The sequence below is a fragment of the Leifsonia sp. AK011 genome, assembly GCF_013410945.1.
GTDB lineage: Bacteria > Actinomycetota > Actinomycetes > Actinomycetales > Microbacteriaceae > Rhodoglobus.
The window spans coordinates 791,829-905,630 of record NZ_JACCCH010000001.1 but is presented as its reverse complement, the minus strand read 5'-3'; the positions used below and the strand labels follow the sequence as shown (position 1 = coordinate 905,630).

Here is a 113,802-nt window from a genome sequence, read left to right as displayed (position 1 = left end):
GCGCGGGCCGCCGATCGTCTTGTGAACGGTGGAGCTCGTGACATCCGCGAACGGGACAGGCGACGGATGCAACCCTGCCGCCACGAGCCCGGCGAAGTGCGCCATGTCCACCCAGAGCTTCGCGCCGACCTCGTCCGCGATGGCACGGAACGCCGCGAAGTCGAGCTGGCGCGGGTAGGCGGACCAGCCCGCGATGAGAACGTGCGGCTTCACCTCGAGCGCTGCCTGGCGCACTGCATCCATGTCGATGAGGTGCGTGGTGGGGTCGACGCCGTAGGCGTGGGCCTCGTAGAGCTTGCCGGAGAAGTTGAGCTTCATGCCGTGGGTGAGGTGGCCACCCTGGTCGAGCGCAAGTCCGAGGATGCGGTCACCCGGCGTGGCGATCGCGGAGAGCACTGCCGCGTTGGCGGAGGCGCCGGAGTGCGGCTGGACATTCGCGTAGGCGGCGCCGAACAGGCTCTTCGCGCGCGAGATCGCGAGCGACTCCGCGACGTCGACGAACTCGCAGCCACCGTAGTAGCGGCGGCCCGGGTAGCCCTCGGCGTACTTGTTGGTGAGAACCGAACCCTGGGCCTCGAGCACGGCGCGCGGCACGAAGTTCTCGGACGCGATCATCTCGAGAGTCGACCGCTGGCGTCCGAGCTCCTGCTCGAGGACGGCGGCGATCTCGGGATCGACTTCTGACAGGGGAGAGTTAAACGACATTGGGGGCTCCAGACGCGATCGACTAATACAAAGGTATCCGCAGGCCCAGGCGTACGGCCCACTTCGAAAGCGATCGCTCCCCGATGGTTGCCCATCTCAACGCCAGTTGCGACCCCCTGACTCTACCAGCCCCGCGGTCAGCGCAGGGCTATGCGGGTCTCCGTCTGTGCGGCTCCGCCGTCACGCTTGAGGGCCCTGAGGAACCGGTCGAGAGCGGCCGTGTCCTTCACCCGAACGTGCAGGTGGTAGTCCCAGGGGCCGGTGACGTGGGCGGCCTCACCCACGAGCGGATGGCCGGCCACCCATGCGAGGAATCGATCGCGGTCGTCATCGAGCTGAAGCCTCACGTCGACGTAGGCCTCGATTCCCTCGTCCGCCTCCTGGGCAGCGAGCACGGCACGGTATCCGAGGATGATCCCGGCCGCTTCGAGCTTGCGCACGCGCGCGGCGGCGGCGTTGGTGCTCAGGCCCACCTGGCGGCCGAGGTCGCTGAAGGAAATGCGACCATCGACGGCAAGAATCGCGGTGATCTCCCGGTCTTTCTTGTCCATGCATAGATTTTATCCGTTGTCACTGCGGGATTGTCGGTACCTGGATGCGGGATCCGAGAGACTGCCCACCATGAACAGTGGCCTCGCTCTCGCCAGCGGGCTCGTCGCCGGTCTGGCTATCGCCCTCCCCCTCGGCGCGATCGGCGTTCTTCTGCTCCAGGAGGGCATGCGGCGCGGATTCCGCGGGGGCCTCCCCGCGGCCGCTGGTGTTGCGTCGGTCGACGTCCTCTACTGCCTCGCTGCCGCCCTGGCCGGCGCCGTGGCTGCACCGATCGTCCGGAGCCTCGCGCCCTGGCCCGCCGTCATCGGTAGTCTCGCCCTGGTGACGATCGGCGCGTGGGGACTGCTGCGGCTCGTGAGGAGTCCCGACCTCGAGGCGGGGTCCGCCGCAAAGCCACTCGGCAGCGGTTGGGCGCGCTACTCCCTCTTCTTCGGCCTCACCCTCATCAACCCGGCCACACTCGTCTACTTCGCCGCGCTCATGACCGGACTCGACGGCATTGCGGGCGACGTGACATCCTCCGCGTTCTTCATCGCGGGAGTGGGCATCGGCTCGTTCGTGTGGCAGGCCGCCCTGGTAGCTGTGGGAGGCATCCTTCACGGGCGTATCGGAGCTCGGGCAGGGCGCGTCACGTCCCTTGTCGGCAACCTCGTTGTCGTGGCTCTCGGCGTTGGGCTTGTGCTGACCGCGCTGCTCTGATTGCTCAGGGAGCGGGCAGCGGCACCTGCCCCGTCGGCACCGATCCCCTCCTGGCACGCGCGTGCAGCCAGCGGTCGCCGATCACGAGCAGCACGAGACCCGCGAGCACGATGATCACGTCGAGGAACGGCAGCACTCTGATGCCCCAGGCGTTGAGGGCGAAGCCACCGAGGAGGGCGCCACCACCGATTCCGATGTTGAACGCGGTGGTCTGGTAGGCGGATGCCACGTCCCGCATGCGTGCGGACGCCGTGTGGAGCATCCGCGTCTGGATCATCGCCGGCACCCCGCCGAACGCGATGCTCCAGGCCACGATCGCGGTGAACACGACAAAGAGGTTGGACGGGAACAGCCCGATGACCAGCACCGAGAGCGCCACCCCGAAGATCGACAACGCGAGGGCGAGCCGCGGGTAGCGGTCCGCGAGGATCCCCGCGAGCAGCACACCGATGGCCCCGGCCCCGCCGTACAGGAACAGGACTCCGGCGACGGCCCCGCCGTCCAGCCCCACCGGACCGATGAGGAACGGCGCGATGTACGTGTAGAAGATGTTGTGGCCGGTCATCACGAGCAGGATCACGAGGCAGAGCAGCACGATGCCGGGAATCGACTTGTCCTTGCGGAGCGGGAGGTGGATCTCGCCGGTGGCGGGAGGCGTGATGTGCTGCACCGCGGGGAGCAACCACATCGCGACGATCGTGAGCAGCAGCGTCACGATCGCGATAACCATGAACGCGAGACGCCAGCCGACAAGGTGACCGATCGCCGTGCCGACGGGAACACCGAGCACGAAGGCGGCCGTTCCACCACCAGAGATGATCGCGACGGCGCGACCGACCTGCGCGCGCGGCACGAGGTGGCCCGAATAGGCACCGACGACCGCCCAGAACAATCCGTGGGCGAGGCCGCCGAGCACGCGAGCGACGACGAGCACCTCGTAGGTTGGCGCGATGGCCGCGAGCACGTTGGCGAGGATGAACGCGAACGCGACGACGACGATGAGCCACTTGCGCGAGTAGCGGCGCGTGAGGGTCGCCAGCGGGGCGGCAGTCAGCACGACGGTGCCCGCGAAGACCGTGATGAGCAGCCCCACCTGCGAATCGCTGACACCGAACTCCTCGGCGATGTCCGGCAGGAGGCCGGTGGGGAGGAACTCGCTCGTGACCGCCGTGAAGACGAGAAGTGACAGGGTGATGAGACCGACCCAGGGGAAGGTCTGCTTGGTTGCGTGAGTTGATGCTGGCGCGGCCATGAAGGCGCTGCTCCGATTCGTGCTGTGTGGTGCGTTCGCCGCCCGCGGGATGACGCGGGCCGGCGCCATCGCATACCAGCCTACGCCGCTACTGTTAGTGCGTGACCATCGCCGCCACCCATTGGATCCTCACCCTCGTCTGCGAGGACAGGCCGGGCATCGTCCACGCCGTCAGCGGCGCGATCGTCGAAGCCCACGGCAACATCACCGAATCGCAGCAGTTCTCCAGCGAGGACACCGGTCGCTTCTTCATGCGTCTCCAGGTGGAATCGGATGCCACGCGCGAGCGCTTCGAGCAGGCGCTGGCCCCGGTGACCGCCCGCTACGACATGACGTGGCAGCTCGACATCGTCGGCCGCCCACTGCGCACCCTCGTGCTCGTCTCGAAGGCGGGTCACTGCCTCAACGATCTTCTCTACCGCCAGCGCGCCGGCCAACTCTCGGTCGACATGCCCCTCGTCATGAGCAACCACCCGGACCTGGCGGGGCTGGCGGAGTTCTACGACGTTCCGTTCGAGTTCCACCCCGTGACATCCGCCGGCCAGAAGCTCGCCTTCGAGGACCGCGTGCAGGAGGTCGTCGAGCAGCACGACATCGAGCTCGTTGTGCTCGCGCGCTACATGCAGATCCTGTCGCCGGAACTGTGTGAGGCGTTGAGCGGCAAGGTCATCAACATCCACCACTCGTTCCTCCCGGGTTTCAAGGGGGCAAACCCCTACAAGCAGGCTCATGCGCGTGGTGTGAAGCTCATCGGCGCGACCGCGCACTTCGTGACGAGCGATCTCGACGAGGGTCCGATCATCGAGCAGAACGTCGTGCGGGTGGACCACTCCCGCACCTCGAGCCAGCTCGTGGCCATCGGCCAGGACGAGGAGTCGCGCACGCTCACCCAGGCGGTCAAGTGGTTCTCCGAGCATCGCGTGCTGCTCGACGGCGCACGGACGATCATCTTCACATGAGCACCCTCTTCCACTCCGCGCGCAAGCTCGATGCGTCGGGCCAGATCGACGACTTCTGGATGCTCGTCGACGACGGCATCATCGTCTCCACAGGTTCCGGCCCGGAGCGCCCGGCCGCTGCCGCCGAGGTCGATGCCGCTGGACAGTGGCTCACGCCCGGCTTCATCGACCTGCACGGGCACGGCGGAGGCGGCTACGCCTATGACCGCGGCCCCGAGCAGCTGCTCGCCGCGCTGGAAACGCACCGCGCCCACGGCACCACGCGCTCGGTGCTGAGCCTCGTCGCGGCCCCGCTCCCCTCGCTCATCGAGAGCCTCGACCTCATCGCGGACCTGTCGAAGGACGACCCGCTCGTGCTCGGCTCGCACCTTGAGGGCCCGTACCTCGCACCAGCCCACCGCGGTGCGCACGACCCAACGGCGCTCCACGAGCCTGACCCCGCCGAGGTCGAGCAGCTGATCAGCGCCTCACGCGGCACGCTGCGGCAGGTGACGCTCGCGACCGAGCTACCGAACGCGCTCGAGACCGTGGACGTGCTGGTCGAGGCCGGCATCGTCGCGGCCCTCGGTCACACCGATGCGACCTTCGAGATGGCCAAGGTCGCCTTCGATCGCGGGGTACGGCTGCTCACGCACGCGTTCAACGCGATGCCGGGCATCCACCACCGCTCGCCAGGCCCGGTCGTGGCGGCCTTCGAGGACGAGCGCGTGGTGCTCGAACTCGTCTGCGACGGGGTGCACGTGCATCCGGAGGTCGTGAACCTCACGTTCGCGTCGGCCGCCGGGCGCATCGCCCTCATCACCGACTCCATGGCCGCCGCGGGTGCCGCGGACGGCAATTACCGCCTGGGCAACCTCAACGTGACGGTGCAGAACGGCCTCGCCGTCCTGAGCGGCACCAACACGATCGCCGGCTCCACCCTCACGCAGGATGCCGCCCTCGGGTGCGCGATCGCCTCCGGCGTTGACCCTGCCAAGGCAGTCGAAGCGCTCACCCACACACCCGCGAGGGTGCTCGGTCTCGAGCACCGGCACGGGATGCTCGCGCCGGGGTTCGCGGCCGACGCCGTGCTCCTCGACCACGAGTGGGCGGCGACGAGCGTGTGGGCCGACGGCCTCCAGCTCTAGCCGAGACGCACCCGTCTACTCACCCCTATGGGGGATACGTATTCGGTTGCATGGAGAATTGATCACACCTAGGCTCGCATGAGGTGAGGCTCACGGAGCTTTCACTTCTGGGGGATACACCGGCCACACCCGCACGGCCGGCACGACGTGATCTGGCACGCTCCCCTTTCCTGTTGCCCTGCCCGAAACCCGACGGAAAGTTCCCACCCGATGCCGCTCTTCAGCGCGCGCTCGCCGCGCCGCACAATCGTCGTGCTGTCCGCAGCCACCCTCGCCCTCGCGGGCCTGATGGCGGGCGCGATGCCCGCCATCGCCGCGACCGGATCCGTCAGCGGAACCGTCTACCGCGACTTCAACTCCAACGGTGTCCGCGACACCGGCAACCCGAGCGCGGGCGTGCAGACCGACGTGGGCATCGCCGATGTCACCGTCACCGCCTATGACGCGCACGGCGAGGTTGTCGGCACCGACACGACGGATGCCGCGGGCGACTACTCGATCGCGACTGCAACGGTCGCCGACGGCACCCCGCTGCGCATCGAGTTCGACTCCCCCGAGGGCTACTACCCCTCGTTCCTCGGCAGTGACAACGGCAGCAGCGTGCAGTTCGCGGCGGCCGGCTCCGAGGACGTGGACTTCCTCGTGAATAACCCGGACGACTTCGCACAGGCCAACGCGCCGGTCTTCACGGCGATCCAGTCGACGGGTGTCCCCTCCGGGACCTCGAGCAGTGCGGCGGCGATCGTCGGGCTGCCCTGGGGTGCTCCGAACAACTCGCCGGGAACCTTCACCGGCCGCAAGACCGTCGCGACCTTCGGGCAGGTCGGGTCGATCTGGGGTCTCAGCTACGACACGGTGGGCAACGACGTGTACGCGGCAGCCACCTACAAGCGCCACTCGGGCCTCGGCGCTCTCGGACTCGGCGGCATCTACCGCATCAACAACGTGCTCGCCGCTGACGGCACGATGGCCGGCTCCCCCTCGCTCGAGCAGTGGCTGGACGTCTCCACGCTCGTCAATGTCGGCACCGCACAGAGCAACACCGACCGCGCCCTCGGCACGACGGGCAGCACCCCGGGCACGGACGTCGACGCCTTCGCCAAGGCGGGCAAGATCGGTATCGGTGGCATCACCGTCACGGACGACGGCTCGACCCTGCTCTTCGTCAACCTGTTCGACCGCAACATCTACGCACTTGACCTCACCAACGGCACCCCGACCGAGGCGGTGAAGATCGACCTCGCCGACGACCTGGGTGCCAACCACCGCCCGTGGGCACTCGAGATCCACCGTGACGAGCTCTACGTCGGGTACGTCGACGCAGGCAGCACCCCCGGGCAACTGGCCAGCGACGCCGACCTCTCGGCGTACGTCGTGAGCGCCCCACTGGATGAGGCCCTCACCGGCTCCCCGACGTGGACACCACGACTGACTGCGGGGCTCGGCTACCGCAAGGGCAACACCGCCGACACCTGGGGTGGCGGTGGCACGGCCGCGAACTGGCCGACCACCCGGCCCCAGATCGTGCACTGGAACACCTGGGCGGACACCTGGACGTGGGACGGTGCGAGCAGCGCCACGGCGACGACGTCGGTCGGGCTGCAGGCATCCGGCGGCAGCTGGGGCACGAGCAACGTGCAGCTCTACCCCCAGGCGATCCTCACGACCCTGGCCTTCGACACGGAGGGCTACCTCACACTCGGATTCTCCGACCGCACGGCGATCCAGGGCGGTAACCGCAACTACCCCGCGATCACGGGAGCCACGAGCCCGCTCTTCGAGACGCTCTCGAGCGGTGACATCCTGATCGCCGCACCCGATGGCGACGGTGAGTTCACCCTCGAGGAGAACGGTGTGGTCGGCGACCGCACCACCGCCAACGCCCAGAACCTCCATGAGGGACCGAGCGGCGAGAACACGCGCGAGTTCTACAACGATGGCCAGAACCTCGGCAACCCGGGCATCCACCGCGAGACCGCACTCGGTGCCGTCGTGGCCTACCCCGGTGTGAACCAGATCATGTCGACGGCGTTCGACCCGCTCGGCAGCATCCGCGTGTCGGGATCGATGTGGTTCAACCTCACCAACGGAGCCCCAGCGCGCGGCTACGAGCACACGACCGACCCGGGCGGATCCACGCCGTCCCCCTCGTTCGAGAAGGGTGGCGGTCTCGGAAGCGTCGCGCTCGCACGCGTCACTCCCCCCGTGCAGATCGGTGACCGCGTGTGGTTCGACGCCGACAAGAACGGCCGACAGGATGCCGACGAGCCCGCGATCACGAACGCTCCCGTGAGCCTGTTCCGGGCCGGGGAGGATGGCAAGCCCACGGGCGAGGAGATCGCCTCGACCACCACGGACTCCAACGGAAACTACGTCTTCGACAGCTCGCTGTGGACCGAGTCCGGATTCGACGACCCGGCGGCGGAACTCGTCGTGGTCTTCGGCAAGCCCTCGGCCTCCACTCCCGTGACCTTCGCGTGGGGCGGCGTCTTCGCCGACCCCGACTTCACGGGACTCACGTGGGGCGACCTCGGCTTCACCACGCAGGAGTCGAGCGACGCGGAGAACGACTCCAACGCGGATCCCACCACCGGTGAGGCTCCCGTGACTGTGGGCGGGGCGGGTCAGAACGACCACACGATCGATGCCGGGTTCGTGGCATCCTTCGATCTCTCCGTCACCAAGGAGCTTGCCGAGGGCAGCGCACCCGCGCCGGAGGGCACGACATTCGAGATCAGCGTCTCGGTCGTCGACTTCCGAGGTGACCCGCTGCCGGACAGCCCGTACGTGCTGGATCTCGCTGTGGGCGAGAGCGACACGATCGAGCTACCCGCGTTCGCTTCGGTGCAGAGCATCGTCGAGACCAACGGCGACGACTACGACGCGCAGGTGAGCGGCACGCTGCCCGCGCTCGTGAACGACGACCTCGCATTCACCGTGGAGAACAGCATCCCGCGCACATACGCGCTGGGCGACTACGTCTGGATCGATGCGGACCGCGACGGCATCCAGGACATCGGGGAGCTTCCGCTCCAGGGCGTCACGGTCGCGCTGTACCAGGGCGAGACGGAAGTCACGTCGACGACCACGAACGCGCAGGGACGCTACGATTTCGACCTTCTCCCCGCCGGAACCTATGAGATCCGCTTCATCCTCACCGAGGAGCAGGCGCAGCTCTACAAGTTCACTATCGAGGGCGCGGGCGGTGCTGGTAATGACTCCAACGCCGACCCCGAGACCGGTTTCACGAGCGAGATCGTGCTCGACAGCACCAACCAGAACCTGGTACCCGGTGACGAGTACACGTACGCCGAGATCCTCGCGACCGACGGAATCGACCCCACCTGGGATGCGGGCGTCGTGCTGATCGGTGTTCCGAGCCTCGAGATCAACAAGAGCGATGCCGTGCTCGAGGGCAACGACTGGGTCGCCGTCAACGACGCTGACACGCTCGCCGATGGTGTCGTGTACCAGCCGGGCGAGACCCGCACGATCCTCGTCACCGTGACCAACACGGGCACCGAGCCGCTGCGCGAGGTCACCTTCACCGACACGACGATCTCGGGCGCCTCCGTCTCGGGTCTCTCGTGGACGCTGCCGAACGGCACGAGCCTCACGGCGACGGCCGGCTCCGACGGCGTGCTGACCGCGACGTGGGAGGACACGTTCGGCGAGGGCACCGCGCTCTGGCTGCCGGGTGAGACCGTGACGGGCCTCGCCACGCTCACGGTGCCGCTCTCGAGCGACCCGCACGTCAACGTTGCGGATGTCACGGCCACGAGTGCCTGGAACGGGATCCCGCTCGAGGACGACAACCCGTACAACGCCTTCACCGGTGGCATCCAGGTCATCAAGTACGACGGTTCGAAGGCCGACCCGGCCATCAAGGACGGCGACGCCTGGATCATCCCGGCCAAGCCGCTCGCCGATGCCGACCAGGACGCCAACGACTCCGACCACGCGGTCGAGTACCCGGTCGACACCGACCGCACCGTGCGCTGGGTCGTCACCAACACCGGCACCACGTGGCTGACCAACCTCTCGCTCGAGGATGTCACCGACGCTGGCCCGGAGATCGGCGACGACTGGACTGCCGACCTGAGCGCCTTCGGCGGACCGACGAACTACAGCTTCGTCGACAGCGGTGCCTGGCAGGGCCTCCTGCCGCCCGGAGCGTCGTTCTTCGCGACCGGAACACTCGCCATCCCCGCCGAGCAGACGCACACCGACACGGTCGACGTGATCGCGACGGTCGTCGTGCCGGCGCAGGACCCCGAGACGCTCGAGCCCACCGGCCAGCCGGAGCTCGACGAGGAGGACCAGCCGGTTCGCGCGACCCTCGAGGACGGCGAGACGCCGTTCACCGTCGAGGACGACGACCCGTTCAACGCCTGGACCGGCGTGGGACCGTTCGTCGACATCGAGAAGGGTGATGGCGAGGGAACCGCGATTTCACACGACGCGGACACCATGACCGACGCCGAGTTCTACACGCCCGGCGAGACCCGCACCGTCGTGTTCGTCGTGCAGAACACGGGCGACGAGAACCTCCGCGAGGTCAGCATGTCGGATGTCACGATCTCCGGTGCCACGGTTGACGCCCTGAAGTGGACCCTCCCCGGCGACATCACCCGCGACGCGACCTACAGCGACAAGGGCTGGTCGTTCGAGTGGGCGGAGACGTTCGATGACGGCGAGGCGGTGTGGGAGCCCGGGGAGTACATCTACGGCTCCGCGACGCTCACGGTCGAGGCATCCGCTGCTCCGCACGTCGACCGCGTTCGAGTGGATGCCACGGGCGCCCTCTCGGGGATCCCCGTGAACGACGTCGACGACTACAACGCCGCGACGGCCGCCATCCAGGTGATCAAGTACGACGGCACCAAGGAAGACCCGATCGTCCGCGACGGTGACGCCTGGGTCATCCCGACCAAGCCGCTCGTCGACGCCGACCAGGACGCCAACGACGAGGCCCACGCGGTGGGCTACGAGGTCGAGTCGAAGAACGCCGTGCGCTGGGTCGTCACCAACACCGGAACGACGTGGCTGACCAACCTCACCCTCGATGACACGACGCTCTCGGGTATCGCGCTCGGGGACGACTGGACGGCGGATCTCACGCCGTTCGGCGGCCCGGCGAAGTACAGCTTCGTGGAGAGCGGCCCCTGGACGGGCATGCTGCCTCCCGGCGCGTCGTTCTTCGCCGAGGGCACGCTGCAGCTCGGCGAGAACCAGGATCACGCCGATGAGGTCGTCGTGGTCGCCAACCCGATCACGCCGCAGACCGACGAGAACGGGGCGCCTACGGGCGAGCCGCTTCTCGGCGAGGGTGGCGAGCCGGTGCTCATCACGGACGACGAGGACACCCCCGTCACCGTGACGGACGACGACCCGTTCCACGCCTACGCGCTGCCGGTCGTGATCGCCCCGGAGACCCCACTGGCCACTGTGCTCGCCATGACGGGCAGCTCGATCAGCCTCGTGATCGGCTGCGTCGCGCTGCTGCTGGTGCTGGGCGGCCTGCTGGTCGTGCTCGTGCGACGCCGCAACGACCTGCGCAACGCGGAGTAGTCACAACACGCTGAGGGGGCGGTCGGGCGAAAGCCTGGCCGCCCCCTCAGCGTTGCTGCGGATCGATCTCAGCCCCGGGCGGCGGCGGCCTGACCTGGCACGATTCCGTTGGCGGCCTGCGCCTCCTCAAGGGTCATCGTCCGATACGTAAGGGGCTTACCGCGCAATTCGGTCATTTCGAGCAGAACAGCGCGGGGTCCGTAGGCTTCGGCATTGAATACGTCTATACCGAGCGCCTGGCAATACCTCTCGAGCATGTCCGACGTGAAGCGGTCTCTCCGACGCGGGGCCTCATAGCGCTCAACTTCCTCAAAGGGCAGAGGTTCGCCGAAGTTCTGCCAAACCCAGCTGCCGTCGTTGGTAGCCGCGACTACTCGCGTGTGAGTCCTATCTCCTCCAGCCGGATAGAACACGAACTGGGTGGCACCCCACCTCCGCACCTCGCCTCCGCGAATATCGGGCGATGTGCGGATATACAGTCCGTCGACGGCCAAGGATCGGGCCACTAGACTCACTCCGGGCCCCGGGTCTCCTCCCCGGTACCCTGAGTCAAAGCAAGCGGTCCACGTGCCATGTTCCACCCACAAGGTGCGGGGCCTTGCTCCCACGGTGAGCGGCTCAAGAACACGCAGGGATTCGATGAGCGGCAATGCGAGCTCTCGGCGGCTAAGCGTGTACCCGTGCTGCTGGAGGAACTGCGCGCGCTGGTCAGTCACCTCGTCAATCCCTGCCTTCACGAACCCAATGGCTTTGGTAATCGGGGCGAACTCGTCGTTCAGCAGGGTTCGCATCAGAAGGGGCCTCCAAAGATCCCGATCACCCCGCAGGGATCATTGCTGAAGATTCTGTTCAGGTGACCCGCGCCGCGGTTTGAGCCCTGGGATTCGAACTCCAGGTAATACCGAACCCCATCGTAGGTGAACTGCACGTCCGGGCGGTTTTTACCCACGACTTGTTCGAGAATACTCACTTGCCTTTGATTGATCCTGAAATCCGTGGCACCGCGAGATTCGAGCTGGTTAACAACATCAAGCACGTAGTTGTTCTGCGCCGGGTCTCTACTTCGTCCGTCCCCGCGATGTCATCATGCGCAGATCAGATGGAAGTAGAGGCAGACAAGAGGGTTCTCCCACCTGTCCCACGCGACAAGAGTCATGCACAACGGAACTTTCGCGGGTCGCGGTCTCTCGAATGTTGAATTCGGGATCTGCCGTCATCGACGCACTGACGAAGCCCTCCAAGAGCCGGTCAACCGGCCTCGTGCGTGCTAACTTCCCCCGGCGCCGCTCCTAACAACGGCTGCGAGACTTGCCCTCATCAATCAGGCAACAGGAACGCGTCGAAATGAGAGGCTCCGCCCGCTTCGAGAACGTCCAAGAATTTGGGTGACACGATGAGGTCGAGGTGCCCACCCGTAGTCCACGCGATATCGTCGAGCCTCGGTTTCCCCGTCACATCCAGCCAAACGAAGTCTGGTATCGGCCCTCCATCCAGCTCCACGTAGTTCTCCGAGAGAGTGATAGCAACAGGTCGTAGCCTGTACCCAGTGATGCCTGCGGATTGGAAGCTTCGTTCCAAGTCGACCGTAGCGATGACCCAATCTCGCGCAATCAGCGGATCGCGTTCCCAAAAGACATCGAGCTCTACCTGCAACTTGTCGTAGCTCCATGGAGTCGTGGCTCGATTGATCACGGTCTCGGGGCCGATCTCGGCCGGGTTCTCGGGCCGGAGTAGGAAAAAACCTCCTGGACGTCGGCTCGAATCAGTCATGTGGCGACTGCGTCTCGTCGAGGGCCGTCACGGAGAAATGTTCCGCCCCTGCGCGCCGAAGCAGGTCCACGAAGCGTTCAGACACGGCAATCTCCCGACCGCTCGTCCAGGCGATGTCGTGCAGGCCTGGCACACCCGTGATGTCGATCCACACGAAGGGGGGTACCGGCCTCTTGTTCAACGCGATGTAGTTGAGTGAGCGAGTGACGATGACTGGGCGGGGCGTGTATCCGGTGAGCCCCGCCTCGCGGAAATCCGCTTCCAGGTCGCGAGTCGCAAGCAGGCAGACGAATCCTGCTACCAGCGGATCACCCTGCCAGGTGTCGAGCTCGTAGTGCAGCGACCTGTAGGAAGGCGGCCAAGTGCGTCGGTCGATGTCTGTGCCCTCGTCGATTCCGCCCGGCATCTCGGGCTCAAGGACGTACAGCACGTTCTGTTTCTATCAGTGTGCTCGCACGGAACGGAGGCGACCGCGTTCACGTTCAGATCCTGTTCGGTGTCGGTTCACTTCGATGTGCGGTCGAGGCCGTTCTTCGCGCGTCGAGTGCTCAAGCGTGCTTTGCAGGCGACTCCAAGGAATCTCCCAACAAGTACGAGATGCTTGACGTAACAACTTGATCTCGAGGGAGACGAATGCGCTCGATCATCACCGCCCGACCCACCATCGCCGTGGCCGCAGGTCTCACGCTCGTCGGAGCCCTCGCGGGCTGCGCCGCAGAGACTCCCGCTCCCACCACGACGACCGAGCCGGACACCGGTGCCACGTCCGAGCCCACGACGCCCACCGAGACCGACACGGGATCGACCGGCACGTACGCCGACGGCAGCTACACCGAGAGCGGCCAGTACCAGTCGCCCAACGGCACGGAGACGGTCGACGTGACTCTCACCCTCGCCGACGGCGTCGTCACGGCCGTCGAGATCGGTACACACCCGAGCAACCCCAACACAGAGCACTACCAGGGCGAGTTCGCCTCGGGTATCTCGGCGGAGATCGTGGGCAAGAGCATCGACGACATCTCGGTGACCAAGGTCGCAGGCTCGTCCCTCACGAGCGGGGGCTTCATGAAGGCCCTCGAGGCCATCAAGGCGGATGCGTCGTCCTAACGGAGCGACGACGTGCTGACTCTCACGTTCGAGGCCATCGGCACCCAGTGGCAGATCGATAGCACGGAGCCACTCGGCGACGCCCTCGAGCTGCTCATTCGCGAGCGCATTGCCGAGTTCGACCTCGCGTACTCGCGGTTCCGCGACGACTCGCTCGTGTCGCAGCTGCGGCGGGCTTCTGGATCGATCAAGCTCCCGGATGACGCGGCACCCCTGTTCGACCTCTACCGCCGCCTCTACGACCTCACAGGCGGCGCCGTGACGCCGCTCGTGGGGGCGAGCCTCGAACAGCTCGGCTACGACAGCACCTACCGCCTCCGCCCCGAGGGACCGGCCCGACCTGCGCTCGCCTGGGAGGAGGCGATCGCGTGGGACGGCGAGACCCTCACCGCGCACCGGCCTGTGACGGTGGATGTGGGCGCCGCGGGCAAGGGCTACCTCGTCGACATCGTCGGCGGCATCCTTGCGCACCACGGGCACGAGGAATTCATTGTGGATGCCGGCGGCGACATGCTGCGGCACGGCCCGGGCACGATTCGGGTGGGGCTCGAGCATCCGACCGATCCCACGCGCGCCATCGGCGTCGTCGAGCTCGGCACCGGCGCGATCTGCGCCTCCGCCACCAACCGCCGGGCCTGGGGCGAGGGGCTGCACCACGTGATCGACCCCGTCACGGGCCTGCCGACGAGGAGCGTGCTCGCGACGTGGGCGCTCGCATCGACTGCGCTCGAGGCGGACGGGCTCGCCACCGCCCTGTTCTTCACCTCCCCCGAGCGGCTGGCCAGCGAGTTCCACTTCCAGTACGTGATCGTGGATTCCACCGGGCGGGTAACCTACTCGCCAGACCTGTCAGGAGAGATGTTCCTATGAAGCGCTGGCTCGACCGGACCCTCGGCGCTGTGCCGATGTACAAGCTCGTGCTGTTCACCCTCGCGGCCATCACGCTCACCGCGCTCGTGCTGTCGCTGTTCGGGCAGCTCTCGTACCAGCCCCTGCCGATCCTCGCGTCAGCGGCCGTGGCGGTAGGCACGGCCGCCCTGACGGGATGGCTCGCATCGCTCATCGTGCGCCGGCCGTGGCATCCGGAATCCTCGTACATCACGGGTGTGCTCATCGCGCTCATCATTGTGCCGACGCTCGACCCGATCGGGCTCCTCGGCATCGCGCTCGCGAGCACCATCGCGACCGCCTCGAAGTACGTTCTCGCCATCCGGGGACGCCACGTGCTCAACCCCGCAGCGCTCGGCGCGTGGATCATCGGGCTCGCCGGGCTCGGGTTCCCGGCGTGGTGGACGGGTACGCCGTTCCTGCAGCCCGTCGTGATCATCGGTGCGTTCCTGGTGCTGTACCGGCTGCGACGGTTCGCGATGGCAGGCACCTTCCTCCTTGTGGCCTCGGCGATCCGCTTCGGGATCGAGTTGAGCGCCGGCAGCGACCTCGCAACCGTCTTCTCGAACACCTTCCTGTCGTCGCCGCTGTTCTTCTTCATCGGCTTCATGCTGAGCGAACCGCTCACCACTCCACCGCGCCGCTGGCAGCAACTCCTCGTCGCCGTGGTCGCCGGCGTGCTGTACTCGGCGCCCTACAACGTGGGGCCGATCTACACGAGCCCGTTGTTCGCTCTGCTGGTCGCAAACCTCGTCGCGTTCGCCTTCGGCCAGCGTCGTGCCATCCGCATGACGTACCTGGGCAAGACCGCGGTCAACGACCGAACCTGGGAGCTCGCCTTCCAGCCCACGAAGCCCGTGCACTTCGTGCCCGGCCAGTACATGGAACTCACCATCCCGCACCGCAAGGCCGACTTCCGCGGCAACCGGCGGTACTTCAGCATCTCGTCCGCGCCCTCCGCCGACGGACCGATCACGTTCGCGATCACGGTGCCGTCGTCATCTTCGAGTTTCAAGAAGGCGCTGCTCGACCTCGAGCCCGGCGCTATGGTGCACGGCACCGGCGTGCACGGCGACTTCGTGCTGCCAGCGGATGTCAGTGACCCCCTGCTGCTCGTTGCCGGCGGCATCGGCATCACCCCGTTCGCCTCCCAGCTGGGGTACTCCGTGGAGCGCGGCGAGAAGCGCGACGTGACCGTCGTCTACGCCACGAGCACGGCCGGGCCGCTCCCCTACCGCGAGGTGCTGGAGCGGACGGGTGCGCGCGTGGTGCTGTTCGGGCCGGAGCCCGACGGGGGTCTGCCCACGGGCTGGGTCCACGGCGGCACTGGACGTGTCACACCCGAGGCGATCGCCGCTGCGGTCCCGGATGCCGCGTCCCGCCGTGCGTTCGTGTCGGGCCCACCCGCACTCGTCAACGAGGTGCGCAAGACCCTGCGCAAACAGGGTGTGCGTCGCATCCACACCGACTACTTCAGCGGCTACTAGCCCCCCCCTCTCCCCGCCACCGCACCACCTGCCCCGCCACCAGCCCGCCACCCCGCCACCCCGGTCTTGATCCTCTCTTTTCCGGAGGGTTCACGCGCGGCGCCAGTGGCTAGGCGGTCACGCGCGTGGCCAGAGTGATTCGGGGGCGAAAGCTCCGGAAAAGAGTGAAATAGCTGGCAGATGCCTCGCGTTCGCCGGTTGCGAACGCGCTGGCACTCGCGTATCCAGAGTGCTAATTTCGTCTTAGTTGAGTCACGGTGACTCAACTTCTAGACGAAGGACAGATCATCATGGCAGTACTCTTCGACCCGTTCCGTGAGCTCGAGCGCGGTGCGACCCGACAGGGTCCCCGCCGGATGCCGATCGACCTCTACCGCGACGGAGACCACTACGTCCTCACCGCAGACCTCCCGGGTGTTGACCCCGGCTCGGTCGATGTGGATGTCGACGGCCAGCTGCTCACCGTGCGCGCCGAGCGCACCACCCGCAGCAACGGCGACGTGAAGTGGCTCACCCGCGAGCGCCAGGGCGGCTCCTACCTGCGCCAGTTCACCCTCGGTCAGGGCATCGACACCGCGTCAATCTCCGCCAACTACGAGAACGGCGTGCTCAGCGTCGTGCTCCCGGTGAGCGAGCAGGCCAAGCCGCGCAAGGTCGCGGTCACGACGACCGCCACCTCCACCGAGGCGGCCGAGGTCACCGCCAGCTGACCCCACCTCCAGACGAACCCCCGGCGCCCCTCCCCCTCGGCGTCGGGGGTTTCTCGTACCATCGCCGTATGGCGTCGTTCGCGGAGAAGCCCATCGTCTACCTCGCCACCCCCGAGGAGTGGGAGCAGTACCTCCTCGAGCACGGCACGGATGACGGGGTGCGCCTGAAGCTTCGCAAGAAGCTCTCGTCGGCCCCCGGCATGACCTGGGATGAGGCCCTCGAGGTCGCCCTCTGCCATGGATGGATTGATGGCCAGGTCGCGCGATTCGACGACGATTACCTGCTCCACGCTTTCACCCCGCGGCGCCGCAACAGCCCGTGGTCGCAGCGCAATGTGGGCATCGTCGAGCGCCTCATCGCCGAGGGTCGCATGCGCGACGGTGGGCACGCCGAGATCGAGCGGGCCAAGGGCGACGGACGGTGGGATGCCGCGTACCGGGTGAAGGGTGCGGAGGTGCCGGCCGACCTGCAGGCCGCCATCGACGCCAACCCCGCGGCATCCGCGTTCTTCGCCACTCTCACCAAGCAGAACCGCTGGGCGATCATCTTCCGCCTGAGCCAACTCAAGAAAGCAGAAACCCGCGAGCGGAACATCACCAAGTACGTGGAGATGCTCGCCCGCGGGGAGAAGATTTACTAGTCGTTCCCTGGGGGTTGAGTAGGCCCGCGCAGCGGCCGTCATCGAAACCCGGTGGTTGAGTAGGCCCGCGCAGCGGCCGTCATCGAAACCTCACCCACGTGGTCGGTGTTGTTCGTTGGTGAGGTTTCGATGACGCCGGGGCTACGCCGCGGCTACTCAACCCACCGGGTTTCAATACGCCGGGCTACGCCCGCGGAACCTGACGGCCGAGACGGCCGTCAGCGCTGGCGTCGCGGCGAAGGCCAGAAATGGCCTTCGCTCTAAGCTCCAGCGCGCCAGAAACCGCGGAGGGTGGGGCCCTGCATTCAGGGGTCTCCGGTGTGGCGGGCGTCTACGGGCGGAGACCCCTGAATGCAGGGCCCCACCCGCAGCACCACGTGACCCTTCGAGACGCGGCTTCGCCGCTCCTCAGGGACCGGGCAGCTACGCCAGGCGCGCCGCGAGGGCCTTGTCGAGCGTGTCGAGGAACTCCTCGGTCGTCTCCCACTTCTGGTCCGGCCCGACGAGCAGCGCGAGGTCCTTCGTCATGTGGCCCTCCTCGACGGCCTTGATGACGACGTCCTCGAGGGTGTCGGAGAAGGCGGCGAGCTCGGGGTTGTTGTCGAGCTTGGCCCGGTGGGCGAGCCCGCGGGTCCACGCGAAGATCGAGGCGATCGGGTTGGTCGACGTGGGCTTGCCGGCCTGGTGCTGGCGGTAGTGGCGCGTGACCGTGCCGTGTGCGGCCTCAGCCTCGACAACCTTGCCGTCGGGCGTTGCGAGCACGGAGGTCATGAGGCCGAGCGATCCGAAGCCCTGGGCCACGGTGTCAGACTGAACGTCGCCGTCGTAGTTCTTGCAGGCCCAGACGTAGCCGCCCTCCCACTTCATGGCCGAGGCGACCATGTCGTCGATGAGGCGGTGCTCGTACGTGAGGCCGGCTGCGTCGAACTTCTCCTTGAACTCGGCGTCGAAGATCTCCTGGAAGATGTCCTTGAAGCGACCGTCGTAGGCCTTGAGGATCGTGTTCTTGGTGGAGAGGTACACCGGGTAGTTGCGGGTGAGGCCGTAGTTGAGGGATGCCCGTGCGAAGTCGCGGATCGAGGCATCCTGGTTGTACTGCACCTGGGCGATGCCGTCGTCGGGTGCGTCGTAGACCTCGAACTTCATCGGCTCGGAGCCGTCGTCGGGCGTGAACTCGACGGTGAGCTTGCCCTTGCCCTTGAAGACGAAGTCGGTAGCGCGGTACTGGTCGCCGAACGCGTGACGGCCGATGATGATCGGCTTGTTCCAGCCGGGCACAAGGCGCGGGATGTTCGAGATGATGATGGGCTCGCGGAAGATCACACCGCCGAGGATGTTACGGATCGTGCCGTTCGGCGACTTCCACATCTTCTTGAGGCCGAACTCCTCGACGCGGGCCTCGTCGGGGGTGATGGTGGCGCACTTCACGCCGACGCCGTGCTTCTGGATGGCGTGGGCGGCGTCGATCGTGACCTGGTCGTCCGTGGCATCCCGGTGCTCGATGCCGAGGTCGTAGTACTCGAGGTTCACGTCGAGGTACGGGTGGATGAGGGTGTCCTTGATCTTCTGCCAGATGATGCGAGTCATCTCATCGCCATCGAGCTCGACGACGGTTCCCTCTACCTTGATTTTCGACACAGTGCTTCCTCTCAGTTGGCCGCACCGATTCTACTAGAAATGCAGAAGTATCTCGACGTCAAGATATCTTCGCGGAACCGAGGATCGCCCGTTAGCCTGAAAGCATGGGCGAACTCAGGCTGGAAGAACTGTCCGCGAGCACGATCGTTGCAGCGAACAACCTCACACTCCGGCGCGGGCAGGAGCAGTTCGTCACGCCGCCGTCGTACGCGATCGCCGACAGCTTCCTGAACCCGGCCACCTCGTGGCCGCGCGTCGTGCTGGACGGTGACACTGTTGTCGGCTTCATCCGGGGCAACTTCGACCCCGAGGCGACAACCGAGGAGTTCCGCAGCTGCGTGTGGCGTGTGTCCGTCGGTGCCGAGAACCAGGGCAAGGGCATCGGCTCCTTCGCCGTTCGGGGGCTCGCCGAGGAGGCCAAGAGCCGTGGCTTCACGGAGCTCACCGCCCTCTGGGAGCCCGGCGATGATGGCCCGGAGGAGTTCTTCCTCCACCTCGGCTTCGTCATCACGGGCGAGACCCAGTACGGCGAGAACATCGGCACGCTGACCCTCTAGGCATGACGGCGGCCCCGAGCGACGACTTCGTCAGCCTCGTGCTGGAGGTCGTGGCCGACATCCCCGAGGGGTGCGTGATGACCTACGGGGACGTCGCGGCGGCGATCGGGTCCCGGGCCGCCCGGGCGGTCGGCACCGTGATGTCCCACTACGGCAGCGACGTGCCCTGGTGGCGCGTGGTGCGCGCGAGCGGGCATCCGGCCATCGACCACGAGACCCGGGCCCTGCAGCATTATCGCGCCGAGGGAACCCCACTGCTGTGGACTCGCACCGGGTCGTGGCGCGTCGACCTCGCGACGGCGCGGCACGTCCCGACCGCGTAATGCGTTAGCGGATGCGCACCGAGAGGCAGGTCACGCAGCCCTCGAGCTTCTCGAACTCGCTCACGTCCACGGTCACGACGCGGTAGCCGAGGTCGGCGAGGAGAGTCGCGGTCTTGGGCGCCGACGACGACAGGAGCACCGCGTCATCCGACAGCACGACGACGGCCGAACCGTGCTCCTCGGGAACCGCGAGGAACCGACCGAAGACTCCCGGGTGCTCGACGAGCTTCGGGTAGCCGATCACGGTGCCGTCGGGCAGGGCCGTGACGACGCTCTTGAGGTGCAGGGCCTTCTTCACGGGCACCGCGACGACGGTGTAGCCGAGGGGGCTCAGGATGGCACGCAGCTGGCGGATTCCCTCGCCGTTCGTGCGACCGCCCCGACCGACGTAGACCGTCGTGCCGACCTTCAGCACGTCCCCTCCGTCGAGCGTTCCGGGCTCCGCGATCTCCGCCACGCGCAGGCCGAGGGATGCCACGGTCTCCCGCACATCGGTGATCTCGCCTCGACGGCTCTCCGCGCCGGGGCTCGTGATCACGGCGAGGTCGCCGAAGATGACCACGGTGTCCTCGATGAACACGGAGTCGGGGTGGTCGTCGGCTGCCGCGACATCCAGCACCTCGAAGCCCTCCGCGGCGAGCGCGGCGACGTAACCGTCCCACTGGGTTTCGGCGAGCTCGGCGTCGACGGGCACACGCTCGAGGTGGGTGATCTCACCCTCGGCGAGGCGGGACGACGGCGGACGCACGAGCGCGATCCTGCGGGGCACGTCGCGCGACCAGCTCAGCGCGGCCTTCCACAGCGCACGACCGGCGGTGAGGGCGGCGACGACCGCGCCGACCTCGAAGACGAGGCTCGTACCGGCGAGGGACGTGAAGAGGAACGCGGTCGCCTGGTCACTCCAGGCGGTTCCGCTGGAGACCACGGCGTAGAGCACCCCGAGGGCACTCGCGGCGATGCCGCCGACGAGACCGGCGATCGCTGCGCCCCACCACGTGCGGAAGGCCCCGAGGAGCGCCGCGATCGTGAGGAGCACGGCGAGCGAGAGGCTCGCGGCGAGGAAGTAGTTGTTGAGGGCGACGAGCGCCTCTCCTGATGCGCCGTTGCTGACGAAGTACATCAACACCACGGCGGCGTGGACCACCAGCGCGGTCACGAAACCGGTGATGAGGGACGCGGACAACCGGCGGGCGAAACTGGGGGCTGGGGTGTGCATCCCGCTACCCTAGCGGGCGGATTCTATGAATCTGCTGGGGTGCGCCCCACGAGAACGTCGGGGCCACCCGGCCTGAGCCGGGCAGCCCCGAGTCGTTCGTCGAGCGTTAGGCGCGCGTCATCCTGCGACGGACGATCACGATCGCGCCCGCTGCGAGCAGGATCACGGCGAGCACGAGGCCGCCGTCGATCGAGAGGCCCGTCGAGGCGAGTGCCTGGGTGCCCGGTCCCTGCTGGTTCGGCGGGGTTTCACCCGAGGGGGTCGGGATGGAGACCGCTGCCCACCCGATCATCTCGCCGTTCGCGTCGTGCAGTGCGACCCGGTGCTCGCCCGTCATGCCGGCGAGGACCGGAATGACGACCGTGCCGTCGGTGACCACGCGCCAACCGAGGAAGGCGGGGTCGGAGTGGATGATCGAGCCGATCCACGCACCCTCCCACTCCTCGCCCAGCGACACCGTGATGAGGCCACCCGTGACCGTCGCGGTGATGCCATCACCCTTGTTGGTGCTCGTCGGGGTGATCGGCTGCGGCTGCTCCGTGGGGACAGTCGACCAGATCGTCGCCGTCGCGGAGACCGTCGAGTACTCCTCGCCGCCGATCTCGTTCGAGAACACCGCGCGGTACTGCACGCCCGTGCTCAGGCCCGTGACATCGAGCGTCCGCTCGGTGGCGCCGGCGACGGTCTCCCACACGGTGCTACCGGGCTTGCGCAGCTCCCACTGCACAGCGGCCGCCGGGACCGCCCACGCCTCAGCCGCAAGCGTCGTCGTGCCGGTGGCTGCGATCGTCGCACGCTCCGGCGACTGGGTGATGCGGGGCGCCTGCTCGCGGCCGACGGTGACGATGCCCGTGGGCGTCGTCACGTAGATGAGGCCCTTCGCCGACTCGGTGGAGACCGAGGTCACCCCGGTACCGAAGTCCGCGTTCGCGTATCGGGTCGCCGTCGCGCCGAGCACGTCGACTGCCGTGAAGCCTCCGGACGCGTGTCCGACGATCGCGAGACCGGCCTTCGGGTCGACCGAGACGCCAGCAGCACCGGGCTCGAGCGTGTAACTGCCGAGGTTCGCCATCGCGCTGCGTCCCGCGAGGATGCGCAGCTCGCTCGAACTCTGGCCGGTGAAGAGAACGTAGAGGTTTCCGGTGGCGGCATCCACGCGCATCCGCCCCACTCCGGCACCCACCGGGTACTGGCCGACGATGTCGCCCTCCTCGGCGTTCACCGCGAGGATGGCGCCCACGGCGAGCGAGAAGTAGACGACTCCGGAGCCCGCGTCGATCCCGATGCCGGTGATCGCGTAGGGCAGCACGATCGGGTCGTCGAGCAGGGGGGCGCCCACGCTGCCCGCCGCCGTCGAGTAGCCGTTCGCGGCGGTTTTGCCGTTGCTCGTCTTGTAGGCCGCGACCACGCCCGACAGCTGCACGTCGTAGCTCATGTCGATCACGGGGCCGCCCACGTCGAAGTGGTCGACGATCTCGCCGGTCGCCACGCTGATGCCGTTCACGCGGCCGACGCTGTCGGGGGTCGCGTCGCTCACCCAGAGGATGCCGCGGGCCTCATCGAGCGCTGACGGACCGGACAACGTGGATGCCACGTTCCCCACCTTCTGGAAGCCCAGGGCCACCTCGGCCGGGGTTCCCGCCGGCTCCTCGGGTGTCGTCGGGGTGCCCGGGTCGACCGGGTCGGGGCCCTCGCCGGGCCCGGGGATCGCAACGCCGTCCTCGGTCACGTACTTCGTGCCGCCGTCGTACTTGGTGATCGTGAAGGAGTCGAGCGTTCCGCCGATCGGCACGTCCGTCGTGGACTCCTCGGCGCCGCTGCCCCACTTGGCCGCGACGATCGACTCGTAGCGCAGTGTGTTGCCCGAGACGGTGATGCCCTGGAAGGTCGACGTGTAACCCGCGCGCATGACCTGGGTCGCGCCGTTCTGGGTCCAGACGTTGTTGTCCACCGGCTGCTGGTCGTAGTACTTGGGGCCAGACACGCTCACGGCGTAGACCGGGCCGGTCGTGATGCCGGGCGTTGCCGTGGCATCCGCGTTCACGTAGCCACGCGCGTAGGTGTGGTCGTGGCCCATGAGCACGAGGTCGATGTCGTTGCGCTGGAACACGGGAAGCCAGGCGGCACGAACATCGGCCTCATCACGGCCGACCGCGGTCGAGAAGACCGGCTGGTGGAAGACGGCAACCGCCCACTGGTTGGGGTTGTTCTCGAGGATGCTGTCGAGCCACTCGCCCTGCATCTGCAGCCACAGGTCGGTCGGGTTGGGGCAACCGATGAGGCACGGCGGGAGCACCTCGGGGGTCATGAGCGCGATGGCCTGGCTGCGGCTCGCGTTGAGGGAGATGAAGCGCACGCCCTGGTAGTCGGTGTAGTAGGCGGTCTCGCGCAGGGCGATCTCCATCTGCGCGCGGTAGGCCGCCTCCTGCTTCTGTGCGTCAGTCGTGCCCGTGTTGCCGTCCCACTTCGGGCCGTTGGCGTCGTACTCGAAGTTCGACTTCCAGGCCTTGAGGAACGAGTCGCCGCTGTACTCGTGGTTACCGGGGGCCGCGATCACGTTGGAGGTCTGGCTGTGCCCGTCCATCGCGCCGAACCAGTCGGTCCACTCGGTGTCCTTGTCGGCGTTGTTGATGAGGTCTCCCGCGTTGACCGTGCCGACGGCATCCGGGTACTTCGCGTAGGCCTGGTCGACGACGGGGCTCCACTTCGCCGCGAGGTCGTTCTGTGCGTCACCGAAGTAGATGAAGGTGAACGGGTCGCCCGCCGCCCCTGCCGTGGTGAAGCGGTAGATCGCCGACTTCGCCGAGTCGGTCCCCACCTGGTACTCGTACTCGGTGTTGGGCGTGAGCTCACCGATGGTCACGGAGTGCGTGCGCGTCTCGATTCCACCGGTCAGCAGGCGCTCGTTGGCGCGGGCCGCCGCCGTGCGCCACTCCGTGGTGCCGACCTTGCGGATCCACACCGTGCCGGCCTCGACGTCGGCGCCGGTACGCCAGGTGAACGACTGCGCCGTCGAGGGGTCCTGGGGCGGCGTGAGAACGACGCGTTCGGGAGTGGGGTCGGCGGCGTTCACCGACTGGGGCGCGAGCGGGGCGGCACCGGCCGCTGTGGCGCCGAAGAGCGCGGAGGTCGCGACGAGCGTCGTCGCCGTGACCGCAGCAAGAATGCGTGCAAGAGACATGCGGGAGGATCCTTTGGGTTCGTGGACCTCTCAACACTGGTGAGGGCACACGTCCCGCAGGTGACCCGCAGGTGTACGGACGGCAGCGCTGCGCGGTACTGAACGTTACTTCCGGCGCGAAAGCACTTCTCGTACCGACCTAGTGGAAGAAGTGCCGCTCCCCCGTGAAGTACATCGTCACGCCGGCGGCCTGCGCAGCGGCGATGACCTCCTCGTCGCGGATCGACCCGCCGGGCTGCACGACCGCCCGCACGCCACCCTCCAGCAGGATCTCGAGACCATCGGCGAACGGGAAGAACGCATCGGATGCCGCAACCGACCCCGCGGCACGCTCCCCCGCCCGCGACACGGCGAGCCTGCACGAGTCCACCCGGTTGACCTGACCCATGCCGACCCCCACGGATGCACCGTCGTGGGCGAGCAGGATCGCGTTCGACTTGACCGACCGAACTGCCCGCCACGCGAACTCGAGGTCCGCACGGGTGGCGTCGTCCGCGGCATCCCCGGCGACGAGCTGCCACGTGGACGAGTCGAAGTCCTCGTAGGTGTCCGCGGTCTGCACGAGGGCACCACCCGAGATCGGGCGGAGCTCGCTCGTGCCTCGCGAGTAGCCTCTCGGCAGCTGGAGGAGGCGCAGGTTCTTCTTCGCCGCCAGCACCTCGAGCGCCCCCTCGTCGAAGCTCGGCGCGACGATGACCTCGGTGAAGATGTCCTTGATCGACTCGGCGGCCTCGCGCGTGATGGCGCGGTTGGCAGCGATCACCCCGCCGTAGGCCGAAACGGGGTCGCAGGCGTGCGCGAGTGCGTGAGCCTCGGCGATCGTGTCCGCGATGGCGATGCCGCACGGGTTGGCGTGCTTGATGATCGCGACGGCCGGCTGGTCGAAGTCGTAGGCGGCACGCAGCGCGGCATCCGCGTCGACGTAGTTGTTGTACGACATCTCCTTGCCCTGCAGCTGCGTCGCCTGGGCGATGCCGTGTCCTGCCGGGTCGAGGTAGAGCGCGGCCTCCTGGTGGGAGTTCTCCCCGTAGCGCAGCTCGTGCGCGAGGGTGAACTCGTAGCGCACAGTGCCGGGGTGAGTCGACTGGGGCGGCTTGATACCCACCTCCGCCGCGAAGTAGGCGGCGACCGCAGCGTCATACGCTGCCGTGTGGGCGAACGCCTCCCCGGCCAGACGCTGGCGCTGGGCGAGGGTCGTGCCGCCGAGCGTGAGCGCCTTGAGCACCTGCGGGTAGCTGTCCGGCGAGGTGACGATGGCCACGTTCGCGTGGTTCTTGGCCGAGGCACGCACGAGCGCGGGGCCCCCGATGTCGATCTGCTCGATCACATCAGCCGTGGACGCACCGGATGCCACGGTCTGCACGAACGGGTACAGGTTGGAGATCACGAGCTCGAAGGGCTGGATGCCGAGAGCGTCGAGTTCCCTCTCGTGCGACTCGAGGCGCAGATCGGCGAGGAGCCCTGCGTGGATCGAGGGGTGGAGAGTGCGGACGCGTCCGTCGAGGGACTCCGGGAACCCGGTGACCTCGGCCACCTCGGTGACGGGGAGCCCTGCATCCCGAATCGTCGCTGCGGTCGATCCCGTGGAGACGATCTCGACGCCTGCACCCACGAGGGCGGTCGCAAGCTCGACGAGCCCGGACTTGTCGCTCGTGGAGACGAGCGCCCGGCGGATCGGGATGACGTCGCGTTCGCGGTAGCTGGCGGGATCGTGGGTGGGGCCGGACACTAGAGCTCCTCAAGAAGTCGGGGATGGGCTGCGACGTCGCGCACGGTCTGGATGAGCAGGCGTCGCTCAACGGGCTTGATGCGCTCGTGGAGCGTGGCTTCGGTGTCGCCGGGCAGAACCGGAATCCGCTCCTGCACGATGATCGGACCGGTATCGACACCGTTGTCGACCACGATGACACTCGCACCGGTCTCGGTCGCCCCCGCAAGGATCGCGTCGCGCACGGCGTGCGCTCCCGGGAACTCGGGGAGATAGGCGGGATGCGTGTTGATGAGATTTGGCGAGAGGGCATCGACGACCGCCGCCGGGAGCAGGGTCATGAACCCGCTCAGCACGACGAGGTCGGCGTTCCACTGCTGGATCTGCTCGAGCAGCTCCTGGCCCCACGATTCGCGATCCTCGAACGAGGAGCGAACGACGGAGAAGGTCGGGATGCCGAAGTGTTCGGCGTGCTCGAATCCGTCCGCCGGGCGATCGGCCCCGACAGCGACCACGCGGGCCGGGAACTCGGCATCGTCCGATGCCTCGAGGAGAGCGCGGAGGTTGGACCCGCCGCCCGAGATGAGGACTACGAGTGTGAGCACCGGTACAGCCTACCGACGGCGCGGAAGCCGGTGCGCGGCGAGGATACCGATCGCTGCGCCGATCGCGCACTCGAGGGCAGCCCACCCGCCGACGGCCCAGGGGTTCGGGCCAACGTCGACGAGACGACCCGGGCCAGCACCGCCCGAGGCGAACCACGCGAGGATCCCGAGCACGATGCCGGCAACGACACCCATCGCGAGAGCCGCAACGACGACCCAGTAGCCGTTGAGCCGCCGACGGATGCCCGGACCGAACCACGCACCCGCGAGAAAAGCCGCAACGATCGGGACGAGAATCCCGACGAAGCCCCACGCCGAGTCACCGGACGGCAGGGCACCGAGGAGGGGAATGGCCGGAATCGGGCCGAGGCTCGTACCGAGCGGACTCACGAGCGACCCGGTGCCGAGCGCGAAGCCCGGTCCGACCAGCCAGCTCGCCGTCCACACCACGATCGTCGGGACGAGGGCGAGCTGCGCCACCGTCACGAGAATGCCGCCGAGCACCTCCGTGTGCAGGCTCTCGTAGAGCGTGATGATGCTCGCGTAGGAGAAGAGGATCGCGAGTGTGGTGACGACCGAGGCCATCGCGAGAAGCAGCGCCACGATCGCCGCACCACCGCGGAGCGACGTGGCGATGAGTGCCCGAGGAACGTCGGGCAGTGCATCCGGCACCCTCAGGATCGGCGTCAGCCCGAGATCACGGCGGGCGAGGTTCATGCCCACGAGCATCCCGCCACCGAAGAAGAGCACGGGAAGGATCGCGGCCTGGACGAGCGAGGCCCGTGCGAGGTCGTCGAGTGCCGATGCCGCGACCGCGAGGGATGCCACGGCGAAGGTCGCAGCGGCGACGATCCCGCCGAGCGTCGCAAACCGAGTCTCCGCGATGCGTCGCCCTGCCCGGACGCCGAGGAGGGCGGTCAGGAGGGCGAAGCCGAGCGCGGCGATCGTCACAGTGAACGGTTGGTCGGCCCCGGCCAGGCCGAGGGACGCTGCGAGTGCGGGATCGAGGGTGAACGTGACATCCACGCCATGCCCGATGAGCCAGGTATCGACGGCGGTGCGCCAGAAGAGGGCCCAGTCGGCGCCGAAGCCGAACTGCACCACCCACAGTACGGTCAGGGGCGTGAGCGGGATGGCAACACCGATCGCGAGCACGAGGAGTGCCTCGAGGGCGGCAAAGACTGCGGTGAGGGGACGCGAAATCACGGGCGGAGGCCGATCAGTGAACGGCCGCGTTGAGCGCGATGATGAGAGTGCCGAACAGCGCGGAGCCGATACCGCCGAGGATGCGGACGGCGATATTGGCGCCGCGGGCCTTCAGGGCGATGTACCCGAGCACGCCCAGAAGAATCGTGACGATGAGGAGTGCGATGTCGACGGAATCGTCGTCATCGAGCACCCCGAACGCGCCGAGCAGGAGAGGTATCGAGGGCAGGATCGCCGCCAGCAGCATGCCGCTCGAGTGCCTCATGGCCTTGCCGATCGCCACGTGGAGCGGGGAGTTGCCGACGTGATTGACGATCGTGCCCGCGTAGACGTGGGCGCCCCAGAAGATGATCAGCGAGAACAGGGAGAAGAAGAGCACCTCGACGGGATGGGACTCATCATCGGAGACCGCCGCGATGAGCGCCGCGTACAGGATGAGCCCGTAGATGGAGTCGACCGTGACCAGTCGAGTACCCACCCATTCACGAAAGCCCATGGGCTCTACGGTACCGGCCCGGACTCCCGCTAGTTGTATTCGACGGGGATGTTCGGATCCTCGCACTTCGGGTCTTTCGGCGGCACCGTTCCCGTGTTGAAGAACACGTCGACCGCGTCATCGATGCACCGCACGCCCTGGTTGTAGATGGTGTGGCCCTCGCCCTCGTAGCTCACGAGGAAGCCCTTCGAGAGCTGGCCCGCAAGTGATTCGGCCCAGGCGTACGGGGTCGCGGGGTCGTTGCTCGTGCCGATCACGAGGATCGTCGGCGAACCCTCGGCCTCGTAGCTCGCCGGCTGGTCCACCGTCGGCACCGGCCAGTTCGAGCAGAGCACGTCGAGCACGGCGAAGTCGTCGTAGGTGAAGAAGCGCCCGATCGTGGGGGCGGCAGCGTCGATCTCGGCGACCCTGTCGAGGGTGGATGCCGCGTCATCCGCGAAGTCCCCGTCTGCACAGGTGACCGCCTGGTAGACGTCGACGGAGTTGCCGCTGTAGCTGCCGTCCGGATTGCGCGAGTTGTAGCGGTCCGCGGCCACGAAGGTCGTGATCGGGTCGTCGGCCTTGAGGTCGACGAACATGCCGCTCATGTCCTGCCAACTGCCCTTGGAGTAGAGGTTCGCGGCGATCGCCGTTCCGATCGTTGCCTCGTCGAGCACGCGGCCATCGGGGGCGGTGAGACCCGCGGTGCCCGCGGACTCGATGAGCGCCTCGGCCTGCGCCTTGGCCTCGTCCACGGTTCCCGTGAACGGGCAGTCGTCGCGTTCGAAACAGAACTCCAGGTAGTTCGAGAAGGCACGCTCGAAGCCGACCATCTGCGCCTTGAGCATGTCGAAGTCACTGAGCAGCGGATCGATCGCACCGTCGAGCACCATGCGGCCGACCTTCTCCGGATAGAGCTCCGCGTAGGTCGCGCCGATCCGGGTGCCGTACGAGTATCCGAGGTAGTTGAGCTTCTCGTCACCGAGGACCGCACGCAGCATATCGAGGTCACGTGCCGTGCTCGAGGTGTCCACGTGGGAGAGGAGTTCGCCGGTCTGTGCTTCACAGGCGGCGGCGTACTCCTCGCTGCTCGCGGTCAGTTCGTCGATCCACCCGGGCGTGCCGTAGTCGTTGTCGTACCTGCCGTAGAGCGACTCATCGCGGTCGGTGGCATTCGTGTAGCAGGTCACGGGGGTCGAACGACCGACACCGCGGGGATCCCAGCCGACGATGTCGAAACGGTCGGAGATACCGGGAAAGTTCGCGGCGGCGACGTAGTCCCAGCCGGAGCCACCTGGACCACCCGGGTTGACGAGCAGGGAGCCAACGCGGTCGTCCGGCTCGCCGGCGATGCTGCGGATGACCGCGAGTTCGATGGACCCGTCAGCGGGGTTCTCCCAGTCGAGCGGAGCGGAGACGGTCGCGCACTCTCGCCCGATGACGCACGGTTCCCAGCGCACCGACTGGTGGTAGAACTCCTCCAGCTCGGGAGCGACATCCTCACCGGTACTCGAGTTCACCGGCTCGGCGACAGGATCCGGAGAGGGGATCAGACTGCAACCGGAGAGGACGAGGAGTGCAGTAGCGGCGAACGCTGCCACCGCGACGGTACGGGTCTGCATAGCACGAGAGTACCGTGCGAAACCTCGGCTCCCGCCGAGAGCGGGAGCCGAGGGGATGCTTCGAACTAGAGAGCCGCGAAGACCTCGCGCATGAGCGACGCGGTCTCGCTCGGCGTCTTGCCGACCTTCACGCCGGCGGCCTCGAGGGCCTCCTTCTTGCCCTGCGCCGTGCCAGCTCCGGAGGAGACGATGGCGCCCGCGTGGCCCATGGTCTTACCCTCGGGGGCGGTGAAACCGGCAACGTAGGCGACGACGGGCTTCGTGACGTTGGCACGGATGAAGTCGGCAGCGCGCTCCTCGGCGTCGCCACCGATCTCGCCGATCATGACGATCGCCTTGGTCTCCGGGTCAGCCTCAAACGCGGCGAGCGCATCGATGTGCGTCGTACCGATGATGGGGTCTCCGCCGATGCCGATGGCGGTCGAGAACCCGAGATCGCGGAGCTCGAACATCATCTGGTAGGTCAGGGTGCCCGACTTCGACACGAGGCCGATCGGACCCTTGCCGGTGATCGTCGCGGGGGTGATGCCCACGAGCGACTCACCGGGCGTGATGATGCCGGGGCAGTTCGGGCCGATGATGCGGGTCTTGTTGCCCTTCGCCTGGGCGTAGGCCCAGGCCTCCGCGGTGTCCTGCACGGGCACACCCTCGGTGATGACGACGAGCAGCGGGATCTCGGCGTCGATGGCCTCGATCATGGCGTCCTTGGTGAACGCGGGAGGAACGAAGGCGATCGAGACATCCGCCCCCGTCTTCTCGATGGCCTCGGCCACCGAGCCGAACACGGGAAGGCTCACGCCGCCATCGTGCTCGACCGTCGTGCCAGCCTTGCGGGCGTTGACGCCACCGACGACCTGGGTACCCGCCTTGAGCATGAGGGCCGTGTGCTTGGTGCCCTCACCGCCGGTGATGCCCTGGACGATGACCTTGCTGTCCTTGTTGAGGAAGATCGACATTTCTAGTTAGTCCTTAGTGAGATTTCGACGAGCTCAATCAGCGGGAGGCGAGTTCGGCCGCTTTGTCGGCGCCGTCGTCCATGGTCGTTGCGAGGGTGACGAGTGGGTTGTTCGCCGCGGCGAGGATCGCGCGGCCCTCCTCCACCTGGTTGCCGTCGAGGCGCACGACGAGGGGCTTGGTCGCGGCATCCCCGAGGATCTCGAGGGCCTTGACGATGCCCTCGGCCACGGCCACACAGGACGTGATGCCACCGAAGACGTTGACGAACACGCTCTTGACCTGCGGGTCACCGAGGATCACGTCGAGGCCATTGGCCATGACCGTCGCGGATGCACCGCCGCCGATGTCCAGGAAGTTGGCGGGCTTCACGCCGCCGTGCTTCTCACCGGCGTAGGCCACCACGTCGAGGGTGGACATCACGAGACCGGCACCGTTGCCGATGATGCCGACCTCGCCGTCGAGCTTCACGTAGTTGAGGTCGTTGGCCTTGGCCTTGGCCTCCAGCGGGTCCTCGGCATCCGTGTCTTCGAGTGCCTCGTGCTCGGGGTGACGGAAGCCGGCATTCTCGTCGAGCGAGACCTTGCCGTCGAGGGCGACGATGTCACCGCTGCCGGTGAGCACGAGCGGGTTGACCTCGACGAGCGTGGCATCCTCGCCCTTGTAGACCTCGTAGAGCTTCACGAAGACCGGAGCGACCTTGTCGACGAGCTCGGCGGGGAACTTCGCGTCGATCGCGATCTGCTTCGCCTTCTCCAGGTCGATGCCCGTGCCGGGGTCGACCTCGATGCGCGCGAGGGCCTCCGGGCGTTCCTCGGCGAGCTGCTCGATCTCCATGCCACCCTCGAAGCTCGAGAGGGAGAGGTAGGAGCGGTTGGCCCGGTCGAGCAGGACGGAGAAGTAGTACTCCTCCTTGATGTCGGCGCCCTCGGCAACCATGACGCGCTTCACGACGTGGCCCTTGATGTCGAGACCGAGGATGGCGCGTGCCGCCTCCTCCGCGTCATCCGCGGTCTTGGCGACCTTGACGCCGCCAGCCTTGCCGCGGCCGCCGACCTTGACCTGCGCCTTGACGACGGTCACGCCGCCGAGCTGCTCTGCTGCGGCGCGAACGCCCTCTGGGGTGTCGGCGACAATGCCCTTCAGTACGGGTACACCGTACTTTTCGAAGAGGTCCCGAGCCTGGTACTCAAAAAGATCCACGCTGCTTTTGTCCAATCGCGCGTCGGTGTGGGGAAGAGGCCCGCTCGCTGCCTGGAAATAACTCGACATCGAGACATTTGGGCCACAGAGAACTCTACCCGCTCCCGCTGGGGGCTACCTGCGCCCGGGGCGGCTCGGGGCGAGGATGGTGGGGTGGCGACCATGCGAGAGACCTCGGGCGAAGCCATCCTGCTTGCCGGGGGCGCTGCGGCGATCCTGCTGCAGGTCGCCGATCCCGCCGTCGCGCGCGGAGTCGCCCGGCACAGCACCTTCGCCGAGCGCCCGCTCGACCGGCTGAACGGGACACTGACCTATCTCGCCGTGATCGTCTACGGCACCCCCGAGGAGGCCAGGCGCATAGCGCGGACGGTGGGCGCCGCGCACCGGAGCGTGCCGCGAGCGACGGATGCCGCACTCCAGCTCTGGGTGGCTGCAACCCTCTACGACACGGCGATACGGGTGCGGGAGCTCGTCTGGGGACCGGACTCCCCCGAGGTCGCCGAATCGCTCCTCGCCGAGTACTCGATCGCCGCCACGGCGCTCGGCGTTCCGCGCTCGATGTGGCCGTCGAGCCGTGCCGCCTTCGCGGAGTACTGGAGCTCCTACCCGCTCGAGGTGGGCGACGATGCACGCGGGATTGCGCGTGACCTGCTGCATCCTCGCGGCCCTTGGTGGCTGCGCGCTCTCATGCCGACCGTGCGAGTGGTGACGGCGGGCCTCCTGTCGCCCGAACTCCGTGACGCGTACGGGCTCGAGCACGACCAGGAGCGCTTCGACCGGCTCGTGCGGCGCACCCGCTCTATCTACCCCCGTCTGCCCCACGGGCTGCGCGCCTGGCCCGCCCGCCACTACCTGAAGCGGTTCAGAACGAGCGGCTAGGCGAGTGCGAAGGTGACCGTGCCGGTCGGGATGTCGGCGGCCACCAGTCGCACTCGCACCGTGTCGCCCGGGGTCGCCGTTGCCTCCACGGACGCGGAGACGATACCCGCGGCATCCAACGTCCCGTCGCCGAGCGGCACCACCTGAACGGTGATGCTCGACTCGCGGGCGGCGATCACCACCGCGTCGAACTCGGCGCCGACGTGCGCCTGGAGAAGGGCCGCCTCGATCGCGGCGACGGAGTCCCTCTCGAGTCGCGAGGCGATGCCGCCGGTGCGTCCCATGATCTTCGGAAGCGTCGGGAGCGCCTCACGCACCCAGTCAGGAACGGGCTTGCCGGTGAGCAGCGCCTCGCATGTCACGAGCACGAAGCGATCGACGAGTCTGCGCAGGGGTGCCGTGGCGTGCGCGTAGGGCGAGGCAACGGCGGCCTGCACCGTCTCCTCCGGGATCTCGCCGTCGAAGGCCGTATAGCCCGCTCCCCGGAAGAGGGCGGCCGCCGCATGCACTGCAGCGAGACCGGAGGGGCTGGAGACATCCAGCGCGCGGAGGAACTCCCCGTAGGCGAGGTGCTCCGGCCACGGGCGTCCGAGGGCCGCGACCTGGCGGCGGAACCGCTCGATGGTCTCGGGGCTCGGCGCTGGCATGGTCCGTAGGATGCCCACACCACCGTCGAGCATGACGCGGGCCGCGGCCATTCCCGTCATGAGCGAGAGCTGCGCGTTCCACTGCTCGACGGGCAGGGGTGCACGCTGGGCGAGCATGTAGCGACCGTCGATCACCTCGACCTCCTCGTCGGGGCGGCCCAGGCTCGCGCCACCTCGCACGCGCTCGACCTCGAGCCGCAGCATCCCGACGGCACGGAGCAGGCCCAGGAGCGGGTCGCCAGAGTCGGCGAGCGCCTGGGCCTCCTCGTAGGTCAGCTGCGCGGTGCTGCGCACCCGGGCGCGCTGCAGGGCGGTGGCGCTGACCTCGCCGTCCTCGTCGAGCGGGAACGTCCAGACGTAGGCGCCCCGCACTCGATTCGGCAGCAGGGACGCGGCATCCTCGCTGATGATCGGCGGATGCAACGGGATGCGCCCGTCGGGCGCGTACAGCGTCTGCCCGCGTTCACGGGCCTCGGTATCGATCGCGCCACCGGGCGGCACGAATGCCGGAACATCCGCGATGGCGTACTGCACGACGTAGCCGTCCTCGCTGCGCTCGATGTGCAACGCCTGGTCGAGGTCGGTCGCGCCGGGAGGATCGATGGTGACGAACGGCACATCGGTGAGGTCGAGCTCGGGTGGCTCGACGGATGCCACGACCTCCCGCGCCTCACGTTCCACCGCTTCAGGGAACGACTCCGGCAGCTCGAGCTCCTCGCGGATCTGCTGCAGCCTCGCCGCCAGCGCACCCTCCCGCTGCCGAGCTCGGGGCACGAGGACCCGCTCCTCGGGCGGCGTGGGCTTCACGAATTAGAGCTTCTCGATAGGAGCGATCTTCACGAGGAGGCGCTTGCGGCCTGCCACGTCGAATTGCACTTCGGCAACCGTCTTCGGCCCGTTCCCTGTGACCGCGGTCACACGCCCGTCACCGAAATCGGTGTGTCGGATGCGGTCACCCACCGCGAGGGTGAGATCTCCGTTGTCGCGCACCTTGCCCGTGATCGGGGTGGCCCACTCGGTCTTCGCCTTGGGTGCCGGCGGCAGCGCGCCGTACGACTCGCGCATCGGTGCGGCTCGCACCCCGCGGAATCCGGACCGGAACCCGCCACCGCCCGAGTCGCGCCACTCGATGAGGTCACCCGGGATCTCGGCGAGGTAACGGCTCGGCATCGACACGGACACGTCGCCGAACGACGCACGGGACGTCGCGAGCGAGAGGAACAGCTTCTTACGAGCCCTCGTGATGCCCACGTAGAAGAGCCGACGCTCCTCGGCGAGGCCGCCGGGCTCATTCGTGGACATGCGATGTGGCAGCAGGTCCTCCTCGAGGCCCGTGAGGAACACTGAGTCGTACTCGAGGCCCTTCGCGGTGTGGAGCGTCATGATCGAGACCGACCCGTCGTGGTCGTCGATCTCGTCGGCCGCGGAGAAGAGCGCGACGTTCGTGAGGAAGTCCACGAGGGTGCCCTCGGGGTTGCTGACCCGGAACTCCTTGGCCTGCGACACGAGCTCCTCGAGGTTCTCGGCGCGGGCCTCGTCCTGCGGGTCGCCGGAGTTCTTGAGCGAGGCGTGCAGCCCAGAACGCGTGAGGAGGGCGGTCAGGATGTCATGGGGCGCTGCCGTGTTGATGGTGTTCGCGACATCGTCGAGCAGTTGCCCCAGCTCGGTGATGGCAGCGGTGACCTTCGGGCCGAGGCCGAGAGCCGTGGCATCCCGCAGCACCTCTCGCAGCGGCATACCCTGGCGCTCCGCGAGTGCCTGCATCGCCGCCTCCGTTGCGGGGCCGATGCCCCGCTTGGGCACGTTCATGATGCGGCGGAGGGCGAGGTCGTCGTCGGGGTTGGCGACCTGGATGAGGTACCCGAAGGCGTCCTTCACCTCGGCGCGTTCGTAGAACTTGGTGCCCCCGGGGATCCGGTACGGGATCGCCGAGCGGATGAAGATCTCCTCCAGCGGTCGTGTCTGCGAGTTGGTGCGCACGAAGACGGCGATGTCGTTGTAGCTCGCCCCGGCATCCCGCAGCTTCTCGACCTCGTCGGCGACGAACTGCGCCTCGTCATGGCCCGAGTAGCCGGTGTAGCCGACGATCTTGTCGCCGGAACCCACGACGGTGAAGAGGTTCTTGGCCTTGCGGTCGAAGTTGTTGGAGATGACCGCGTTCGCGGCATCGAGGATGTTCTGGGTCGAGCGGTAGTTCTGCTCGAGCAGGATGACCTTCGAGTTGGGGAAGTCGCGCTCGAACTCGACGATGTTGCGGATGTCGGCGCCGCGGAACGCGTAGATCGACTGGTCGCTGTCACCGACGACGGTGAGGGATGCGCCGCCGATCGCTCCCTGAGGTTCTCGAAGGGGATCCGGGCTCAGCGCCGGCGCCCGGACGAGTTCCCGCACGAGCGCGTACTGCGCGTGGTTGGTGTCCTGGTACTCGTCGACGAGCACGTGGCGGAACCGCTTCTGGTAGAGCGCCGCGACATCCGGGAACGCACGGAACAGGTAGACGGTCTCGGCGATGATGTCGTCGAAGTCGAGGGCGTTCGCCCGGCGCAGGGACGCGGTGTACAGCCGGAAGATCTCCAGCAGCAGCGCCTCCTTCGGGTCAGAGAGGTTGGCGTTGCGTGCGAAGCCGTCAACGTCGGTGAGCTCGTTCTTGAGCCGCGAGATACGACTGAGCGCACCACTGACCGTGAAGCCCATGGTGTCGGCGTCCAGCTCCTTGATGATCCGCTTCATGAGCGCGCGGGAGTCCGCGGTGTCGTAGATGGTGAAGCTCTGCTTCATCCCCATCGACTCCGCCTGGCGTCGCAGGATGCGCACGCACGCGGAGTGGAACGTCGAGATCCACATGCCGTCGGCCTCGTCGCCGACGAGCGCCTTGACCCGCTCGCGCATCTCGGCCGCGGCTTTGTTGGTGAACGTGATCGCGAGGATCTGGCTCGGCCACGCCTCCCGCCACTTCAGCAGACCGGCGATGCGCCGTGTGAGCACGCTCGTCTTGCCGGAGCCAGCGCCCGCCACGATGAGCAGCGACTGTCCGCGGTAGAGCACAGCCTCGCGCTGCTGGGGGTTGAGGCCAGCGAGCAGGGGCTCGTCGTCCGGCGGGGGCAGAAGGGGCACGGATGACATGACCCCACGATTCTACGGGCGAGCGCCGACGCCACCGCCTGGGTCAGCCCAGCAGCGCGCGCACCAGGTCGGGTTGATCGGCAAAGACCCCGTCGAGTCCCGTGCCCAGGATGAGGCCGAACTCCGCCTGCCAGTCCCCGAACTCCTCCGGCTCGCCCGCGCGGAACTGCGGCGAGAGGAAGCGGTTCTCGGCTCGCAGCGTCCAGGTGTAGACCTCGAGACCGCCGGCGTGTGCGCGGGCGACGAGATCGGTCGTGCCTCCGGACCTCTCGTCGAGCAGCATCCGCTTGTCCACGCTGATGCCGTCGACGGATGCCGCGAGCCCGGCGAGCGCGTCATCGGTGAGGTAGTCGGCGTACCGCTTCGCCGCACGGCCGAACTGCGACACCTGGTCGGCCGGTGATCCCGACGACTCCAGCAGGAACACCACGCGACCCGGCACCCCGCGCTCACGGATCTGGCCGAGCACCGTCGTCTCGAAGCACTCGACAATGAGATTGTCTGGCGTCGCCCAGTCGGCGATCTCCTTCGCGAACAGTTCGTCGAGCGGCAGCCCGATCGACGCGAAGTACGTGGCGTGCTTGATCTCCGCGACCATGATCTTGCCCGCGGGCATGAGACCCAGAAGATCCCGCAGACGCAGGATGCCCGGGCCTGTCTCCTCGGCGAACTGCGCCGAGTCCGGCCGCAACTCGGGCAGCCTCTCCCGCGCCGTGAGGGTTGCCAGCTCAGACCAGGTGAAGTCCTCGGTGAACCAGCCCGTGTGCTTCACGCCGTCGACCAGCTTCGTGGTGCGCCGGGAGGCGAACTCGGGATGGCTCGCGACATCCGTCGTACCGGAGATCTCGTTCTCGTGCCTCAGCACCAGCACGCCGTCACGAGTGGCCACGATGTCGGGCTCGACCGCATCCGCGCCGAGCTCGAACGCGAGCTCATACGCGGCAGCCGTGTGCTCCGGACGATAGCCGCTGGCACCCCGGTGGCCGATCACGAGGGGCCGGGCGGGGTGCGTCACCCCACTAGCATTCCACTATGTCGACGTGCGCCGTGTGCTCTGCAGAACTGCAGGGCGACTGGAAGTTCTGCCTCTCCTGTGGTGCACCCCTGGCTCCGTCCGTCCCGGCAGCGATCCGCCCGACGCGGGAACCCAGCGAGGGGCGAACGTTCAACCTCCTGGCCGTGATCGCCATCGTTCTGGGAGTCATCGGCGGGCCCGTTGCCGCGATCTTCGGCTTCGTCGCAGCGCGCCAGATTCGGCAGACCGGGGAGCGCGGCATCCTTCTGGCCCGACTCGCGATCGTTCTCGGCATCGTGTGGCTCGTCGTCTGGATCGGCGCGATCACCTGGATCCTGGTCTCCGGTGCTCTCTGACCGAATCCCCTCTCCGCGGTGGCGCGAGCCGACGCGGTCACTCCCGCTCGTCTGGGGCACCTACGGCGAACGCTACGTCGCCGGGCTCGCACTAATCATCGCGGGCGGGGTCGGGCTGCAGGGCTCCAACACCTACACGAACTTCCTCCTGCTGCACGGGGCTCTCGTGTACGCGGTCGGATGGTCCATCCTCCCCTCCCGCGGATGGCGCCGCATCCTCGTGGTCGCCCCGGCCACCGGGCAGCTGTGGTTGCTTCTCACCGGGCCGTTCTCCGTCTGGACGCTGACCGTCCCCTACCTCGCCTGGCTGCTCGTGCGGCACCGCCCCCTCCGGAGCTACGTGACAGTGCTCCTGCCGATCGCGAGTTCGATCGTGCTCCCGGGCTTCTTCAGCGAGTACTCGAGCATGCTGCCGGCGCTCGTGATCTCGCTCGCGGTGCTCGTCGGGTCCGCGTGGTTGGCGCGACTGCTCGCCACGACGAAGCGACCACGGGCCGCGGCATCCGGTGACCCCCTGCATTTACCCAGCGAAACCCGGTAAATTAGGAGAACTCACAAGCCAGTTCGAAAGAGGAGAAATGGCACTCAACAACCCCGCATTCCGCAACGAGGCGTTCAACTCGCAGGGAGCGGTTGCTGCAGCGCAGAACATCTCCGCGCAGCAGCTCGATGAGATCTACAACCGGCCCTCCGCGCCGGAGCGCGGCGACGTGATGACGGTCGAGAACACGATCCAGAAGACCGTGTTCACCTTCGCAGTGCTGCTCGCAGGCGCTGCAGTGGGCTGGATCACAGCGCCCGCCGTACCGTTCCTGTGGATCGGCGCCGGCCTCGTGGGCTTCGTGCTCGCCCTCGTCAACATCTTCAAGAAGGAGCCCTCGGCGCCGCTCATCCTCGCGTACTCCGCTGCGCAGGGTGTGTTCGTCGGCGGCATCTCGGCGTTCTACGAGCAGCAGTGGCCCGGCATCGTGCTGCAGGCCGTCATCGCGACTTTCGTCGTCGTGGGTGTGACCCTCGCCCTGTTCGCGAGCGGCAAGATCCGCGCCTCGAAGCGGGCCACCAAGATCTTCCTCATCGCGATGATCGGCTACGCCGTGTTCTCGCTCGTGAACCTCGGCATCATGATCTTCGGTGGAGCCAACGGCAACCCGTGGGGCCTGCGCGGCGACGTCGAGATCTTCGGCATCCCGCTCGGCGTCGTGCTGGGCGTCTTCGTCGTGATCCTCGCGGCGTACTCGCTCGTGCTCGACTTCGACTTCATCCAGAAGGGCGCCAACAACAAGGCCCCGGCCAAGTACGGCTGGACGGGCGCGTTCGGCATCATGGTGACGGTCATCTGGCTCTACCTCGAGCTGCTGCGCATGCTCGCCATCGCGCGCAACTAGCGCTCTCACGCACTCGGGCCGTCTCCTTCTTGGGGGCGGCCCTTTGTGTTGTCGGGGTGCCGGGATTGCTGGGGCCGACCGGCCAGGCTCCGCCCATAGATGCCCGGCCCACCCGAGCCTGGCCGGTCGGCCCCAGCCATCCCTCAGGTCGTCGCAGGGTGCATCCCGCGCGGGGATGTCCCGACTGTTCCGATATGGCTGCTATTCGGCGCGAGATGGCAGCCATATCGGAACAGTCGTAGTGCCAAGGGGGGATGGGATGGTGCAAACCAGCGTGTCACGAGAGCCGCCCATACCGCCCCACGATGTGGGCTACTGACCTCACGAGCACGTCCGCGAGACTTGGGTCGCGGATGGCCTGCTCGATGAGGCTCGGGTGTGGCGGGCGTTTACGGGCGGAGCCTCATCGAGCAGGCCAGCCGGGGCCCCCACGTGCTGAAGAGAACGACAACACCCAAGGTCAGTAGAACCAGAGAGTGTTCACTCCCACTCGATGGTTCCCGGGGGCTTCGACGTCACGTCGAGCACGACGCGGTTGACGCCCGGTACCTCGTTGGTGATGCGGTTGGAGATGCGCGCGAGCACGTCGTACGGGAGGCGGGTCCAGTCGGCGGTCATGGCATCCTCGGATGACACGGGGCGAAGCACGATCGGGTGGCCGTAGGTACGACCATCCCCCTGCACCCCCACGGAGCGCACGTCCGCGAGCAGCACGACCGGGCACTGCCAGATCTCGCCGTCGAGGCCCGAAGCGGTCAGTTCTGCGCGTGCGATCGCGTCCGCGGAACGGAGCAGCTCCAGACGATCACGGGTGACCTCACCCACGATGCGGATGCCAAGGCCAGGCCCCGGAAAGGGCTGCCGTGACACGATCACCTCGGGGAGTCCCAGCTCGCGTCCGATGGCACGCACCTCGTCCTTGAAGAGGGTGCGCAGCGGCTCGACGAGCTCGAACGTGAGGTCCTCCGGGAGGCCGCCCACGTTGTGGTGGCTTTTGATGTTCGCCGTTCCGGTTCCGCCACCCGATTCGACGACGTCGGGGTAGAGGGTTCCCTGCACGAGGTACTTGATCTGCTCACCCTCGCCCTGGGCCTCGAGCACGAGCGCTTCTGCTGCGTTCTCGAAGCTGCGGATGAACTCACGCCCGATGATCTTGCGCTTCTGCTCCGGGTCCGTCACACCTGCCAGCGCGTCGAGGAACTGGTCAACGGCATCCACGGTGACGAGGCGCACACCCGTGGATGCCACGTAGTCCTCTTCGACCTGGCGACGCTCGTCCTGGCGCAGCAGGCCGTGGTCGACGAAGATGCACACGAGCTGGTCGCCGACCGCCTTGTGCACGATGGCTGCGGCGACCGCGGAGTCGACACCGCCGGAGAGGCCGCAGATGACGCGTCCCGTGCCGACCTGCTCGCGGATGCGGGCGACCTGCTCCTCGATGACATTGGAGCTGTTCCAGTCAGCGGGGATGCCCGCGGCGGTGTGGAGGAAGTTCTCGATAACCCGCTGGCCGTACTCGCTGTGCTTGACCTCGGGATGCCACTGCACCCCGTACATCCGACGCTCGTCAGAGGCGAACGCGGCCACCGGGGTGGACGTCGACGAGGCGAGGACGGTGAAACCTTCCGGCGCCTTGGACACGGAGTCGCCGTGACTCATCCACGTGGTCTGCTCGCCGGGCTGGCCACCGAGGAGGCTGCTGTCGCCAGGGGTGAGCGTGACCGAGGTGGCCCCGTACTCCCGCAGCCCGGTGTTGGCGACCTCGCCGCCGAGCTGCTGGGCCATGACCTGGAATCCGTAGCAGATGCCGAGCACGGGCACCCCGAGCTCGAGGATGCCGGGGTCGAGCGTGGGCGAGCCGGGCTCGTAGACGCTGGAGGGTCCCCCGCTCAGCACGATGCCCGCGGGGTTCTTCTCGGCGACCTCTGCCGCGGTGATCGTGTGCGGAACGATTTCGCTGTACACGCTGGCTTCGCGTACGCGCCGGGCGATGAGCTGTGCGTACTGCGCGCCGAAATCGACGACGAGAACTGGGCGGGCGTCGGTATCGGTCACGCAGTGGCCTCCGTGGGTGTGGCCTCGGCGCCTGCGGCTCCGGGGCTGATCGATGAGATGACGGCCTCGACGTCGCGCGGCACGCGACGCTCGAGGAAGAACGAGAGGAGCGGGATGATGCCGCCCAGCGCGATGAACAGGAACTTGCCGAACGACCAGCGGATGTAGCGCCACAGCAGGAAGTCGCACGCGAGGTACAGCACGTAGAGCCAGCCGTGGACGATGAGGATGAACGTCGACAGGTTGATGCCGGCGATGAGCTCCTTCGGCGTCAGCGCGAGGAACCCGTAGGGGCCACCGAGCTCGATATCGACGCCGAAGCCGTAGCGCAGCACCATCATGAGGCACAGCAGGAGCAGGAAGCTGCCGGTGATGATGGAGGACACCTTGTACACGGCGACCGTGCGTCGGATCTTGGGGACGTCGGCAGGCCGTGGACCTTGGGGCATGTGGCTATTCTACCGGCGGCTCGCCTGAGGCTTCCGCCTCGGCGGCGACCTGGTCCTCGACGTCGTCACGCACCAGGCGATACCAGAGGAACACGGCGAATCCGGCGAAGATCACCCACTCGATCGCGTAGAACACGTTGAGCAGGTTGAGCGAGACCTCGGTCACGGGGGGCGGCGAGTCGATCACATCGAGGCCTGCCGGTGCATCCGCGAGCACGAGGTAGCCGCCGTACACACCCTCGGGCACCTGAGTCCAGATGTTGATCAGTTCCGACACGGCGAGCGCCGAGCGAACGCCCGCCTCGAAGTCGGACTGCTGCGGCGATTCGGTGGGCAGATACCGGCCCGCGAACTCACCGCCGGGCGTGATCGCGTCGAGGTCGTCGATGACGGATGCCGCGGCATCCTCGGTCTCGGACCACCCGAGTGCCACCGCGAGGCTCGCGCCATCCAGGGTCACGAGGTGGCCGACGACCCAGTAGCCGGGGTCGGCATGGTTGGACCGTCCGGAGAGGATGAGGAAGTCGCCGGGGATGAAACTCCCCCGTACGACAACGCGTTGACCCGTCGCCGCCGACATCATGGGCTCCTGCGGCACGGCGATGGTGTCGATGGGCACAACGGTCTCCGTCTGCTCCTCGGTGACCTCGCCGCCCTCGAAGCTGCGCTCGAGCTGCCACTGGCCGAGAAGGGCGAAGGATGCCGCGATGGCGAGGGCGAGCACGAGCGCACCGATCCACTTGGGGCGTCGGGCGGTCGCCCAGAAGCGTGATGCGAAACTCAATACTCGGGATCCTTCTTGCGTTCGACGACGTCGGACTGCTCCGCGGCCTGTGTGGCGATGGAACCAGTCACGCTACCCGGTTGATCTATGAACTCGTCGAGGTTGATGTCGGTCACGTCGATCTCGGGTGGGTGCGTCAGGTCTGCCGGCTCCTGGCCTGAGGTGACGGCATCCACAAGCGCGATTGTCTCCTCGCGCGACCGCTCCCGCCCCGCGGTGGCGAGGCGCGAACGCCGCTGCGGGCGGAGGATCAGGCGTCCGATGCGTTCCGAGTTCACGGCGAGCACTGGGCCGATGATCGACATGGTGAGCACGTAGAGGCCCGCGAAGGGCACGAGCCGGGCATCCAAGCCTGCCGAGAGCGACAGGGTGGCCAGGATGAGCGCGAACTCGCCGCGGTTCTGCAGGATCACGGTCGTGTTGATGCCGGCCTGGGGGCCAAGCTTGTTAAGCCAGGCCACGAACTGGCCGGCGATGATGTTGAGGAGGATCGTGAGACCCACGGCGGCCGCGACCGGAACGATCACCTGCCCGAAGTCGGCGATGTTGAGCGCGAGACCGAAGTTGAGGAAGAAGAACGCGCCGAACACGTCCCTCAGCGGCAGCGCGATCTGCTCGATGCGCGCACGATAGCGGGTGGCGCCCACGACGAGCCCGATCAGGAAGGCTCCGATCGCGTCGGTGACGCCGATGATCTCGCCGACTCCGGCGAAGGCCACGGCCAGGCCGAAGAAGAGGATCGTGAAGAGTTCGTCGTCCTTGGTCTTGAAGATCTTGGAGACGAATCTCCCACCCCAGCGCGCAATGCTGAACATCACGACGAGGAAGAGGAAGGCGACCCCGAGTTTGAGCACGACCGGCCAGACCTCGGTCTCGCCACTGAGCACGACGCCGACGATCGCGAGGTAGATCGCGATGAAGATGTCCTCCACGACGGTGACACCCAGGATCATCGGGGTCTCACGGTTGGCGAGCCTGCCGAGCTCGATGAGGAGCTTCGTCACGATGGCACTCGAGGATGTCGCGGTCATTCCCGCGATGATGAGCGCCTCGCGCGTGCCCCAGCCGACCATGAAACCGAACGCGAAGCCGACACCGATGTTGAGGAGAATGTAGGTGCCACCGGAGACGATGAGCTTGCCGGCGTTGCCGAAGAACTCGTCCTGGTCGAACTCGAGGCCGAGGTTGAACAGCAGCAGGATGAGCCCGAACACGGCGATGAGCTCGACGTTCTCCGAGTCGAAGCTGAGTGGGAACCACTCGGTGTGCGGGCTCGCGAGGAGGCCGACGACCATGTAGACGGGGATGGCGGGAAGGCCGACCAGCTTGCCGAGTCTTCCGAGAGCGTAGGCGATGAGGAACAGGACGCCGAGAACGAGGAGTTGATCACCGAGGTGACCCGGGGCCTCCGCAGCCAGCTGCACGCCTAGGTCCCCGGTGGGGCGTCTGCCGAGGCCTTCACGGGCATCTCACCCGTGCGGTAGAAGGTGAAGGCCTTGGCGACCTTCTCCGGAGTGCCTGCGACGACGAGGGTGTCACCGGGGAAGACCGTAAAGTCCTCGGCGGGGGCGGGGTTGGCAGAGTCGCCGCGCACGACGGCGACAACGGTCAGCCCGACGACGCCACGGCCGGCGAGTGAGCCGAGCTTCTGCCCAGCGATGTGGTCGTCGTAGTCGACAGAGAACCAGTCGATGGAGAGACCGGGGATCGATTCGAGGCTCGAGAGGGATTCCGTGATGCGCGTGCCACCGAGGAGTTCCGCAAGAGTGTGGGCCTCGTCCTCGTCGAGGCGGAGGGAGACCTTCTTGACGTCCGCGCCGTCCTCATCGTCGGAGAACGTGATGAGGTCGCTCGGCCCTGAGCGGTGGGTGATGACGCCGACCTTGCCGCCGTCGTCTGTCACGAAGGTGTGGAGCACTCCGACCCCAGGAAGTTTGACCCGCCGAACGTCAACCATGAGATGTCCTCCCGTCGTTCGCAGTACTTCTATTCTACCGGCCGGTCGCGCTAGACCTCGGGGGCCTCGAGCCGCACACGGTCGGCGGACTCGTCGTCCGGTTCGCGCTGGCTCGCCCGTTCGGCGGCAACCCGTTTGAGGTAGAGCGCGACCTCATGCTCGGTGCGCTCGGCATCCCACCCCAGCACTCCGGCCATGAGGGATGCCGCGACCGGAGCAGCGGAGACCCCGCGGTCCCACGCCTCGATCGAGATCCTGGTGCGCCGCGCGAGCACGTCATCGAGGTGGAGCGCGCCCTCGTGGCTCGCGGCGTACACGACCTCGGCGCCGAGGTAGTCGTCGGCACCGGGTAGCGGATCCTGCAACTCGGGCCGCTCTCGGATGAGATCGAGGAGCTCATCCGTCATGACGCCGTAGCGGTTCAACAGGTGCTCGACTCGGACCCGGTGCACATCGAAGGCGCGGGCGAGCTTGCTGCGCTTGTTCCAGGCAGCGTGGTAGCCCTCGGCGCCGAGCAGCGCGATGTCTTCGGTGATGCTCGGGGAGATCTTGCCATCGAGGGCCGCGACGGCCTCATCGATGGCATCCTTCGCCATGACCCGGTAGGTGGTCCACTTGCCTCCGGCGACCACCACCAGACCCGGCACGCTGTGCGCGACGATGTGCTCGCGACTGAGCTTCGAGGTCTCCTCCGACTCGCCCGCGAGGAGCGGTCGCAGACCCGCGTACACGCCCTCGACGTCGTCGCGCGTGAGCGGCACGGTGAGCACCTTGTTCACGTGGGCCAACAGGTAGTCGATGTCCGCAGCGGTCGCTGCAGGATGCGCCTTGTCGAGGTTCCAGTCGGTATCTGTCGTGCCGATGAGCCAGTGCCTGCCCCACGGGATGACGAACAGCACACTCTTCTCGGTGCGCAGCAGGAGACCGAGCTTCGACTGGAAGCGGTCCCGGGGCACAACGAGATGCACACCCTTCGACGCGCGCACCTTGAACTGCCCGCGTTCGCCGACCATCGACTGCGTGTCATCCGTCCACACGCCCGTCGCGTTCACGACCTGTCGGGCACGGATCTCGAAGCGCTCCCCCGTCTCGCGGTCGTGCGCGCGAACCCCGACAACCCGCTCCCCCACCTTGATGAAGCCCTCCACGCGAACCCGGCTGGCCACGTGCGCTCCGTAGAAGCTCGCCGTGCGGGCGAGGTTCGCGACGTAGCGCGCATCGTCGACCTGGGCGTCGTAGTAGGCGAGCCCACCGCGGAAGGCGTCGTGGGCGAGGCTCGGGGATGCGCGCAGCAGCTGGCGCTTCGTCAGATGGCGGTGGTGCGGCACTCCCGGCGGGCGGCCACCCGTGTAACTGAGGAGGTCGTAGAGGAGCATGCCCGCGCCGATGTAGAGCCTCTCGAAGACCGGCTTGGTGAGCGGGTAGAGGAACCGCACGGGCTTCACGAGGTGTGGCGCGATGCGCTGCAGCAGCAGCCCACGCTCGATGAGAGACTCGCGCACGAGACGGAAGTCCAGTTGCTCCAGGTAGCGGATGCCACCGTGCACGAGCTTCGAGGACCGGCTGCTGGTGCCGCTCGCCCAGTCGCGGGCCTCCACCATGCCGACGCGAAGACCGCGGGTCGCGGCATCCAGTGCGGACCCGGCACCGACGATGCCGCCGCCGACGACGAGGACGTCGAGCTCCTTGGACTTCAGGGCCTCGATCGCGGCCGCCCGTTCCTCAGGACCGAGCTTCGACGACCTGGTGACCGATGTGCGGCTCATGAACTACCTCGAGACGTAGGGGGCGACGACCACTTCGACGCGCTGGAATTCCTTGAGGTCCGAGTATCCGGTGGTCGCCATCGACCTGCGGAGTGCACCGATGATGTTGACGCGGCCGTCCGCGACCGAGGACGGGCCGTAGAGGATCTCCTCCAGCGGGGCGAGGCTTCCGACCTCCACGCGGTTGCCTCGCGGCAGCTCTGAGTGGTGCGCCTCCGCACCCCAGTGCCAGCCGCCGCCCGGAGCATCCGTCGCCCTGGCCAGCGTGCTGCCGAGCATGACGGCGTCCGCACCGACGGAGATCGCCTTGACGATGTCGCCGCTCGTGCCGAGGCCGCCGTCGGCGATCACGTGAACGTAGCGGCCGCCGGACTCGTCCATGTAGTCGCGGCGGGCACCGGCGACGTCGGCCACTGCCGTGGCCATGGGAGCGTGGATGCCAAGGCTCGCGCGCGTCGTGGATGCCGCTCCGCCACCGAACCCGACGAGCACACCCGCCGCACCCGTGCGCATGAGGTGCAGCGCCGCGGTGTAGGTCGCGGCCCCTCCGACGATGACGGGAACGTCGAGCTCGTAGATGAACTTCTTGAGGTTGAGCGGCTCGACCGTCTTGGAGACGTGCTCGGCGCTGACCGTCGTTCCGCGGATCACGAAGAGGTCGACACCCGCATCGACGACCGTCTTGTAGTGCTCCTGCGTGCGCTGCGGACTGAGCGCCCCCGCGACCGGTACGCCGGCCGCGCGGATCTCCGCGAGGCGAGCCTTGATGAGCTCGGGCTTGATGGGCTCGGCGTAGATGCTCTGCATGCGGGCGGTCGCTGCGGAGGCCTCGAGGCCCCGGACCTCCTCGAGGAGCGGCTCCGGGTTCTCGTACCTGGTCCAGAGCCCCTCGAGATCGAGCACTCCGAGCCCACCGAGTTCACCCATGCGGATCGCGGTGGCGGGGCTCACGACGGAGTCCATCGGTGCTGCGAGCACGGGAATCTCGAAGGTGTAGGCGTCGATGGTCCAGCTCACCGAGACATCCTGGGGGTCACGCGTGCGCCGGGACGGCACGATCGCGATGTCGTCGAAGGCGTACACGCGGCGAGCGCGCTTGGCGCGGCCGATCTCGATGTCACTCACCCTGCAAGCCTACCGGCGCGTCACGTCGCTCAAGCAGGTGGACCCCTCCGTCGCGCCTCCCTGTCCTCACTTTGAAGGACTCTCATGAGCGACATAAGATGGGCGAACCGCGACGTATCCGAGCACTAATCGACTATGAGGACCCGAGGGCGACGAGTGATTTTGAGCACGAGCCCGACAAGGGTTGGCATCTACTTCTTCTACGACGAGCACGGAATCGTCGATGACTACGTGGTGACCTTCCTCTCGGACATGAGGAAGTCGCTGACGCGACTCGTGGTCGTCGTCAACGGCACCCTCACGCCGGAGGGACGCAGGACCTTCGAAGAGCTCGGTGCTGACCCCGTGATCGTGCGCCGCAACGAGGGCTTCGACGTCTGGGCGTACAAGACGGGGATCGACCTCCTCGGCTGGGACGAGCTCGCCACGTACGACGAGCTCATCATGATGAACTTCACGATCATGGGCCCTGTCGGATCGTTCGCCCCGATGTTCGCCGAGATGGACACGCGTGATATCGACTTCTGGGGCATCACCATCCACAACGGCGTCGCCTTCGACCCGTGGGGAAAGATGCCGGATGGCACGGTCGACGTGCACATCCAGTCGCACTTCATCGCCGTGCGCAATCGCATGCTGACGAGCCCGGAATTCCGCAACTACTGGGACACCCTCGTGCCCATCGAGACCTACGAGGACTCGATAGCCAAGCACGAGGCACTGTTCACCCCGCGGTTCGCGGGCTTCGGGTTCACGTGGGACTACTACGTCGACACCTCGGACCTCATCGGCGAGGCGTACTACCCGCTCTTCAACATGCCGTTCGATCTCGCCTCCCGCAGACTGAGCCCGATCTTCAAGCGCAAGAGCTTCTTCGCCGGGCCGGACCTCTACCTCGACGAGAACTCGAACCGCCCGGCCAGGGACCTCCTCGACTTCCTCTCGACGTCGGACGACTACGACGTCGACTTGGTCTGGCGTCACGTCATCCGCAGCGCCAACCACTACGACGTGGCCATGGCGCTCAACCTCTTCGCCGTGCTCGACTCCGCGACCCCCGCGCCTGCTCCCTCCCTCCGGGTCGGCGCACTCCTGGGCGTCGGAAGCCTCGTCGAACTCGAGAGCCGGATACCGTTCCTCGACTCGCTCCCGGCCGGAGCGAAGCTCGTGCTCGTGCATCCGAGCGACGCGCCGGGACTCGAGGATGCAGCATCCGCACTCGCGGGCACACGCTGGGCCGACGCCACCGTGATCGTCATCGATCCCCAGTCCGCACCGTGGTCTGTGCTCGACCACTACAGTGGCGAGCTCGACGATGTCGAACTCGTGGTTGTGGTGGAGACCGCGCAGCGCGGGATCTTCCCGTACACGAATGGCGTGGCATCCGACCGCAACTCGATCGATGGCGTTCTGGGAACGCAGGACTACGTCTCGCGCCTCATCGAGCTCTTCGAGCGCCAGCCGAGGCTCGGGCTCGTGGTGCCGCCGAGGTCGCTCCACGATGTCAACTACGGCGACTACGGCCACGAGTGGGGCGAGGACTACGAGGCGGTGAGGGCGCTCCTGCAGGAACTCGGCCTGACGACGCCGCTCGAACCCGGCAAGAGCCCGATCGCGGCCGCCGACGGCAAGTTCTGGGTGCGGTCGGCGGTTCTCGCCAGCAGCACCTACGCGCGCGCCAGGGAACTCGCGGCCTCGACCAACGAGATCACCAAGGCGACACCGTTCGTGGTTCAGTCCCTCGGGTACTTCTCCAGCTTCGCGATGCCCGACTTCCTCGCCTCGAACTTCATGGCCAACTCGACGCACATGATCAGGCGCAGCAACCAGCGCTTCGGGTCCGGTGTCGGCGACCGCTTCTCGGCGTTCGAGTTCCGCCTGCAGGCGCGGCAGCTCGGGTGGGCCGACCAGTACGGCTTCGCGCCATCCCGCGCCTATCTCTACGTGGACACCGGCAAGGGCTTCCACCAGGGCAACGCCATCCCGATCGAGGCGCGACCACTGCTCGGCTCGCAGGGGATCGAGTTCCGGTTCGACGTGCCCCCGCGTACGAAGGCGATCAGGTTCGACCCGCTCGACGGCCTCGGATGCGTGTGCATCGGCACGGAGGCCGTGACCGAGACGGGGCAGGTCGTGCCGCTGCACCCGATCAACGGTGGTCGCCGCGGGCGCATCGACGTCTTCGACACCCCGGACCCTTCGTACATCGGCTACTCGTGGCCACGCCGCGCGACGCAGCTCATCATCACGATGGAGAACATGACCGTGCTTCGCCCGCCGTTCTCCGGTGAGTTCCGCCGGTCGCCCTGGGCGGCCGCCTGGTACAAGGTCCGGCGCGCACTCGGCCGCCTGGGCTGAATCGCGATCAGCCGGGCTCCGGTCCCGACTGCAGGTGCGCGATGTCGCTCTGGAGTTTCACCATGAGCCGGTAGAGGTCGCGGTGCAGGGCGATGAGGGATGACAGCTGCCGGGCATCCGCAGGGCTCACCTCGGCCCGCGGCGCGCTGCTGAGCCTGACGTCGGCGCGGAGCTCGTCAATCCGTCGGGAGAGACGCCATCGCTCGGCGTGCTCGGAGCGGTGGGATGTCGCGAACGCGAGTGCCCCGGCGAATCCGCCGAGCACCTCCTCCGAGATCTCGTTCGCGGTGATCTGGCGGCGGTCCCTGCGGCCACTGAAGCTGTCGTGCGCTGCAGGAGCGATGGTCGCCTCGGTGAGCCATCCTGGACCACCGAAGTGGTCGTAGAGGTAGACGGGGATACCCATCGAGAGCGCGTACTGCACCGTCTTGCCTATCGTCAGCACCGCGTCGAAGCCCTCGAGCACCTCGGGCGTGATGCGGACAGGTCGGTCGTCGACACCGAGGTACGACACCTCGACGCCAGCCGCCTCGAGGAGGGAGGTTGCAGCGCGCACCTCCTCGGGCGCGTGGTTGGACACGACCAGGAGCCTCGCGAGCCCGGTCACGGGGCCGCCCGTGTGGTCGGCGAAGGCGTCGGGTGCCGGGTTGTCGAAGACCACGGTCTTCTCGGGCACGATACCGAACTCGAGCAGACGCTCCACCGTCGTGGGCGACATGCCCATCGACACGGCCGAGAGCTGGTTCTCGAGCGCAGCGTGTCTCGGCAGCTCGACGTCCATGAAGCTCGAGAGGTGGTGGAAGACGATGGGCGCCGTGACTCCCCCGCCTTCCAGTCGTCTCAGCAGGCCCGGTGGAAGGATGCTGTGCTGCACCCAGATCAGGTCGTACGGCTCGGCGAACTCCTCGTCGAGGTCGGCCACATGCAGCGTGAGCCGTCCCCACGATGGGAGCTTCTGGATCTCGCCGAGCATGGGCTCTCCGAGATCGTGGGTGTAGACATCCACAACCCAATCGTGCGCGAGGAAGTGCTCGATGAGTTCGAGCGCCACCATCTCAGAACCCGCGAAGTTACGCAGGTGGTTGGTGGTGATCAGGACTCTCATCCCCACCAGCCTAGGGTCGACCCCCTCCGGAGTCTCTAGCGGCGGTAGTTCGGCGCCTCGACGACCATCTGGATGTCGTGCGGGTGGGACTCCTTCAGGCCAGCCGCAGTGATGCGAACGAACTTGCCCTTGTTGCGCAGTTCCTCGATGGTGCGCGCGCCGGTGTAGAACATCGACTGGCGCAGGCCGCCGAGAAGCTGGTAGACGACGGATGACACGGGCCCGCGATAGGGCACCTGCCCCTCGATGCCCTCGGCGATGAGCTGCTCATCGCTCGGGACGTCCGCCTGGAAGTAGCGGTCGCGCGAGTACGACGTCTTCTTGCCCCGCGTCTGGAGTGCTCCGAGCGAACCCATGCCGCGGTAGCTCTTGAACTGCTTGCCGTTCACGAAGATGAGGTCGCCGGGGCTCTCGTCGGTTCCGGCGAGCAGCGACCCGAGCATGACCGTCTCGGCTCCAGCAACGAGCGCCTTGGCGATGTCGCCCGAGTACTGCAAGCCGCCGTCAGCGATCACGGGGATGCCGGCTTCGCGCGCGGCGAGGGATGCCTCGTACACCGCGGTCACCTGCGGCACACCGACACCGGCCACAACACGCGTCGTGCAGATGGAACCGGGACCGACGCCGACCTTGACCGCGTCAGCGCCGGCATCGACGATCGCCTGCGCGCCGGAGCGGGTGGCCACGTTTCCGCCGATCACGTCGATCGAGGCGAACGCGCTGTCCGACTTGATGCGCTTGATGATGTCGAGCACACCCGCGGAGTCACCGTTGGCCGTGTCGACGACGATCACGTCGACGCCCGCGTCCCGAAGCGCACCGGCGCGCTCCCAGGCGTCGCCGAAGAATCCGATCGCGGCACCCACGCGCAGGCGACCCTCGTCGTCCTTGGTGGCGTTCGGGTACTGCTCCGACTTGTCGAAGTCCTTAACAGTGATGAGGCCGCGCAGCTTGCCAGCAGCATCCACGAGCGGGAGCTTCTCGATCTTGTGCTGAGCGAAGATCGCGATCGCGCCATCGGGGTCGATACCCTCCGGGGCGGTGATGAGCGGGGCCTTCGTCATGACGTCGCGTACGAGGGTCGTGCTCTTCTCGAAGGGCGAGACGAAGCGCATGTCTCGGTTGGTGATGATGCCGACGAGCGTGCCGTCCCCTTCGACGACGGGGAGACCCGAGACCCGGAACTGGCCGCACAGTGCGTCGACCTCGGCGACCGTGGCATCCGCCGTCGTGGTCACCGGGTTGGTGATCATGCCGGACTCGCTGCGCTTGACCTTGTCGACATACGCAGCCTGGTCCTCTATAGAGAGGTTGCGGTGGAGCACACCGAGACCGCCGTTGCGCGCCATGGCGATGGCCATGCGCGCCTCGGTGACGGTGTCCATGGCCGAGGAGATCAGGGGGGACTGTACCCAGATGCGTCGGGTGAGCCGGGAGCCCGTGTCAGCCTCGCTCGGAATGACGTCGGTATGGCCGGGAAGCAGCATCACATCGTCGTAGGTGAGTCCGATGAATCCGAACGGATCAGGCTGGTCCATGTGCCCCTCGTGAGTGCTGCTAACGCGCGAGCGGGGTGCCTGGGCACCTCTACTCGACATCCTCGGTCTTGTCGGTTAATGCTAACGCCCTTGCCAGCCGGGCCATTCCCGGGCAAGATGCCCAGAACCGACGTCGCACCGACCCGAAACACGGGAGACACATATCGGAGCTATTGTCGTTCGAGTTAACGTGCGGTTCACCTCGCACGCTGCGGCCAAAGCTGGAGGTTTTGTGAAAACGGCAGAAGCAGTGCGCAAGCGACGGTCGACGAAAGCGATACTCATACTGTTCGTCGCCGCACTCGGTGCGACCCTGACATTCGGCGTCGGTTCTGCGAGCGCCGATGAGGTCGACGTCGACAAGTACGACTATCGCATCAGCGGCAACGTGAAGCTCAACAGTGAACCGCTCGAGGATGTGCTCCTCACTATTGCGGGCAACGGCCACGAGGTCGAGGTGACGACGGATGCCGAGGGGCGCTGGCGAGTCGGAGTGCCCTCCAACGAGGGCCCCTACACCGTCACACTCGACGAGTCGACGCTCCCCGAGGGCATCGCGGTGGTCGACGAGACGGGTGAGGACCCGACCCCCAACGTGAGGGAGGTCGAGATCGGCCCGAGCGGCTCGGTCACCACCAACTTCTTTATCGGTCGGGGCGAGCGCAATACAACGACGTGGATCGACCAGCTCATTGAGCGAGTCGTCAACGGCCTCAACTTCGGTCTCATGCTGGCCCTCGCCGCCATCGGTCTCTCGCTCGTCTTCGGCACGACTGGCCTGTCGAACTTCGCGCATGGCGAGATGGTCACCTTCGGCGCCCTCATGGCTCTCCTCTTCTCCACCACCGTCGGGCTACCGATCTACATCGCGATACCGATAGCCGTCATCCTCTCGGCACTCTTCGGGTATGCGATGGATGCCGGGTTGTGGAGACCACTACGCAAGCGGGGCCTCGGCGTCGTCCAGCTCATGATCGTGAGCATCGGCCTTTCGCTGGCCCTGCGCTACGTCTTCCAGTTGTTCATCGGTGGTGGCACGGAACAGCTCGTCGGATCCAGCTCGCCAGACATCCAGATCTGGGGCCCGATCAAGCTCAGCGTCATCGACATGGTGAGTATGGCGACCTCTGTCGTCGTGATCCTCGCCTTCGCCTGGTGGCTGCAGCGCACCAGGATCGGCAAGGCAACGCGCGCCGTGTCCGACAACCCGTCGCTCGCAGCGGCGAGCGGCATCGACGTGGACTTCGTCGTCCGCGTCGTGTGGATCGTCGCCGCAGCGCTCGCCGGTCTCGCCGGTGTTCTGTGGGCGTACTTCCGCCCGGGCATCAAGTGGGACATGGGCACGAGCATCCTGCTGCTGATCTTCGCTGCGGTGACACTCGGTGGACTCGGCACCGCCTTCGGTGCCCTCATCGGATCCCTGATCGTCGGAATGCTCGTCGAGGTGTCGAGCCTCTGGATCCCCTCGGACCTCAAGTACGTCGGAGCGCTCGTCGTACTCATCGTCATCCTGCTCTTCCGGCCACAGGGCATCCTTGGTCGACGAGAGCGCATAGGTTAGGAAGGCTTAGACCATGGACTTTCTTCAGATCCTGTCGAACACGGCGAACCAGATCCTCAGCCCCACCACGATCGGTTTCGCCCTCGCTGCACTCGGCCTCGCAGTGCACTTCGGCTTCACCGGCCTCCTCAATATGGGTGTCGCGGGCTTCATGGCCATCGGCGCCTACGGCTTCGCGATCTCGATCCTGACCTTCGGGATGCCGTGGTGGATCGCCGTCATCATCGGGCTGGGCGCCTCCGTCGTCTTCGCCCTCATCCTCGGTATCCCCACCCTGCGCCTGCGCGGTGACTACCTCGCCATCGTCACGATCGCCGCGGCCGAGGTCGTTCGACTGCTCTTCCTGACGACGGCGTTCACGCCGGTCACGGGCTCCGCAGACGGCCTCTCCGGCTTCCAGGCCGACTTCCGCGCCGCAAACCCCCTGCCCGAGGGCGGGCCGTTCGGGTTCGGTCCCTGGATGTACTCGCGGGACCAGTGGTGGGTCATCATCATCGGTGTCCTGCTGCTCGCGGTCTCCGTGCTCTTCGTCTGGTCTCTCATGCGCAGCCCGTGGGGTCGCGTCATCAAGGGCATCCGCGAGGACGAGGACGCGGTGCGCGCACTCGGCAAGAACGTCTTCTCGTTCAAGCTGCAGGCGCTCGTCATCGGTGGTGTCGTCACGGCGCTCGGTGGAATCGTCATCGCGCTCGGCACGAACGTCAACCCGAACGTCTACGTGACGTCGCAGACGTTCTTCATCTACACCGCGTTGCTCCTCGGCGGTGCTGCGACGATCTTCGGACCGATCCTCGGCGCGGTGCTGTTCTGGGTGGTTCGGGCCTTCCTCTCGAACCTGCTCCCCGCGCTCGCCGGCGCAGGGGTCCTGCCCTTCCTCTCCGGCGAGCAGGCGCAGATGATGGTGTTCATCCTGATCGGTGTCGCCCTCATGCTTCTCGTCATCTTCAGGCCGCAGGGCATCCTCGGCAACAAGAAGGAGCTGACCTTTGTCAAGTGAATCCACCGCACCAGTGACCCGTCCGAAGACGACAGGTCTCCACAAGGGCGAGATCGTGCCTGGCGTTGCCAAGGTCGACCCGATCATCGTCGCCGACGGGGTCAAGCGCACCTTCGGTGGTCTCACCGCCGTCGACGTCCAGCACCTCGAGATCCCGCGCGGCGCGATCACCGCGCTCATCGGCCCGAATGGTGCAGGCAAGACGACCCTCTTCAACCTGCTGACCGGCTTCGACGTGCCCGATGAGGGCACCTGGGAGTTCGAGGGCAACTCGCTCGCGCGAGTGCCCGCGTTCAAGGTCGCCCGCCGCGGCCTCGTCCGCACCTTCCAGCTGACGAAGGCGCTCGGCCTGCTCACTGTCCTCGAGAACATGAAGCTCGGCGCGACCGGACAGAAGGGCGAGAACTTCTTCCGCTCGCTGTTCCCGGCGTTCTGGCGCAAGCAGGACACCGACATCGAGGCCAAGGCCCGTGTCATCCTCGCGAAGTTCAAGCTCGACGCGAAGGAGGCCGACTTCGCGGCATCCCTCTCCGGCGGCCAGCGCAAGCTCCTCGAAATGGCTCGGGCGCTCATGAGCGACCCGACCCTCGTCATGCTCGACGAGCCGATGGCAGGTGTCAACCCGGCGCTCACGCAGTCCCTGCTCGAGCACATCCTCGACCTCAAGGACCAGGGGATGACGGTGCTCTTCGTCGAGCACGACATGCACATGGTCCGGCACATCGCCGACTGGGTGGTCGTGATGGCAGAGGGCAAGGTCGTCGCCGAGGGCCCGCCGGACTCCGTGATGCAGAACCAGGCCGTCATCGACGCGTACCTGGGATCGCACCAGGACGTTGATCTCGGTGTGGTCACCGGTCGCTACGCGGGCGAGCTGAACACTGAGGCTGTCGATCTGGTCGCCGAGGTCAAGGAACTCGATGAGGCCCTCTCGCACGATCACGACAACAAGGGTGGAGCAGACAAGTGAGCGACAAGACAGGATCTGCCGTGAGCACGGGTTCGAGCACCACCACGGAACCGGTGGTGAGAGTCACCGACCTCTACGCGGGTTATCTCCCGGGCGTGAACATCCTCAACGGGACGAACCTCGTCGCCGAGCAGGGCGAGCTCATCGGCATCATCGGCCCGAACGGCGCCGGCAAGTCGACGCTCCTCAAGGCGATCTTCGGCCAGGTCAAGGTTCGCGGCGGCAGCATCACGCTTCGAGGCAGCGAGATCACGGGCCTCAAGGCCAACAAGCTCGTCGCCAAGGGCGTGGGATTTGTCCCGCAGACCAACAACGTCTTCCCGAGCCTCACGATCGCCGAGAACCTGCAGATGGGCCTGTACCAGCGCCCGAAGGTCTACCAGGAGCGTCTCGAGTTCGTCACCGGCATCTTCGCGGAACTCGGCAAGCGTCTTGGCCAGCGCGCCGGGTCGCTCTCGGGCGGTGAGCGCCAGATGGTCGCCATGTCGCGCGCGCTCATGATGGACCCGCAGGTGCTGCTCCTCGACGAGCCCTCCGCCGGCCTCTCCCCTGCCCGTCAGGATGACGCATTCCTCCGGGTCTCCGAGATCAACAAGGCCGGCGTCACGACGATCATGGTCGAGCAGAACGCCCGCCGCTGCCTGCAGATCTGCGACCGCGGCTACGTCCTGGACCAGGGAACGGACGCCTACACGGGAACCGGCCGCGAGCTGCTCAACGACCCGAAGGTCATCGGGCTGTATCTCGGTACCCTCGGCGCGTAACGCGCAACAACCCTGAGAAGGCCGTCTCCCCCGGGAGGCGGCCTTCCTCGTTGTACGGAGAGTGCCGGGACGTCGCTCAGCGACGCTGCGCGCGCTGAGGAATGAGGCGGTCGCGCTAGTTCAGACGTGCGCGTGGTCACCAAACATCCGCGCGCCGGGCAAGGCCTGCCGCCGCATGGCTCCCGGGCAAGCGAAAGGGCCGCGACCAGATGGTCGCGGCCCTTCGCTGTGCTGCTACTTAGTCAGCAGCGGTGTAGGTGTTGTCCTCACCGTACTGGTAAATACCGATGGTCGCCTCAGTCGGGTCGCCGACCTCGTCGAACGTGATCGGGCCGGAGATGCCGTCGTAGTCCGCGACGCCACCATCGTTGATGATGTCGGCGCACTCTGCGAACGTGGTGCACTTCGTGCCGTCACCCGAACCACCCGAGACCTCCTGCAGCTTCGCGGCGACCTCGACGGGGTCCGTCGAGCCTGCTGCGAGCGATGCGAGAGCGAGGAGGATGACCGCGTCGTAGGACTCGGCCGCGTAGCTGAACTCGGTGAGCTCTTCGTTGCCCTCGCCGACCCAGAAGTCGTTGAGGCCAGAAGTGAAGTCACCCAGGGTGTCGATCGACAGGCCCGGGAGGGTTCCCTTGGCGCCCGCGAGGGTGCCTGCCGGGAACTGGTCACCGAAGTTGGCCAGGTTGCCATCAACGAAGTACAGCTTGTCGGCCGGGAAGCTCGAGACGATCTCGGGGATCATCGTCGCAACTTCCTCGAACGTGATCAGTGCGATCGCGTCGGGGCTGGCCGCGAGGACCTCGCTGATCTGGGCCGAGAAGTTCGTGTCACCCGTGTTGTAGGTGACCTCGGAGACGACCTCGCCACCGGCAGCCTCGAAGGCTTCCTTGGTGAACGACGCAAGACCGGTGCCGTACGAGTCGTTCAGCACGATCATGCCGAGCGTCTCGTTGCCGTCCTCGGCGATCAGGTTTCCGAGAACCTCACCCTGCAGAACGTCAGAGGGAGCGGTACGGAAGTACAGGCCCTTGTCGTCGTACGTGGTGAACTCGGCCGACGTGTTGGCCGGCGAGAACTGGATGACGTTGGCGCCAACGACCTGGTCGATGAACTGCAGCGACGTACCGGACGAAGCGGCACCGATGATGGCACCGACGCCCTCGCCGAGCAGACGCGGGATCTCGGTCTCGTAGGCCTTGTTGTCGGTGTCACCCGAGTCACCCTGGGTGAGCTCGATCGTGATGCCCTTGGCAGCCTCGTTGACCTCGGCTGCTGCGTACTCGGTGCCCGCGATCTCGGGCGGGCCGAGGAATGCGAGGTTACCGGTGACGGGCAGTGCCGTGCCGACCTTGAACGTCAGGTCGCCAGCGGGGGCCCCGCCCTCCTCGGTCGGCGCGCAGCCGCTCAGGACAAGCGCGGTCGCGCCGAGCAGTGCGACGCCGCCAACGACGACGCGCGTCTTGCGCGAGCCGGAGGCTGTGGAAAATACACCCATGATGCTCCTTGGTGATAGGACGATGCGCATGGCGATGCCATGCATGTCCTGCAACCGTATGCATGGAATGGGGCTGGCACAATACAAGGGTGTTACGACCCTGTAACGCACCCGAATCGTTACATTCCGTTACCCGGAAACGCACGGAAGTGGCGTTGGGCGCGTTCCCAACGCCTCACCACGATGGGGGCCGGATCAGTTGAGCCGCTCGAACGTGTTGTCGCGCTTTCCCACGTAGATTCCGACAACAGCGCCGGTCGGGTCGCCGTTGTCGGCGAACGCGATACTGCCGCTGAGTCCGTCGTAGTCGGCGACACCCGTCTCGGCGATCGAGGCGGCGCAGGCTGAGAACGTGGCACACGGCACCGCGCCCTCAGCTCCGCCCGAGACATCCTGAATGGCACCCGCGATGTCCCGACCCGCCGTGCTGTTGGCCTCGAAGGATGCCAGGGCCAGCAGTACCACCGCGTCGTAGGTCTCCACGGCATACGTCAGATCGGTGACTCCCGCATCGATGGTGCGGATCCTGTCGGCAAAGCCGTCGATGGCGTAGGGGTTCACTCCAGCGCGCGTGACGGTGGTGCCGAGCAACGCGCCCTCCGGCAGGTCGGCGGAGTAGTCGCGCGGGGTGGGCAGCGCGAAGAACAGTTCGTTGGAGGCGAAGCCAGCACCCTCCAGCGTGGTCACGGCCTGCGGGAGGTCACGCGAGACGACGGCGACGGCATCCTGCGTGTCCGGCGTGAGGCCGAGGGAGCCGGCGTCGATGCTTGCTCCCTCTCCGAGAACGGTGCTCGACGTCACCTTGACATCGAGGCGCTGCAGATCGGTCGTAATGGCCGAGACGAGCGGCTCTGCGCAGCCGCCCTCCGTGGCGACCACACCTGCGGTCTTCGCGCCGCTGTCGGCGATCTGCTGCGCGAGGGCCGCGCTCTGCAGCGTGCACGGCGCGGAGGTGCGCCAGTAGAAGCCCTCGTCGTCGAAGGCGCTGAAATCGGTGGCGTCGTTGCCCGGCGAGACCAGCGGCACACCGGCCGCGATGACGCTGGCGATGATCGTGCGGGAGACCCCGTTGGAGATCGGCCCCACGAGAGCGTCGACGCCCAGGTCGAGGAGCTCTGTCGTGGAGGTCTGGCCGATGTTGTTGGAGACGTCGCCGGCATCCCGGAACTCGGCACTGACCGTGATGGGGAAGCCCGCCGAGTTGATGTCGTCGACGGCGAGTTGTACCGCTGCGCGCGAGGCCGGGCCCGCGTAGTCGATCGAGCCGGTGTCGGGAACGAGCGCTCCGATGGAGAGCTCGAGGGGCCCACGCACGGGCTGTGTGGGCTTCTCCTCCGGCGTGGGGGCGCAGCCCGCGACAAGCAACGTCAGGGCAACGGCGGACACGACAAAGGTCATTCGCACGCGAATCGGCTTCACCTTCAGCTCACTTTCCGGGCCACGGCGAGTGCGACGCCGAAACCCTGCCCTACACCCTACCGGGGCAGGGTGTCGGGGTCCGGCGAGCACAGGTGGGGCCGGCTCAGGTGAGCTCGGGAGCTGCCTCCACCTTGCTCGAACGCCCCCGGGTGAACATGTCCACGGTGAGGATCGCGAGAGCGATCCACACGATGCCGAATCCCAGCCAGCGCTCCGGGGGCATGGCCTCGTGCAGCAGCCAGACGCCGATGATGAGCTGGAGGATCGGGGCCAGGTACTGCACGAGGCCGAGGTACACGAGGGGAAGCCGACGAGCAGCTGCCGCGAACAGCAGTAGTGGGATCGCGGTCAGCACGCCGACGCTCAGCATCACGACCGTATGCAGGGGCGAGATCGTGCCGATCGTGAGCCCCGTGGTCACCTGCATGACCACGAGCGCGACGAGGGCCAGGGGCGCGAGCACGAGCGTCTCCATGGTCAGGCCGCCGATGGCATCCGCCTTGGGCCCGACGTGTTTCTTGACGAGCCCGTAGAGCCCGAAGCTGAACGCGAGGCTCAGGGCGATCCATGGGAAGGAGCCGTACCCGATCGCGAGAACGAGTACGGCGATCGCGCTCACGCCGACGGCGACCCACTGGAGTGGGCGCAGCTTCTCGCGCAGCACGAGGACGCCGAGCAGCACGGTGACGATCGGATTGGTGAAGTAACCGAGAGATGCCTCGACAACGTGCCCGTTGACGGTCGCCCAGATGAAGACCGACCAGTTGACCAGGATGAACACGGCGGCGAGCGCGAGGGCGCCGGTGGTGCGCCGGTCGCGCGCCAGTGCGGCGAAGCGACCCCAGCCGCGAGTGACGGTCAGCAGCAGCGCGCAGAAGACGAGCGAGAACACGATCCGCCACGCCACGATCTCGACGGGCCCCGAGCTGATGAGCAAGACGAAGGCGAGGGGGAGGATGCCCCAGAGGAGGTAGGCCGAGACCGCGTAGGCGAGACCGGAGCCGGTGACCCGGTCTGGGGTGGGGGGAGCTGATGTCACTGCCTCAGCCTAGGCGTGCGGCGGAACGCACAAGGGCCCGGGGCGAACCCCGGGCCCTCTTCGGCAGGATGTTGCCGAAATTCTGCGCTAACGAGTGCTAGCGGACAACGACCGCGAGAACGTCGCGAGCCGACAGCACCAGGTAGTCCTGGCCGTCGTACTTCACCTCGGTGCCACCGTACTTGGAGTAGATGACCTTGTCGCCCACGGCGATGTCGAGGGGAACGCGGTTTCCGTTGTCATCGATGCGGCCGGGGCCCACGGCGACGACCTCGCCCTCCTGGGGCTTCTCCTTGGCAGTGTCAGGGATGACCAGGCCCGAGGCCGTGGTCTGCTCTGCCTCGACCTGCTGGATGACGATGCGATCTTCGAGCGGCTTGATGGACACCGACACGGCGTACCTCTTTCTGAAAAACTCTGGCTTCTGAGAAACTCTGGCTGGCACACTCACTGCGAGAGTGCCAGAACCACTATAGAGGTTCGTTGGCACTCGTTCAACGTGAGTGCCAACGTTTCAGCCCACACCGATGCCGACGGCGCTGTAGCGTCGAGGGATGGATGCATCGGAGCTGCGCGAGATCCTTTCGCTCGACGGACTCCGCCTGCTGGACGAGCTGCCACCCTGGGACACCACTGCGGACGTTGTGCGCACCGTGTCCGCCCTGCGGAAGGCCGGACATGCACCCGGCCTCGTCGCCGCAGTGCTCGGCCAGTCCCGCCTGCGGTCCCGTGCGCGCGCCAAGTTCGGGCCCTTCGCCGACCGCATGCTCTTCACCGAGGCCGGCCTCGAGCAGGCAACGCGGCTCTCGGTGGCCGCGCAACACGCCGGGCGGTTCCAGCGCGCGGGCATTACGTGGGTGGCCGACCTGGGATGCGGCATCGGCGCGGACGCGATGGCCCTGGCATCCCTCGACCTCGAGGTCACGGCGGTCGAACGCGACGAGGTCACGGCCGCGGTCGCCGCGTACAACCTCGCCCCGTGGTCCAACGCCAGGGTCGAGCAGGCGAATGCGGAGGACGCCGACCTCGCGGGCATCGGCGGCGTCTACCTCGACCCGGCCCGCCGCGACGGCTCCCGGCGCCTCACCGACCCCGCCGACTGGTCCCCGTCCCTCGACTTCGCCTTCGATGTCGCCGCGCGGTACCCGACAGGGGTGAAGCTCGGTCCCGGCATCGACCGCGAGCTGATCCCCGACGATGCTGAGGCCCAGTGGGTGTCGGTGGATCGCGACGTTGTGGAGTTGGGGCTCTGGTTCGGCGTGCTCGCGCGGCCGGGCATCCGTCGGTCTGCTCTCGTGATCGGCAGTCACGGCGCCGCAGAGCTGACAGCTGAGGCCGACAGCCCCGACGAGGGCGTCGGCGCTCTCGGCGAGTACCTCTACGAACCGGACGGTGCCGTCATCCGCGCGCGCCTGATCGGCGACCTCGCGCGCAGCCTGGACGGCCGGATGCTCGCCCCCACGATCGCGTACATCACGGCCGACACCGCCATCGAGACGCCATTCGCGTCAGCCTTCCGCGTCGTGGCGGAGTTTCCCCTGGACCAGCGTGCACTCAAGCGGGAGATCGCGTCCCGGGGCATCGGAACACTCGAGATCAAGAAGCGCGGGGTCGACATCGATCCCGCCGCGTTCCGCACCGCGCTCGCCCCGAAGGGTGACGGGTCGGCGACGCTGTTCCTCACCCGTGTGGGGTCAGGACGTCGTGCGATCCTCGCCGAGCGCGTGAGTCACGAACCTCAGTAGTTGTAGCTCGAGCTCGAGGCGGCGATCACCCAGAACGCGACCCAGAACAGGAGCGTCAGAACCGCGATGCCGATTCCCACATAGCCGGTGATGAGACCCGTGAGCCAGAACCCCTTCGCGTAGGGCTGGCGGCGCTGGCCGAGGTGACCCGTGATGACGGCCGCCACCGAGATGAGAAGACCCCAGCCGAAGAAGAGGATGCCAACGATGCCGAGCACCATCGAGGTGATCGAGAGCCCCTGGGCCGGACCAGCCGGCTGGGCGGAATACGCCTGGGCGGGGTAGCCGGGCTGAGCTGCGTAGCCGGGCTGGGCAGGGTAGCCAGGCTGGGCAGGGTAGCCGGGTTGGGCTGCGTAGCCGGGCTGGACGGGCGGTGGCACCGCCGCCGCGGGAGCGCCATAGGCGGGCGCGGCAGGAGCGGGCGCGGCAGGTGCGGGCTCGACGGGAGGAGCCGCTCCCACGGGCGCGGCGGGCGGCGTCTCCACCGGAGGAACGACGGGCGAGTCGTTCAGATCTGCGGGAGGCGTGGGAATGGGGGGAACCGTGTCGTCGGAGTCAGCCATGATCCGACCCTACAACGCAGAAAGGGGCCGCGCCGAGGCGCGACCCCTTTCTGGTAGGGCTCAGTAGCTGGAGTAGCCGGAGTTCGCGGCGGCGAAGATCAGGATGCCCCAGAAGATCCACGCGATGATCCAGCCGAGGACGCCCAGGTATCCGACCACGAGGCCGATGATGGCGAGGACCCTGCCCTGCTCACCGGTCTTCTTGATCTGGTTGAGGGCAATGTGACCCGTGATGACGCCGACGATGCTGATCCAGAGAACAGAGGTGACGAGCGAGACGATCGAGAGAACGTTCCACTTCGCTGCCGGGGCTGCAGGTGCCGGCGTGTAGGCCGGGGGCGTGGGTTCTGACATGATGATGCTCCTTTTGAGATGATCCGTAACGGCGGCCCCATCGTGGCAGTCCGCCTTGCGCACTGTCAACACGCGTCTCCGCGTGTTACTGCTTCACCAGGAACCCGATCAGGCCTGGACGACAGTCACGGGGAGGGTGGAGTCGGCCCCGAAATCGAGTCCGGATGGCGCCCGCCCAGCCATCACGAGCTGCGCCCCGATCGTCGCGATCATCGCGCCGTTGTCGGTGCAGAGGTCGAGCGGCGGTATGCGTAGCTCGACTCCCGCGGCAGCACATCTCTCCTGTGCGACTTGGCGCAGCCGGGCATTCGCCACAACCCCTCCGCCAAGGAGGAGGCGAGGCACCCCGAGGTCGGCGCAGGCGGCGAGCGCCTTCGTGAGCAGCACGTCGACGACGGCCTCTCGGAAGCTCGCGGCGACATCGGCGATCGGCACGTCGGCCCCGGCATCCTGTTCGCGTTCCACCCAGCGGGCAACAGCGGTCTTGAGTCCGGAAAACGAGAAGTCGTAACGGTGCTTCTCCATGTCCTTGGGCAGGCTGAGTCCGCGTGGGAAGCGGATCGCCGTCGGGTCGCCGCCCACGGCCGCACGGTCGATCTCCGGGCCGCCAGGGTAGGGAAGGCCGAGCAACCGCGCGACCTTGTCGAAGGCCTCACCGGCCGCGTCGTCGATCGTCTCGCCGAGCAGCTCGACATCGTCGAGGAGATCGCGAACGAGCAAGAGTGACGTGTGACCGCCGGACACGAGAAGCGCGACCGTTGGGTACTCGAGAGCGTCGGGGCCCGAGAGCAGGTCGGCACCCACGTGACCGACAAGGTGATTGACGGCGTAGAGGGGTTTGTCGAGTGAGACGGCGAGCGCCTTCGCCGCGCCCACTCCGACCATGAGCGCTCCGGCGAGGCCGGGACCGCTCGTGACCGCGATCGCATCGAGGTCCTCGAGCTCGACACCCGCGTCATCCAAGGCCTGTCGAAGAGTGGGGACCATCGCCTCGAGGTGGGCACGCGCGGCCACCTCCGGCACCACTCCCCCGTACCTCGCCTGCTCGTCCATGGAGGAGGCGATCACGTTCGCGAGGAGGTCGGTGCCGCGGACGATGCCCACACCCGTCTCATCGCAGCTCGTCTCGATGCCGAGGACAAGTTTGCTCATGCGAGGCTCACCTCGGGCTCGGGGATGGTCAGTCGCATGACGATCGCATCCACATCATCGGGCTGGTAGTACCGGGGGCGCACTGCGATGCCCTCGAAGCCGAGGGATTCGTACAGCGCCTGCGCTCCGGGGTTGTCGGCGCGCACCTCGAGGAAGATCTCGCGCGCTCCGCGCTGGCGCGCCTCGTCGATGAGACTCAGCATGAGGGTGCGCCCGAGACCGTGACGGCGGGCGGCTGGCACCACCGCGATGGTCTGGATATCCGCCTGCGGCTCACGCAGGGGCGCCCGGAGCCCCGCGTACGCGTCGATGCGCCCGGGTTCTCCCACGGGGAAGGCAACGAGGTAGTACCCGTGGCGGTCGGAGACCTCGGCCACCATGGACTCGCGGGACCAGGCATCCGTTCCGAAGAGGTCGTGCTCGATCGCCATGAGTGCGTCAACGTCATCCGCGGTGGCGCGGCGCAGCTGCCAGGTCATCCCGTCACCCGCTTCGGGCCGGTGGAGATCGTGACGTCGGGCGAGCGCAGGTAGAGCGGCTCGTCCGGCGGGAAGGCGCGACCCGCGACGTACCAGGCCTCCGCCAGCAGGCCGAGGGATGCCGCGCTCACCTCGCTCGCCGCGATGAGGGTGTGCCCGGCCGGTGCCGTGAAGCCCTCGACCTTGGCGAGGGCGGGACCAGCCGTGCGGATCGGGAGGCCCGCGGCATCCGTTCCGTCGTAGACGGAGTAGAAGACCTCGCGACGGCGGGCGTCGGTCGTGACCACAATCGGCTCGTCGTGACCGAAGGCGATCGCGTCGTGGCTGGGCACGGGCACGAGCGGCTTGCCCGCGCCGAAGGCGAAGGCGCGGGCCGCGGCGATGCCCACACGCAGGCCGGTGAAGGGCCCAGGACCCATGCCCGCGACGACACCGGACAGGGCGGTTACGGCGATCCCCGACTCGTCGAGGCACTCGCGGAGCAGCGAACCCACGAGCTCGGCGTGACCGCGCGGGTCCGCGCTCGAGCGCTCGGCGAGAATGCCGAGATCACGGTCGACGACCGCGACGGAGGTTCCCGCCGAGGTATCAATGGCCAGGAGCATCCCAGCTCACCCCCTCCCATCGCGGGCCCACGCCCGTGATGCTAACCGTGCGTGGCTCGACCTCATCAGCATCGTCGCCGCCGTGCGGACGCTCGATGTCGACACGCAGCCACGAATCGGTGATGCCGTCGAGGAGCCCGTCGCCCCACTCGACCACAACGATGGACCCGGCGAAGTCGAGATCGAGGTCGTCGAGCTCCACGGCGCTGCGCAGGCGGTAGGCGTCGACATGCACGAGCGGCGCGGCGTTCTCGCGCGGGTGTGTCCTCGCAAGAACGAACGTGGGGCTCGTGACGGCACCGCGCACTCCCAGCGCCTCACCGAGCCCGCGGGTGAGCGTCGTCTTTCCCGCCCCGAGCTCGCCGTTGAGCATGATGAGATCGCCGGCGGCCACGCGCTCTGCGATCGCCGCACCGAGCGCAGCCATCGCCTCGGGGGTGGAGATGGTGAGCACGTCGGTCACACGTACTCCCTGCGCACGCGTTGCCCGATCCGCGTGACGATCTCGTAGTTGATGGTTCCGGCAGCGAGCGCCCACTCGTCGGCGCTCGGCACGCCCGTCGCGGGGTCGCCGAAGAGGGTGACGCGATCACCCGTGGCGACGGCGTCATCACCCACGTCGATCACGAACTGGTCCATCGCGATGGTGCCCGCGACCCGGTAGGTGACGCCGTTGATCGAAACGGGTCCGCGCCCCGACGCGCTGCGCGGCACACCATCGGCGTAGCCGAGGGGCACGAGCGCGAGCGTCGTCTCGCCCGCCGTCCGGTACCGGAAGCCGTAGGACACACCCTGGCCCGGCGGCACGCGCTTCGTGGAGGCGACCGTGGTCGAGAGCGTCATCGCAGGGGTCAGGCCGAGATCGTGCGACGTCGCGTCGCCGAAGGGCGAGAGGCCGTAGCATCCGATTCCGAAGCGCACCATCGTGAAGCGCGCCTCCGGCAGGCGAAGGGATGCCGCGGTCGCGGCCAGGTGCACAAGCTCCGGTTCCACACCCGAGGCAGCCACCACGTCGAGAGCAGCCGCGAAACGTGCAACCTGCTCGAGGTCGGCCTCCTCGCCAGCGTTGGAGAGATGGCTCCACACTCCGCGCACGCGCACCCTTCCAGCGCGCTCGTGCGCTGCCGCCGCGGCGACGAGCGCCGGCCAGTCCTCCGGAGTGGCTCCGCTGCGCCCGAGTCCCGTGTCGACCTTCAGATGGATACCCACGGCGGGCGTGAGCGATGCGATGGCCTCGAGCTGGACGAGTGAGCTGACGCCGAGGTCGATGTCACGGAGGACAGCGAGGGGGAACGTGGCATCCGTCTCGTGGAGCCAGGCGAGGATGGGCGCTTCGATGCCCGCCTCGCGCAGCTCGAGAGCCTCCTCGATGGTGGCGACACCGAGCCAGTCGGCGCCACCCTCGAGAGCCGCTCGCGCTGACGGAACCGCGCCGTGACCGTAGCCGTCAGCCTTGACGACCGCCATCGAGGTTATGCGACCGCTTGCCGCGCGCAGGGTCTCGACGTTGCGGGAGATCGCGCCGAGGTCGATCGTCGCGAGCCGACTCATGACTCGGCCACCACGTACGCGATCGCGATGCCGGCGTCGTGGCTCATGGAGAGGTGGATCGCCCTGATGCCACGGGCGTCGGCGATCGCACGGGTCGAGTCCTGCAGCTGGAACTCGGGGTTGCCGAGCGGGTCGTTGACGACGCGCATGTCGTGCCACTGCACGCCCGTGGAGTCGCCAAGGGCCTTGATGAGCGCCTCCTTGGCGGCGAAGCGCCCAGCGAGCGAGCGCAGTGGCATGGGCTGACCGTCTTTCAGTTGTTCGCTGGGGGCGAACAAGCGGTCGATAAGGGTCGGGGTGCGGACGAGTGCCCGCTCGAAGCGGGCGAGGTCCACGACATCAACGCCGATACCCACGATCACGAGTTACTCCACGGTGACGGACTTCGCGAGGTTGCGGGGCTGGTCCACGTCGAGACCCTTCGCGTCCGCGAGCTCCATGCCGAAGATGTGCAGGGGCACCACCGCGAGCAGGGGCTCGAAGAGGCTACCGGCGAGGGGAATCGGGATGACCTCGTCGGCGAAGGGGAGCACCGCGGCATCCCCCTTCTCGGCGATGGCGATCACGCGGGCACCGCGAGCACGGATCTCCTGGATGTTGGAGACGACCTTCGGATGCAACGACAGCGGGTCACGCGGAGACGGAACGATCACGAACACCACCTGGCCCGGCTCGATCAGGGCGATCGGACCGTGCTTGAGCTCGCCGGCGGCGAAGCCCTCGGCGTGGATGTAGGCGAGCTCCTTGAGCTTGAGTGCGCCCTCCATCGCGATGGGGTAACCGACGTGACGACCGAGGAAGAGCACGGACTGCGTGTCCGTCATCCAGTGGGCGAGCTGACCGACCTGCGACTGGGCGACCTCGATGACCTCGGCGAGCTTCTCGGGCACGGACTGGAGCTCGGCGACGTTCTCCCGGATGGCCTCGTCGGAGAGGGTGCCGCGCACCTTCGCGAGGTGCAGGCCGATGAGGTAAAGCGCGGTGACCTGGGCGACGAACGCCTTGGTCGAGGCGACCGCGACCTCGGGACCGGCGTGCGTGTAGACGACCGCGTGAGATTCGCGCGGGATGGTCGCGCCCTGGGTGTTGCACACTGAGAGCAGGTGGGCCTTCGACTTGTCGTGCACGTACTTGACCGCCATGAGCGTGTCCATGGTCTCGCCCGACTGGCTGATCGAGATCACGAGCGTGCGCTCGGTGAGGATCGGGTCGCGGTAGCGGAACTCGTGCGACAGCTCGACGTCGACGGGGATGCGCGACCACTGCTCGATCGCGTACTTGCCGAGCATCCCGGCGTAGGCGGCCGTGCCGCAGGCGATGATCACGATGCGGTCGATGTCCCCCAGCGCCTCGTCACCGATCGGCGCGAGCTCCTCGAGGTTGACGAGGCCGTCGTGGGTGCGGCCGAGGATCGTGTTGGCGACAGCCTCGGGCTCCTCGCTGATCTCCTTGGCCATGAAGCTCGACCAGCCGCCCTTCTCGCTGGCCGAGGCATCCCACTTGATCTCGAACTCGTCGGTCTCGACCGTGTTGCCGTCGAAGTCGGTGACGACCACGGAATCCGGGCGGATAGTCACGATCTGGTCCTGGCCGATGGCCACGGCCCGACGCGTGAACTCGACGAAGGCCGCGACATCCGACCCGAGGAAGTTCTCGCCGTCACCGAGACCGATGACGAGCGGGGAGTTGCGGCGAGCGCCGACGACAACGCCAGGCTGGTCCTCGTGCATGACGAGCAGGGTGAACGCACCGTCGAGGTGCGCGACGACCGAACGCAGCGCCTCCGTGAGGTCGCCCGTCTCCTCGTAGGCACGCCCGACAAGAAGGGCTGCAACCTCGGTGTCGGTCTCGCTCGTGAAGGTGGCGCCGGTCTCGAGTAGGCCCTGCTTCAGCGTGGCGAAGTTCTCGATGATGCCGTTGTGGATGAGGGCGAGCTTGCCGTCAGCCGAGAGGTGCGGATGCGCGTTCCTGTCGGTGGGGCCGCCGTGGGTTGCCCAGCGAGTGTGCCCGATGCCTGTGCTGCCGTTACCGAGCGGTCGCATCTCGAGGTCGTCGACGAGCACCTGGAGCTTGCCGGCGCGCTTGCGGGTGCCGATCTGGCCCGACTCGTCGAGCACGGCGACACCGGCGGAGTCGTACCCCCGGTACTCGAGGCGCTTGAGGCCCCCGAGGAGCACCTCGAGACTCTTGTTGTCACCGACGTAGCCCACGATTCCACACATGGGGTCGATTGTAGTTCTCGCACGGCGAAGAACCCTGCGTGGAGGCCTGTCACTAGGATTGGGCCGATGTCTGAGCCCTCCGCACCCAGCGGCCACCTCTCCCCCTTCCTCGAGATCGACCGCGCGGAATGGTCGGCGCTCGCGCCCCGCATGCAGACCACGCTCACCCAGACGGAGATCGTCGAACTCCGTGGCCTGGGCGACCAGCTCGACCTCGTCGAGGTGGAGGAGGTCTACCTCCCGCTGTCGCGGCTACTCAATCTCTATGCGGAGGGCGCGCAGCAGCTGCACGACGTGACGACGACGTTCCTCGGTGCCTCCTCGCGGCGCACACCGTTCGTCATCGGCATCGCCGGCTCGGTTGCGGTGGGCAAGTCGACGGTCGCGAGGCTTCTCCGCGAGCTCCTTGCGCGATGGGAGGGCACTCCCCGAGTCGAACTCGTCACTACCGACGGCTTCCTCTACCCCAATGCCGAGCTGGAGCGCCGTGGACTCATGGAGCGCAAGGGCTTCCCGGAGTCCTACGACCGGCGGGCACTCTTGCGCTTCGTCAGTCGCGTGAAGGCCGGCGAAAGCGACGTCAAGGCGCCCTTCTACTCCCACCTCGCGTACGACATCGTCCCGGACGCCGAGGTCACCGTGAACTCCCCCGACGTGCTCATCGTCGAGGGCCTCAACGTGCTCCAGCCCGCCGCACCCGGGCGCCACCTCGCCGTGAGCGACCTGTTCGACTTCAGCATCTACGTGGATGCCCGCACGAGCGACATAGAGAAGTGGTACGAGGAACGCTTCCTCTCCCTGCAGCGGGGCGCGTTCTCCAACCCCCTGTCGTTCTTCCACCGGTTCGCGTCGCTGACCGAGGAAGAAGCACGCGCCCGTGCTGCCCAGATCTGGGCATCCATCAACGAGCCGAACCTCGTGGAGAACATCCTGCCGACCCGCCCGAGGGCCTCACTCGTGCTGCGCAAGGGCAGCAACCACGCGGTGCACAGCGTGCTCCTGCGCAAGTAGTTCCTGTCGCGCGCCCCACTCTCGCCGAGTGTTCCGATATGGCTCCCATTTCGGCTGTTTTGGCAGCCATATCGGAACACTCGGCGTTAGTGGGGCGGCCAGCGCCACGCGCTAGGGGAGGGTTGGCGTGAGACCTACAGCGCGAGGCGCTCTCGCACGATCTCGGCGAGCTCGCCAGCCACCTCGTCCGCGATGGACTGATCGGATGCCTCGACCATGACGCGCACCATGGGCTCCGTGCCCGACGGCCGCAACAGCACTCGACCGGAGTCGCCCAGACGCTCCGTCGCGACCTGCACGGCCGCGGCGATCACCTCGTCGGACCCGAGGGCGCGGTGGTCGACACCGCGCACGTTGATGAGCACCTGCGGGTAGACGGTCATCGCGGATGCCAGCTCCCGCAACGTCTTTCCCGTGCGAGCCAGCTCGGCCGCCAGGTGCAGCCCCGTGAGGATGCCGTCGCCCGTGGTGGCGTACTTCGTCATGATGACGTGACCGGACTGCTCGCCACCGAGGCTGAGCCCGTGCTCAGCAAGGGCCTCGAGCACATACCGGTCACCGACGGCCGTCTCGAGCATCGTGATGTCGTGCTCGGCCATCGCGCGCCGCAAGCCCAGGTTGCTCATGACCGTGGCCACGAGGGTGCGATCGGTGAGCACCCCGCGCTCGGCCATCGACAGGGCGAGGATCGCCATGATCTGGTCACCGTCGACGACGTTGCCCTCGGCGTCGACGGCGAGGCAACGGTCTGCATCGCCATCGTGGGCGATGCCGAGGTCGGCACCGTGGGCCACCACTGCTGCCTGCAGCGGCTCGAGGTAGGTCGATCCGACGCCGTCATTGATGTTGATGCCGTCGGGGTCTGCACCGATCACGGTCACGCGAGCGCCCGCATCCGTGAACACCTGTGGGGACACGCCCGCCGCAGCTCCGTGGGCGCAGTCGATCACGACGTGGAGGCCATCGAGACGGTGCGGAAGAGTCGAGAGCAGATGCACGATGTAGCGGTCCTCGGCATCCGAGAACCGTCGGATGCGACCGACATCGGCACCGGTCGGTGCGAGCTTCGGGGCCGCGAGCGCAGCCTCGATGCGATCCTCGACCTCGTCGGGCAGCTTGGTGCCGCCGGTCGCGAAGAACTTGATGCCGTTGTCGGGCGCCGCGTTGTGGGATGCCGAGATCATCACGCCGAGGTCGGCCTTGAAGTCGCCCACCAGGAACGCCGCAGCCGGGGTCGGCACAACGCCGGCGTCGTACACGTCAACGCCGGAACTCGCGAGCCCTGCGGCCACGGCGGCCGCGAGGAATTCTCCGGAGACCCGTGGGTCCCTGGCGATGACGGCGATCGGGCGTCGGCCGGAGGCGCGGCGGCCATCGGCCACCCGCCCCTTGCCGAGCACGACGGCAGCCGCCTGGGCAAGGCCCAGGGCAAGCTCGACCGTCAGGTCGGAGTTCGCGAGACCGCGAACCCCGTCCGTACCGAAAAGACGAGGCATTATTGCCCGCGAAGCTTTAGCGCTTCGAGAACTGCGACGCCTTGCGGGCCTTCTTGAGACCGGCCTTCTTGCGCTCGATGACGCGTGCGTCACGAGTGAGGAAGCCCGCCTTCTTGAGCGGTGCACGGTTGTTGTCGCGGTCGATCTCGTTGAGCGAGCGGGCGATCGCGAGACGCAGTGCGCCGGCCTGGCCCGAGGGGCCACCACCGGTGATGCGCGCGGTCACGTCGTACGCACCGAGCAGGTCGAGGACCTTGAACGGGTCGTTGATGAGCTGCTGGTGCAGCTTGTTGGGGAAGTACTCGGCGAGCTCGCGACCGTTGACGGTCGCCTTGCCGGTACCGGGGACGATGCGCACGCGCGCGATCGCCTCCTTGCGACGACCGACGGCTGCGCCGGGCACGTTGAGCACTGCGCGCGGCGCCTTGGGTGCCTCAGAGGCTGGGGTCTCGGTCGTGAAGCTGTCGCCGACGATCTCAGCTGAGTTCTCGGAGATGGAATCCTGAATGCTGGCCACTGTAATAAGTCCTTTGGGTTTCGCTGGCGCTACTGAGCGACCTGGGTGAGGGTGTACGGCTTCGGCTGCTGTGCAGCGTGGGGGTGCTCAGCACCCGCGTAGACCTTCAGCTTGGTCAGCTGGGCCCGGCCGATCGAGTTCTTGGGGAGCATTCCACGGATGGCCTTCTCAACGGCGCGCGTGGGGTGCTTCTCGAGGAGCTCGGAGTACGTGGTGGCGGTGAGGCCGCCCGGGTAACCCGAGTGACGGTACGCCTTCTTCTGCGCCAGCTTGGAGCCGGTGAGGGCAACCTTCTCGGCGTTGATGATGATGACGAAGTCGCCCATGTCCATGTGCGGAGCAAAGGTCGGCTTGTGCTTGCCGCGCAGGAGCGTGGCAGCGTGGCTGGCGAGGCGACCGAGAACGATGTCGGTCGCGTCGATGATGACCCACTCCCGCTGTGCGTCTTCGGGCTTGGGTGAATAGGTACGCGTCACAGTAGTGCTGCTTTCCGTTGATCGAGTGAGGTGTTCGTGAATCCCGCTCCGGTGGGGAGTTCCGACTCGATGAGTGAGGAACGCCCCGGTGGAGGGCTCATGATCGGGCGCGAGCGGCAGAGCCGCAAGACACCAAGGGTCAAGCTTAGGTTAAGCGGGGTGACCGGTCAACCTGATCGTCGTCCCGGCGAGCGCGGGTCTGGGATGCCCGTGCCTCCAGCTCCTCGTCGGGCGGGTAGCCGACCTCCACGAGGGTGAGTCCCTGTGCTGGCATCACCTTGAACTCGCTCGTGCGCTCGGCCTCCTCGCGGATGCCGAGCATCCTTCCATCGGGGAGCCTCCCCTCACCGATCGCGACACCGGCCCCCACCAGCGCGCGGACCATGCTGTGACAGAACGCGTCAGCCTGGAGATACGCGGTTATGACACCGTCGGGACCCCGCGACCAGCGGAAGTCCTGAAGTTCGCGGATTGTTGTCGCTCCCTCGCGCGGACGGCAGTAGGCCGCCCAGTCGTGGAGGCCGAGGAGTTCCCGGGCCGCGGTGTTCATCGCGTCGACGTCGAGCTCCGACGGGTACCAGGTCGTGAAGAGCCGATGAAGCGGATTGCGCTCGGCCGCGGCATCCGCGATGCGGTACTCGTAGCGGCGCCAGATGGGCGAGAAGCGCGCGTCGAATCCTGGCGCGGCGAAGGATGCCGACCGCACGACGACATCCGAGGAGAGGCCCGCAATCCCGTTCAGCCGTCTGGCGAGGGCCGCAGCAGGCTCGGGCGCTGGCCTACCGCCGTGGGGCTTCGACAGGCGCTCGATCTGGCTCGGACCGAGATCGAGGTGGGCCACCTGTCCGGTGGCGTGAACTCCGGCATCCGTTCGACCGGCGACCGTGAGCAGCGGGGGCTCGCCATCCCGCTGGAAGACCGTTGCCAGCGCCTCCTCGAGCACGCCCTGCACGGTCCGCAGGGTCGGCTGCCGCGCCCATCCGGCGAACTTCGTGCCGTCGTAGGCGAGGTCCAGCCGCAGGCGCTGAGTGGGCTCGTCCGTCACGGTTGCCCAGCGTAGTCTTGGTGCGGCCACGACCATGAGCACGACGACCTCCCTCCCTCGCACTGCAGCGACCCCGGGCACCCCGGCGTCGCTCCCTCGCGTACGCCTCGCCGGTCTCGACGGGCTTCGTGCCATCGCGGTCATCGCCGTGATCGTCTACCACTTCGTGCCGAGCGCTGCGGTCGGCGGCTACGTCGGTGTCGACGTCTTCTTCGTCATCAGCGGATTCCTCATTACGGGGCTGCTGCTGCGCGAGCACCATGCCACCGGTCGCATCAACCTGCGCGCCTTCTGGGGCAGACGTGCGCGTCGCCTCCTCCCCGCCCTCGCCATCGTCGTCGCCGCGTGCGGCACGTGGGCCCTGTTCGTCGGCGGTGACGTCCTCGTCGGGCTGGGGCGGCAGGTACTCGGCGCCGCGACATTCAGCAGCAACTGGCTGTACGTCTCGGCGGGAACCAACTACTTCGACGGCACAGCACCCGAACTCTTCAGGAACCTCTGGTCACTCGCGGTCGAGGAGCAGTTCTACCTCGTGTGGCCCGGGGTGTTCCTCCTCCTGTTGCTGCTCCCCCGGCGGTGGGCACGCGTCGCCGTGATCGGCGCCCTGGCCGTGGCATCCGCGCTTGCGATGGCGCTCCTCGCTCCCGCCAGCGGCGACGCGACTCGCGTCTACTACGGCACCGACACCCATGCCTTCGGGCTGGCGATCGGTGCCGGGCTCGCGATGCTCCTGGTCGGCCGGTTCACGCCCTCCGTTACACCCACCGGACGACGGTGGATCACGCAGCTCTGGGCCCTCGTTGGCGCCCTTGCCGTTGGGCTCATCGTGATCATCGCTGTCACCATGCCGGCCGACGATCCCGTGGTCACCCGAGGCGGGCTCCTCGCGGTGTCGGTCCTCACCGCGGTGGCGATCACCGGTTCCACGCGCGCCGGGTCCTGGCTGGGTGCGGGGCTCGACATCCTCCCGCTGCGCTGGGTCGGCGAGCGCTCCTACGGGCTCTACCTGTGGCACTGGCCGGTGCTCGTGCTACTTACGGCGTCAGTGGCGAAGGATGCCGCGTGGTGGATCGTGCCCGTGGGCGCGCTGGTCATCACGACCACCGCCGCGACACTCTCCTACCGCTTCGTCGAGACGCCCATCCGACGCGTGGGTTTCCGTGCCTTCGTCGTTCCCCCGGGGAGGCTGCTCGTCGCCGGCTCGGCCATCGCACTCGCTGCGGCCCTCACCATCACGGCGACGACCCTCGATCCGGGCGAGAGCTCGGCCCAGCGGGCCATCGCGGAGGGGCAGGCTGCCGTCGCGGCCGCAGCTGCCAGGGCGGCCGAGACGCGGACCGCGCCGAGCGCGGCGGATGAGCCGGCGCAGCTGCTCACGGGTGATCAGGTGTACGCGATCGGCGACTCGGTAATGCTCGCCGCAGCGCCGTGGCTGCAGGAGAAGCTTCCCGGCATCCTCATCGACGCCGAGGTCTCGCGCTCCATGTTCGTGGCACCGAGCCTTGTGCAGGCTGCTGTCGATTCCGGCACCATGCGGCCCATCCTCGTGCTCGGTCTCGCCACGAACGGCGACGTGGACCGCGAAGACCTTGAGGAGGTGCTCGACATCCTCGGCCCTGACCGCCTGCTCGTCGTCGTGAACGGCCAGGCGCCGCGCGACTGGATCCCCATCGGCAACAAGGTCGTCGAGGACTTCGCCCGCGCCGAGCGCGACGTGGAACTCGCCAATTGGCACGCGGCGATCGCTCCGCGCATTGATGAACTCGCGAGCGACGAGGTTCACCCCGGCGGACCGATCAGCGGCGGCATCTATGTGGGCGCCGTATCGGATGCACTGCAGCGGCTCTCCGAACTGCCCCCTCGAATCGACGATGCCAACACGCCATCACTGAACCGCGCGATCTGACCGGCTTAACGCAGGAACCCCGCCACGAGGGCGGGGTTCCCGGTGATGCTTGTCGTGCGTGGCGCTACTTGGCGTCCTCGGCGGGCGTCTCTGCCTCGACCTCAGCGTCAGCGTCAGCAACCTCGTCGGCGACCGTCTCGTTCTCGACGTCGGGAGTGGACTCCTCGACCTCGGCTGCGGACCCGTCGGCGGCCTCGTCCTCGACAGGCTCGTCGACCGGTGCCTCGACGACGGGGGCAGCCTTGGTGGAGACCTTGCTGCTCTTCGCCTTCGGCTTGACGGGCTCGAGAACGAGCTCGATCTGGACCATGGGGGCGTTGTCGCCCTTACGGAAGCCGAGCTTGGTGATGCGGGTGTAGCCACCCTCGCGGTGCTCGACGAGCGGCGCGATCTCCGTGAAGAGCTCGTGCACGACCGTCTTGTCGCCGATCACGGCGAGCACGCGGCGACGCGCGTGCAGGTCGCCGCGCTTGGCGAACGTGATGAGCCGCTCGGCGACGGGGCGGAGGCGCTTGGCCTTCGTCTCGGTCGTCTTGATGCTCTTGTGGGTGAACAGGGCAGCGGCGAGGTTCGCGAGCAGCAGGCGCTCGTGGGCCGGCCCTCCGCCGAGGCGGGGTCCCTTGGTGGGTGTAGGCATGGTGTCGTTTCTCCAGTACTAAATACGCTGCGGCGCGGGCCTAGGCGTTGGTCTCGTCGTCGTCGTAGCCGCCGTAGAAGTGGGCGCCGTCGAAGCCGGGCACGCTGTCCTTGAGGGACAGACCCATCTCGACCAGCTTGTCCTTGACCTCATCGACCGACTTCTGTCCGAAGTTGCGGATGTTCATGAGCTGCGTCTCCGACAGGGCGACGAGCTCACTCACGGTGTTGATGCCCTCGCGCTTGAGGCAGTTGTAGCTGCGCACAGACAGGTCGAGGTCCTCGATCGGCATGCTCAGCTCGCTCGAGAGCACCGCGTCGACGGGCGCCGGGCCGATCTCGATGCCCTCTGCAGCAACGTTGAGCTCGCGAGCCAGACCGAACAGCTCAGTGAGCGTGCGACCGGCGGACGCGACGGCGTCGCGCGGCGTGATGGCGGACTTGGTCTCGACATCCACGACCAGGCGGTCGAAGTCGGTGCGCTCACCGGCGCGAGTCGCCTCGACGCGGTAGGTCACCTTGAGGACGGGCGAGTAGATCGAGTCGATCGGGATCTGGCCGGCCTCGCTGAACTCGCTGCGGTTCTGCGTCGCGGAGACGTAACCACGTCCACGCTCGATGGTCAGTTCGAGCTCGAACTTGGCCTTCTCGTTGAGCGTGGCGATGACGAGCTCGGGGTTGTGGATCTCCACACCGGCGGGAGCCGAGATGTCGGCTGCCGTGACCTCGCCAGCACCCTGCTTGCGCAGGTACGCGGTGATGGGCTCGTCGTGCTCGCTCGAGACGACCAGGTTCTTGATGTTCAGGATGATCTCGGTGACATCCTCCTTGACACCGGGAACGGTGCTGAACTCGTGCTGAACACCGTCGATACGGATGCTCGTAACCGCAGCACCGGGGATCGACGACAGGAGGGTACGACGCAGCGAGTTGCCGAGCGTGTAGCCGAAGCCGGGCTCGAGGGGCTCGATCACGAACCGTGAACGGAACTCGGAGATGTTCTCTTCAGCAAGGGTGGGGCGCTGTGCAATGAGCACTGGTGAATCCTTTCGGCTAGGTGTCCGCTATTTGACACCTGGGTTCGACGAGTGGCTGGCCCGTCGGTCTGTTGAGTTGTCTGCCGGAGCCGTATCGATGGAACATCTCAACGACACCAGCGCCGACGGGGGCTGGGCCCCCGTCGGCTTGAAGCTGGTGGAACTTAGACGCGGCGCCTCTTGGGCGGGCGGCATCCGTTGTGCGCCTGCGGGGTCACGTCGTTGATCGAGCCGACCTCGAGGCCAGCGGCCTGGAGCGAACGGATCGCGGTCTCGCGACCGGAGCCCGGACCCTTGACGAAGACGTCGACCTTCTTCAGGCCGTGCTCCTGCGCCTGGCGGGCAGCGGACTCAGCCGAGAGCTGGGCCGCGAACGGGGTCGACTTGCGCGAACCCTTAAAGCCGACGGTGCCGGACGAAGCCCAGCTGATGACGGCCCCGGTGGGGTCGGTGATCGTCACGATCGTGTTGTTGAACGTCGACTTGATGTGGGCCTGACCCAACGCGATGTTCTTCTTTTCCTTCTTGCGCGGCTTACGAACGGCCGACTTTGGTGCTGCCATGGTGTTCTCCTAAAACCTGTATGGCGACGCCGTTGGGGTTAACCCAGCGACTATCGGGCCTTCTTCTTGCCTGCAACGGTGCGCTTCGGGCCCTTGCGGGTACGAGCGTTGGTCTTCGTGCGCTGTCCGTGCACGGGCAGTCCCTTGCGGTGACGGATGCCCTGGTACGAACCGATCTCGACCTTGCGGCGGATGTCAGCAGCGACCTCGCGGCGCAGGTCACCCTCGACCTTGAAGTTCAGCTCGACGTAGTCGCGGAGTGCGATGAGCTGGTCGTCGGTCAGATCCTTGACGCGGATCTCTCCGCTGATGCCAGTGTCGGCGAGGGTCTTGAGTGCCCTCGTGCGGCCAACACCGTAGATGTAAGTCAGTGCGACCTCAACGCGCTTGTCGCGCGGGATGTCGACGCCGGCTAGACGTGCCATGGTGGCTTCTCCTGTGAGTGAGTGGAGGTGTGGTGCACCGCCGGTGCTCGGGCCTCCAACCCGGGGTGTCCCCCGCTCCTGGGAGCGGGATCTGGCGGTGCGGTTCTTTATTCAGTTGGAAGTTCGTGGTGCTTGGGCTTCGAGACGCGGCCCCGGCAGGGGCCGCTCCTCAGCCTTGATCGGAGCGACGCTGTGGGCGTCGCTCGCGATCAACCCTGGCGTTGCTTGTGACGCGGGTTCGACTTGCAGATCACCATGACGCGGCCGTTGCGGCGGATGACGCGGCAGTGGTCACAGATCGGCTTGACGCTGGGGTTTACCTTCATGATTTCGTTCCTTTTCGCTGTCTTCGTACCCATGGCTGTGCCACGGGACGTTACTTCTCAGCGAACGTCTACTTGTAGCGGTAGGTGATGCGGCCGCGGGTCAGATCGTAGGGGCTGAGCTCCACAACTACGCGGTCCTCAGGAAGGATCCGGATGTAGTTCTGTCGCATTTTGCCCGAGATGTGAGCGAGGACCTTGTGGCCGTTCGTCAACTCAACGCGGAACATCGCGTTGGGAAGCGCTTCGACCACCGAGCCTTCAATCTCGATGACGCCGTCTTTCTTGGCCATATCCTCTTCGTCGTTAGAAGTGTTGTTCGCTGGTCTGCGTGGGATTTGGTGCGTGGCCTCCAAGGAAGCCGCGGGCACGACAAAAACGGCCCGTAAACACCAAAGATCGAGCTTAGGCTAATAATCCTGTCGAATCAAGCGGATTCTGGCGCGGCGAGGCCGCGTTCGCTCAGAGCCGAGGTAATGCGGTCCGTAACCTCATCGATCGTGCCGATGCCGTCGACCTTCGCGAGCACACCCCGCGATCCGTAGATCTGGACGAGCGGCTCGGTCTGCTCGCGGTAGACCTCGAGGCGGTGGCGCACGACACTGTCCGTGTCATCCGATCGCCCCTGCTCGGCCCCACGGAGGCGCAGGCGCTCGATGACGACCTCAGGGTCCGCGACGAGTTCGATCACCGCATCGAGAGAATGACCGTGACTGAGCAGGATCGCATCGAGCTCGCGGACCTGGTCGACCGTGCGCGGGTAACCGTCGAGCAGGAACCCGCCCGCGGCATCCATGTCCGACAGCCTGTCTCGCACGAGGTCGTTCGTGAGCGAATCCGGAACGTTGTCACCGGCATCCATGTAGGCCTTGGCCTGCATGCCCAGCTCCGTCTGGTTGGAGACGTTGCTGCGGAAGATGTCGCCGGTCGAGATCGCCGGAACGCCGTAGAACTCCGCAAGGCGAGCTGCCTGAGTGCCCTTGCCCGCGCCGGGTGGGCCAATCAGAAGGAACCGGGAGCCCTTGCCCTGAGGCTCTCGAAGGGTCACCGCAGCAGACCCTCATAGTGCCGCTGCTGGAGCTGCGAGTCGATCTGCTTGACCGTCTCGAGACCAACACCAACGATGATCAGGATGCTCGCACCGCCGAACGGGAAGTTCTGGTTCGCCTGAACGAGCGAGAACGCGATCAGCGGGATGAGCGCGATGATACCGAGGTAGAGAGAACCCGGGAGCGTCACACGCGTGAGCACGTAGTCAAGGTACTCCGCCGTCGGACGACCAGCGCGGATGCCGGGGATGAACCCGCCGTACTTCTTCATGTTGTCGGCGACATCTTCAGGGTTGAAGGTGATCGCAACATAGAAGTACGTGAACCCGACGATCAGCAGGAAGTACACGAGCATGTACAGCGGGTTGTCACCCGTGGAGAAATACGTCGTGATCCAGGTGACCCACCCGGGGTTGTTGCCGTCAGGCGACTGGTTGAACTGTGCGATAAGCGCAGGCAGGTACAGGAGCGACGAGGCGAAGATGACGGGCACAACGCCAGCCATGTTGACCTTAATCGGGATGTAGGTGTTGTTGCCGCCGTACGTCCGTCGGCCCACCATCCGCTTCGCGTACTGCACGGGGATGCGCCGCTGCGACTGTTCGACGAACACGACCGCGGTCATGATGAAGACTCCGACCACGAGAACGAGGATGAAGACCTCCCATCCACGGGCGAGCTGGATGTTCCAGAGCGCCGACGGGAACGTCGCCGCGATCGAGGTGAAGATGAGGAGCGACATTCCGTTGCCGATGCCGCGCTCGGTGATGAGCTCACCGAACCACATGATGAGTCCGGTACCGGCGGTCATGGTCACGACCATGAGGAGCATGGCGGGAACCGACTCGTCGGAGATCAGCTGGTTACAGGCTGCCACCGCGTCGTTGGGGAACAGCGCGCCGCTGCGGGCGACCGTGATGAGGGTCGTCGACTGGAGGATGCCCAGCGCAATCGTCAGGTAGCGCGTGTACTGCGTGAGCTTGGACTGGCCAGCCTGGCCCTCCTTGTAGAGGGTCTCGAAGTGAGGGATGACCACGCGCAGCAGCTGGACGATGATCGATGCGGTGATGTAGGGCATGATGCCCAGCGCGAAGATCGACAGCTGCAGTAGCGCACCGCCACTGAAGAGGTTGATGAGGTCGTAGAGACCATCGGTGCCGGCGTTGCCTGCGAGACAGGCCTGGACGTTGCCAAAATCCACAAAGGGTGCCGGGATGAACGATCCCAGGCGGAACAGCGCAACAATGCCGAGCGTGAACCCGATCTTCCTGCGAAGGTCAGGCGTGCGGAAGATCCGCGCGACAGCTCTAAACACAAGGCCTCCGATACTTAGGGGGTGCAGTCGGGTGGGACACCGCCGTGGTGCCCCACCCGAATAAAGCCAGACAGGTCGGCTGGTTAGTTAACCGAACCACCAGCCGCGACGATCTTCTGCTCAGCAGAGCCGGAGACCTTGTCGACTGCAACGTTCAGCTTAACCGCAATATCACCCGAGCCGAGAACCTTGACCTTCTCGTTCTTGCGAACGGCACCCTTGGCGACGAGATCACTGACCGTGACATCCCCACCCTTCGGGTACAGCTCGGCGAGCTTCTCGAGGTTCACGACCTGGTACTCGACGCGGAACGGGTTCTTGAACCCGCGCAGCTTCGGCGCACGCATCACGAAGTTCAGGTTGCCGCCCTCGAAGCCCGGACGCACCGAGTAACGAGCCTTGGTTCCCTTGGTTCCGCGACCCGCGGTCTTACCCTTCGAGCCCTCACCGCGTCCGACGCGGGTCTTGTCCTTCTTCGCGCCGGTGGCGGGACGAAGGTGGTGGGCCTTGAGCACCTGAGGGCGTGCCGCGACGTCGGCAGCGGGTGCCTTCTTCGCGGCTGGCTTGCTTGCGGTCGCCTTGGCCGGAGCCTTCTCTGCGACTGCGTCGTCCGACTTCGCGGCGGCAGCCTTTGCGGGCGCCTTCTCCGCAGCGGGCTTGGCAGCTGCCTTGGCAGCCGGGGCCTTGGCGGCTGGCGCCTTCTCAGCGGCCGGCTTCTTGTCGGCGGCAGCCTTGGCCGGAGCCTTCTTCTCGGCGGCCGGCTTGTCGGCAGCCTTGGCAGCAGCAGCCTTGGGCGCAGCGGCCTTTGCCGGCGCCTTCTCTGCAGCGGCCTTCTTGGGGGTAGCTTCGTCAGCCATTAGTCAATCTCCTCAACCTTCACGAGGTGAGCAACCGTGCGCACGTAGCCGCGGTTCTGCTTGTTGTCCTCGCGGACGACAACATCTCCGATGCGGTGCAGGCCCAGGCTGCGCAGCGTGTCGCGCTGGTTCTGCTTTTCACTGATCTTGGACTTGATCTGGGTCACCTTCAGGCGCGCGGCCATCAGACACCTGCCTTCGCTGCGGCCGAAGCTTCGGCCTCGGCACGCAGGAGGCGTGCCGGTACGACGTGCTCCACCTCGAGGCCACGACGCGCGGCGACCGCGCGGGGCTCCTCGAGCTGCTTGAGGGCAGCAACGGTGGCGTGCACGATGTTGATCGTGTTCGACGAACCGAGCGACTTGCTCAGGACGTCGTGGATGCCGGCGCACTCGAGCACGGCGCGGACCGGACCACCGGCGATAACACCGGTACCGGCGGATGCGGGACGCAGCAGCACAACGCCAGCCGCGGCCTCACCCTGGACGGGGTGCGGGATCGTCGCTCCGACGCGGGGGACGCGGAAGAAGTTCTTCTTCGCCTCCTCGACGCCCTTGGAGATCGCGAGCGGAACTTCGCGCGCCTTGCCGTAGCCGACGCCGACCATTCCGTTGCCGTCTCCGACGACCACGAGGGCGGTGAAGCTGAAGCGACGACCACCCTTGACGACCTTGGACACGCGGTTGATGGTCACGACGCGCTCGAGGAACTGGCTCTTCTCGGCGTCACGGCCCTGGCCGCGGTCGCGGTTGGGGTTGCGCTCGCGGCTGCCACGGCGGGCCTCGCGGGGCTCGCTCGTCGTGTCGGTTGCGGGTGCATCCGCCACAGCGGCGGGTGCCTCAGTAACCTCTGCGGTCACGTCCTGCTCCTTGTTCGTTGTCTCTTCGGTGCTCACAGGCTCAGACCACCTTCCCGGGCGCCGTCGGCGATTGCCGCGACTCGTCCCGCGTAACGGTTGCCGCCGCGGTCGAAGACGACGGACTCGATGCCCGCCTTCTTCGCGCGCTCGGCAACGAGCTCGCCGACCTTCTTCGCCTTCGCGGTCTTGTCACCGTCGAACGTGCGCAGGTCGGACTCGAGCGTGGATGCCGAGGCGAGGGTGTGACCCTTCGCGTCGTCGACCACCTGGACGAAGACGTGGCGCGCTGAGCGGGTGACCACGAGACGTGGACGCAGCTCGGTGCCGACGATCTTCTTGCGGAGCCGTGCGTGGCGACGACCCTTGGCCGCCGACTTGCTCTTACCTCTGGTTCCGAGACCCATGATTACTTACCACTCTTTCCGGCCTTGCGACGGACAACTTCGCCCGCGTACCGCACACCCTTGCCCTTGTAGGGTTCGGGCTTGCGCAGCTTGCGAATGTTCGCCGCGACCTCGCCAACGGCCTGCTTGTCGATGCCGCTGACGGTCAGCTTGTTGTTTCCCTCGACGGTGAACGTGATGCCCGCGGGCGGGTCGACCGTGATGGGGTGGGAGTACCCGAGAGCGAACTCGACCGAGTTGCCCTTGGCCGCGACCCGGTAACCGGTTCCGACGACCTCGAGGCCCTTGGTGTAGCCATCGGTGACACCGATGATCTGGTTCGCGATGAGCGTGCGGGTGAGGCCGTGGAGCGAACGCGACTCGCGCTCGTCGTCGGGACGGGTGACCAGCAGCTGGCCATCCTCGATCACAACCTCGATGGGGTTCTTCACGGTGAGCGAGAGCTCACCTTTCGGGCCCTTGACAGCGACGGCCTGGCCGTCGATCTTCACCTCGACCCCGGAAGGGATCGCGATGGGAAGTCGTCCAATACGTGACATGACCGGTTACCACACGTAGGCGAGGACTTCCCCACCCACGCCCTTCTGAGTCGCCTCTTTGTCCGTGAGGAGCCCGGAGGAGGTGGACAGGATCGCAACGCCGAGGCCGCCGAGGACCTTGGGGATCTCCGTGGACTTCGCGTACACGCGGAGACCCGGCTTGGACACGCGCTTGATGCCCACAATGGAGCGCTCGCGGTTGGGGCCGTACTTGAGGTCGATCGTGAGGGTCTGGCCCACGCGGGCGTCCTCGACCTTCCACGCGGAGATGTAACCCTCGGTCTTGAGGATCTCCGCGATGTGCGACTTCAGCTTGCTGCTGGGCAGCGACACCTGGTCGTGGTACGCCGAGTTGGCGTTACGCAGTCTGGTCAGCAGGTCTGCGACCGGATCTGTCATCGTCATGTGCTTACTTACTTTCTGTTAGTTGGTTTCGGCGAGCGGTACACCGCTGCCGACCTTCTCTAGCGACTGGGTCTCGTGACGAGCTCAGTTGGTAGCTGCGTCCGAGGAACGGAACGGGAACCCGAGCGCCTTGAGCAGCGCGCGACCCTCGTCGTCGTTCTTCGCGGTGGTCACGACAGTGATGTCGAAACCACGAACGCGGTCGATCTTGTCCTGGTCGATCTCGTGGAACATCGACTGCTCCGTGAGACCGAAGGTGTAGTTGCCGTTGCCGTCGAACTGGCGGTCCGAGAGACCACGGAAGTCGCGGATACGGGGAAGCGCAAGGCTCACCAGGCGGTCGATGAACTCCCAGGCACGGTCACCACGGAGGGTGACGTGGGCGCCGATCGGCTGGCCCTCACGCAGCTTGAACTGCGCGATGGACTTGCGAGCGGCGGTGACCTGCGGCTTCTGACCGGTGATGGCGGTGAGGTCCTTGACCGCGCCGTCGATGATCTTCGAGTCGCGGGCGGCCTCGCCGACACCGGTGTTGACGACGACCTTCACGATGCCGGGCACCTGGTGCACGTTCGTGAAGCCGAAGTCCTTCTTCAGCTGCGCAGCGATCTCGTTGCGGTACTTCTGCTTGAGGCGCGGCTGGTAGGTGCCCTCGGCGCCAGCCTTCGCGGCAGTAGTGGTCTTCGCCATTATTCAGAGTCCTCTTCCGTCGACTTCTCGACGGACTTCTTGGTCGTGGCCTTGGTGGCCTTCTTCTTGCCCTCGGCACGACGGGACGGCTTGAAGTAGCGGACACGCACGGTCTTGCCGCGGTCATCCGTCTCCTCGCGGAACCCGACGCGAGCCGGCTGCTTGGTGTCGGGGTCGACGAGCGCGACGTTGGACACGTGAATCGGTGCCTCCATCGTCTCGATACCACCGGTCTTCGTGCCGCGCTGGGTCTGGCCGACCTTGACGTGCTTGGTGACGTAGTTGACACCCTCCACGATCACGCGGTTCTTCGCGCTGTCGATTCCGATGACACGACCCTGCTTGCCACGGTCTCCTCCGCGGGCCTGCGAAGGACCCGAGATGACCTGGACGATGTCGCCCTTACGAATGTTTGCCATGGTTACAGCACCTCCGGAGCGAGCGAGATGATCTTCATGAACTTCTTGTCACGAAGCTCGCGGCCGACCGGCCCGAAGATACGGGTACCACGGGGGTCCCCGTCGGCCTTCAGGATGACGGCAGCGTTCTCGTCGAACTTGATGTACGAACCGTCGGGACGACGGGTCTGCTTGACGACACGAACGATGACGGCCTTGACGACGTCACCCTTCTTGACGTTTCCGCCGGGGATGGCGTCCTTGACGGTGGCGACGATGACGTCACCGAGGCCGGCGTAACGACGGCCGGAGCCACCGAGGACGCGGATCGTCAGGAGCTCCTTGGCGCCGGTGTTGTCGGCAACCTTGACTCGTGATTCCTGCTGCAGCATGAGTTACTTCGCCTTCTCGAGGATCTCCACCAGGCGCCAGCGCTTCGTGGCGCTGAGCGGGCGGGTCTCACTGATGATGACGAGGTCACCGATGCCGGCGGTGCCGGCCTCGTCGTGCGCCTTAACCTTGGAGGTGCGGCGGATGACCTTGCCATACAGGGGGTGCTTCACGCGGTCCTCGACCTCGACGACGATGGTCTTGTCCATCTTGTCGCTGGTCACGTAGCCGCGGCGCGTCTTGCGGTAACCGCGAGCGAGCTCGGCGGTCTCAGCCGTGTCGGTTGCATCCGACCCTTGCACTGAGCTTGTCGAAGTGTTGGCCATGACTACGCCTCCTTCGTCTCTTCGGTGACCTCAGCCGAAGCCTCGGTCTTCTTGGTGGTCTTCTTGGTCGCCTTCGCGGGGGCTTCGACAACCGCGGGTGTTGCCCGGATGCCGAGCTCGCGCTCACGGATGACCGTGTAGATACGCGCGATGTCGCGCTTGACCGCACGAATGCGGCCGTGGCTTTCGAGCTGGCCCGTTGCGGACTGGAAGCGCAGGTTGAACAGCTCTTCCTTGCTCTTCTTCAGCTCCTCGACGAGACGGTCGTCTTCGAAGGTGTCGAGCTCAACGGGAGCGAGCTCCTTGGATCCGATCGCCATTACGCGTCGCCCTCCTCGCGCTTGATGATGCGTGCCTTGAGGGGCAGCTTGTGAATTGCACGGGTCATGGCCTCACGAGCGAGCTGCTCGTCGACACCGGCGACCTCGAAGAGGACGCGACCCGGCTTGACGTTGGCGACCCACCACTCGACCGAACCCTTACCGGAACCCATGCGGGTTTCAGCGGGCTTCTTGGTCAGCGGGCGGTCGGGGTAGATGTTGATCCACACCTTTCCACCACGCTTGATGTGACGGGTCATCGCGATACGTGCCGCCTCGATCTGGCGGTTGGTCACGTACGCGGGAGTGAGAGCCTGGATGCCGAACTCGCCGAAGCTGACCACGGTTCCACCAGTGGCCTGGCCACTACGGCCGGGGTGGTGCTGCTTGCGGTGCTTGACCTTGCGTGGGATCAACATGGTTACGCCTCAACTCCTGTTGCGACCGGTGCCTCCGCCTTGGGGGCGGAATTGCGCGGGGGACGGCTGTCGCGGCGGTCGCCGCCACGGTCGTCACGACGCTCCGGACGGGATGACTTCTGGCTGGCCTGCTCGCGCGCCAGCTCCTTGTTCGTGATGTCGCCCTTGTAGATCCACACCTTCACGCCGATACGACCGAACGTCGTACGGGCCTCGTAGAAGCCGTAGTCGATGTTGGCGCGGAGCGTGTGCAGCGGGACGCGGCCCTCACGGTAGAACTCGGAACGGCTCATCTCCGCGCCGCCGAGGCGACCGGAGACCTGGATGCGAACACCCTTGGCGCCGGCACGCTGGGCACCCTGCAGGCCCTTGCGCATCGCGCGGCGGAACGCCACACGAGCGGAGAGCTGCTCTGCAATACCCTGCGCGACGAGCTGAGCCTCAGCCTCGGGGTTCTTGACCTCGAGGATGTTGAGCTGGATCTGCTTGCCCGTGAGCTTCTCGAGGTCCGTGCGAATACGCTCGGCCTCCGCGCCACGGCGACCGATCACGATGCCCGGGCGGGCGGTGTGGATGTCGACGCGAACGCGGTCACGAGTGCGCTCGATCTCGATGCGGGCAACGCCCGCACGGTCGAGCGACGTCTTGAGCAGGTTGCGGATCTTGACGTCCTCGGCGACGTAGTCGCTGTAACGCTGTCCCGGCTTCGTGCTGTCGGAGAACCAACGCGACACGTGGTCGGTGGTGATTCCCAGACGGAAACCGTACGGGTTTACCTTCTGTCCCATTAGTTCTTCCCTGCCTTGGCCTTGGCGCTGGTAGCGGCCGGGGCAATGTGGTCGGGCGTCGCGAGGACCACGGTGATGTGGCTCGTGCGCTTGAGGATCTGGGCGGCGCGGCCCTGAGCACGCGGACGGAACCGCTTCAGGGTCGTTCCCTCGTCAACGAAGGCTGCCGAGACGAACAGGTCCTGCTCGTCGAGGAAGCTGTTCGTGGCATCCGCCTTCACGCGTGCGTTGGCCATGGCCGCGGCGACGAGCTTGTAGACAGGCTCGCTTGCGCTCTGGGGTGCGAACTTGAGGATCGCGAGCGCCTCTTCCGCCTGCTTTCCACGGATGAGGTTGACGACTCGACGCGCCTTCATGGGCGTGACGCGGATGTGCTTCACGCGGGCGATTGCTTCGACCATTAGCGGCGGCGTCCCTTCTTGTCATCCTTCTCGTGGCCGCGGAAGGTGCGGGTCGGCGAGAACTCGCCGAGCTTGTGCCCGACCATCGTCTCGGTGACGAACACGGGGATGTGCTTGCGACCGTCGTGCACCGCGATGGTGTGACCCAGCATCGCCGGGATGATCATCGAACGGCGCGACCAGGTCTTGATCACGTTCTTGCTACCGGCCTCATTCGCCTTGACGACCTTCTGCAGCAGGTGGTCGTCGACGAAGGGGCCCTTCTTCAGACTGCGTGGCATCTTCGGTACTCCTACTTGCGCTTCTTGCCGACGTTGCGGCGGCGAACGATGAGCTGGTCACTGGGAAGGTTGCGCTTACGCGTACGGCCTTCCTTCTGGCCCCAGGGGGTGACGGGGTGACGTCCACCGGACGTCTTGCCCTCACCACCACCGTGCGGGTGGTCAACGGGGTTCATGGCGACACCACGAACGGTCGGGCGGACGCCCTTCCAGCGCATGCGGCCGGCCTTGCCCCAGTTGATGTTCGACTGCTCGGCGTTGCCGACCTCGCCGATGGTCGCGCGGCAGCGGAGATCCACGTTGCGGATCTCGCCCGAGGGCAGACGCAGCTGAGCGTAGGGGCCGTCCTTCGCGACGAGGCGAACGGATGCACCCGCGGAGCGGGCCATCTTCGCGCCGCCGCCGGGACGGAGCTCGATCATGTGGATGACGGTACCGACGGGGATGTTCTTCAGGGGCAGGTTGTTACCCGGCTTGATGTCCGCGGCAGGACCGGACTCGACGATGTCGCCCTGGTTCAGCTTGTTGGGAGCAATGATGTAGCGCTTGGTGCCGTCCACGTAGTGCAGGAGCGCAATGCGCGCCGTGCGGTTCGGGTCGTACTCGATGTGGGCGACGCGGGCATCCACGCCGTCCTTGTCGTTGCGCTTGAAGTCGATCACACGGTACTGGCGCTTGTGGCCACCACCGATGTGACGCGACGTGATGCGACCGGCGTTGTTGCGGCCACCCGTCTTGGGCAGCGGACGCAGCAGCGACTTCTCCGGGGTCGAACGCGTGATCTCGGCGAAGTCTGCAACCGAGGAACCGCGACGACCGGGAGTCGTGGGCTTGTACTTACGAATAGCCATGATTGATCTCTCTGCCCCTAGCCGACCGCGGTGAAGATGTCGATGGAGCCACTCTTGAGCGTGACGATGGCGCGCTTGGTGTCCTTGCGCTTACCCGAGCCGAAGCGGGTACGACCCACCTTGCCGACGCGGTTGAGGGTGTTCACGGACTCGACCTTGACGTCGAAGATCTTCTCGATGGCGAGCTTGATCTCCGTCTTGTTGGCGCGGGGGTCCACCACGAACGTGTACTTGCCGTTGTCGATCAGGCTGTAGCTCTTCTCGGAAACGACGGGCGCGAGGATGATGTCGCGCGGGTCCTTGTATGTGAGCGTCATGCGCTGACCTCTTCCTTGCTGGAGGACTTCGAAGCGACGAACGCCTCGTATGCAGCCTGGGTGAAGACGATGTCGTCGCTGACGATGACGTCGTACGCGTTGAGCTGGTCGGACCAGAGCACGTGCACGTTCTTCAGGTTGCGGAACGACTTGTAACCGACCTCGTCACCGCGCTCGAGAACCACGAGGATGCTCTTGCCGGGGATCGAGGCGAGCAACGCTGCTGCACCCTTGGTCGAGGGGACGTCACCCTTGCCGAACGAGTCGACGATGGTGAGACGCTCGCCGCGGGCGCGGTCGGAGATGGCACCGAGCAGGGCTGCGGCGATCATCTTCTTGGGGGTGCGCTGCGAGTAGTCACGCGGCTGGGGACCGTGAACGGTTCCACCACCACGGTGCTCGGGAGCACGGACGGAACCCTGGCGAGCGCGGCCGGTGCCCTTCTGCTTGAAGGGCTTCTTGCCGGAGCCGGAAACCTCGCCGCGACCCTTGGTCTTGTGCGTACCCTGGCGCGCTGCTGCGAGCTGGGCTACGACGACCTGGTGGATGAGCGGAACGTTGGTCTGAACGTCGAAGATCTCCGCGGGCAGGTCGACCGAGCCGGTCTTCTTGCCAGAGGTGTCGACGACGTTGAGCGAAGCGTTAGCCATAGCCTTACGCCCCCTTCACTGCGTTGCGGACGAAGACGATGCGACCACGAGCGCCGGGTACGGCGCCCTTGACGAGCAGGATGCCCTTGTCGAGGTCGACCGAGTGGACGGTCAGGTTCAGCACGGTGACGCGGTCGCCACCCATGCGACCCGCCATGCGCATGCCCTTGAAGACACGGCTGGGGGTCGAGGAGGCACCGATCGAGCCGGGCTTGCGGTGGTTGCGGTGCGCACCGTGCGAGGCGGAGACACCCTTGAAGTTGTGGCGCTTCATGACACCGGCGAAACCCTTGCCCTTGCTGGTGCCGACGACGTCGACCTTCTTGCCGGGCTCGAAGATGTCGACCGTGAGTTCCTGGCCGAGCGAGTACTCGCTCGTGTCATCCGTGCGCAGCTCCGTTAGGTGACGGCGCGGCGTGACGCCGGCCTTCTCGAAGTGGCCGGCGAGGGGCTGGGTGACCTTGCGCGGGTCGATCTGGCCGTAGGCGATCTGGACCGCGGTGTAGCCATCGACTTCCTGCGAGCGCAGCTGGGTCACAACGTTGGGGGTGATCTCGACGACGGTCACGGGAACGAGCTTGTTGTTCTCATCCCAGACCTGCGTCATGCCGAGCTTCTTGCCCAGCAGACCCTTGGTGTTCTTAGACATGGTGGATTCCTACAGCTTGATCTCGATGTTGACGTCGGCAGGCAGGTCGAGACGCATGAGCGAATCGACGGCCTTGGGCGTCGGGTCGATGATGTCGATGAGCCGCTTGTGGGTGCGCTTCTCGAAGTGCTCGCGGCTGTCCTTGTACTTGTGAGGGGAGCGGATCACTGCGATCACGTTCTTCTCGGTCGGCAGCGGCACGGGGCCAACCACCGTGGCACCCGCGCGGGTAACCGTGTCGACGATCTTGCGTGCCGACGAGTCGATGACCTCGTGGTCGTACGACTTCAGTCGAATGCGGATCTTCTGTCCCGCCATGACGTCACTCTCTTCTCTTGCTACATGGACTGCGCGGTCCGAGACCGTGCGGCCCCGTCATGCGCAGCACTTCTGCTGTGCACCACTGTTTACGTATCAATGTCGTTCGCTCCGCACCGGGCACAGGTGTACCCAGAGCATCACGAATCGATTGAGTCTTTAGGAGTTCTGCTCCCCGCGGCCTAGCCTCGATGCTCTTGAAGCTGGACTATGCACTGCCTGGGAGTGATTCACGTGCACGCGGCACGGAAATGTTGAACTAGAAGAGTCTGCCACAGCCCGGCATTTGCTGCAACCCGGGCGTGTCGCAATTCTCCGGGCTGCCCGTTCAGTCCTGTTTCGTGCGGCCGAAGGCGGGTGCCCACCAGTTCCAGCGGCCGAGAAGGGTCATGAGCGCGGGCAGCAGGAGACCGCGGATGAGGGTCACGTCGAGGATCACTGCCACGAGCATCCCGATGCCGACCTCCTTCATCGCGAGGAGGTTGCCCACGGCGAAGCCCAGGAACACGATCGCGATCGAGAGGGCCGCCAGGGTGACCACGGGACCGCTTGCGGAGATTCCGGCCAGCACGGCGCGGTCATTCGCTACGCGGGGATCTACCTTCGGGTCGCGCGCTCGCCAGTACTCGTGGATTCGGGCGAGCAGGAAGACGGCGTAGTCCATCGAGAGGCCGAACGCCAGCAGCCCGATGAGCAGGGGGGTTGTGGCATCCACGGCACCCCACGGGGCGAAGCCGAGGACACCTGCACCCCAGCCCCACTGGAAGACGGCCACGACCACGCCGAGCGTCGCGGCGATCGTGAGGGTGTTGAGCAGCAGGGTCTTGATCGGGATGACAATCGACCGCGTGAGCGCGAAGAGCAGGGCGAAGGTCGCGACGAGCACCACTCCCCCGGCTATCGGCAGCATCGCTACGAGGTGATCGATCGTGTCGACGAGCTCGGCCGCGGGACCACCGACCCTGAACGGCACAGAGCTGTCGAGCGAACGGATGTCACGCACGAGGGCCTGCGCGTCGGAGCCCGTGGCATCCCCTGCCGGCGTGAAGTCCACGGCCGCGACGTCCGGCGGAAGATCGGCGACCGACTCGGCGTCGATCACGCCGGGAAGTGCCGCGATGGTGTCGAAGAGGTCGGAGACCCCTGAAGCGTCGAACCCGGCGTCGACGAGGACCGTGACCGGTTCCACCCCGAGCTCGGAGAACCGTGTCGTCGTCGCCTCGTACGCCTGACGCTCCTCCGCGCCGACCGGGAGCGATCGGATGTCGGAGCTGCCGAGAGTGAGGGTCGTGAGAGGCGCGGCAAGAATAAGGAGCACGACTGTCGAGGCGATCGTGGTGATCACGGGGCGACGCTGGGCCGACGCTGCGAGGCGCGCGAGAAGGCGAGGTCGATCGCTCGATCGAACCCACCGCCTGGACCAGGTACGCGTGCCCGGAGCCGGGATGTGGCGGTGGACGACCGCGATGTACGCGGGCACGAAGGTGACGCCCGCGAGGGTCGCGAGCAGCACCGCAATGGCACCTCCCACGGCCATACCGGAGAGGAGGGGGTCGCCGAGGAGCAGCATCCCGACGAGCGAGATACAGACGACGAGACCGGAGACGAGAACCGCGCGGCCCGCGGATTGGACGGTGCGGGCGAGGAGTTCCTCGACGGTGGCCGAGTCATCCCCCTGCCTCTCATCGCGGAAGCGCGAGATCACGAGGAGGCTGTAGTCGACCGCGAGGCCCAGACCGAGGATCGTGATCACGTTCACCGCGAACTCGTTGACGGCAACGATCTCGATCACGCCGCTCAGCACGAGCAGTGCGGTCACGATGGTGAGGAGCGCCGTCGCGACCGGCAACACCCCGATGCGAAGGCCGCCGAGCACGATCACCAGGAGAACGATCAGGATGACGAGTGCCCCACCCTCTCCGATGGCTGCGCCCGTGATCGCGCTGTCCACGAAGGCCTGCTCGCTCAACAGTTCACCGCCGACGAGGACCTCGGCCGGCTCGATCGTGTGCAGCTTCGCGCGAATGGTCGTCGCGAGTTCGAGGGCCTCGTCCTGCGTGAGGGACTGGTCGAGTTCGATCACGACCAGCGAACTGCGCTGATCGTCGCTCGTGAGTCCCCCGCCCGTGTAGGCGTCCACCACCTCGACGACTCCCGGGGTGTACCGGATGTCTCCGAGAACGTCGCTCGCGGAGGCGACGAGTGCAGGGTCGAAGAAGTCCTCCCCCTCGATCACCGCGATGATCGTCTCGCCCTCCGGCGAGAGCTCATCGAGGACCGTGGCCACCTGGAGGGATTCGGCACCCGTCGGCGCGTTGGGAACCTCTGAGGCGTTGTCGAAGATGACACCGCTGAGGGCGAGACCTGCGACGAACAGCACACCCCAGACGACGAGCACGAGAATGCGTCGCCTGGCGGCGAATCGCCCGAGTGAGGCGAGCATGGTGACCCTTCCGGGAAACGGGTGTTGGCGGGCATCTGCCCGTGAGCGAGCGGAAGGCCGCCGCGGGGCCGGTGGGCTCTCCTCCACCGGCCGTCGCGACGGCCGTCCGCTTATCGCCTACTGGCGACTCAGCTTATTTCGCTGTGTTCCTAGCCGCAGGCCGTGAGGCTTGCGACCTGCTCGTTCAGCGACGGCAACCCACCGAGGAGGGTGATCGTCGTTGCACCGAGCGCCTCGATGTCGTCGAGCACGCCCTGCGGAACACAGGTCGGCTGCACAACGAACATCGGCGAACCCTCCGAGGCTGCCCACGCAGAACCTGCGAGTGCATCCGGGAAGTTGGTGCCCGTCGTCAGGAACACCCGGTCAGCCGATTCGAACGCGTCCGCGTTGATGGCGCGGGCCGTGTCGTAGCGGTTCGCACCGGCGAGACGCTCGGTTGTCGCGACCTCGGCGAGGTCTGCGAACAGACCATCCGAGACGCTGGCCGAGCTACCGAGCACCTTGATCGTCGACACACCGAGGTCCTCGAGGAGCGACGCCGTCGGGGTGTTGAGCTCCGCGGCACTGCCGTTCACGAGGATGACGGGCGCGTCGTGTGCTCCCGCTGCCGCACCACCGGTCAACGCGTCGGGGAAGTTGAGCCCCGTCGAGATGTAGGCGGTCTCGGCACCGGACTCCCCGAAGACGCTCTGGGCGATCTTGCGGGATGTCTCGTACCGGTCGTCACCAGCGATGCGCTCGATCGTGCCGGGAAGGCCCTCGAGCTCCGCGTACGCGGCCGCCGAGACGGACGGCGTTCCACCGACCACAACGATGTGCGACGGGTCGAGACGCTCGATCTCCTGGAAGACCTCCGTCGGAACGGCCGTCGGCGACACGAGCAGGAGCGGACCACCGGAGAAGGCCGCCGCCGGACCGGCCGACAGGGCATCCGGGTAGTTCTGGCCGTTGGCGATGAACACCACGTCAGCTCCATCCGGGTAGGCCTGCGCCGAGATCGTCGTCGCGGTCGTGTAGCGGTTGCTGCCCGCAATGCGCTCCACCACGGTCTCACCCGGGATCACGGCATCGATCTCGAGCGTCTGCGCCTCGGACACGTGACCCGCGTTGTCGATCGCACGATACGTGACCGTCTCAGCGCCGGCTCCGACGAGGAACCCGCCCTCGTAGGTAGTCCAGGCATCCGCTGCATCCCCGCTCAAGCGGTACTCGAGGGATGCGACGCCACTCGTGGCATCCGACCCGGAGAGCACAACCTGGCGGCCCGACAGCGACGCGGTCGCGGTCGGAGCAACGGTGTCGATCTTGATCTCCGTCGTGTCCTCCGCGGACTCGTTGCCCTCGGAGTCGACCGCCTTGAGCTTCACCGTGGTGGAACCCTCGGCGGAGATCACCAGCTGCTCGGTGAGCGGCGCGTACGCTGCATCCCCGACCTTCTGCTGCACCTCGACCGTGCCTGCGATGTTGCTCTCGCCGGAACCGGTCACGGTCACCGGGGAGGTCCACCAGCCGTTGTCACCGCTGGGGGTCGCAGGCGAGAGGGTGGTCTCGACCGTGACATCCGGAGCGAACAGCTCCTTGATGCTGACGTTGCGGTAGTAGACCGTCTCGCCGTTGCCGTGGTTCTGGATGCCGACGAAGCCCTGAGCCAGGTCCCGTGCGGGGTCCGTGCTCGTGAAGTCGTTCACCAGAGTGCCGTTGAGGTAGATCTTGATCTTGTTGTTCTGCACGACGATGTCGTACTGGTTCCACTGGCCCACCGGGTTGATCGAAGCCTCGACAGCCTCGGGGTTGGCCCCCTGGAAGGTGTAGATGGCACCGGTCGTGCGGTCGGGCTCGTCGGTTGCGTCGATCTGGATCTCGTAGCCCTGGTTGACGGCGACCCAGGGGTCGTTGCCCGGGTTCGGGAATCCGACGAACACGCCACCGTTGTAGTCAGCGACCTGCTTCCAGTCCAGCTTGAGCCGGTAGCTCTCGAACTCCTCAGCCGTGTACCAGAGAAGGCCGAGGCCTCCGAAGGTGCGCAGCGTGCAGTCGTCCTGGCGTCCGAACGAGCCGGGGCCGGCGAGACGCCACTTGTCGAAGCTCGCGAGCGTGCCGTCGAACAGCGGACGGAAGCCGTCCGGCTGGTCGATGGGGGCACAGATGTCCGCGGCACCCACCGACAGCACGTCGAGGTTCACGTTGCCGTCATCGCCCTGGTCGTACTTGAGCGTGATGGTGTTCGAGCCCGCGTCGAGTGCGAGGTTGCGCGTGACCGTGCCCCAGGTCTTCCAGTCGCCGAGGCGGGGAAGGTTCCACGGACCGATCTTCGTGCCGTTTACGTAGAGCGAGATGTTCTTGTTGCCGTCGAACGGGTTGGGGCCGTTGGCGTAGCGCAGGTTGACCGGGTAGGTGCCCGCGTCCTCCACCGAGACCGTGAAGGTCACGCCGGCGCCGACATTCTGGATGCCCGCGGCGAAGCCGAGACCCGAGTAACCGCTGTGCTCGCTCGCGATGCCGGCCGAACCCAGGAACGCCGCCTCTTCGGCCTCGTACCATCCGCGATCTGCGGGTGCCACGTAGCCGGGCAGGCTGTTCAGCGTGTACCAGGCCTCGGTGCTCCACAGCTCCTTGCCGGACTCCGAGTCGAACGGACGCGGGGAACGGATGTGAACGACGTGGCCGGGCTGCAGGCCCTCGATGGCCAGCGTGACGGTCGTGCCGTCCTCCGAGACCGTGGCGTCGGAGACCGTGAGGGTCTCCTCGCCCACCTTCGGGCCGCCGTAGGTCGGGGTGGGGACGTACTTCCACTGCTTGACCCGGTAGCCGTTGACGATGTCGGCGGCGGTCTCCTCGGAGATCGGCTCGGTGTACTCGAGCTCGAAGCCGCCCTCGACGACGCGCATCTCCTTGATGTCGAAGGCGTTCTGGCCAGCCTGATCGAGCTTCTGCAGGCCGTAGTTGAGCTTGCCGCTCTCGCCCCAGTTGCCACCCTCACCGGTTCCACCGATGTAGAGGGCACCGTCCGGGCCGACGATCACTCGGTTGACACCGACTTCGAGACCGGCGGTGTGGCGGAAGACCGCACCCTGGTACTCGCCGTCGACCTCTTCGAGGAATCCGCGCTGGAGGCCACCGTAGGTGACGTCACCGAAGAGCATCTGGCCCGCGTACGTGCCCTCCTCGAGCATGATGGGCGTGCTCGGCGAGTTGCCGATCTCGTTCTGCGGAATCCACAGGACGGGTGCCGTCACCGGGTTCGAGTCGTACGGACCGGCCGGGTTCATGTAGTGGTTGTAGAACGCGTCCTGCTTGATGTGGACGAGCTTGGATGCCGGAAGCCAGCCACCCTGGTTGTCCATCGCGAACCGCTCACCGTCAGGCCCGAAGGCGATGCCGTTGGGGGTGCGGAGACCACCGGCGACGAAGGACACGGCACCGGTCGTGCGGTTCACGGCAAGCGACGTTCCGCGGTTCTGTGCTGGCTGCGGGTTCGTGGTCGCGCCACCGTTGTCGATCGCGACCGACAGGTTGAGGTAGAAGTTCGTGTCGTCGTGGATCAGACCGAAGGCGAACTCATGGAAGTTGCCGCCATCCGGCCAGTCCGCGACCTTGGTCTTCACGTCGTACTGGCCGTCGTTGTCCGGGTCCGTGAGCTTCGTGAGCTGCTGACGCTCGGACACGAAGATCTCGTCTCCGATGACGTCGATGCCCATGGGGTTCTTGAGACCCGTCGCGATCTTGGTGACCGTGACATCCTCAGGTCCGTCCGCCTCGGTGGCTCCCTCGACGAGGAAGATCTCACCGGGCGCAGGGTTCTGCACCCAGCCGCCGGCGCTCACCGATCCGGTGGTAAGAACGAGCAGCTCGTCGTCCGCGTTGAAGGCCAGTCCGGAGACCTTGGGCTGGAAGCCCTCGGGGCGGAGGTTGATGAGGCTGTAGTCCGGGTTGACGCTGTCGAGGCGGAGTCCGTCTCCCGCAGTGTCGGCTGCGCCCTCGCAGTACTTGATGCCGGGGGCGGTGACTCGCACCACGCCAGCATCAGTACTCAGTGCGCTGTTCGGGATGGTCACGAAGGAGCTCGAACCCGGAGTCTTCCACTGGACGTGGAGGCGCTGGCCGTAGTCGTCCTCGAAGTGCTCAACGAAGAGCGGGTGAAGGCCCTCGGTCAGCGTGACCGTGGCCTCGACACTCGTGGAGTCCTGGTAGCCGTCGTTGTTGAGGATCTGCTGGCCGTCGAGCGAGAGGCGAGCCCCATCGTCGTTGGTCATGCGAATCGTGTAGGAGCCAGCCGTCGCGATGTTGAGGTTCGCGATCGTGTGGCTGATGAACTTGCGCTCGGCACCGAAGTCGGCGTCAGAGGTGAAGTTGATCGTGGGCATGAGCTTGTCGACGTTCGGCGTCTGGCCGGACTTCAACGTGCAGAGCTGGGGGAAGACTGCATCGGGCATTTGGTACACGCGCAGGGTTACGCCGGGTTCCTGAGTCGGCACGTCAGCGTGAACTGCCGTGACTCCGAGCGTCAGGGTTAGTGCGCCGACAGCAACGCCGACAAGCGCCGCTTTCATAGCCGAAGCGGACCTGGTCCGCGTTCGGGTCGACGGACCATGGGGTGTGGGCATCTTTGCTCCTTGGACTGATGGTGTGCTCGCGTCAAACGGCACACTGATGCCGTCGTCGCCAACATGGGGTGATGTCATGCTAGACACCTTCCAACCACTTGTCTACAAGTTTCGGCGGACTTCGTCCAAGTTATGCCTCATTGTGACAAAAATAGTTTCAGCTTTTCGATTGGCTCCGTTCCTCGTCTTTCAGGGGCGCCCGCCCGAGGCGAGGACGGGGGTTCCACTCGAAGAACCACTCGACCGCACGGTAGCGATCCGCGAGGACCGTGATGATGATGGGAGGCACGATTCCGACCAGGAAGGTGATCGGAATCAGCCAGCGGAGCGCGAGGTCGGTGTTCGTTGTCAACCAGATGAGCGGGTAGACGATGAAGGGCCAGTGGAGGATGTAGACCTTGATCGTCCGTTCGCCGATGTAACGGATGGGGCGGAAAGCGCGTGAGCCCGCGATGGGCATGACGAGACCGGCCGCGCCCACGAAGAAGGCCAGCGTGACCGCCACCTTCCAGATCACCCCCTGGGCTGACTCGCCGACAAGAGTCTGGATCGTCATGGCAGCGAGCGCGCCGACGAAGAGCACCGCGCAAAGTGCACGGTTCGTCAGGAACTTCTCGAACCCTGTGATGAAGGGCCCAAGAGCGACGCCGATGAAGAAGGCGACAGCCTGGTACCAAAACCGCGCCCACTCACCGTCGATGGGCAGCATGCTGAGTCCGACCGCGGCGACAGCGATGATCAGCGGATGCACCCACCTGCAGAGCAGCGCGATCAGGTAGTACAGCAGCAGATACCCGAGGAACCACAGCGGAGTGGCCGATTCCACGAACAGCAGGTGGAGGAGATCGGGGAAGACGAAAACGCTCACCGAGAAGGCGGTCAGGAACGCGAGGATGATCGTCCAGAGCACGTACGGATAGAGGACCTTCGAGAGCTTGCCCTTGAGGTACCCCCAGGTGCCCTTCGCGAGGGAGCGCGGCACAAGCATGCCGGACAACAGGAAGAGGAGTGGCATCCTCAGCGGGGTAAGGATGTTGACGATCATCGGCAGGACGGGCACGGGCTCGTCGTAGTACTGCACGAGACGAACGGTGTGGGTGACGACCACCATGATGACCGCGAGGCCGCGAAGCACATCCATCCACTCGCGGCGGCTGGGGCCCCAGTCAGTCGTCAGCATCCCTTCGACTGTATAGCGGAAACGACGAAGGGGCCGAACCCGAAGGCTCGACCCCTGTCGTTGTGATCCGTTGTTACTTGAGGATCTTGGTCACCTTGCCGGCGCCAACGGTACGGCCACCCTCACGGATGGCGAAGCCGAGGCCCTCCTCCATGGCGATGGGCTGGATCAGCTCAACCGTCATGTCGGTGGTGTCGCCGGGCATAACCATCTCGGTGCCGTCGGGCAGCGTGATGACGCCGGTGACGTCGGTGGTGCGGAAGTAGAACTGCGGACGGTAGTTCGCGTAGAACGGGTTGTGACGCCCACCCTCATCCTTGGACAGGATGTACGCGGTGCCCTCGAACTGGGTGTGCGGCGTGACCGAACCCGGCTTGACGACGACCTGGCCGCGCTCGACATCCTCGCGCTTGGTGCCGCGGAGCAGCAGACCACAGTTCTCGCCGGCCCAGGCCTCGTCGAGCTGCTTGTGGAACATCTCGATACCCGTGACGGTCGTCTTCTGCGTCGGGCGGATGCCGACGATCTCAACGTCCGAGTTGATGGCGAGCGTGCCACGCTCGGCGCGGCCCGTGACGACGGTTCCACGACCGGTGATCGTGAAGACGTCCTCGATCGGCATGAGGAACGGCTTGTCCTTGTCGCGCACCGGGTCCGGAACGGACTCGTCGACGGCGTCCATGAGGTCGAGAACGGACTGAACCCACTTCTCGTCACCCTCGAGGGCCTTCAGACCGGAGACGCGCACCACGGGTGCGTTGTCGCCGTCGAAGCCCTGGCTCGAGAGCAGCTCGCGAACCTCGAGCTCAACGAGCTCAAGGATCTCCTCGTCGTCGACCATGTCGGACTTGTTGAGCGCGACCAGCAGGTAGGGAACACCAACCTGCTTGGCGAGCAGCACGTGCTCGCGGGTCTGAGCCATCGGGCCGTCAGTGGCGGCGACGACCAGGATCGCGCCATCCATCTGGGCGGCACCGGTGATCATGTTCTTGATGTAGTCAGCGTGACCCGGGGCGTCAACGTGTGCGTAGTGACGCTTCGGGGTCTCGTACTCGACGTGCGAGATGTTGATCGTGATACCACGCTGGCGCTCTTCCGGCGCCGAGTCGATGGACGCGAAGTCACGCTGGACGTTCGTCGCTGACGGGTACTTGTCGGCCAGGACCTTCGAGATCGCCGCGGTGAGCGTGGTCTTTCCGTGGTCGACGTGACCGATCGTTCCGATGTTTACGTGCGGCTTGTTCCGCTCGAACTTGGCCTTAGCCACTGTGGGTCCTCCTCAGGACTCGTTGCTCAGGCATCCGGAAGCTTCCGGATGCTTTCGCGAATTGGTGTGTAGTTACTTTAGTTGAACTGCTTAGAGAACTGTCAGGGAGTGACTGAGGTCACTCGCCCTTGTTCTTCTGGATGATCTCGTCAGCTACCGCTTTGGGAACTTCCGAGTAGCTGTCAAAGGCCATCGAGTACACGGCGCGACCAGAGGTCTTGGACCTCAGGTCACCGACGTATCCGAACATCTCCGACAGTGGCACCTTGGCGGTGACGACCTTGACGCCGGTCGCATCCTCCATGGACTGGATCTGACCGCGACGCGAGTTCAGGTCACCGATGACGTCTCCCATGTATTCCTCAGGGGTACGCACCTCGACGGCCATGAGCGGCTCGAGCAGAACGGGGTTGGCCTTACGGGCAGCCTCCTTGAACGCCATGGAACCGGCGATCTTGAACGCCATTTCCGAGGAGTCCACGTCGTGGGCTGCGCCGTCGACGATGATTCCCTTGACGCCCACCATGGGGTAGCCAGCGAGGACGCCGACCGCCATGGCCGCCTGGAATCCAGCATCGATCGAGCCGATGTACTCGCGGGGGATGCGACCACCCGTGACCTTGTTCTCGAACTCGTAGATCGTGTCCGCGGTCACCTCGAGCGGCTCGAGCGAGATCTGGACCTTAGCGAACTGACCAGAACCACCCGTCTGCTTCTTGTGGGTGTAGTCGTGCTTCTCCACGACGCGGCGGATCGTCTCGCGGTAGGCCACCTGGGGCTTACCGACGTTCGCCTCGACGTTGAACTCGCGCTTCATGCGGTCAACGAGGATGTCGAGGTGGAGCTCGCCCATTCCCTTGATGACCGTCTGGCCGGTGTCCTGGTTCTGCTCCGTGCGGAAGGTCGGGTCCTCCTCAGCGAGCTTCTGGATGGCAACACCCAGCTTCTCCTGGTCGGCCTTGGTCTTCGGCTCGATGGCAACCTCGATGACGGGCTCAGGGAACGTCATCGACTCGAGGACGACCTGGTTGTTCAGGTCGCTCAGGGTGTCGCCGGTGGTCGTGTCCTTGAGGCCGATCACCGCGTAGATGTGACCTGCGGTCACGCTCTCCACGGGGATCTCCTTGTTGGCGTGCATCTGGAAGATCTTTCCGATGCGCTCCTTCTTGCCCTTCGTCGAGTTGGCAACCTGGCCACCCGACTCGAGACGACCGGAGTACACACGGATGAACGTAAGACGGCCGAAGAAGGGGTGAACGGCGACCTTGAAGGCGAGAGCCGCGAAGGGCTCGTCCGCCTTGGGGTGACGCTCGATCTTCTTCTCCTCGTCGCGGGGGTCGGTGCCCTCGGTTGCCGGCACGTCGAGCGGGCTAGGCAGGAAGTCGACAACGGCGTCCAGCATCGGCTGAACACCACGGTTCTTGAACGCCGAGCCACACAGGACCGGGTAGATCTCGCTGGCCACGGTGAGCTTGCGGATGCCGGCCTTGATCTCGGCGACCGTCAGCTCCTCACCAGCGAAGAACTTCTCGAGGAGGTCATCGTCGGTCTCGGCGATGGTCTCGAGCAGTACCTGGCGGTACTCGTCCGCCTTCTCCTTGAGGTCCTCGGGGATCTCCTGGACCTCGTACTTGGCGCCCATGGTGACATCACCCTTGGCGTCGGAGGGCCACACGAGTGCGCGCATCTCGACGAGGTCGACAACGCCGACGAAGGCGCTCTCGGAACCGATCGGGAGCTGGAGAACCAGCGGCTTCGCTCCGAGCTTGTTGATGATCGTGTCGACCGTGAAGTAGAAGTCCGCGCCGAGCTTGTCCATCTTGTTGACGAAGCAGATACGGGGGACGTCGTACTTGTCGGCCTGGCGCCAGACGGTCTCGGACTGGGGCTCAACGCCCTCCTTGCCGTCGAACACCGCGACAGCACCATCGAGGACGCGGAGCGAACGCTCCACCTCGACGGTGAAGTCGACGTGACCGGGGGTGTCGATGATGTTGATCTGGTTCTTGTTCCAGAAGCACGTCACAGCTGCAGAGGTGATCGTGATGCCACGCTCCTGCTCCTGCTCCATCCAGTCGGTGGTCGAAGCACCGTCGTGCGTCTCACCGATCTTGTGGTTGACGCCCGTGTAGAACAGGATGCGCTCGGTGGTGGTGGTCTTGCCTGCATCGATGTGAGCCATGATGCCGATGTTGCGGACCTTGTTGAGGTCGGTGAGCACGTCCTGTGCCACGGGCGGTTCCTTACTGTTGAAGATGAAGGCTGGGCGAGCCTGCCGAAACCGGAGTGGTCTCGGCAGACTCGATCAACGTTTGATTACCAGCGGTAGTGTGCGAAGGCGCGGTTGCTCTCGGCCATCTTGTGGGTGTCCTCACGACGCTTGACTGCTGCGCCGAGGCCGTTCGAGGCGTCGAGGATCTCGTTGGTGAGACGCTCGGTCATCGTCTTCTCGCGGCGCGACTTGGCGTAGCTCGTGAGCCAGCGGAGGGCGAGGGTGTTGGCGCGGTGCGCCTTGACCTCGACCGGAACCTGGTACGTCGAGCCACCGACGCGGCGGGACTTGACCTCGATGGTGGGGCGCACGTTGTCGAGCGCCTTCTTGAGCGTGACGACGGCGTCTCCGCCGGTCTTGGCCGAAACCTGCTCGAGCGCGCCGTAGACGATGCGCTCGGCGAGGCCCTTCTTGCCGTCAAGAAGAATCTTGTTGACGAGCTGGCTGACGATCGGTGCGCCGTAGACGGGATCTGCGACGACGGGGCGCTTGGGAGCTGGACCCTTACGAGGCATTACTTCTTCTCCATCTTCGCGCCGTAACGGCTGCGAGCCTGCTTGCGGTTCTTGACTGCCTGGGTGTCGAGGGCGCCACGGACGATCTTGTAGCGAACGCCGGGGAGGTCCTTCACACGGCCGCCGCGGACGAGCACCATCGAGTGCTCCTGCAGGTTGTGGCCCTCGCCGGGAATGTAGGCGGTGACCTCGGTGCCGTTGGAGAGCTTGACACGGGCGACCTTGCGCAGAGCCGAGTTCGGCTTCTTGGGCGTGGTCGTGTAGACGCGGGTGCAAACGCCGCGCTGCTGCGGGTTGGAACGAAGGGCGGGAGCCTTGGTCTTGACGACCTTCGGCGTGCGGCCCTTGCGCACCAACTGCTGAATGGTGGGCACTGAATAACTCCTTGTAGTTGCTGCACGGTGACAGCGGGTTGATGTTTGAGCATCTGACCCAACGCACGCCGGAACTGCACGTGCTGTGTGGTTGGGTATGCCGTGGGGGCCGCCCAGGCGGGCGAATCCCGTGATGTGGAGTTGTCGTCCCTCGCGCGGCCGCTTTACGCAGGCATACGACAAGGGCGCGACAAAGCGCACACCCGATCGAGAATAGCCCCCTGACGGGCCTCGGTCAACTGGTTCCGCTCCCAGCGGACCGGGCGAGAGCCCAGGTCGCGACCACAGCCAGTCCCGCGAGTATGGCGGCCGCGGCCGTGAAGGGGCTGAGTGCGAAATGAGCGCTGGCAAGCAGCATCCAACTGAGGGATCCACGGATGAGCGCATAGCCGACCGCCCCCACCAGGGAGATCGCGACGAGAGCGAAAAGAGCAGTCACGAACGCGCCGGGCCAGGGGTTCGCACGGCGGGTCGAGCGCGAGCATCCGAGCCAGTTCACGACGCCCGCGGCGGCGACCATGACCACCCCGAGGAGTGGGCCGGCATCCGGGTAGTCGATCACATCCCGATCGAGGGCGAGGCTCAGGAAGCCCGACGCCGCCACGACCGCGGCCAGGTAGGTGACCGTCACGAGGACGGGCAGCAGCCTCGGGTCAGCTGGCGGTGGAACCCGGATAGGCGCGCTCATACTCCGCCCTCGTCTCGGCCACTTCGCGCTCCCAGGCCTGACGGGCCTCGACGTTGCGGACGGTCACCTTGCGACCGCGCCGCGCGATGAGCGAGCCCGTCCACAGCGAGACTTCCCGGGCGATGAGCGTCGCAACGATCACGACCGGATCGACGAGACCCTGCTCGAACATCTGCGCGGCCTCCTCCGGCGTGCGCAGGATGGCGCCGTTGGCGAGCATGACCGAACCGATCGTTCCGAAGTAGACGAACAACGCGACGAGGATGCTGCCGAAGATGTAGGCCCACCAGTTGGCGCGGTTGGCGAGCAGAACCAGCAGCACGAAGCCGATGACGAAGAACAGCGTCGGCAGGTAGAAGGTGCCCTGCGCGAGGAAGTTGAACGTGAAACCGCCGCCCTGGGCGAGGCTGATGAACGCCGTCGCGAGGGCGAAGGCGCCGAAGAAGATGACTCCGGATGCCACGGCGATCGCCGCGCCGACACCGCGGTTGCCCTTGCGAGCGGGCGGTGCCGGGGTGTGCACGTACACGACCTGCGGGGTGGACGTCTCGGAGACGTAGACGGGCTCTGCTGCGACGGTCGGTGTCGGCTCGGGGGCCGGGGCGGGTTCCGGGCTCGGGGTGGGTTCCGGCACGACGGCCTCTGGCTGATCGGCCGGCGGTGCGGGTTCGACGAGTTCGACGGGTTGAGCTGCTGCGGGCTCCACGACCGTGGCATCCTCGACGATCACCGCATCCTCGATGACTTCGTCCTTCTTGGCTCTGGGCCTGCGGGAGGGTGTCGGCTCGCTCATGCGGTCAGCCTATAACGGGACACACCCCGCCGTCAGGGGGATGACGGCGGGGTGCGCCCGGCTTGCGCCCGCCCCGCTAGGGGGTGGGAGTCTCGGTGGGGGTGGGGGTGGGCTCAGGTGACGTGGTGTCGTCACCACGCGTCAGAACGTCATCCTGATCGAGGAGAACGTAGGCGAGGCCACTCACCGTGCCCCGGGGCGGCGGTTGGCTGGCGTCCATCTTGAACCCACTGACGAGGAAGAGCCTCTTCATCGATTGCAACGCTGATGCCATCGTCAGGAGCTGCTCTGGTTCCCCGACGAACTCGATCGTCACGGGCACGGTGACGAACTGGCCCGACCCCAGTAGCGCGAGGTCAGCGGGATCCACCTCCACGATGCCTGCGGTGGGGTCGGCGACTGCAGGCGCAGCGCCGGTCGCATCGGTGGCCGCTGCGTCGGTCTCGGATGGCGTCGAATCATCCGTGGCGTCCGTGCTCTCCTCACCATCGGCTGGGTCAGTCACCGGCTCGGCCGGTTCCGCGGACGCGGGGACGAAGGTGGCGGCATCCTCGAACCGGATCGTGCTGATGACAACCCCGGACGCCGCGGCTGCGGCGGAGATATCCCTGACGAGATCCGACTGTGCTGTGTCGGCGGGAATCGCGATCGCCAACTCGTCGAGCTGTGCGCGGAGGGCAGCGATGTTCTCATACTCGGCTTTGAGCGATGCGAGGGTCGCCTCGTGGACCGAGTTCTGGTCAGCTACTTCCGCGCGATCGGCTTCGTTTCCCGCTGCCTCCGCGAGAACGGGAGCAACAGCCACGAACCAGCCCAGTACGAGTATCGCAACAATGACAAGTGACCCGCCTATCTGCCAGAGTCGTCGTGCGTTCACTGGGTCACCTCCTCGGCGTTCGCGAGCACGCTCTCGTCGAAGTAGATGACGAGGTTCGACGTGTAGATGCCTGCGTTCTCCACAGTCTCAACGTGGACGATATTCGTGACACCGGTGACGTTGGCCGCAATGGAATCCACGGCGCTTGCAATATCAGGGGCCACTGGGCTTGCGAACGACACGTCCATCGATGCGATACGGGCACCCTGAAGCGGAACCGTTGCTTGCGGGAACGCGGTGGTGGGTGTGGCCGACACAATGTCGACGTTCTGCAGGACCATGCCGGGGGGCTGCGCGCTGATCACCTCTCGAATGATGGCTGGCCAGTCGACCTCGGTCGAGAGCGCAACACGTTCTGCCGCTTCGCTGGCCGACACTCGGGCCTGCACCTGCCGCACCTCGATGAACTCGCCCTGCTGTGCCAGGAGATCGAGCGTGCGCTCCTGCTCGGAGGCAAGAGCCGATGAAGTCTGTATGGCGAGGAGGCTCGCAAAAGCAAAGCCTCCCGCGACGAGAACAACGGCGAGGACTGCCAGCAGCAGGATGGTGGACCGCGCCGCTGCGGTCCGCCTCCTCTCGTGCACCTCCGGAGGGAGGAGGTCCACTCGAGGGACAGCCCCCGTCACCTCGGCGGGCTTGCGTTGGACCGTCTTGCTTCGCTGCTCTGCCCGAACCGGGCGGGTCTCCTTGACTCGCGACCCGCTCATGCTGCGCTCCGCATCGCGAGGCCGAGCGCCACCGTCATGCGAGGGTCACTCGCTGGGTCGGCCACGCTCGTCGGCAGCTGAGTCATGTCCGCGAGCGCGTGTGCGAAGCCCGTGAGTTGGGCGCCTCCGCCTGTGATGACGATCTGGGACACCGGTGACGGATGGGCGCTCGCGTAGTAGTTGAGGGTGTTGCGCAGGCCTGTGAGCAACTGCCCGGCTTCGGTCACGATGATGTCTGCGATCAGTCTGTACTCCGGATCGACATGCCCGAGGGGTATACCGAGCGCGACTTTGACCTTCTCAGCTTGATCGCGTGAGAGATCCGCTCGCTCGATGAGAGCGCTCGTCACGTCATCGCCCCCAGCAGGGATGATTCGAACGAACTGGGGAATTCCACTGACCGCGATGGAAACATTGGTGGTAGTGGCACCCACGTCGACGAACGCCACCGTCTGGGGCGTCGATCCGTCAGCGAGCAGTCGAGTGAGTGCGAAAGGGATCAGGTCGACCGCGACGGTTTCAAGGCCCGCGAGACGAACTGCCGATACGTTGGCCATGACCACGTCCTTGAGGGCGGCGATCAGCAGTCCGTTGATCACCGGCCCTGATTCTGCCGTTGCCGTGGAGACCGGGTAGAAATCCAGGATCGCGTTGGCGACGGGTACCGGGAGGAGGTCCTGGACCTGGAAGGGCAGGCTCTCTCTGATTTGGGCGTGGGGCATTGCGGGCACTGTCAGGTCACGTGCGAGTACGCGGGGGTTGCCCATTCCCAACACGACCTTCTTGGTCTTGAAACCCCCAGTACTCCACAGGCGCTTGATCGCGGCACCCACCGTATGAACCTCACGAACCTCGCCGTTGACGATCGCGCCCTCGGGCACCGTTACCTCCGCAGAGCGGAGAACCCGGGCGTTCGGGCCGTCAGGACTGTCAACCTCAACACCACGAATGACTCCGTAGCCGAAGTCCACACCTACTACTCGATTACCCATTGGCTCCCCCTGCCAGTCCGACAAAATGCGCATAGGACTGCCCTACGGCGGCCCCCCAGAAGATTCCGATCCACGCGCCCGCGAGCATCCACGGCCCGAAGGGCACCCCGGATTTACGGGAGACCTTGCGAGCGATGAGCAACACGAGCGCGAAAACACCGCCGAGCACGAACGCGGCAAACGTTCCAACGATGAGCGCCGGCCACCCGACCCAGGCGAGTGCGACTCCAAGAAGGGCCGCGAGTTTGACGTCGCCCATGCCCATCCCGCCTCGAGAGACGAGAGCAAGCAGGAGGTAGAAGACGAACAGCGCGGCCCCACCGATCGCCGCTCGAAGAAGGGGCTCGAACTCGCCCCGGAGAACGGATGCGACCCCCAGCAGAACGATCACCCCGACGAGGGATGGCATCACGATTCGGTTCGGCAACGTCGAGGTGTCGATGTCGATCAGCGCGAGCGAAATGCTCACGGCGGTCAGGCCTAGGTACGTGATGAGCACAATAATGTCGGCCGCGAAACCGACCGGCGATGTCGCCTGCGGCAGGAAGAGCCACGTGACGGGGACGAAGGCGAGTGCTGTGCCGAGCTCTACAAGGGGATACCGCACCGATATCGGCGCTCCGCAATCGCGGCATCTTCCCCTCAGCATCACCCACGAGAACACCGGAATGTTGTCTCTGGGTCGGATACTTGCACCGCACCCCGGGCACGCGCTGCCGGGATGGACGAGGGAGAGCCTTCGCGGCACGCGATAGACCACCACATTGAGGAAGGAGCCGATGAGCGCGCCGAAGATGCCCGCTGCGACCAGTGCGATGACCATCATCCGATGTCGTATCTGCTGGTGATGGTCGCGGAGGTACTCGAGGAACCACTGGATTGCCCCGGAACCTGGATGCCCGGAATCGTCATGATCGCGCGCTTGATGAGGAGACCAGCGGGGTAGGACGAAGTTCCGGCGTAGATCTGCCCATCCATGCTCTGGTCCTTGTTCCTGATCGACACCTCACACGGCGTGTAGAGGAATACCCTCGACGAGTTGCTGACGATGAACTTGTCGAATCTGAGATTCGGACCACCCGAGCAGTTCGGGGAGAGCTGGCCGGGCGAGTTCGTGGGGTCCGGCTCGACCCACCTCACGCCGGGGGAGTCCGAAGGCGAAACGAGCATGAGCGCCCAGGGACCACCTGTCGAACTTACGCGGGTCTCGTTGCTCCAGTCGATGCCGTAGGGTGCCATGATTGCCACGTCGCCCTTGAGGTTGATCGAGACGTTGGACCCCGGGAGTGCATTGGTACAGGGCAGCTGAAGGAGCACCTTCGTGCCCGAGGAGTACCCCGCCAGGATCGAATTCAGCTGAGATTGCCAAGTATTTCCACTTGAGCACACCGACGTCGGAACGGCGGGCTTGGCCCATCCGTTCCAGTTCGATGCGATGGCAGACGCGCTCGAGAAGATCTGGGGAAATCCCTGGCGGGGTGGTTTGTCGACGGAGACCGTGTGAGTGCGAGTGCCGAGATTCGCCGAGTTGGCTGGGCTGAAGGTGGCAACGGAGGTCGGTGGCATCGGCAGAACGAGCTCATTTGTGCACTTGGTCCAGTAGTTGCTGGTCGACGTGACGCTACAGGTGTTGGCCTTGACGATATTCGAGTCGTTCTTGCTCGAGATGGAACCGTAGATGCTCACGGCACCGGTGACCCGCGAACCCAGCATCGTCAGATTGCCATTGAGCGAGGTGACGGCGGCTGGGCGAGGGGTTTCGTCATTGTTCGGCAAGGTCACACTGTTGCGAGCGTAGAGAGAGCCAGCAATGGGCGAGCCGTTGCTCGCGAGGTTGATCGAGCCATTGAGGGACCACACTGAGCCGCAGACATTCGTGGAGTTGCCGCTACCGCAGTTGTAGTTGGATTTGTTGGTGGTGGTGACGTCCCCGTTTGCTACGACGTTCCCGAGAATACGAGCTTTGTTGATGGCCGCCCACCCAACCGCGTAGACGTCTCCTGCAATCCTGACGTCGGACTGGACAAGGTCCACGTTTCCACCTGACCAGATCGAGGACAGGGACTGGCAGGTGTTGTCGATGGTGATGTTGCCGCGAGCGAAGATCGTGCCATCGATGCGCGTCTGCGTCGCACAGGTGAAACTGCCATTGGTGTAGACGTTGCCGTCGAGAACGCCCGGTGCCGAGCCCGCAACCTGGGTGTCGTTGGTGAGAAGGAGGCCGGATTCGGTGAAGATTGCCTTATCGAGCAGCGTTCCTGAGGTCGCGAGGACGATGTTCGCGACCGCCCCAACCTGATGGGAGTTGGCGGCAGCGGTCTTGGACGTGATCGACGAGAAGCCGGTGGAGACAATGGTGGCTTTCGCGGGACTCCCCGAGGCGGTGGTGCCACAGGTCAGCGCATTGCCCGCGGCATTCACGTAGCTGATCGTGACGCTGAATGACGGATCTGACGTGCGGAAGTCGCCCGAGCAGGGGAAGTAACTCCGATTGAACTCTCCGAGGGCCCAGTCGATCCCTGCCTCCGCCGACGCCTTTGACTGGACACTGGCGCGTGACGCTACCGTGACGCTGCTGGCAGCGAAGATCGAAGTACCGATGACGGCGACGACGACCATGGAGATCGCCATGAGGGCGACGACAGTAACGAGGGCGGCACCGCTCTGTTCACGCCTGAGACGAGTGACGATGGTCAGCATGTGGATGGTCCCGTTCCCGAAGTCGTGGGCAGTGACTGCTTGCTGATGCGATTGTTCACGAGTGCCGGCGCTCCGTCGGAGCCAGCCGAGACCTGAATGGAGACGCTCAGCGTATTGCCCGAGACGGCGAACGGCGCAGTCGATCCCGGTGCGGCTGTCACCCCCTCGGTGAGCAAGCTCCAGCCTGCGAGGCTCGCGGCCGAGAGGTTGTTGGGCGCCGCGATGGCGGTTTGTGCCGATCGGTAGTAGACGTTGCCAGTGGGGGCGATGAGCCAGGAACGACACTCCCAGGTAGCAACCCCGGCAGTGGTGAAGGTGCCGGTTCTGGTCACCAGGCGCTGACCCACCGCCGATGCCGTGGGAACGGAAACCGAGGAAGCTGTGCGCACCCCGTCTTCGATAGAGGCGACGACGACTTGGGCTCGGCTCGTTGCACTACCCATCGCGGTGATGTCGCGCTGACTCGTCAATCCCGTGATCAGGAGCGAGCCGGCGATGGAGGACACGATGGCGAGGAGCATCGCGTAGATCAGAAGCTCGACCAGGCCGATGCCGGCGTCGTGCGAGCGAGCTGTCGTTGATTCACTCTGCTCGGTCATGGCGCCACATACACGATCGTCGAAGCGCTCGTCACGGCGGCGCCGGTTGATGAGTCGACCACCGTGATCGTCATGCGCTCCGATCCCGACTTCGCGAGGTTGGTCGGGCAGGTGAACGTTCTGGTCACCGTGAGGGTGACATTGCGCGCGGTGTCCACTACGCGGTCGAGACTGGCGTCTGCTCGGGATCGGAACGCCTCGATGGCGGCGCAGTTAGCAGGCTGGAGCTGACGCAACTGGTCGAACTGTTGGTCGAGAAGCTGGTTGGCTGTGGCCAGTGTCGTATTGGCCCGTGTTGCGTAAAAGCTGTTGATCAGGAAGGGCAGGAAGGCGATAGCGATGAGCGCGATGATGAACATGGAGACAACGATCTCGATGAGTCCTACGCCAGTCTCGTCGTCGGTGATGCTGTTCATGCTTCCCTCCCCCCAGAGATCGCGTGCGTGGTGCTATGAAGCTGTGTTGCTTAGATGGCAGCGGATGCCAGGATAAAAAGCCAAGCATCCGCCGCCATCTAGGTGCGAACTACTCGCAGGCGTCGCCCTCTTCGGTGGCCGAGAGGTCCGTCGCTACGAAAGTCTTGTCACTGCCGGCAAACGATGCGCTCACGCAGAACGTAGAACCTGCGCCGGGAACGTAGCTGAATACGAGCTCATCACTCGGCGCGAAGACCGTGGCCGGAGTCTTGCCGTTTTCGGCCGCGGGAAGCGACCCGGTTGCGGTGTAGTGAGCCACAATTGCCGTCTTCGCGTCGGTCACAGTGGTCTTCGCGGTGTTCTCGCGCGCCGTCGCCTGGACGTTGATGAAGATCGGGATGGCGATTGCCGCAAGGACACCGATGATCAGGACGACGATCAGGAGCTCGATGAGCGTGAAGCCCTTCTCGCCCTTCTCTACGCGCTTGCGGGCTGCCGTGAGGCTGTTGTTGAGTGCAGTAAACATTGTGATCCTGTTCCGTTGGGTTAACTGGACAGGAGGTGTAATTCCCCCTACGACCAACTGTGCGGGGTACACCGCCGCGCCGGAATCCCGCGAAAGGGGGGGATTGGCCTCCGACACCACCCCAGTTGTGGGGGACGCGAGCTAGCCGTTCTGGACTTCTGCGATGATGCCGAACATCGGCATGTAGAGCGCGACGATCATGCCTCCGATGACGATGCCGAGGAAGGCGATCATGAGGGGCTCGATGAGGGCTGTCAGCTGGTCGGTCATCGACTCGACCTCACTGTCGTAGAACACGGCAATCTTCTCGAGCATGGGCTCGAGCGCTCCGGCATCCTCTCCCACCGCCATCATCTGGGTGACCATGGAAGGGAATACCGGTTCCGTCATCAGGGGCCCGGCAATGGTCCCGCCCGTGCGCACCGAGTCCTGAACGCGCAGCAGGGCCTTCTCGATCACCATGTTGCCGCTCGTTTCTCCGACGATTGACAGCGATCTCAGAATGGGAACGCCGGACCCGATCATCGTCGAGAAGTTTCGGGCGAATCGTGCGATCGCAATCTTGGCGGACAGCGCCCCGAAGACTGGAGCCTTGAGTTTCAAGGGGTCCACGAAGTTGCGCACGGACTCTTTGTGCTTATTGCGTCCCCACCAGACGGCAGCGGCCACGATGACCACAGCGGTGAGGGGTGCAAGCCACACCATCGCTGCGGAGAGCCCCACCAGGAACTGTGTAGGCAGTGGAAGTTCGCTGCCGAGGTCACCGTACATTTTGGCGAAGACGGGCACGATGAAGATCAGCATGAGCGCGACGCCGAGTATCGCCATGATGAGCACGATCACGGGGTAGGTCAACGCTGCCTTGACCTTGTCACGCAGCTTGACCTCCTTCTCGAAGTTCATGGCGATCGCGTCCATTGACTTCTCGAGGAAGCCACCGGTCTCCCCTGCCCGAATGAGGTTGATCATGAGGGGCGGAAATACCCGTTCATGCCGTGCGAAGGAGTCTGAGAGCGAATGACCCGTTTCGACGTCGGAACGAACATCGTTGAGTGTCTTCGCGAGCTTCTTGTTCTCGGTCTGCGTTGCCAGGATGTTGAGCGTCTGCAGGATCGAGAGGCCGGCGGATATCATCGTCGACATCTGGCGGCTCATGATTGCCAGATCCTTGAGACCGACTCCCCTCTCGAGGCCGGGAATCGTTATCTCAGTCTGGAGACCCGTGCCGGCTCCGACCTCGCGGATGCCGAGGGGCGCAACGCCCATGGTTGTGAGGCGAGCGAGTACCGCGGACTCTGAACCCGCCTCGATGCGGCCCTTGACGACTTTGCCACGCGCATCCCGTGCTCGGTACTCGTACATCTGGGCGGTAGCGCTGCCTGCCATCATCGACCCCCTGAGAATGCGTCGCCGAAGTCGATACCGGAGTCTCCGATCGTCGGTCTGGCCTCCGGACGGCGCACGAGGCGCGCAAAGCCCTCGGCATCATGCACTTTGTCCATCGCAGCCCTGTGAGTGATCTGACCCTCGTTGACGAGGTCGGCGAGGTGTTGGTCCATTGTCTGCAT

Annotated in this window: 115 protein-coding genes, 1 pseudogene and 1 riboswitch (2 of these 117 running past the window's edge); of the genes and pseudogenes, 23 read left to right on the top strand and 93 right to left on the bottom strand. The window is 66.2% G+C overall.

The window, feature by feature from the left end:
* Positions 1-705, bottom strand: the 5' portion of a protein-coding gene (gene glyA / locus HDC94_RS04500; RefSeq protein WP_179495252.1) for a serine hydroxymethyltransferase. Its footprint begins 576 nt before the window's first position; only the first 705 of its 1,281 coding nucleotides appear in the window; its start codon is at positions 703-705; its stop codon lies beyond the left edge, outside the window.
* Positions 706-741: 36 nt separating this feature from the next.
* Positions 742-825: riboswitch (ZMP/ZTP riboswitch) on the bottom strand.
* A gap of 17 nt (positions 826-842) precedes the next feature.
* Positions 843-1,256, bottom strand: coding sequence for an Lrp/AsnC family transcriptional regulator (locus HDC94_RS04495; RefSeq protein ID WP_179495250.1), 414 nt, complete (start codon positions 1,254-1,256; stop codon positions 843-845).
* A 70-nt stretch (positions 1,257-1,326) separates the two neighbouring features.
* Between HDC94_RS04495 and HDC94_RS04490 the strand changes: the two genes are divergently transcribed.
* Positions 1,327-1,956: a LysE family transporter gene (locus tag HDC94_RS04490; protein ID WP_179495248.1), complete on the top strand. Its 630-nt coding sequence runs from the start codon at positions 1,327-1,329 to the stop codon at positions 1,954-1,956.
* Positions 1,957-1,960: 4 nt separating this feature from the next.
* Here HDC94_RS04490 and HDC94_RS04485 read toward each other — a convergent pair whose 3' ends face one another.
* Positions 1,961-3,208: an MFS transporter gene (locus HDC94_RS04485; RefSeq protein ID WP_179495246.1), complete on the bottom strand. Its 1,248-nt coding sequence runs from the start codon at positions 3,206-3,208 to the stop codon at positions 1,961-1,963.
* Between the two features lie 101 nt (positions 3,209-3,309).
* Between HDC94_RS04485 and purU the strand changes: the two genes are divergently transcribed.
* From purU to HDC94_RS04470, 3 genes are all read left to right on the top strand, one after another.
* Positions 3,310-4,167 (top strand): formyltetrahydrofolate deformylase, encoded by an 858-nt coding sequence (gene purU, locus HDC94_RS04480; RefSeq protein ID WP_179495244.1) that lies wholly within the window; start codon positions 3,310-3,312, stop codon positions 4,165-4,167.
* Entirely contained in the window at positions 4,164-5,294 is a 1,131-nt protein-coding gene (gene nagA / locus HDC94_RS04475) for an N-acetylglucosamine-6-phosphate deacetylase (protein WP_179495242.1), read from the top strand. The genes purU and nagA overlap by 4 nt, the downstream gene beginning before the upstream one ends.
* Before the next feature lie 210 nt (positions 5,295-5,504).
* Entirely contained in the window at positions 5,505-10,865 is a 5,361-nt protein-coding gene (locus HDC94_RS04470) for an SdrD B-like domain-containing protein (RefSeq protein WP_179495240.1), read from the top strand.
* Between the two features lie 68 nt (positions 10,866-10,933).
* Here HDC94_RS04470 and HDC94_RS04465 read toward each other — a convergent pair whose 3' ends face one another.
* The 4 genes from HDC94_RS04465 to HDC94_RS04450 all read right to left on the bottom strand — a co-directional run bounded on the left by HDC94_RS04465 (position 10,934) and on the right by HDC94_RS04450 (position 13,065).
* Complete coding sequence (locus HDC94_RS04465; RefSeq protein ID WP_179495238.1) at positions 10,934-11,656, bottom strand: hypothetical protein; 723 nt, start codon at positions 11,654-11,656, stop codon at positions 10,934-10,936.
* Positions 11,656-11,901, bottom strand: a complete 246-nt coding sequence (locus HDC94_RS04460) for a hypothetical protein (RefSeq protein WP_179493702.1) — start codon at positions 11,899-11,901, stop codon at positions 11,656-11,658. Before HDC94_RS04460 ends, HDC94_RS04465 begins: the two co-directional genes overlap by 1 nt.
* Positions 11,902-12,182: 281 nt before the next feature.
* A complete protein-coding gene (locus HDC94_RS04455; RefSeq protein WP_179495236.1) occupies positions 12,183-12,635 on the bottom strand; it encodes a hypothetical protein in 453 nt (150 codons plus the stop codon).
* Positions 12,628-13,065 carry a hypothetical protein gene (locus HDC94_RS04450; protein ID WP_179495234.1) on the bottom strand — a complete coding sequence of 146 codons (438 nt, stop codon included), beginning with the start codon at positions 13,063-13,065 and terminating at the stop codon, positions 12,628-12,630. The genes HDC94_RS04455 and HDC94_RS04450 overlap by 8 nt, the downstream gene beginning before the upstream one ends.
* 203 nt (positions 13,066-13,268) lie before the next feature.
* Here HDC94_RS04450 and HDC94_RS04445 point away from each other — a divergent pair, with 203 nt between their 5' ends.
* The 5 genes from HDC94_RS04445 (at position 13,269) to HDC94_RS04425 (ending at position 17,468) form a co-directional block, all read left to right on the top strand.
* The gene (locus HDC94_RS04445) at positions 13,269-13,742 is read left to right on the top strand and encodes a hypothetical protein (protein WP_179495232.1); all 474 of its coding nucleotides are present in this window, start codon (positions 13,269-13,271) and stop codon (positions 13,740-13,742) included.
* A gap of 12 nt (positions 13,743-13,754) precedes the next feature.
* A complete protein-coding gene (locus HDC94_RS04440) occupies positions 13,755-14,612 on the top strand; it encodes an FAD:protein FMN transferase (protein ID WP_179495230.1) in 858 nt (285 codons plus the stop codon).
* Positions 14,609-16,117 (top strand): oxidoreductase, encoded by a 1,509-nt coding sequence (locus HDC94_RS04435; protein ID WP_179495228.1) that lies wholly within the window; start codon positions 14,609-14,611, stop codon positions 16,115-16,117. The genes HDC94_RS04440 and HDC94_RS04435 overlap by 4 nt, the downstream gene beginning before the upstream one ends.
* A 290-nt stretch (positions 16,118-16,407) precedes the next feature.
* Positions 16,408-16,827, top strand: coding sequence for an Hsp20/alpha crystallin family protein (locus HDC94_RS04430; RefSeq protein WP_179495226.1), 420 nt, complete (start codon positions 16,408-16,410; stop codon positions 16,825-16,827).
* A gap of 68 nt (positions 16,828-16,895) precedes the next feature.
* Positions 16,896-17,468 (top strand): YdeI family protein, encoded by a 573-nt coding sequence (locus tag HDC94_RS04425; RefSeq protein WP_179495224.1) that lies wholly within the window; start codon positions 16,896-16,898, stop codon positions 17,466-17,468.
* A gap of 423 nt (positions 17,469-17,891) precedes the next feature.
* On the opposite strand, the gene HDC94_RS04420 is transcribed toward HDC94_RS04425, so the two are convergent.
* Positions 17,892-19,106 carry an NADP-dependent isocitrate dehydrogenase gene (locus HDC94_RS04420; protein WP_179495222.1) on the bottom strand — a complete coding sequence of 405 codons (1,215 nt, stop codon included), beginning with the start codon at positions 19,104-19,106 and terminating at the stop codon, positions 17,892-17,894.
* Positions 19,107-19,210: 104 nt separating this feature from the next.
* Here HDC94_RS04420 and HDC94_RS04415 point away from each other — a divergent pair, with 104 nt between their 5' ends.
* Complete coding sequence (locus tag HDC94_RS04415; RefSeq protein WP_179495220.1) at positions 19,211-19,663, top strand: GNAT family N-acetyltransferase; 453 nt, start codon at positions 19,211-19,213, stop codon at positions 19,661-19,663.
* A 2-nt stretch (positions 19,664-19,665) separates the two neighbouring features.
* The gene (locus tag HDC94_RS04410; RefSeq protein ID WP_179495208.1) at positions 19,666-19,986 is read left to right on the top strand and encodes an MGMT family protein; all 321 of its coding nucleotides are present in this window, start codon (positions 19,666-19,668) and stop codon (positions 19,984-19,986) included.
* 4 nt (positions 19,987-19,990) lie between these two features.
* Here HDC94_RS04410 and ddaH read toward each other — a convergent pair whose 3' ends face one another.
* The 9 genes from ddaH to sucC all read right to left on the bottom strand — a co-directional run bounded on the left by ddaH (position 19,991) and on the right by sucC (position 32,156).
* Positions 19,991-21,202, bottom strand: coding sequence for a dimethylargininase (gene ddaH, locus HDC94_RS14765; protein ID WP_306457267.1), 1,212 nt, complete (start codon positions 21,200-21,202; stop codon positions 19,991-19,993).
* Positions 21,203-21,308: 106 nt separating this feature from the next.
* The gene (locus HDC94_RS14425; RefSeq protein ID WP_218870441.1) at positions 21,309-24,383 is read right to left on the bottom strand and encodes a metallophosphoesterase family protein; all 3,075 of its coding nucleotides are present in this window, start codon (positions 24,381-24,383) and stop codon (positions 21,309-21,311) included.
* A gap of 139 nt (positions 24,384-24,522) precedes the next feature.
* Entirely contained in the window at positions 24,523-26,112 is a 1,590-nt protein-coding gene (purH, locus tag HDC94_RS04395) for a bifunctional phosphoribosylaminoimidazolecarboxamide formyltransferase/IMP cyclohydrolase (RefSeq protein ID WP_179495207.1), read from the bottom strand.
* Positions 26,112-26,696, bottom strand: coding sequence for a phosphoribosylglycinamide formyltransferase (purN, locus tag HDC94_RS04390; protein WP_179495206.1), 585 nt, complete (start codon positions 26,694-26,696; stop codon positions 26,112-26,114). The genes purH and purN overlap by 1 nt, the downstream gene beginning before the upstream one ends.
* A gap of 9 nt (positions 26,697-26,705) precedes the next feature.
* Positions 26,706-27,902: a DUF6350 family protein gene (locus tag HDC94_RS04385; protein ID WP_218870440.1), complete on the bottom strand. Its 1,197-nt coding sequence runs from the start codon at positions 27,900-27,902 to the stop codon at positions 26,706-26,708.
* Between the two features lie 13 nt (positions 27,903-27,915).
* Positions 27,916-28,398 (bottom strand): hypothetical protein, encoded by a 483-nt coding sequence (locus tag HDC94_RS04380; RefSeq protein ID WP_179495205.1) that lies wholly within the window; start codon positions 28,396-28,398, stop codon positions 27,916-27,918.
* Between the two features lie 29 nt (positions 28,399-28,427).
* On the bottom strand, positions 28,428-29,999 hold the full coding sequence (locus tag HDC94_RS04375; RefSeq protein ID WP_179495204.1) for an alpha/beta hydrolase: 1,572 nt from the start codon (positions 29,997-29,999) through the stop codon (positions 28,428-28,430).
* 65 nt (positions 30,000-30,064) lie between these two features.
* Positions 30,065-30,955: a succinate--CoA ligase subunit alpha gene (gene sucD / locus HDC94_RS04370; RefSeq protein WP_179495203.1), complete on the bottom strand. Its 891-nt coding sequence runs from the start codon at positions 30,953-30,955 to the stop codon at positions 30,065-30,067.
* Positions 30,956-30,992: 37 nt separating this feature from the next.
* Positions 30,993-32,156, bottom strand: a complete 1,164-nt coding sequence (gene sucC, locus HDC94_RS04365) for an ADP-forming succinate--CoA ligase subunit beta (protein WP_179495201.1) — start codon at positions 32,154-32,156, stop codon at positions 30,993-30,995.
* A 162-nt stretch (positions 32,157-32,318) separates the two neighbouring features.
* Between sucC and HDC94_RS04360 the strand changes: the two genes are divergently transcribed.
* Positions 32,319-33,035, top strand: coding sequence for an oxygenase MpaB family protein (locus HDC94_RS04360; RefSeq protein WP_179498828.1), 717 nt, complete (start codon positions 32,319-32,321; stop codon positions 33,033-33,035).
* Here the strand turns inward: HDC94_RS04360 and HDC94_RS04355 are convergent.
* The 3 genes from HDC94_RS04355 to HDC94_RS04345 are packed head-to-tail and all read right to left on the bottom strand — an operon-like array spanning position 33,032 to position 37,820.
* The gene (locus tag HDC94_RS04355; RefSeq protein WP_179495199.1) at positions 33,032-34,489 is read right to left on the bottom strand and encodes an RNB domain-containing ribonuclease; all 1,458 of its coding nucleotides are present in this window, start codon (positions 34,487-34,489) and stop codon (positions 33,032-33,034) included. The genes HDC94_RS04360 and HDC94_RS04355 overlap by 4 nt on opposite strands.
* A 3-nt stretch (positions 34,490-34,492) precedes the next feature.
* Positions 34,493-36,805: an ATP-dependent helicase gene (locus HDC94_RS04350; protein WP_179495197.1), complete on the bottom strand. Its 2,313-nt coding sequence runs from the start codon at positions 36,803-36,805 to the stop codon at positions 34,493-34,495.
* A gap of 43 nt (positions 36,806-36,848) precedes the next feature.
* Positions 36,849-37,820 carry a glycerophosphodiester phosphodiesterase family protein gene (locus HDC94_RS04345; protein WP_179495195.1) on the bottom strand — a complete coding sequence of 324 codons (972 nt, stop codon included), beginning with the start codon at positions 37,818-37,820 and terminating at the stop codon, positions 36,849-36,851.
* 17 nt (positions 37,821-37,837) lie between these two features.
* Between HDC94_RS04345 and HDC94_RS04340 the strand changes: the two genes are divergently transcribed.
* From HDC94_RS04340 to HDC94_RS04330, 3 genes are read left to right on the top strand one after another with little or no spacing between them, the layout of a single operon-like run.
* Positions 37,838-38,176, top strand: a complete 339-nt coding sequence (locus tag HDC94_RS04340; protein ID WP_179495193.1) for a DUF4190 domain-containing protein — start codon at positions 37,838-37,840, stop codon at positions 38,174-38,176.
* Positions 38,166-38,717: a hypothetical protein gene (locus HDC94_RS04335; protein WP_218870438.1), complete on the top strand. Its 552-nt coding sequence runs from the start codon at positions 38,166-38,168 to the stop codon at positions 38,715-38,717. Before HDC94_RS04340 ends, HDC94_RS04335 begins: the two co-directional genes overlap by 11 nt.
* A gap of 37 nt (positions 38,718-38,754) precedes the next feature.
* On the top strand, positions 38,755-39,561 hold the full coding sequence (locus tag HDC94_RS04330; protein WP_179495191.1) for a Bax inhibitor-1/YccA family protein: 807 nt from the start codon (positions 38,755-38,757) through the stop codon (positions 39,559-39,561).
* Between the two features lie 480 nt (positions 39,562-40,041).
* On the opposite strand, the gene guaA is transcribed toward HDC94_RS04330, so the two are convergent.
* Genes guaA through HDC94_RS04295 form a run of 7 tightly spaced genes read right to left on the bottom strand, consistent with a single transcriptional unit; the run spans position 40,042 to position 47,697 of the window.
* Entirely contained in the window at positions 40,042-41,616 is a 1,575-nt protein-coding gene (guaA, locus tag HDC94_RS04325; RefSeq protein WP_179495189.1) for a glutamine-hydrolyzing GMP synthase, read from the bottom strand.
* Positions 41,613-42,065 carry a DUF3817 domain-containing protein gene (locus HDC94_RS04320; RefSeq protein ID WP_179495187.1) on the bottom strand — a complete coding sequence of 151 codons (453 nt, stop codon included), beginning with the start codon at positions 42,063-42,065 and terminating at the stop codon, positions 41,613-41,615. The genes guaA and HDC94_RS04320 overlap by 4 nt, the downstream gene beginning before the upstream one ends.
* Positions 42,066-42,069: 4 nt before the next feature.
* Positions 42,070-42,849: an SURF1 family protein gene (locus HDC94_RS04315; RefSeq protein ID WP_179495185.1), complete on the bottom strand. Its 780-nt coding sequence runs from the start codon at positions 42,847-42,849 to the stop codon at positions 42,070-42,072.
* Positions 42,846-44,273: a cation:proton antiporter gene (locus HDC94_RS04310; RefSeq protein ID WP_308495624.1), complete on the bottom strand. Its 1,428-nt coding sequence runs from the start codon at positions 44,271-44,273 to the stop codon at positions 42,846-42,848. Before HDC94_RS04310 ends, HDC94_RS04315 begins: the two co-directional genes overlap by 4 nt.
* A 2-nt stretch (positions 44,274-44,275) precedes the next feature.
* Entirely contained in the window at positions 44,276-44,806 is a 531-nt protein-coding gene (locus tag HDC94_RS04305; RefSeq protein ID WP_179495183.1) for a cation:proton antiporter regulatory subunit, read from the bottom strand.
* Between the two features lie 50 nt (positions 44,807-44,856).
* Positions 44,857-46,572 carry a glycerol-3-phosphate dehydrogenase/oxidase gene (locus HDC94_RS04300; RefSeq protein ID WP_179495181.1) on the bottom strand — a complete coding sequence of 572 codons (1,716 nt, stop codon included), beginning with the start codon at positions 46,570-46,572 and terminating at the stop codon, positions 44,857-44,859.
* Positions 46,573-46,575: 3 nt separating this feature from the next.
* A complete protein-coding gene (locus tag HDC94_RS04295; RefSeq protein WP_179495179.1) occupies positions 46,576-47,697 on the bottom strand; it encodes a GuaB3 family IMP dehydrogenase-related protein in 1,122 nt (373 codons plus the stop codon).
* 156 nt (positions 47,698-47,853) lie between these two features.
* Between HDC94_RS04295 and HDC94_RS04290 the strand changes: the two genes are divergently transcribed.
* A complete protein-coding gene (locus HDC94_RS04290; protein WP_179495177.1) occupies positions 47,854-50,055 on the top strand; it encodes a rhamnan synthesis F family protein in 2,202 nt (733 codons plus the stop codon).
* A gap of 7 nt (positions 50,056-50,062) precedes the next feature.
* Here the strand turns inward: HDC94_RS04290 and HDC94_RS04285 are convergent, their stop codons facing one another.
* The gene (locus HDC94_RS04285) at positions 50,063-51,160 is read right to left on the bottom strand and encodes a hypothetical protein (protein ID WP_179495175.1); all 1,098 of its coding nucleotides are present in this window, start codon (positions 51,158-51,160) and stop codon (positions 50,063-50,065) included.
* Between the two features lie 35 nt (positions 51,161-51,195).
* On the bottom strand, positions 51,196-52,698 hold the full coding sequence (gene guaB, locus HDC94_RS04280) for an IMP dehydrogenase (RefSeq protein WP_179495173.1): 1,503 nt from the start codon (positions 52,696-52,698) through the stop codon (positions 51,196-51,198).
* A 232-nt stretch (positions 52,699-52,930) separates the two neighbouring features.
* On the opposite strand from guaB, the gene HDC94_RS04275 reads away from it, so the two are divergent.
* Genes HDC94_RS04275 through HDC94_RS04260 form a run of 4 tightly spaced genes read left to right on the top strand, consistent with a single transcriptional unit; the run spans position 52,931 to position 56,990 of the window.
* The gene (locus HDC94_RS04275) at positions 52,931-54,259 is read left to right on the top strand and encodes a branched-chain amino acid ABC transporter permease (protein ID WP_374757263.1); all 1,329 of its coding nucleotides are present in this window, start codon (positions 52,931-52,933) and stop codon (positions 54,257-54,259) included.
* 13 nt (positions 54,260-54,272) lie between these two features.
* The gene (locus HDC94_RS04270; RefSeq protein ID WP_179495171.1) at positions 54,273-55,256 is read left to right on the top strand and encodes a branched-chain amino acid ABC transporter permease; all 984 of its coding nucleotides are present in this window, start codon (positions 54,273-54,275) and stop codon (positions 55,254-55,256) included.
* A 13-nt stretch (positions 55,257-55,269) separates the two neighbouring features.
* Entirely contained in the window at positions 55,270-56,226 is a 957-nt protein-coding gene (locus HDC94_RS04265) for an ABC transporter ATP-binding protein (RefSeq protein ID WP_374757262.1), read from the top strand.
* A complete protein-coding gene (locus HDC94_RS04260; protein ID WP_374757261.1) occupies positions 56,223-56,990 on the top strand; it encodes an ABC transporter ATP-binding protein in 768 nt (255 codons plus the stop codon). The genes HDC94_RS04265 and HDC94_RS04260 overlap by 4 nt, the downstream gene beginning before the upstream one ends.
* Before the next feature lie 238 nt (positions 56,991-57,228).
* Here HDC94_RS04260 and HDC94_RS04255 read toward each other — a convergent pair whose 3' ends face one another.
* The 4 genes from HDC94_RS04255 to groES all read right to left on the bottom strand — a co-directional run bounded on the left by HDC94_RS04255 (position 57,229) and on the right by groES (position 61,340).
* Positions 57,229-58,488 (bottom strand): ABC transporter substrate-binding protein, encoded by a 1,260-nt coding sequence (locus HDC94_RS04255; RefSeq protein WP_179495168.1) that lies wholly within the window; start codon positions 58,486-58,488, stop codon positions 57,229-57,231.
* Positions 58,489-58,683: 195 nt separating this feature from the next.
* Complete coding sequence (locus HDC94_RS04250) at positions 58,684-59,886, bottom strand: ABC transporter substrate-binding protein (protein WP_257021738.1); 1,203 nt, start codon at positions 59,884-59,886, stop codon at positions 58,684-58,686.
* A 124-nt stretch (positions 59,887-60,010) separates the two neighbouring features.
* The gene (rarD, locus tag HDC94_RS04245; RefSeq protein ID WP_179495164.1) at positions 60,011-60,946 is read right to left on the bottom strand and encodes an EamA family transporter RarD; all 936 of its coding nucleotides are present in this window, start codon (positions 60,944-60,946) and stop codon (positions 60,011-60,013) included.
* 97 nt (positions 60,947-61,043) lie between these two features.
* Entirely contained in the window at positions 61,044-61,340 is a 297-nt protein-coding gene (gene groES / locus HDC94_RS04240; RefSeq protein ID WP_179495162.1) for a co-chaperone GroES, read from the bottom strand.
* A gap of 160 nt (positions 61,341-61,500) precedes the next feature.
* On the opposite strand from groES, the gene HDC94_RS04235 reads away from it, so the two are divergent.
* Entirely contained in the window at positions 61,501-62,691 is a 1,191-nt protein-coding gene (locus HDC94_RS04235; protein ID WP_179495160.1) for a class I SAM-dependent methyltransferase, read from the top strand.
* On the opposite strand, the gene HDC94_RS04230 is transcribed toward HDC94_RS04235, so the two are convergent.
* The 9 genes from HDC94_RS04230 to glmS form a co-directional block, all read right to left on the bottom strand.
* A complete protein-coding gene (locus tag HDC94_RS04230) occupies positions 62,685-63,254 on the bottom strand; it encodes a DUF4190 domain-containing protein (protein WP_179495158.1) in 570 nt (189 codons plus the stop codon). The genes HDC94_RS04235 and HDC94_RS04230 overlap by 7 nt on opposite strands.
* 60 nt (positions 63,255-63,314) lie before the next feature.
* Positions 63,315-63,608: a DUF4190 domain-containing protein gene (locus HDC94_RS04225; protein WP_179495157.1), complete on the bottom strand. Its 294-nt coding sequence runs from the start codon at positions 63,606-63,608 to the stop codon at positions 63,315-63,317.
* Positions 63,609-63,716: 108 nt separating this feature from the next.
* Positions 63,717-64,760: a tRNA (adenosine(37)-N6)-threonylcarbamoyltransferase complex transferase subunit TsaD gene (gene tsaD / locus HDC94_RS04220; RefSeq protein WP_179495156.1), complete on the bottom strand. Its 1,044-nt coding sequence runs from the start codon at positions 64,758-64,760 to the stop codon at positions 63,717-63,719.
* Positions 64,757-65,239 carry a ribosomal protein S18-alanine N-acetyltransferase gene (rimI, locus tag HDC94_RS04215; RefSeq protein WP_179495155.1) on the bottom strand — a complete coding sequence of 161 codons (483 nt, stop codon included), beginning with the start codon at positions 65,237-65,239 and terminating at the stop codon, positions 64,757-64,759. The genes tsaD and rimI overlap by 4 nt, the downstream gene beginning before the upstream one ends.
* Positions 65,236-65,844, bottom strand: coding sequence for a tRNA (adenosine(37)-N6)-threonylcarbamoyltransferase complex dimerization subunit type 1 TsaB (tsaB, locus tag HDC94_RS04210; protein WP_179495154.1), 609 nt, complete (start codon positions 65,842-65,844; stop codon positions 65,236-65,238). The genes rimI and tsaB overlap by 4 nt, the downstream gene beginning before the upstream one ends.
* Positions 65,828-66,271: a tRNA (adenosine(37)-N6)-threonylcarbamoyltransferase complex ATPase subunit type 1 TsaE gene (gene tsaE / locus HDC94_RS04205; protein WP_179498818.1), complete on the bottom strand. Its 444-nt coding sequence runs from the start codon at positions 66,269-66,271 to the stop codon at positions 65,828-65,830. Before tsaE ends, tsaB begins: the two co-directional genes overlap by 17 nt.
* Before the next feature lie 32 nt (positions 66,272-66,303).
* Entirely contained in the window at positions 66,304-67,395 is a 1,092-nt protein-coding gene (gene alr / locus HDC94_RS04200; protein WP_179495153.1) for an alanine racemase, read from the bottom strand.
* Complete coding sequence (locus HDC94_RS04195) at positions 67,392-67,757, bottom strand: holo-ACP synthase (protein ID WP_179495152.1); 366 nt, start codon at positions 67,755-67,757, stop codon at positions 67,392-67,394. The genes alr and HDC94_RS04195 overlap by 4 nt, the downstream gene beginning before the upstream one ends.
* 3 nt (positions 67,758-67,760) lie before the next feature.
* Positions 67,761-69,617: a glutamine--fructose-6-phosphate transaminase (isomerizing) gene (gene glmS, locus HDC94_RS04190; protein ID WP_179495151.1), complete on the bottom strand. Its 1,857-nt coding sequence runs from the start codon at positions 69,615-69,617 to the stop codon at positions 67,761-67,763.
* Between the two features lie 66 nt (positions 69,618-69,683).
* Between glmS and coaA the strand changes: the two genes are divergently transcribed.
* Positions 69,684-70,628 (top strand): type I pantothenate kinase, encoded by a 945-nt coding sequence (coaA, locus tag HDC94_RS04185; protein WP_179495149.1) that lies wholly within the window; start codon positions 69,684-69,686, stop codon positions 70,626-70,628.
* 134 nt (positions 70,629-70,762) lie between these two features.
* Here coaA and glmM read toward each other — a convergent pair whose 3' ends face one another.
* The 4 genes from glmM to truA form a co-directional block, all read right to left on the bottom strand.
* Entirely contained in the window at positions 70,763-72,124 is a 1,362-nt protein-coding gene (gene glmM / locus HDC94_RS04180) for a phosphoglucosamine mutase (protein WP_179495147.1), read from the bottom strand.
* Between the two features lie 16 nt (positions 72,125-72,140).
* Positions 72,141-72,641 (bottom strand): 30S ribosomal protein S9, encoded by a 501-nt coding sequence (gene rpsI / locus HDC94_RS04175; protein WP_179495145.1) that lies wholly within the window; start codon positions 72,639-72,641, stop codon positions 72,141-72,143.
* A gap of 29 nt (positions 72,642-72,670) precedes the next feature.
* The gene (rplM, locus tag HDC94_RS04170; RefSeq protein ID WP_179495143.1) at positions 72,671-73,117 is read right to left on the bottom strand and encodes a 50S ribosomal protein L13; all 447 of its coding nucleotides are present in this window, start codon (positions 73,115-73,117) and stop codon (positions 72,671-72,673) included.
* A 145-nt stretch (positions 73,118-73,262) separates the two neighbouring features.
* Positions 73,263-74,162: a tRNA pseudouridine(38-40) synthase TruA gene (truA, locus tag HDC94_RS04165; protein ID WP_308495623.1), complete on the bottom strand. Its 900-nt coding sequence runs from the start codon at positions 74,160-74,162 to the stop codon at positions 73,263-73,265.
* A gap of 34 nt (positions 74,163-74,196) precedes the next feature.
* Here truA and HDC94_RS04160 point away from each other — a divergent pair, with 34 nt between their 5' ends.
* Positions 74,197-76,068: an acyltransferase family protein gene (locus tag HDC94_RS04160; RefSeq protein WP_179495141.1), complete on the top strand. Its 1,872-nt coding sequence runs from the start codon at positions 74,197-74,199 to the stop codon at positions 76,066-76,068.
* A gap of 64 nt (positions 76,069-76,132) precedes the next feature.
* Here HDC94_RS04160 and rplQ read toward each other — a convergent pair whose 3' ends face one another.
* The 47 genes and pseudogenes from rplQ to HDC94_RS03925 all read right to left on the bottom strand — a co-directional run.
* A complete protein-coding gene (rplQ, locus tag HDC94_RS04155) occupies positions 76,133-76,705 on the bottom strand; it encodes a 50S ribosomal protein L17 (RefSeq protein ID WP_179495139.1) in 573 nt (190 codons plus the stop codon).
* A 40-nt stretch (positions 76,706-76,745) separates the two neighbouring features.
* Positions 76,746-77,741 carry a DNA-directed RNA polymerase subunit alpha gene (locus HDC94_RS04150; RefSeq protein ID WP_179495137.1) on the bottom strand — a complete coding sequence of 332 codons (996 nt, stop codon included), beginning with the start codon at positions 77,739-77,741 and terminating at the stop codon, positions 76,746-76,748.
* Positions 77,742-77,905: 164 nt separating this feature from the next.
* On the bottom strand, positions 77,906-78,304 hold the full coding sequence (gene rpsK / locus HDC94_RS04145) for a 30S ribosomal protein S11 (protein WP_097060182.1): 399 nt from the start codon (positions 78,302-78,304) through the stop codon (positions 77,906-77,908).
* A gap of 50 nt (positions 78,305-78,354) precedes the next feature.
* Positions 78,355-78,729 carry a 30S ribosomal protein S13 gene (rpsM, locus tag HDC94_RS04140; protein ID WP_179495135.1) on the bottom strand — a complete coding sequence of 125 codons (375 nt, stop codon included), beginning with the start codon at positions 78,727-78,729 and terminating at the stop codon, positions 78,355-78,357.
* A gap of 209 nt (positions 78,730-78,938) precedes the next feature.
* A complete protein-coding gene (gene rpmJ, locus HDC94_RS04135; protein ID WP_129072182.1) occupies positions 78,939-79,055 on the bottom strand; it encodes a 50S ribosomal protein L36 in 117 nt (38 codons plus the stop codon).
* A 68-nt stretch (positions 79,056-79,123) separates the two neighbouring features.
* The gene (infA, locus tag HDC94_RS04130; RefSeq protein ID WP_179495133.1) at positions 79,124-79,345 is read right to left on the bottom strand and encodes a translation initiation factor IF-1; all 222 of its coding nucleotides are present in this window, start codon (positions 79,343-79,345) and stop codon (positions 79,124-79,126) included.
* Between the two features lie 134 nt (positions 79,346-79,479).
* A complete protein-coding gene (locus HDC94_RS04125) occupies positions 79,480-80,100 on the bottom strand; it encodes an adenylate kinase (protein ID WP_179495131.1) in 621 nt (206 codons plus the stop codon).
* Positions 80,097-81,416, bottom strand: coding sequence for a preprotein translocase subunit SecY (gene secY / locus HDC94_RS04120; protein ID WP_179495129.1), 1,320 nt, complete (start codon positions 81,414-81,416; stop codon positions 80,097-80,099). The genes HDC94_RS04125 and secY overlap by 4 nt, the downstream gene beginning before the upstream one ends.
* An 83-nt stretch (positions 81,417-81,499) precedes the next feature.
* On the bottom strand, positions 81,500-82,273 hold the full coding sequence (gene rplO, locus HDC94_RS04115) for a 50S ribosomal protein L15 (RefSeq protein WP_179495113.1): 774 nt from the start codon (positions 82,271-82,273) through the stop codon (positions 81,500-81,502).
* Positions 82,273-82,458 carry a 50S ribosomal protein L30 gene (rpmD, locus tag HDC94_RS04110; RefSeq protein WP_179495111.1) on the bottom strand — a complete coding sequence of 62 codons (186 nt, stop codon included), beginning with the start codon at positions 82,456-82,458 and terminating at the stop codon, positions 82,273-82,275. The genes rplO and rpmD overlap by 1 nt, the downstream gene beginning before the upstream one ends.
* Positions 82,458-83,132 (bottom strand): 30S ribosomal protein S5, encoded by a 675-nt coding sequence (rpsE, locus tag HDC94_RS04105; RefSeq protein WP_179495109.1) that lies wholly within the window; start codon positions 83,130-83,132, stop codon positions 82,458-82,460. Before rpsE ends, rpmD begins: the two co-directional genes overlap by 1 nt.
* A gap of 32 nt (positions 83,133-83,164) precedes the next feature.
* Positions 83,165-83,536 (bottom strand): 50S ribosomal protein L18, encoded by a 372-nt coding sequence (gene rplR / locus HDC94_RS04100; RefSeq protein WP_179495107.1) that lies wholly within the window; start codon positions 83,534-83,536, stop codon positions 83,165-83,167.
* 2 nt (positions 83,537-83,538) lie between these two features.
* Positions 83,539-84,075 carry a 50S ribosomal protein L6 gene (rplF, locus tag HDC94_RS04095; RefSeq protein WP_179495105.1) on the bottom strand — a complete coding sequence of 179 codons (537 nt, stop codon included), beginning with the start codon at positions 84,073-84,075 and terminating at the stop codon, positions 83,539-83,541.
* A gap of 6 nt (positions 84,076-84,081) precedes the next feature.
* Entirely contained in the window at positions 84,082-84,480 is a 399-nt protein-coding gene (rpsH, locus tag HDC94_RS04090) for a 30S ribosomal protein S8 (protein WP_179495103.1), read from the bottom strand.
* 84 nt (positions 84,481-84,564) lie between these two features.
* Positions 84,565-85,170, bottom strand: coding sequence for a 50S ribosomal protein L5 (gene rplE, locus HDC94_RS04085; protein ID WP_179495101.1), 606 nt, complete (start codon positions 85,168-85,170; stop codon positions 84,565-84,567).
* A gap of 83 nt (positions 85,171-85,253) precedes the next feature.
* Positions 85,254-85,589, bottom strand: a pseudogene (gene rplX, locus HDC94_RS04080) (50S ribosomal protein L24); the annotation flags it as partial.
* A 2-nt stretch (positions 85,590-85,591) separates the two neighbouring features.
* The gene (gene rplN, locus HDC94_RS04075; protein ID WP_179495097.1) at positions 85,592-85,960 is read right to left on the bottom strand and encodes a 50S ribosomal protein L14; all 369 of its coding nucleotides are present in this window, start codon (positions 85,958-85,960) and stop codon (positions 85,592-85,594) included.
* A gap of 3 nt (positions 85,961-85,963) precedes the next feature.
* Positions 85,964-86,284: a 30S ribosomal protein S17 gene (gene rpsQ, locus HDC94_RS04070; protein WP_179495095.1), complete on the bottom strand. Its 321-nt coding sequence runs from the start codon at positions 86,282-86,284 to the stop codon at positions 85,964-85,966.
* Between the two features lie 2 nt (positions 86,285-86,286).
* The gene (gene rpmC / locus HDC94_RS04065) at positions 86,287-86,604 is read right to left on the bottom strand and encodes a 50S ribosomal protein L29 (RefSeq protein ID WP_179495093.1); all 318 of its coding nucleotides are present in this window, start codon (positions 86,602-86,604) and stop codon (positions 86,287-86,289) included.
* Entirely contained in the window at positions 86,604-87,023 is a 420-nt protein-coding gene (gene rplP, locus HDC94_RS04060) for a 50S ribosomal protein L16 (protein WP_179495091.1), read from the bottom strand. Before rplP ends, rpmC begins: the two co-directional genes overlap by 1 nt.
* Positions 87,024-87,025: 2 nt before the next feature.
* Positions 87,026-87,811, bottom strand: a complete 786-nt coding sequence (rpsC, locus tag HDC94_RS04055) for a 30S ribosomal protein S3 (protein WP_179495089.1) — start codon at positions 87,809-87,811, stop codon at positions 87,026-87,028.
* The gene (gene rplV, locus HDC94_RS04050) at positions 87,811-88,212 is read right to left on the bottom strand and encodes a 50S ribosomal protein L22 (protein ID WP_179495087.1); all 402 of its coding nucleotides are present in this window, start codon (positions 88,210-88,212) and stop codon (positions 87,811-87,813) included. The genes rpsC and rplV overlap by 1 nt, the downstream gene beginning before the upstream one ends.
* The gene (rpsS, locus tag HDC94_RS04045; protein WP_179495085.1) at positions 88,212-88,493 is read right to left on the bottom strand and encodes a 30S ribosomal protein S19; all 282 of its coding nucleotides are present in this window, start codon (positions 88,491-88,493) and stop codon (positions 88,212-88,214) included. Before rpsS ends, rplV begins: the two co-directional genes overlap by 1 nt.
* An 11-nt stretch (positions 88,494-88,504) precedes the next feature.
* On the bottom strand, positions 88,505-89,344 hold the full coding sequence (gene rplB / locus HDC94_RS04040; RefSeq protein WP_179495083.1) for a 50S ribosomal protein L2: 840 nt from the start codon (positions 89,342-89,344) through the stop codon (positions 88,505-88,507).
* Between the two features lie 17 nt (positions 89,345-89,361).
* A complete protein-coding gene (gene rplW / locus HDC94_RS04035; protein ID WP_179495081.1) occupies positions 89,362-89,661 on the bottom strand; it encodes a 50S ribosomal protein L23 in 300 nt (99 codons plus the stop codon).
* Positions 89,658-90,311 carry a 50S ribosomal protein L4 gene (rplD, locus tag HDC94_RS04030; RefSeq protein ID WP_179495079.1) on the bottom strand — a complete coding sequence of 218 codons (654 nt, stop codon included), beginning with the start codon at positions 90,309-90,311 and terminating at the stop codon, positions 89,658-89,660. The genes rplW and rplD overlap by 4 nt, the downstream gene beginning before the upstream one ends.
* Positions 90,312-90,315: 4 nt before the next feature.
* On the bottom strand, positions 90,316-90,960 hold the full coding sequence (gene rplC, locus HDC94_RS04025) for a 50S ribosomal protein L3 (protein WP_179495077.1): 645 nt from the start codon (positions 90,958-90,960) through the stop codon (positions 90,316-90,318).
* Between the two features lie 9 nt (positions 90,961-90,969).
* Positions 90,970-91,278 carry a 30S ribosomal protein S10 gene (rpsJ, locus tag HDC94_RS04020; protein ID WP_009773132.1) on the bottom strand — a complete coding sequence of 103 codons (309 nt, stop codon included), beginning with the start codon at positions 91,276-91,278 and terminating at the stop codon, positions 90,970-90,972.
* A 328-nt stretch (positions 91,279-91,606) separates the two neighbouring features.
* Positions 91,607-93,721: an efflux RND transporter permease subunit gene (locus tag HDC94_RS04015; protein ID WP_179495075.1), complete on the bottom strand. Its 2,115-nt coding sequence runs from the start codon at positions 93,719-93,721 to the stop codon at positions 91,607-91,609.
* Between the two features lie 149 nt (positions 93,722-93,870).
* Positions 93,871-98,274 carry a cell wall-binding repeat-containing protein gene (locus HDC94_RS04010; RefSeq protein WP_179495073.1) on the bottom strand — a complete coding sequence of 1,468 codons (4,404 nt, stop codon included), beginning with the start codon at positions 98,272-98,274 and terminating at the stop codon, positions 93,871-93,873.
* Positions 98,275-98,485: 211 nt separating this feature from the next.
* Positions 98,486-99,508 (bottom strand): acyltransferase, encoded by a 1,023-nt coding sequence (locus tag HDC94_RS04005; protein WP_179495071.1) that lies wholly within the window; start codon positions 99,506-99,508, stop codon positions 98,486-98,488.
* Positions 99,509-99,581: 73 nt separating this feature from the next.
* Positions 99,582-100,775 carry an elongation factor Tu gene (gene tuf, locus HDC94_RS04000; RefSeq protein WP_179495069.1) on the bottom strand — a complete coding sequence of 398 codons (1,194 nt, stop codon included), beginning with the start codon at positions 100,773-100,775 and terminating at the stop codon, positions 99,582-99,584.
* A 118-nt stretch (positions 100,776-100,893) separates the two neighbouring features.
* Positions 100,894-103,008: an elongation factor G gene (gene fusA, locus HDC94_RS03995; protein ID WP_179495067.1), complete on the bottom strand. Its 2,115-nt coding sequence runs from the start codon at positions 103,006-103,008 to the stop codon at positions 100,894-100,896.
* Positions 103,009-103,091: 83 nt separating this feature from the next.
* Positions 103,092-103,562: a 30S ribosomal protein S7 gene (gene rpsG / locus HDC94_RS03990; protein WP_179495065.1), complete on the bottom strand. Its 471-nt coding sequence runs from the start codon at positions 103,560-103,562 to the stop codon at positions 103,092-103,094.
* A complete protein-coding gene (gene rpsL / locus HDC94_RS03985; RefSeq protein ID WP_179495063.1) occupies positions 103,562-103,936 on the bottom strand; it encodes a 30S ribosomal protein S12 in 375 nt (124 codons plus the stop codon). The genes rpsG and rpsL overlap by 1 nt, the downstream gene beginning before the upstream one ends.
* Positions 103,937-104,171: 235 nt before the next feature.
* Positions 104,172-104,624, bottom strand: coding sequence for a DUF6121 family protein (locus HDC94_RS03980; RefSeq protein WP_179495061.1), 453 nt, complete (start codon positions 104,622-104,624; stop codon positions 104,172-104,174).
* Positions 104,590-105,417 (bottom strand): hypothetical protein, encoded by an 828-nt coding sequence (locus HDC94_RS03975; RefSeq protein ID WP_179495059.1) that lies wholly within the window; start codon positions 105,415-105,417, stop codon positions 104,590-104,592. The genes HDC94_RS03980 and HDC94_RS03975 overlap by 35 nt, the downstream gene beginning before the upstream one ends.
* 76 nt (positions 105,418-105,493) lie before the next feature.
* A complete protein-coding gene (locus HDC94_RS03970; RefSeq protein ID WP_179495057.1) occupies positions 105,494-106,294 on the bottom strand; it encodes a hypothetical protein in 801 nt (266 codons plus the stop codon).
* Complete coding sequence (locus HDC94_RS03965) at positions 106,291-107,001, bottom strand: hypothetical protein (protein WP_179495055.1); 711 nt, start codon at positions 106,999-107,001, stop codon at positions 106,291-106,293. The genes HDC94_RS03970 and HDC94_RS03965 overlap by 4 nt, the downstream gene beginning before the upstream one ends.
* Positions 106,998-107,993, bottom strand: a complete 996-nt coding sequence (gene pilM / locus HDC94_RS03960; RefSeq protein WP_179495053.1) for a type IV pilus assembly protein PilM — start codon at positions 107,991-107,993, stop codon at positions 106,998-107,000. Before pilM ends, HDC94_RS03965 begins: the two co-directional genes overlap by 4 nt.
* Positions 107,986-108,819 carry an A24 family peptidase gene (locus tag HDC94_RS03955; RefSeq protein WP_306457266.1) on the bottom strand — a complete coding sequence of 278 codons (834 nt, stop codon included), beginning with the start codon at positions 108,817-108,819 and terminating at the stop codon, positions 107,986-107,988. Before HDC94_RS03955 ends, pilM begins: the two co-directional genes overlap by 8 nt.
* Complete coding sequence (locus HDC94_RS03950) at positions 108,816-110,693, bottom strand: hypothetical protein (protein WP_179495051.1); 1,878 nt, start codon at positions 110,691-110,693, stop codon at positions 108,816-108,818. The genes HDC94_RS03955 and HDC94_RS03950 overlap by 4 nt, the downstream gene beginning before the upstream one ends.
* Entirely contained in the window at positions 110,687-111,292 is a 606-nt protein-coding gene (locus HDC94_RS03945) for a type II secretion system protein J (protein WP_179495049.1), read from the bottom strand. Before HDC94_RS03945 ends, HDC94_RS03950 begins: the two co-directional genes overlap by 7 nt.
* Positions 111,289-111,708: a hypothetical protein gene (locus tag HDC94_RS03940; protein ID WP_179495047.1), complete on the bottom strand. Its 420-nt coding sequence runs from the start codon at positions 111,706-111,708 to the stop codon at positions 111,289-111,291. Before HDC94_RS03940 ends, HDC94_RS03945 begins: the two co-directional genes overlap by 4 nt.
* A 109-nt stretch (positions 111,709-111,817) precedes the next feature.
* Positions 111,818-112,234: a type IV pilin protein gene (locus tag HDC94_RS14760; RefSeq protein WP_179495045.1), complete on the bottom strand. Its 417-nt coding sequence runs from the start codon at positions 112,232-112,234 to the stop codon at positions 111,818-111,820.
* A 141-nt stretch (positions 112,235-112,375) separates the two neighbouring features.
* Positions 112,376-113,623 carry a type II secretion system F family protein gene (locus HDC94_RS03930; RefSeq protein ID WP_179495043.1) on the bottom strand — a complete coding sequence of 416 codons (1,248 nt, stop codon included), beginning with the start codon at positions 113,621-113,623 and terminating at the stop codon, positions 112,376-112,378.
* A protein-coding gene (locus HDC94_RS03925) for a type IV pilus twitching motility protein PilT (RefSeq protein WP_308495622.1) crosses the window boundary here: on the bottom strand, positions 113,620-113,802 show its final stretch. It continues 1,377 nt past the right edge of the window; 183 of the gene's 1,560 nt are visible here — the last part of the coding sequence; its start codon lies beyond the right edge, outside the window; the stop codon is at positions 113,620-113,622. The genes HDC94_RS03930 and HDC94_RS03925 overlap by 4 nt, the downstream gene beginning before the upstream one ends.

Excerpts from the sequence above, each read along its gene's own strand:
- HDC94_RS04495 (WP_179495250.1), bottom strand. The coding sequence starts at position 1,256 with ATGGACAAGAAAGACCGGGAGATCACCGCGATTCTTGCCGTCGATGGT.
- HDC94_RS04490 (WP_179495248.1), top strand. The coding sequence starts at position 1,327 with ATGAACAGTGGCCTCGCTCTCGCCAGCGGGCTCGTCGCCGGTCTGGCT.
- HDC94_RS04485 (WP_179495246.1), bottom strand. The coding sequence starts at position 3,208 with ATGGCCGCGCCAGCATCAACTCACGCAACCAAGCAGACCTTCCCCTGG.
- nagA (WP_179495242.1), top strand. The coding sequence starts at position 4,164 with ATGAGCACCCTCTTCCACTCCGCGCGCAAGCTCGATGCGTCGGGCCAG.
- HDC94_RS04470 (WP_179495240.1), top strand. The coding sequence starts at position 5,505 with ATGCCGCTCTTCAGCGCGCGCTCGCCGCGCCGCACAATCGTCGTGCTG.
- HDC94_RS04465 (WP_179495238.1), bottom strand. The coding sequence starts at position 11,656 with ATGCGAACCCTGCTGAACGACGAGTTCGCCCCGATTACCAAAGCCATT.
- HDC94_RS04455 (WP_179495236.1), bottom strand. The coding sequence starts at position 12,635 with ATGACTGATTCGAGCCGACGTCCAGGAGGTTTTTTCCTACTCCGGCCC.
- HDC94_RS04445 (WP_179495232.1), top strand. The coding sequence starts at position 13,269 with ATGCGCTCGATCATCACCGCCCGACCCACCATCGCCGTGGCCGCAGGT.
- HDC94_RS04435 (WP_179495228.1), top strand. The coding sequence starts at position 14,609 with ATGAAGCGCTGGCTCGACCGGACCCTCGGCGCTGTGCCGATGTACAAG.
- HDC94_RS04430 (WP_179495226.1), top strand. The coding sequence starts at position 16,408 with ATGGCAGTACTCTTCGACCCGTTCCGTGAGCTCGAGCGCGGTGCGACC.
- HDC94_RS04425 (WP_179495224.1), top strand. The coding sequence starts at position 16,896 with ATGGCGTCGTTCGCGGAGAAGCCCATCGTCTACCTCGCCACCCCCGAG.
- HDC94_RS04415 (WP_179495220.1), top strand. The coding sequence starts at position 19,211 with ATGGGCGAACTCAGGCTGGAAGAACTGTCCGCGAGCACGATCGTTGCA.
- HDC94_RS04410 (WP_179495208.1), top strand. The coding sequence starts at position 19,666 with ATGACGGCGGCCCCGAGCGACGACTTCGTCAGCCTCGTGCTGGAGGTC.
- ddaH (WP_306457267.1), bottom strand. The coding sequence starts at position 21,202 with ATGCACACCCCAGCCCCCAGTTTCGCCCGCCGGTTGTCCGCGTCCCTC.
- HDC94_RS14425 (WP_218870441.1), bottom strand. The coding sequence starts at position 24,383 with ATGTCTCTTGCACGCATTCTTGCTGCGGTCACGGCGACGACGCTCGTC.
- HDC94_RS04380 (WP_179495205.1), bottom strand. The coding sequence starts at position 28,398 with ATGGGCTTTCGTGAATGGGTGGGTACTCGACTGGTCACGGTCGACTCC.
- HDC94_RS04375 (WP_179495204.1), bottom strand. The coding sequence starts at position 29,999 with ATGCAGACCCGTACCGTCGCGGTGGCAGCGTTCGCCGCTACTGCACTC.
- sucD (WP_179495203.1), bottom strand. The coding sequence starts at position 30,955 with ATGTCGATCTTCCTCAACAAGGACAGCAAGGTCATCGTCCAGGGCATC.
- HDC94_RS04360 (WP_179498828.1), top strand. The coding sequence starts at position 32,319 with ATGCGAGAGACCTCGGGCGAAGCCATCCTGCTTGCCGGGGGCGCTGCG.
- HDC94_RS04350 (WP_179495197.1), bottom strand. The coding sequence starts at position 36,805 with ATGTCATCCGTGCCCCTTCTGCCCCCGCCGGACGACGAGCCCCTGCTC.
- HDC94_RS04340 (WP_179495193.1), top strand. The coding sequence starts at position 37,838 with ATGTCGACGTGCGCCGTGTGCTCTGCAGAACTGCAGGGCGACTGGAAG.
- HDC94_RS04330 (WP_179495191.1), top strand. The coding sequence starts at position 38,755 with ATGGCACTCAACAACCCCGCATTCCGCAACGAGGCGTTCAACTCGCAG.
- HDC94_RS04320 (WP_179495187.1), bottom strand. The coding sequence starts at position 42,065 with ATGCCCCAAGGTCCACGGCCTGCCGACGTCCCCAAGATCCGACGCACG.
- HDC94_RS04305 (WP_179495183.1), bottom strand. The coding sequence starts at position 44,806 with ATGGTTGACGTTCGGCGGGTCAAACTTCCTGGGGTCGGAGTGCTCCAC.
- HDC94_RS04300 (WP_179495181.1), bottom strand. The coding sequence starts at position 46,572 with ATGAGCCGCACATCGGTCACCAGGTCGTCGAAGCTCGGTCCTGAGGAA.
- HDC94_RS04285 (WP_179495175.1), bottom strand. The coding sequence starts at position 51,160 with ATGAGAGTCCTGATCACCACCAACCACCTGCGTAACTTCGCGGGTTCT.
- guaB (WP_179495173.1), bottom strand. The coding sequence starts at position 52,698 with ATGGACCAGCCTGATCCGTTCGGATTCATCGGACTCACCTACGACGAT.
- HDC94_RS04270 (WP_179495171.1), top strand. The coding sequence starts at position 54,273 with ATGGACTTTCTTCAGATCCTGTCGAACACGGCGAACCAGATCCTCAGC.
- HDC94_RS04255 (WP_179495168.1), bottom strand. The coding sequence starts at position 58,488 with ATGGGTGTATTTTCCACAGCCTCCGGCTCGCGCAAGACGCGCGTCGTC.
- HDC94_RS04250 (WP_257021738.1), bottom strand. The coding sequence starts at position 59,886 with ATGACCTTTGTCGTGTCCGCCGTTGCCCTGACGTTGCTTGTCGCGGGC.
- HDC94_RS04235 (WP_179495160.1), top strand. The coding sequence starts at position 61,501 with ATGGATGCATCGGAGCTGCGCGAGATCCTTTCGCTCGACGGACTCCGC.
- HDC94_RS04230 (WP_179495158.1), bottom strand. The coding sequence starts at position 63,254 with ATGGCTGACTCCGACGACACGGTTCCCCCCATTCCCACGCCTCCCGCA.
- HDC94_RS04225 (WP_179495157.1), bottom strand. The coding sequence starts at position 63,608 with ATGTCAGAACCCACGCCCCCGGCCTACACGCCGGCACCTGCAGCCCCG.
- tsaD (WP_179495156.1), bottom strand. The coding sequence starts at position 64,760 with ATGAGCAAACTTGTCCTCGGCATCGAGACGAGCTGCGATGAGACGGGT.
- rimI (WP_179495155.1), bottom strand. The coding sequence starts at position 65,239 with ATGACCTGGCAGCTGCGCCGCGCCACCGCGGATGACGTTGACGCACTC.
- tsaB (WP_179495154.1), bottom strand. The coding sequence starts at position 65,844 with ATGCTCCTGGCCATTGATACCTCGGCGGGAACCTCCGTCGCGGTCGTC.
- tsaE (WP_179498818.1), bottom strand. The coding sequence starts at position 66,271 with ATGGCTGCGCTCGGTGCGGCGATCGCAGAGCGCGTGGCCGCCGGCGAT.
- alr (WP_179495153.1), bottom strand. The coding sequence starts at position 67,395 with ATGAGTCGGCTCGCGACGATCGACCTCGGCGCGATCTCCCGCAACGTC.
- glmS (WP_179495151.1), bottom strand. The coding sequence starts at position 69,617 with ATGTGTGGAATCGTGGGCTACGTCGGTGACAACAAGAGTCTCGAGGTG.
- coaA (WP_179495149.1), top strand. The coding sequence starts at position 69,684 with ATGTCTGAGCCCTCCGCACCCAGCGGCCACCTCTCCCCCTTCCTCGAG.
- glmM (WP_179495147.1), bottom strand. The coding sequence starts at position 72,124 with ATGCCTCGTCTTTTCGGTACGGACGGGGTTCGCGGTCTCGCGAACTCC.
- HDC94_RS04160 (WP_179495141.1), top strand. The coding sequence starts at position 74,197 with ATGAGCACGACGACCTCCCTCCCTCGCACTGCAGCGACCCCGGGCACC.
- rplQ (WP_179495139.1), bottom strand. The coding sequence starts at position 76,705 with ATGCCTACACCCACCAAGGGACCCCGCCTCGGCGGAGGGCCGGCCCAC.
- rpsK (WP_097060182.1), bottom strand. The coding sequence starts at position 78,304 with ATGGCAGCACCAAAGTCGGCCGTTCGTAAGCCGCGCAAGAAGGAAAAG.
- rpsM (WP_179495135.1), bottom strand. The coding sequence starts at position 78,729 with ATGGCACGTCTAGCCGGCGTCGACATCCCGCGCGACAAGCGCGTTGAG.
- rpmJ (WP_129072182.1), bottom strand. The coding sequence starts at position 79,055 with ATGAAGGTAAACCCCAGCGTCAAGCCGATCTGTGACCACTGCCGCGTC.
- infA (WP_179495133.1), bottom strand. The coding sequence starts at position 79,345 with ATGGCCAAGAAAGACGGCGTCATCGAGATTGAAGGCTCGGTGGTCGAA.
- rplO (WP_179495113.1), bottom strand. The coding sequence starts at position 82,273 with ATGGCTGACGAAGCTACCCCCAAGAAGGCCGCTGCAGAGAAGGCGCCG.
- rpmD (WP_179495111.1), bottom strand. The coding sequence starts at position 82,458 with ATGGCCGCGCGCCTGAAGGTGACCCAGATCAAGTCCAAGATCAGTGAA.
- rplR (WP_179495107.1), bottom strand. The coding sequence starts at position 83,536 with ATGGGTCTCGGAACCAGAGGTAAGAGCAAGTCGGCGGCCAAGGGTCGT.
- rplF (WP_179495105.1), bottom strand. The coding sequence starts at position 84,075 with ATGTCACGTATTGGACGACTTCCCATCGCGATCCCTTCCGGGGTCGAG.
- rpsH (WP_179495103.1), bottom strand. The coding sequence starts at position 84,480 with ATGACGATGACAGATCCGGTCGCAGACCTGCTGACCAGACTGCGTAAC.
- rplE (WP_179495101.1), bottom strand. The coding sequence starts at position 85,170 with ATGGCGAAGACCACTACTGCCGCGAAGGCTGGCGCCGAGGGCACCTAC.
- rplN (WP_179495097.1), bottom strand. The coding sequence starts at position 85,960 with ATGCTGCAGCAGGAATCACGAGTCAAGGTTGCCGACAACACCGGCGCC.
- rpsQ (WP_179495095.1), bottom strand. The coding sequence starts at position 86,284 with ATGGCCAACACTTCGACAAGCTCAGTGCAAGGGTCGGATGCAACCGAC.
- rpmC (WP_179495093.1), bottom strand. The coding sequence starts at position 86,604 with ATGGCGATCGGATCCAAGGAGCTCGCTCCCGTTGAGCTCGACACCTTC.
- rplP (WP_179495091.1), bottom strand. The coding sequence starts at position 87,023 with ATGTTGATCCCACGCAAGGTCAAGCACCGCAAGCAGCACCACCCCGGC.
- rpsC (WP_179495089.1), bottom strand. The coding sequence starts at position 87,811 with ATGGGACAGAAGGTAAACCCGTACGGTTTCCGTCTGGGAATCACCACC.
- rplV (WP_179495087.1), bottom strand. The coding sequence starts at position 88,212 with ATGGTCGAAGCAATCGCCCGCGTGAAGCACATCCGCGTCACGCCCATG.
- rpsS (WP_179495085.1), bottom strand. The coding sequence starts at position 88,493 with ATGCCACGCAGTCTGAAGAAGGGCCCCTTCGTCGACGACCACCTGCTG.
- rplB (WP_179495083.1), bottom strand. The coding sequence starts at position 89,344 with ATGGCTATTCGTAAGTACAAGCCCACGACTCCCGGTCGTCGCGGTTCC.
- rplW (WP_179495081.1), bottom strand. The coding sequence starts at position 89,661 with ATGACGCTCACATACAAGGACCCGCGCGACATCATCCTCGCGCCCGTC.
- rplD (WP_179495079.1), bottom strand. The coding sequence starts at position 90,311 with ATGGCTAACGCTTCGCTCAACGTCGTCGACACCTCTGGCAAGAAGACC.
- rplC (WP_179495077.1), bottom strand. The coding sequence starts at position 90,960 with ATGTCTAAGAACACCAAGGGTCTGCTGGGCAAGAAGCTCGGCATGACG.
- rpsJ (WP_009773132.1), bottom strand. The coding sequence starts at position 91,278 with ATGGCGGGACAGAAGATCCGCATTCGACTGAAGTCGTACGACCACGAG.
- HDC94_RS04015 (WP_179495075.1), bottom strand. The coding sequence starts at position 93,721 with ATGCTCGCCTCACTCGGGCGATTCGCCGCCAGGCGACGCATTCTCGTG.
- HDC94_RS04010 (WP_179495073.1), bottom strand. The coding sequence starts at position 98,274 with ATGAAAGCGGCGCTTGTCGGCGTTGCTGTCGGCGCACTAACCCTGACG.
- HDC94_RS04005 (WP_179495071.1), bottom strand. The coding sequence starts at position 99,508 with ATGCTGACGACTGACTGGGGCCCCAGCCGCCGCGAGTGGATGGATGTG.
- rpsG (WP_179495065.1), bottom strand. The coding sequence starts at position 103,562 with ATGCCTCGTAAGGGTCCAGCTCCCAAGCGCCCCGTCGTCGCAGATCCC.
- HDC94_RS03980 (WP_179495061.1), bottom strand. The coding sequence starts at position 104,624 with ATGAGCGCGCCTATCCGGGTTCCACCGCCAGCTGACCCGAGGCTGCTG.
- HDC94_RS03975 (WP_179495059.1), bottom strand. The coding sequence starts at position 105,417 with ATGAGCGAGCCGACACCCTCCCGCAGGCCCAGAGCCAAGAAGGACGAA.
- HDC94_RS03965 (WP_179495055.1), bottom strand. The coding sequence starts at position 107,001 with ATGAGCGGGTCGCGAGTCAAGGAGACCCGCCCGGTTCGGGCAGAGCAG.
- pilM (WP_179495053.1), bottom strand. The coding sequence starts at position 107,993 with ATGGGTAATCGAGTAGTAGGTGTGGACTTCGGCTACGGAGTCATTCGT.
- HDC94_RS03955 (WP_306457266.1), bottom strand. The coding sequence starts at position 108,819 with ATGATGGTCATCGCACTGGTCGCAGCGGGCATCTTCGGCGCGCTCATC.
- HDC94_RS03950 (WP_179495051.1), bottom strand. The coding sequence starts at position 110,693 with ATGCTGACCATCGTCACTCGTCTCAGGCGTGAACAGAGCGGTGCCGCC.
- HDC94_RS03945 (WP_179495049.1), bottom strand. The coding sequence starts at position 111,292 with ATGACCGAGCAGAGTGAATCAACGACAGCTCGCTCGCACGACGCCGGC.
- HDC94_RS03940 (WP_179495047.1), bottom strand. The coding sequence starts at position 111,708 with ATGAACAGCATCACCGACGACGAGACTGGCGTAGGACTCATCGAGATC.
- HDC94_RS14760 (WP_179495045.1), bottom strand. The coding sequence starts at position 112,234 with ATGTTTACTGCACTCAACAACAGCCTCACGGCAGCCCGCAAGCGCGTA.
- HDC94_RS03930 (WP_179495043.1), bottom strand. The coding sequence starts at position 113,623 with ATGATGGCAGGCAGCGCTACCGCCCAGATGTACGAGTACCGAGCACGG.